122 protein-coding genes, 4 tRNA genes and 1 pseudogene (1 of these 127 cut by a window edge) are annotated in these 107,407 nt (G+C 64.8%); 38 read left to right on the top strand and 89 right to left on the bottom strand.

Annotated features, from left to right (window positions below; translation table 11 throughout):
* Positions 1-228: 228 nt before the first annotated feature.
* Both queD and NF616_RS18535 read right to left on the bottom strand, forming a co-directional pair.
* Positions 229-585 carry a 6-carboxytetrahydropterin synthase QueD gene (queD, locus tag NF616_RS18530; RefSeq protein ID WP_252275084.1) on the bottom strand — a complete coding sequence of 119 codons (357 nt, stop codon included), beginning with the start codon at positions 583-585 and terminating at the stop codon, positions 229-231.
* A 117-nt stretch (positions 586-702) separates the two neighbouring features.
* On the bottom strand, positions 703-1,782 hold the full coding sequence (locus NF616_RS18535) for a patatin-like phospholipase domain-containing protein (RefSeq protein WP_252275473.1): 1,080 nt from the start codon (positions 1,780-1,782) through the stop codon (positions 703-705).
* A 181-nt stretch (positions 1,783-1,963) separates the two neighbouring features.
* Here NF616_RS18535 and NF616_RS18540 point away from each other — a divergent pair, with 181 nt between their 5' ends.
* The 4 genes from NF616_RS18540 to NF616_RS18555 are packed head-to-tail and all read left to right on the top strand — an operon-like array spanning position 1,964 to position 4,576.
* Positions 1,964-2,272: a PepSY domain-containing protein gene (locus tag NF616_RS18540; protein ID WP_252275086.1), complete on the top strand. Its 309-nt coding sequence runs from the start codon at positions 1,964-1,966 to the stop codon at positions 2,270-2,272.
* Complete coding sequence (locus NF616_RS18545; protein WP_252275088.1) at positions 2,272-2,586, top strand: PepSY domain-containing protein; 315 nt, start codon at positions 2,272-2,274, stop codon at positions 2,584-2,586. The genes NF616_RS18540 and NF616_RS18545 overlap by 1 nt, the downstream gene beginning before the upstream one ends.
* Positions 2,586-3,254: a response regulator transcription factor gene (locus NF616_RS18550; RefSeq protein WP_252275090.1), complete on the top strand. Its 669-nt coding sequence runs from the start codon at positions 2,586-2,588 to the stop codon at positions 3,252-3,254. The genes NF616_RS18545 and NF616_RS18550 overlap by 1 nt, the downstream gene beginning before the upstream one ends.
* A complete protein-coding gene (locus tag NF616_RS18555; protein ID WP_252275092.1) occupies positions 3,251-4,576 on the top strand; it encodes a sensor histidine kinase in 1,326 nt (441 codons plus the stop codon). Before NF616_RS18550 ends, NF616_RS18555 begins: the two co-directional genes overlap by 4 nt.
* A 27-nt stretch (positions 4,577-4,603) precedes the next feature.
* Here the strand turns inward: NF616_RS18555 and NF616_RS18560 are convergent, their stop codons facing one another.
* From NF616_RS18560 to NF616_RS21480, 3 genes and pseudogenes are all read right to left on the bottom strand, one after another.
* Complete coding sequence (locus NF616_RS18560; protein ID WP_252275094.1) at positions 4,604-5,200, bottom strand: NADPH-dependent FMN reductase; 597 nt, start codon at positions 5,198-5,200, stop codon at positions 4,604-4,606.
* 245 nt (positions 5,201-5,445) lie between these two features.
* Positions 5,446-6,201: a methyl-accepting chemotaxis protein gene (locus tag NF616_RS21475; protein WP_434091912.1), complete on the bottom strand. Its 756-nt coding sequence runs from the start codon at positions 6,199-6,201 to the stop codon at positions 5,446-5,448.
* Between the two features lie 102 nt (positions 6,202-6,303).
* Positions 6,304-7,587: pseudogene (locus tag NF616_RS21480) on the bottom strand (methyl-accepting chemotaxis protein); the annotation flags it as partial.
* A 205-nt stretch (positions 7,588-7,792) separates the two neighbouring features.
* On the opposite strand from NF616_RS21480, the gene NF616_RS18570 reads away from it, so the two are divergent.
* The 3 genes from NF616_RS18570 (at position 7,793) to NF616_RS18580 (ending at position 12,059) form a co-directional block, all read left to right on the top strand.
* Entirely contained in the window at positions 7,793-9,112 is a 1,320-nt protein-coding gene (locus NF616_RS18570; RefSeq protein WP_252275097.1) for a Na+/H+ antiporter family protein, read from the top strand.
* Positions 9,113-9,233: 121 nt separating this feature from the next.
* Complete coding sequence (gene ctpM, locus NF616_RS21530) at positions 9,234-10,889, top strand: methyl-accepting chemotaxis protein CtpM (RefSeq protein WP_491568559.1); 1,656 nt, start codon at positions 9,234-9,236, stop codon at positions 10,887-10,889.
* Between the two features lie 111 nt (positions 10,890-11,000).
* Complete coding sequence (locus tag NF616_RS18580; protein WP_252275101.1) at positions 11,001-12,059, top strand: AI-2E family transporter; 1,059 nt, start codon at positions 11,001-11,003, stop codon at positions 12,057-12,059.
* 60 nt (positions 12,060-12,119) lie between these two features.
* Here the strand turns inward: NF616_RS18580 and nuoN are convergent, their stop codons facing one another.
* The 24 genes from nuoN to NF616_RS18700 form a co-directional block, all read right to left on the bottom strand.
* Positions 12,120-13,598: an NADH-quinone oxidoreductase subunit NuoN gene (nuoN, locus tag NF616_RS18585; RefSeq protein ID WP_252275103.1), complete on the bottom strand. Its 1,479-nt coding sequence runs from the start codon at positions 13,596-13,598 to the stop codon at positions 12,120-12,122.
* A gap of 9 nt (positions 13,599-13,607) precedes the next feature.
* The gene (gene nuoM / locus NF616_RS18590) at positions 13,608-15,137 is read right to left on the bottom strand and encodes an NADH-quinone oxidoreductase subunit M (protein WP_252275105.1); all 1,530 of its coding nucleotides are present in this window, start codon (positions 15,135-15,137) and stop codon (positions 13,608-13,610) included.
* A gap of 15 nt (positions 15,138-15,152) precedes the next feature.
* On the bottom strand, positions 15,153-17,003 hold the full coding sequence (nuoL, locus tag NF616_RS18595) for an NADH-quinone oxidoreductase subunit L (protein WP_252275107.1): 1,851 nt from the start codon (positions 17,001-17,003) through the stop codon (positions 15,153-15,155).
* Positions 17,000-17,308 carry an NADH-quinone oxidoreductase subunit NuoK gene (gene nuoK / locus NF616_RS18600; protein WP_043311287.1) on the bottom strand — a complete coding sequence of 103 codons (309 nt, stop codon included), beginning with the start codon at positions 17,306-17,308 and terminating at the stop codon, positions 17,000-17,002. The genes nuoL and nuoK overlap by 4 nt, the downstream gene beginning before the upstream one ends.
* The gene (gene nuoJ, locus NF616_RS18605) at positions 17,305-17,814 is read right to left on the bottom strand and encodes an NADH-quinone oxidoreductase subunit J (protein ID WP_252275108.1); all 510 of its coding nucleotides are present in this window, start codon (positions 17,812-17,814) and stop codon (positions 17,305-17,307) included. Before nuoJ ends, nuoK begins: the two co-directional genes overlap by 4 nt.
* A 10-nt stretch (positions 17,815-17,824) precedes the next feature.
* Entirely contained in the window at positions 17,825-18,373 is a 549-nt protein-coding gene (gene nuoI / locus NF616_RS18610) for an NADH-quinone oxidoreductase subunit NuoI (RefSeq protein ID WP_252275110.1), read from the bottom strand.
* A 13-nt stretch (positions 18,374-18,386) separates the two neighbouring features.
* Complete coding sequence (gene nuoH / locus NF616_RS18615; protein ID WP_252275112.1) at positions 18,387-19,379, bottom strand: NADH-quinone oxidoreductase subunit NuoH; 993 nt, start codon at positions 19,377-19,379, stop codon at positions 18,387-18,389.
* On the bottom strand, positions 19,376-22,099 hold the full coding sequence (gene nuoG / locus NF616_RS18620; protein ID WP_252275113.1) for an NADH-quinone oxidoreductase subunit NuoG: 2,724 nt from the start codon (positions 22,097-22,099) through the stop codon (positions 19,376-19,378). Before nuoG ends, nuoH begins: the two co-directional genes overlap by 4 nt.
* Positions 22,100-22,185: 86 nt before the next feature.
* Entirely contained in the window at positions 22,186-23,538 is a 1,353-nt protein-coding gene (nuoF, locus tag NF616_RS18625) for an NADH-quinone oxidoreductase subunit NuoF (RefSeq protein ID WP_252275115.1), read from the bottom strand.
* Positions 23,539-23,552: 14 nt separating this feature from the next.
* Positions 23,553-24,053 (bottom strand): NADH-quinone oxidoreductase subunit NuoE, encoded by a 501-nt coding sequence (nuoE, locus tag NF616_RS18630; protein WP_252275117.1) that lies wholly within the window; start codon positions 24,051-24,053, stop codon positions 23,553-23,555.
* A gap of 4 nt (positions 24,054-24,057) precedes the next feature.
* Positions 24,058-25,839: an NADH-quinone oxidoreductase subunit C/D gene (gene nuoC, locus NF616_RS18635; protein WP_252275119.1), complete on the bottom strand. Its 1,782-nt coding sequence runs from the start codon at positions 25,837-25,839 to the stop codon at positions 24,058-24,060.
* Between the two features lie 55 nt (positions 25,840-25,894).
* Positions 25,895-26,572 carry a NuoB/complex I 20 kDa subunit family protein gene (locus NF616_RS18640; RefSeq protein WP_252275120.1) on the bottom strand — a complete coding sequence of 226 codons (678 nt, stop codon included), beginning with the start codon at positions 26,570-26,572 and terminating at the stop codon, positions 25,895-25,897.
* A gap of 10 nt (positions 26,573-26,582) precedes the next feature.
* Positions 26,583-26,996 (bottom strand): NADH-quinone oxidoreductase subunit A, encoded by a 414-nt coding sequence (locus NF616_RS18645; protein WP_252275122.1) that lies wholly within the window; start codon positions 26,994-26,996, stop codon positions 26,583-26,585.
* A 334-nt stretch (positions 26,997-27,330) separates the two neighbouring features.
* Positions 27,331-27,942: a murein L,D-transpeptidase catalytic domain-containing protein gene (locus tag NF616_RS18650; protein ID WP_252275123.1), complete on the bottom strand. Its 612-nt coding sequence runs from the start codon at positions 27,940-27,942 to the stop codon at positions 27,331-27,333.
* Between the two features lie 138 nt (positions 27,943-28,080).
* Positions 28,081-29,676, bottom strand: a complete 1,596-nt coding sequence (locus NF616_RS18655) for an isocitrate lyase (RefSeq protein ID WP_252275125.1) — start codon at positions 29,674-29,676, stop codon at positions 28,081-28,083.
* 461 nt (positions 29,677-30,137) lie between these two features.
* Complete coding sequence (locus tag NF616_RS18660; RefSeq protein WP_252275126.1) at positions 30,138-30,947, bottom strand: secretin N-terminal domain-containing protein; 810 nt, start codon at positions 30,945-30,947, stop codon at positions 30,138-30,140.
* Entirely contained in the window at positions 30,944-31,576 is a 633-nt protein-coding gene (locus NF616_RS18665) for a DUF7931 domain-containing protein (RefSeq protein ID WP_252275128.1), read from the bottom strand. The genes NF616_RS18660 and NF616_RS18665 overlap by 4 nt, the downstream gene beginning before the upstream one ends.
* 9 nt (positions 31,577-31,585) lie before the next feature.
* Positions 31,586-32,011: a GNAT family N-acetyltransferase gene (locus NF616_RS18670; protein WP_252275130.1), complete on the bottom strand. Its 426-nt coding sequence runs from the start codon at positions 32,009-32,011 to the stop codon at positions 31,586-31,588.
* Entirely contained in the window at positions 32,004-33,170 is a 1,167-nt protein-coding gene (locus tag NF616_RS18675; protein ID WP_252275132.1) for a ribosomal protein uL16 3-hydroxylase, read from the bottom strand. The genes NF616_RS18670 and NF616_RS18675 overlap by 8 nt, the downstream gene beginning before the upstream one ends.
* A 78-nt stretch (positions 33,171-33,248) precedes the next feature.
* The gene (purB, locus tag NF616_RS18680; protein WP_252275474.1) at positions 33,249-34,619 is read right to left on the bottom strand and encodes an adenylosuccinate lyase; all 1,371 of its coding nucleotides are present in this window, start codon (positions 34,617-34,619) and stop codon (positions 33,249-33,251) included.
* A 76-nt stretch (positions 34,620-34,695) separates the two neighbouring features.
* A complete protein-coding gene (locus NF616_RS18685; protein WP_252275133.1) occupies positions 34,696-35,565 on the bottom strand; it encodes a DMT family transporter in 870 nt (289 codons plus the stop codon).
* Between the two features lies 1 nt (position 35,566).
* Positions 35,567-36,187 (bottom strand): high frequency lysogenization protein HflD, encoded by a 621-nt coding sequence (hflD, locus tag NF616_RS18690; protein ID WP_252275135.1) that lies wholly within the window; start codon positions 36,185-36,187, stop codon positions 35,567-35,569.
* Positions 36,184-37,302, bottom strand: a complete 1,119-nt coding sequence (gene mnmA / locus NF616_RS18695) for a tRNA 2-thiouridine(34) synthase MnmA (RefSeq protein ID WP_252275137.1) — start codon at positions 37,300-37,302, stop codon at positions 36,184-36,186. Before mnmA ends, hflD begins: the two co-directional genes overlap by 4 nt.
* Before the next feature lie 67 nt (positions 37,303-37,369).
* Positions 37,370-37,831, bottom strand: coding sequence for an NUDIX hydrolase (locus NF616_RS18700; RefSeq protein ID WP_252275139.1), 462 nt, complete (start codon positions 37,829-37,831; stop codon positions 37,370-37,372).
* 318 nt (positions 37,832-38,149) lie between these two features.
* Between NF616_RS18700 and icd the strand changes: the two genes are divergently transcribed.
* Positions 38,150-39,406: an NADP-dependent isocitrate dehydrogenase gene (gene icd / locus NF616_RS18705; protein ID WP_252275141.1), complete on the top strand. Its 1,257-nt coding sequence runs from the start codon at positions 38,150-38,152 to the stop codon at positions 39,404-39,406.
* A gap of 62 nt (positions 39,407-39,468) precedes the next feature.
* Here the strand turns inward: icd and cspD are convergent, their stop codons facing one another.
* A complete protein-coding gene (gene cspD / locus NF616_RS18710; protein ID WP_252275143.1) occupies positions 39,469-39,732 on the bottom strand; it encodes a cold shock domain-containing protein CspD in 264 nt (87 codons plus the stop codon).
* A 229-nt stretch (positions 39,733-39,961) separates the two neighbouring features.
* Here cspD and clpS point away from each other — a divergent pair, with 229 nt between their 5' ends.
* Both clpS and clpA read left to right on the top strand, forming a co-directional pair.
* Positions 39,962-40,324 carry an ATP-dependent Clp protease adapter ClpS gene (gene clpS, locus NF616_RS18715; protein ID WP_252275145.1) on the top strand — a complete coding sequence of 121 codons (363 nt, stop codon included), beginning with the start codon at positions 39,962-39,964 and terminating at the stop codon, positions 40,322-40,324.
* Between the two features lie 28 nt (positions 40,325-40,352).
* Complete coding sequence (gene clpA / locus NF616_RS18720) at positions 40,353-42,623, top strand: ATP-dependent Clp protease ATP-binding subunit ClpA (RefSeq protein WP_252275147.1); 2,271 nt, start codon at positions 40,353-40,355, stop codon at positions 42,621-42,623.
* Positions 42,624-42,689: 66 nt separating this feature from the next.
* Here clpA and infA read toward each other — a convergent pair whose 3' ends face one another.
* The 4 genes from infA to trxB form a co-directional block, all read right to left on the bottom strand.
* Positions 42,690-42,908, bottom strand: coding sequence for a translation initiation factor IF-1 (infA, locus tag NF616_RS18725; protein WP_002553999.1), 219 nt, complete (start codon positions 42,906-42,908; stop codon positions 42,690-42,692).
* A 123-nt stretch (positions 42,909-43,031) separates the two neighbouring features.
* Entirely contained in the window at positions 43,032-43,739 is a 708-nt protein-coding gene (locus NF616_RS18730) for an arginyltransferase (protein ID WP_252275149.1), read from the bottom strand.
* 67 nt (positions 43,740-43,806) lie between these two features.
* Complete coding sequence (gene aat, locus NF616_RS18735) at positions 43,807-44,487, bottom strand: leucyl/phenylalanyl-tRNA--protein transferase (protein ID WP_252275151.1); 681 nt, start codon at positions 44,485-44,487, stop codon at positions 43,807-43,809.
* 44 nt (positions 44,488-44,531) lie between these two features.
* Complete coding sequence (gene trxB / locus NF616_RS18740; protein ID WP_252275153.1) at positions 44,532-45,479, bottom strand: thioredoxin-disulfide reductase; 948 nt, start codon at positions 45,477-45,479, stop codon at positions 44,532-44,534.
* A 209-nt stretch (positions 45,480-45,688) separates the two neighbouring features.
* On the opposite strand from trxB, the gene ftsK reads away from it, so the two are divergent.
* From ftsK to cysG, 6 genes are all read left to right on the top strand, one after another.
* A complete protein-coding gene (gene ftsK / locus NF616_RS18745; RefSeq protein ID WP_286675124.1) occupies positions 45,689-48,094 on the top strand; it encodes a DNA translocase FtsK in 2,406 nt (801 codons plus the stop codon).
* Between the two features lie 14 nt (positions 48,095-48,108).
* The gene (gene lolA, locus NF616_RS18750; protein WP_252275154.1) at positions 48,109-48,735 is read left to right on the top strand and encodes an outer membrane lipoprotein periplasmic chaperone LolA; all 627 of its coding nucleotides are present in this window, start codon (positions 48,109-48,111) and stop codon (positions 48,733-48,735) included.
* Between the two features lie 17 nt (positions 48,736-48,752).
* A complete protein-coding gene (locus NF616_RS18755; protein ID WP_252275156.1) occupies positions 48,753-50,078 on the top strand; it encodes a replication-associated recombination protein A in 1,326 nt (441 codons plus the stop codon).
* Positions 50,075-50,449 carry a fluoride efflux transporter CrcB gene (crcB, locus tag NF616_RS18760; protein ID WP_252275158.1) on the top strand — a complete coding sequence of 125 codons (375 nt, stop codon included), beginning with the start codon at positions 50,075-50,077 and terminating at the stop codon, positions 50,447-50,449. The genes NF616_RS18755 and crcB overlap by 4 nt, the downstream gene beginning before the upstream one ends.
* A 13-nt stretch (positions 50,450-50,462) precedes the next feature.
* Positions 50,463-51,743: a serine--tRNA ligase gene (gene serS, locus NF616_RS18765; RefSeq protein WP_252275160.1), complete on the top strand. Its 1,281-nt coding sequence runs from the start codon at positions 50,463-50,465 to the stop codon at positions 51,741-51,743.
* A 71-nt stretch (positions 51,744-51,814) separates the two neighbouring features.
* Positions 51,815-53,188, top strand: coding sequence for a siroheme synthase CysG (cysG, locus tag NF616_RS18770; protein WP_252275162.1), 1,374 nt, complete (start codon positions 51,815-51,817; stop codon positions 53,186-53,188).
* 51 nt (positions 53,189-53,239) lie between these two features.
* On the opposite strand, the gene NF616_RS18775 is transcribed toward cysG, so the two are convergent.
* The 7 genes from NF616_RS18775 to NF616_RS18805 all read right to left on the bottom strand — a co-directional run bounded on the left by NF616_RS18775 (position 53,240) and on the right by NF616_RS18805 (position 57,469).
* The gene (locus NF616_RS18775) at positions 53,240-54,244 is read right to left on the bottom strand and encodes a glutathione S-transferase family protein (RefSeq protein WP_252275164.1); all 1,005 of its coding nucleotides are present in this window, start codon (positions 54,242-54,244) and stop codon (positions 53,240-53,242) included.
* A gap of 89 nt (positions 54,245-54,333) precedes the next feature.
* Positions 54,334-55,317, bottom strand: coding sequence for a glycosyl transferase family protein (locus tag NF616_RS18780; RefSeq protein WP_252275166.1), 984 nt, complete (start codon positions 55,315-55,317; stop codon positions 54,334-54,336).
* A gap of 10 nt (positions 55,318-55,327) precedes the next feature.
* Complete coding sequence (locus NF616_RS18785) at positions 55,328-55,663, bottom strand: TusE/DsrC/DsvC family sulfur relay protein (RefSeq protein WP_252275168.1); 336 nt, start codon at positions 55,661-55,663, stop codon at positions 55,328-55,330.
* Positions 55,660-55,959 carry a sulfurtransferase complex subunit TusB gene (gene tusB / locus NF616_RS18790; RefSeq protein ID WP_252275169.1) on the bottom strand — a complete coding sequence of 100 codons (300 nt, stop codon included), beginning with the start codon at positions 55,957-55,959 and terminating at the stop codon, positions 55,660-55,662. The genes NF616_RS18785 and tusB overlap by 4 nt, the downstream gene beginning before the upstream one ends.
* Positions 55,959-56,318 (bottom strand): sulfurtransferase complex subunit TusC, encoded by a 360-nt coding sequence (gene tusC / locus NF616_RS18795; protein ID WP_252275171.1) that lies wholly within the window; start codon positions 56,316-56,318, stop codon positions 55,959-55,961. The genes tusB and tusC overlap by 1 nt, the downstream gene beginning before the upstream one ends.
* Entirely contained in the window at positions 56,318-56,710 is a 393-nt protein-coding gene (gene tusD / locus NF616_RS18800) for a sulfurtransferase complex subunit TusD (RefSeq protein WP_252275173.1), read from the bottom strand. The genes tusC and tusD overlap by 1 nt, the downstream gene beginning before the upstream one ends.
* A 90-nt stretch (positions 56,711-56,800) precedes the next feature.
* Entirely contained in the window at positions 56,801-57,469 is a 669-nt protein-coding gene (locus NF616_RS18805; protein ID WP_252275175.1) for a Bax inhibitor-1/YccA family protein, read from the bottom strand.
* Positions 57,470-57,590: 121 nt separating this feature from the next.
* Between NF616_RS18805 and NF616_RS18810 the strand changes: the two genes are divergently transcribed.
* Positions 57,591-57,678, top strand: a tRNA-Ser gene (locus tag NF616_RS18810).
* A 121-nt stretch (positions 57,679-57,799) separates the two neighbouring features.
* On the opposite strand, the gene NF616_RS18815 is transcribed toward NF616_RS18810, so the two are convergent.
* From NF616_RS18815 to NF616_RS18880, 14 genes are all read right to left on the bottom strand, one after another.
* On the bottom strand, positions 57,800-58,969 hold the full coding sequence (locus NF616_RS18815; RefSeq protein ID WP_252275176.1) for an Arm DNA-binding domain-containing protein: 1,170 nt from the start codon (positions 58,967-58,969) through the stop codon (positions 57,800-57,802).
* Between the two features lie 442 nt (positions 58,970-59,411).
* The gene (locus NF616_RS18820) at positions 59,412-60,869 is read right to left on the bottom strand and encodes a DNA cytosine methyltransferase (RefSeq protein ID WP_252275178.1); all 1,458 of its coding nucleotides are present in this window, start codon (positions 60,867-60,869) and stop codon (positions 59,412-59,414) included.
* 12 nt (positions 60,870-60,881) lie between these two features.
* Entirely contained in the window at positions 60,882-61,121 is a 240-nt protein-coding gene (locus NF616_RS18825; protein ID WP_252275181.1) for a hypothetical protein, read from the bottom strand.
* A gap of 68 nt (positions 61,122-61,189) precedes the next feature.
* Positions 61,190-61,387 carry a hypothetical protein gene (locus tag NF616_RS18830; RefSeq protein ID WP_252275182.1) on the bottom strand — a complete coding sequence of 66 codons (198 nt, stop codon included), beginning with the start codon at positions 61,385-61,387 and terminating at the stop codon, positions 61,190-61,192.
* Positions 61,388-61,396: 9 nt separating this feature from the next.
* Complete coding sequence (locus NF616_RS18835; RefSeq protein WP_252275184.1) at positions 61,397-61,672, bottom strand: hypothetical protein; 276 nt, start codon at positions 61,670-61,672, stop codon at positions 61,397-61,399.
* Positions 61,673-61,725: 53 nt separating this feature from the next.
* Positions 61,726-61,866 carry a hypothetical protein gene (locus tag NF616_RS18840; protein WP_252275186.1) on the bottom strand — a complete coding sequence of 47 codons (141 nt, stop codon included), beginning with the start codon at positions 61,864-61,866 and terminating at the stop codon, positions 61,726-61,728.
* A gap of 9 nt (positions 61,867-61,875) precedes the next feature.
* Positions 61,876-62,031 carry a hypothetical protein gene (locus NF616_RS18845; RefSeq protein ID WP_252275188.1) on the bottom strand — a complete coding sequence of 52 codons (156 nt, stop codon included), beginning with the start codon at positions 62,029-62,031 and terminating at the stop codon, positions 61,876-61,878.
* Positions 62,032-62,076: 45 nt separating this feature from the next.
* A complete protein-coding gene (locus tag NF616_RS18850; protein WP_252275190.1) occupies positions 62,077-64,818 on the bottom strand; it encodes a toprim domain-containing protein in 2,742 nt (913 codons plus the stop codon).
* A gap of 9 nt (positions 64,819-64,827) precedes the next feature.
* Complete coding sequence (locus tag NF616_RS18855) at positions 64,828-65,061, bottom strand: hypothetical protein (RefSeq protein ID WP_252275192.1); 234 nt, start codon at positions 65,059-65,061, stop codon at positions 64,828-64,830.
* Positions 65,062-65,129: 68 nt separating this feature from the next.
* Positions 65,130-65,471 (bottom strand): hypothetical protein, encoded by a 342-nt coding sequence (locus NF616_RS18860; protein ID WP_252275193.1) that lies wholly within the window; start codon positions 65,469-65,471, stop codon positions 65,130-65,132.
* 2 nt (positions 65,472-65,473) lie between these two features.
* Positions 65,474-65,743 (bottom strand): Ogr/Delta-like zinc finger protein, encoded by a 270-nt coding sequence (locus NF616_RS18865; RefSeq protein ID WP_252275195.1) that lies wholly within the window; start codon positions 65,741-65,743, stop codon positions 65,474-65,476.
* A 66-nt stretch (positions 65,744-65,809) separates the two neighbouring features.
* A complete protein-coding gene (locus NF616_RS18870) occupies positions 65,810-66,292 on the bottom strand; it encodes a YmfL family putative regulatory protein (protein ID WP_252275197.1) in 483 nt (160 codons plus the stop codon).
* Positions 66,293-66,321: 29 nt separating this feature from the next.
* On the bottom strand, positions 66,322-66,639 hold the full coding sequence (locus NF616_RS18875) for a helix-turn-helix domain-containing protein (protein ID WP_252275199.1): 318 nt from the start codon (positions 66,637-66,639) through the stop codon (positions 66,322-66,324).
* On the bottom strand, positions 66,636-66,833 hold the full coding sequence (locus tag NF616_RS18880; protein WP_252275476.1) for a DNA-binding protein: 198 nt from the start codon (positions 66,831-66,833) through the stop codon (positions 66,636-66,638). The genes NF616_RS18875 and NF616_RS18880 overlap by 4 nt, the downstream gene beginning before the upstream one ends.
* An 80-nt stretch (positions 66,834-66,913) precedes the next feature.
* Here NF616_RS18880 and NF616_RS18885 point away from each other — a divergent pair, with 80 nt between their 5' ends.
* Genes NF616_RS18885 through NF616_RS18895 form a run of 3 tightly spaced genes read left to right on the top strand, consistent with a single transcriptional unit; the run spans position 66,914 to position 69,495 of the window.
* A complete protein-coding gene (locus NF616_RS18885) occupies positions 66,914-67,273 on the top strand; it encodes a helix-turn-helix domain-containing protein (RefSeq protein WP_252275477.1) in 360 nt (119 codons plus the stop codon).
* Between the two features lie 55 nt (positions 67,274-67,328).
* Positions 67,329-68,075, top strand: coding sequence for a hypothetical protein (locus NF616_RS18890; protein WP_252275201.1), 747 nt, complete (start codon positions 67,329-67,331; stop codon positions 68,073-68,075).
* 49 nt (positions 68,076-68,124) lie between these two features.
* Positions 68,125-69,495 (top strand): KAP family P-loop NTPase fold protein, encoded by a 1,371-nt coding sequence (locus NF616_RS18895; RefSeq protein WP_252275202.1) that lies wholly within the window; start codon positions 68,125-68,127, stop codon positions 69,493-69,495.
* An 11-nt stretch (positions 69,496-69,506) separates the two neighbouring features.
* Here NF616_RS18895 and NF616_RS18900 read toward each other — a convergent pair whose 3' ends face one another.
* Positions 69,507-69,938 (bottom strand): hypothetical protein, encoded by a 432-nt coding sequence (locus NF616_RS18900; RefSeq protein ID WP_252275204.1) that lies wholly within the window; start codon positions 69,936-69,938, stop codon positions 69,507-69,509.
* 98 nt (positions 69,939-70,036) lie between these two features.
* On the opposite strand from NF616_RS18900, the gene NF616_RS18905 reads away from it, so the two are divergent.
* The 5 genes from NF616_RS18905 to NF616_RS18925 all read left to right on the top strand — a co-directional run bounded on the left by NF616_RS18905 (position 70,037) and on the right by NF616_RS18925 (position 72,916).
* A complete protein-coding gene (locus NF616_RS18905; RefSeq protein ID WP_252275206.1) occupies positions 70,037-70,558 on the top strand; it encodes a hypothetical protein in 522 nt (173 codons plus the stop codon).
* 43 nt (positions 70,559-70,601) lie between these two features.
* The gene (locus NF616_RS18910; protein WP_252275208.1) at positions 70,602-70,808 is read left to right on the top strand and encodes a carbon storage regulator; all 207 of its coding nucleotides are present in this window, start codon (positions 70,602-70,604) and stop codon (positions 70,806-70,808) included.
* A gap of 93 nt (positions 70,809-70,901) precedes the next feature.
* Complete coding sequence (locus NF616_RS18915) at positions 70,902-71,345, top strand: LexA family protein (protein WP_252275210.1); 444 nt, start codon at positions 70,902-70,904, stop codon at positions 71,343-71,345.
* Positions 71,342-72,616 carry a translesion error-prone DNA polymerase V subunit UmuC gene (umuC, locus tag NF616_RS18920; protein ID WP_252275212.1) on the top strand — a complete coding sequence of 425 codons (1,275 nt, stop codon included), beginning with the start codon at positions 71,342-71,344 and terminating at the stop codon, positions 72,614-72,616. Before NF616_RS18915 ends, umuC begins: the two co-directional genes overlap by 4 nt.
* A gap of 129 nt (positions 72,617-72,745) precedes the next feature.
* Positions 72,746-72,916: a hypothetical protein gene (locus tag NF616_RS18925; RefSeq protein ID WP_252275214.1), complete on the top strand. Its 171-nt coding sequence runs from the start codon at positions 72,746-72,748 to the stop codon at positions 72,914-72,916.
* Between the two features lie 70 nt (positions 72,917-72,986).
* Here the strand turns inward: NF616_RS18925 and NF616_RS18930 are convergent, their stop codons facing one another.
* From NF616_RS18930 to NF616_RS19065, 28 genes are all read right to left on the bottom strand, one after another.
* Positions 72,987-73,937, bottom strand: a complete 951-nt coding sequence (locus NF616_RS18930; protein WP_252275216.1) for a hypothetical protein — start codon at positions 73,935-73,937, stop codon at positions 72,987-72,989.
* Between the two features lie 292 nt (positions 73,938-74,229).
* Positions 74,230-75,534: a phage late control D family protein gene (locus NF616_RS18935; protein WP_252275218.1), complete on the bottom strand. Its 1,305-nt coding sequence runs from the start codon at positions 75,532-75,534 to the stop codon at positions 74,230-74,232.
* Positions 75,531-75,983 (bottom strand): phage tail protein, encoded by a 453-nt coding sequence (locus NF616_RS18940; RefSeq protein ID WP_252275219.1) that lies wholly within the window; start codon positions 75,981-75,983, stop codon positions 75,531-75,533. The genes NF616_RS18935 and NF616_RS18940 overlap by 4 nt, the downstream gene beginning before the upstream one ends.
* Before the next feature lie 6 nt (positions 75,984-75,989).
* Positions 75,990-78,560, bottom strand: a complete 2,571-nt coding sequence (locus NF616_RS18945; protein ID WP_252275221.1) for a phage tail tape measure protein — start codon at positions 78,558-78,560, stop codon at positions 75,990-75,992.
* A gap of 7 nt (positions 78,561-78,567) precedes the next feature.
* Positions 78,568-78,690, bottom strand: coding sequence for a GpE family phage tail protein (locus NF616_RS18950; RefSeq protein WP_252275224.1), 123 nt, complete (start codon positions 78,688-78,690; stop codon positions 78,568-78,570).
* A gap of 8 nt (positions 78,691-78,698) precedes the next feature.
* Positions 78,699-79,067 (bottom strand): phage tail assembly protein, encoded by a 369-nt coding sequence (locus NF616_RS18955; protein WP_252275478.1) that lies wholly within the window; start codon positions 79,065-79,067, stop codon positions 78,699-78,701.
* Positions 79,068-79,154: 87 nt separating this feature from the next.
* Positions 79,155-79,670, bottom strand: coding sequence for a phage major tail tube protein (locus NF616_RS18960; RefSeq protein WP_252275226.1), 516 nt, complete (start codon positions 79,668-79,670; stop codon positions 79,155-79,157).
* Positions 79,671-79,717: 47 nt separating this feature from the next.
* Positions 79,718-80,908: a phage tail sheath protein gene (locus NF616_RS18965; RefSeq protein WP_252275227.1), complete on the bottom strand. Its 1,191-nt coding sequence runs from the start codon at positions 80,906-80,908 to the stop codon at positions 79,718-79,720.
* A 155-nt stretch (positions 80,909-81,063) separates the two neighbouring features.
* Positions 81,064-81,651 carry a hypothetical protein gene (locus NF616_RS18970; protein ID WP_252275229.1) on the bottom strand — a complete coding sequence of 196 codons (588 nt, stop codon included), beginning with the start codon at positions 81,649-81,651 and terminating at the stop codon, positions 81,064-81,066.
* Positions 81,652-81,661: 10 nt separating this feature from the next.
* On the bottom strand, positions 81,662-82,981 hold the full coding sequence (locus NF616_RS21285) for a phage tail protein (RefSeq protein WP_350493500.1): 1,320 nt from the start codon (positions 82,979-82,981) through the stop codon (positions 81,662-81,664).
* Positions 82,981-83,592, bottom strand: a complete 612-nt coding sequence (locus NF616_RS18980; RefSeq protein WP_252275231.1) for a phage tail protein I — start codon at positions 83,590-83,592, stop codon at positions 82,981-82,983. The genes NF616_RS21285 and NF616_RS18980 overlap by 1 nt, the downstream gene beginning before the upstream one ends.
* Entirely contained in the window at positions 83,592-84,503 is a 912-nt protein-coding gene (locus NF616_RS18985; protein ID WP_252275232.1) for a baseplate J/gp47 family protein, read from the bottom strand. The genes NF616_RS18980 and NF616_RS18985 overlap by 1 nt, the downstream gene beginning before the upstream one ends.
* Positions 84,500-84,853 carry a GPW/gp25 family protein gene (locus tag NF616_RS18990; RefSeq protein ID WP_252275234.1) on the bottom strand — a complete coding sequence of 118 codons (354 nt, stop codon included), beginning with the start codon at positions 84,851-84,853 and terminating at the stop codon, positions 84,500-84,502. The genes NF616_RS18985 and NF616_RS18990 overlap by 4 nt, the downstream gene beginning before the upstream one ends.
* 2 nt (positions 84,854-84,855) lie before the next feature.
* Positions 84,856-85,146, bottom strand: a complete 291-nt coding sequence (locus NF616_RS18995) for a PAAR domain-containing protein (RefSeq protein WP_252275236.1) — start codon at positions 85,144-85,146, stop codon at positions 84,856-84,858.
* Entirely contained in the window at positions 85,146-85,622 is a 477-nt protein-coding gene (locus tag NF616_RS19000; RefSeq protein WP_252275479.1) for a phage baseplate assembly protein V, read from the bottom strand. Before NF616_RS19000 ends, NF616_RS18995 begins: the two co-directional genes overlap by 1 nt.
* 74 nt (positions 85,623-85,696) lie before the next feature.
* Positions 85,697-86,149: a phage virion morphogenesis protein gene (locus NF616_RS19005; RefSeq protein WP_252275237.1), complete on the bottom strand. Its 453-nt coding sequence runs from the start codon at positions 86,147-86,149 to the stop codon at positions 85,697-85,699.
* The gene (locus tag NF616_RS19010) at positions 86,146-86,556 is read right to left on the bottom strand and encodes a phage tail protein (protein ID WP_252275239.1); all 411 of its coding nucleotides are present in this window, start codon (positions 86,554-86,556) and stop codon (positions 86,146-86,148) included. The genes NF616_RS19005 and NF616_RS19010 overlap by 4 nt, the downstream gene beginning before the upstream one ends.
* A complete protein-coding gene (gene lysC, locus NF616_RS19015; protein ID WP_252275241.1) occupies positions 86,553-86,771 on the bottom strand; it encodes an Rz1-like lysis system protein LysC in 219 nt (72 codons plus the stop codon). Before lysC ends, NF616_RS19010 begins: the two co-directional genes overlap by 4 nt.
* Positions 86,671-87,102 carry an Rz-like lysis system protein LysB gene (gene lysB / locus NF616_RS19020; RefSeq protein WP_252275243.1) on the bottom strand — a complete coding sequence of 144 codons (432 nt, stop codon included), beginning with the start codon at positions 87,100-87,102 and terminating at the stop codon, positions 86,671-86,673. Before lysB ends, lysC begins: the two co-directional genes overlap by 101 nt.
* Entirely contained in the window at positions 87,099-87,305 is a 207-nt protein-coding gene (locus NF616_RS19025) for a hypothetical protein (RefSeq protein ID WP_252275244.1), read from the bottom strand. The genes lysB and NF616_RS19025 overlap by 4 nt, the downstream gene beginning before the upstream one ends.
* Positions 87,302-88,144, bottom strand: coding sequence for an N-acetylmuramidase domain-containing protein (locus tag NF616_RS19030; protein WP_252275246.1), 843 nt, complete (start codon positions 88,142-88,144; stop codon positions 87,302-87,304). The genes NF616_RS19025 and NF616_RS19030 overlap by 4 nt, the downstream gene beginning before the upstream one ends.
* Positions 88,141-88,455 carry a phage holin, lambda family gene (locus NF616_RS19035; RefSeq protein ID WP_202675703.1) on the bottom strand — a complete coding sequence of 105 codons (315 nt, stop codon included), beginning with the start codon at positions 88,453-88,455 and terminating at the stop codon, positions 88,141-88,143. The genes NF616_RS19030 and NF616_RS19035 overlap by 4 nt, the downstream gene beginning before the upstream one ends.
* Positions 88,448-88,933, bottom strand: a complete 486-nt coding sequence (locus NF616_RS19040) for a hypothetical protein (RefSeq protein ID WP_252275248.1) — start codon at positions 88,931-88,933, stop codon at positions 88,448-88,450. The genes NF616_RS19035 and NF616_RS19040 overlap by 8 nt, the downstream gene beginning before the upstream one ends.
* Entirely contained in the window at positions 88,924-89,133 is a 210-nt protein-coding gene (locus NF616_RS19045; RefSeq protein WP_252275250.1) for a tail protein X, read from the bottom strand. The genes NF616_RS19040 and NF616_RS19045 overlap by 10 nt, the downstream gene beginning before the upstream one ends.
* Positions 89,133-89,600: a head completion/stabilization protein gene (locus tag NF616_RS19050; RefSeq protein WP_252275252.1), complete on the bottom strand. Its 468-nt coding sequence runs from the start codon at positions 89,598-89,600 to the stop codon at positions 89,133-89,135. Before NF616_RS19050 ends, NF616_RS19045 begins: the two co-directional genes overlap by 1 nt.
* Positions 89,601-89,704: 104 nt before the next feature.
* Positions 89,705-90,409 carry a phage terminase small subunit gene (gene gpM, locus NF616_RS19055; protein WP_252275253.1) on the bottom strand — a complete coding sequence of 235 codons (705 nt, stop codon included), beginning with the start codon at positions 90,407-90,409 and terminating at the stop codon, positions 89,705-89,707.
* Positions 90,410-90,420: 11 nt separating this feature from the next.
* Positions 90,421-91,428, bottom strand: a complete 1,008-nt coding sequence (locus NF616_RS19060) for a phage major capsid protein, P2 family (protein WP_252275255.1) — start codon at positions 91,426-91,428, stop codon at positions 90,421-90,423.
* 39 nt (positions 91,429-91,467) lie between these two features.
* Entirely contained in the window at positions 91,468-92,343 is an 876-nt protein-coding gene (locus NF616_RS19065) for a GPO family capsid scaffolding protein (protein WP_252275257.1), read from the bottom strand.
* A gap of 154 nt (positions 92,344-92,497) precedes the next feature.
* Here NF616_RS19065 and NF616_RS19070 point away from each other — a divergent pair, with 154 nt between their 5' ends.
* Positions 92,498-94,255, top strand: a complete 1,758-nt coding sequence (locus NF616_RS19070; RefSeq protein WP_252275259.1) for a terminase ATPase subunit family protein — start codon at positions 92,498-92,500, stop codon at positions 94,253-94,255.
* Complete coding sequence (locus tag NF616_RS19075) at positions 94,252-95,292, top strand: phage portal protein (protein ID WP_252275261.1); 1,041 nt, start codon at positions 94,252-94,254, stop codon at positions 95,290-95,292. Before NF616_RS19070 ends, NF616_RS19075 begins: the two co-directional genes overlap by 4 nt.
* 49 nt (positions 95,293-95,341) lie before the next feature.
* On the opposite strand, the gene NF616_RS19080 is transcribed toward NF616_RS19075, so the two are convergent.
* The 3 genes from NF616_RS19080 to NF616_RS19090 form a co-directional block, all read right to left on the bottom strand.
* Positions 95,342-95,575: a hypothetical protein gene (locus tag NF616_RS19080; protein WP_252275262.1), complete on the bottom strand. Its 234-nt coding sequence runs from the start codon at positions 95,573-95,575 to the stop codon at positions 95,342-95,344.
* Between the two features lie 1,012 nt (positions 95,576-96,587).
* Positions 96,588-97,031 (bottom strand): hypothetical protein, encoded by a 444-nt coding sequence (locus NF616_RS19085; protein ID WP_252275264.1) that lies wholly within the window; start codon positions 97,029-97,031, stop codon positions 96,588-96,590.
* 46 nt (positions 97,032-97,077) lie between these two features.
* On the bottom strand, positions 97,078-98,418 hold the full coding sequence (locus NF616_RS19090; RefSeq protein ID WP_252275265.1) for a coiled-coil domain-containing protein: 1,341 nt from the start codon (positions 98,416-98,418) through the stop codon (positions 97,078-97,080).
* A 399-nt stretch (positions 98,419-98,817) separates the two neighbouring features.
* On the opposite strand from NF616_RS19090, the gene gacA reads away from it, so the two are divergent.
* From gacA to NF616_RS19125, 7 genes are all read left to right on the top strand, one after another.
* Positions 98,818-99,462: a response regulator transcription factor GacA gene (gene gacA / locus NF616_RS19095; protein WP_252275267.1), complete on the top strand. Its 645-nt coding sequence runs from the start codon at positions 98,818-98,820 to the stop codon at positions 99,460-99,462.
* 70 nt (positions 99,463-99,532) lie between these two features.
* Complete coding sequence (gene uvrC / locus NF616_RS19100) at positions 99,533-101,356, top strand: excinuclease ABC subunit UvrC (RefSeq protein WP_252275480.1); 1,824 nt, start codon at positions 99,533-99,535, stop codon at positions 101,354-101,356.
* Between the two features lie 33 nt (positions 101,357-101,389).
* The gene (gene pgsA / locus NF616_RS19105) at positions 101,390-101,950 is read left to right on the top strand and encodes a CDP-diacylglycerol--glycerol-3-phosphate 3-phosphatidyltransferase (protein ID WP_252275269.1); all 561 of its coding nucleotides are present in this window, start codon (positions 101,390-101,392) and stop codon (positions 101,948-101,950) included.
* A gap of 65 nt (positions 101,951-102,015) precedes the next feature.
* Positions 102,016-102,091 (top strand) — tRNA-Gly (locus NF616_RS19110).
* 43 nt (positions 102,092-102,134) lie between these two features.
* A tRNA-Cys gene (locus tag NF616_RS19115) sits at positions 102,135-102,208 on the top strand.
* Positions 102,209-102,332: 124 nt separating this feature from the next.
* Positions 102,333-102,419 (top strand) — tRNA-Leu (locus NF616_RS19120).
* A 372-nt stretch (positions 102,420-102,791) separates the two neighbouring features.
* A complete protein-coding gene (locus NF616_RS19125; RefSeq protein WP_252275272.1) occupies positions 102,792-103,202 on the top strand; it encodes an MAPEG family protein in 411 nt (136 codons plus the stop codon).
* Positions 103,203-103,247: 45 nt separating this feature from the next.
* Here the strand turns inward: NF616_RS19125 and NF616_RS19130 are convergent, their stop codons facing one another.
* Both NF616_RS19130 and NF616_RS19135 read right to left on the bottom strand, forming a co-directional pair.
* Positions 103,248-103,538 (bottom strand): hypothetical protein, encoded by a 291-nt coding sequence (locus NF616_RS19130; protein ID WP_252275274.1) that lies wholly within the window; start codon positions 103,536-103,538, stop codon positions 103,248-103,250.
* Between the two features lie 115 nt (positions 103,539-103,653).
* Positions 103,654-103,923, bottom strand: coding sequence for a hypothetical protein (locus tag NF616_RS19135; protein WP_252275276.1), 270 nt, complete (start codon positions 103,921-103,923; stop codon positions 103,654-103,656).
* 144 nt (positions 103,924-104,067) lie between these two features.
* Between NF616_RS19135 and NF616_RS19140 the strand changes: the two genes are divergently transcribed.
* The 4 genes from NF616_RS19140 to htpG form a co-directional block, all read left to right on the top strand.
* Positions 104,068-104,523: a PaaI family thioesterase gene (locus NF616_RS19140; RefSeq protein ID WP_252275277.1), complete on the top strand. Its 456-nt coding sequence runs from the start codon at positions 104,068-104,070 to the stop codon at positions 104,521-104,523.
* Positions 104,523-104,969 carry a PaaI family thioesterase gene (locus tag NF616_RS19145; RefSeq protein ID WP_252275279.1) on the top strand — a complete coding sequence of 149 codons (447 nt, stop codon included), beginning with the start codon at positions 104,523-104,525 and terminating at the stop codon, positions 104,967-104,969. The genes NF616_RS19140 and NF616_RS19145 overlap by 1 nt, the downstream gene beginning before the upstream one ends.
* 37 nt (positions 104,970-105,006) lie before the next feature.
* Positions 105,007-106,254, top strand: coding sequence for an MFS transporter (locus NF616_RS19150; protein ID WP_252275281.1), 1,248 nt, complete (start codon positions 105,007-105,009; stop codon positions 106,252-106,254).
* A 94-nt stretch (positions 106,255-106,348) separates the two neighbouring features.
* Positions 106,349-107,407 carry the 5' portion of a molecular chaperone HtpG gene (htpG, locus tag NF616_RS19155; protein WP_252275283.1) on the top strand. It continues 846 nt past the right edge of the window, so only the first 1,059 of its 1,905 coding nucleotides appear in the window; the start codon lies at positions 106,349-106,351; its stop codon lies off the right edge, out of view.

Below are 107,407 nucleotides of genomic sequence, written 5' to 3' on the forward strand. Positions count from 1 at the left end.
GACCGCTCGCCGCGTTGTCTATCCGTATCGATAGCGGGCGCTCGCTTTGGCAAGGAAGCCTGCAGACTGCCAGAGTTCCTGCATGGGCGAACCGGATGCGAGGGCGGCTACAGTTAGCGGAGCAGTAGAGCCGGGCTGCGACTAGCGAATCTACGCACGCTCAAGAACAGCGCTCATTAAAAAGCCACCGATCAGGTGGCTTTTTAGTCTACGAGTCGAAGGTATTTTTCAGTCGCCGCGGTATTCGCAGCCACTGGTACAAGTCTCATGCACCCGAATGCGGGAAAGCTCTGGCAGCATTGGCTTGAGCTCCCGCCAGATCCATTTGGCCAGATTTTCACTAGTAGGATTCTCGAGGCCTGGGATGTCGTTCAGATAGTTGTGGTCGAGACGCTCATAAATCGGCTTGAAGATCGCCTTGATCTCGGCGAAATCTCGAATCCAACCGGTGTGTGGATCGACGTCGCCTTCGATATAGATCGCGGCACGGAAGGAATGGCCATGCAGGCGTCCGCATTTGTGGCCTGCCGGTACATGAGGCAGAAGATGAGCGGACTCGAAGGTGAATTCTTTGAACAGTTCCAAGGCAAGCGCTCTGCTAAGTGGATACGACGGTATAAAAAATCGCCGCGCAGTTTATCAGCCCGAGTGTTTTTTCCGCGTGGAGCACGCAGCGCCCGGATCTCCGGGCGGCTAACCGTCCTAGAGCGGAGCCAGGCGTTCGCCGATACGGCCGCTATCGGCGAGTTCGAGAAACTCGTCACCCAGCCGTTGGCTTTCGGCCATCGCTTTGCGCCAGCAACGCTCACGGCCGTCGTCGTTCCCCAGATAGCGTTTGAAGTCGCTGCGATCTGGCAGTTTGCCGTGGGGTAGGCTCGCAAGATATTCGCGCGAGGGCGCCAACAACAGAACATCCTGCAAGCGCTCGCCGTCACCCCTGCGCCACGGCAGGCCTTTATCGAACCAGCCGGGAATCACCCGGTCGGTGAAGTGCGGATACAGCACCACGCCGTCGCCCTGATAGGGAAGGTCCAGGTGATAGTCGAGCAGGCCACCATCGCGATAGGTGCCAGGCTCCAGACCAGGGATGTCGCGGATCGCCTCCATGACCATGGGGATCGAGCCGGATGCCAGTAGTGCATGGCGCAGATTGGTTTCGGCCAAGGCATGGAAATGGGAGCGGAAGTCATTGAGCGTGGCCAGCGGTGGCGTCTGCCGGGCATCGTGCATGATCACACGGTCGAAATGGCGCCCAAGGCGGCTGCGTCCGAGCAGGTTGCTGCCGATCACCGAAGAGAGTCCCAGCCCCAGCTTGCCGCGATGGTCGTGCTGCAGCAGACCGTGGCTGCGCACCACCACCACATTTAGGCGGTAGAAGGGATTGTTGAGCACCGCTGCGTCCTGCCCTTCAAGCAGTTCGTCCAAGAGTTTCACGCAGCTACGCGAGACCTCGGCCATGCTCACGCCCTTGGCGAAGCGCTGGCTGGTGTAGAGCTCGCCCAGACGTTGGATACCTGCGCAGGCATCCGGTAGACAGGCGCTGGCGAAGCGCCAGGAGCCGATCGAGGCGCCGATCAGGGTGCGCTCGCGAGGTGCACGGGGAAGCCATTCACCAAACAGCGCCAGATCCAGGCCCTGAATGCCCAGGCCCTTTGGACCACCGGCGGCGCCTGGCAGAATGCCGACGTCGGCCGGCTGCAGGCCACGTTCGCGGATACGGACCAGGGCGCGTTTGCCGGCGCGCAGACTGAGGGCGGGTGACTTGACGTGAATGGCGGTCATGCTCGGCTCCGATTGCAGGCCTGCGATTATAGTGGCGTGGTGGACCAGACCAAGCGACTTCAGACCATGAATATCGCAACTGTTGTGGGTGGTCGGGGCTGTCGCCGACAATTCAGCTTCAATTAAGTCGGCATGAGTATCTTGAACATCGTAGACAGCAGATACCCCCGAGGAGAACACCATGAACAAGCTGACCAGCCTTTTCGCCATCGCCGCCCTGGCCGCCACTGCCGGTATCTCCCAGGCTCGCGATCTTGGCCCGGACGAGGCGCTGAAACTGCGTGATGCCGGTACCATCCAGAATTTCGAGAAGCTCAACGAGGCCGCGCTGGCCAAGCATCCGGGCGCGAAAGTCGAGGACACCGAGCTGGAGCAGGAGCATGGCCGCTACGTCTACCAGGTCGAGCTGCGTGATGCCCAGGGCGTGCAGTGGGATGTGGAGGTGGACGCCACCAATGGCCAGATCCTGCAAGAGCACCGGGATGACTGATGAAATTCGTGTTTCGCTATAGCGGCATCCTCACGCTGGTTCTCGCGGTGCTGGCACTCGATGCCCAGGCGCGCGACTTGGACCAGGACGAGGCACTGCGGCTGCGTCAGGAGGGGGTGATCCGCCCCCTGGAGATGCTGATGGCACCGGCCCTGGGGCGTTACCCCGGGGCCGAGCTGCTGGAGGCGGAGCTGGAAGAGGAAGACGATGTGCTGGTCTACGAGGTCGAGTTGCTGACGCTCGACGGCACCGTCCGTGAACTGGAGCTGGATGCCCGCGACGGTCGCATCCTCAAGGACGAAGTGGAGGACTGATGCGTCTGCTACTGGTCGAAGATCATGTACCGCTGGCCGACGAACTGATCGCCGCGCTAGGGCGCCAGGGCTATGCGGTGGACTGGCTGGCGGACGGCCGCGATGCCGTCTATCAAGGCGCCACGGAACCGTATGACCTGATCGTGCTCGATCTAGGCCTGCCCGGCAAACCGGGCCTCGAAGTGCTGCGCGAGTGGCGTGCGGGTGGTCTGGCCACGCCAGTGCTGATCCTCACGGCGCGTGGCTCCTGGGCCGAGCGCATCGAGGGCCTCAAGGCCGGTGCCGACGACTACCTCACTAAGCCGTTTCATCCCGAGGAACTCGCGCTGCGCCTGCAGGCGTTGGCACGCCGCGCCCATGGCCTGGCCAACCAGCCGCAGCTCGAGGCAGCGGGCCTGCAGCTGGACGAGGGACGCCAGTGCGTGACCCGCGACGGCGAGCAGATCGAGCTGACTTCCGCCGAGTTCCGCCTGCTGCGCTACTTCATGCTGCACCCAGGGCAGATCCTGTCCAAGGGCCAACTCGCGGACCACCTGTACGACGGCGAGAGCGAGCGCGATTCCAATGTGCTCGAGGTGCACGTCAACCGTCTGCGCGGCAAGCTCGGCCGCGAGGTGATCGAGACGCGCCGCGGCCAGGGTTACCGCTACGCCGGGGTCGGCGCTTGAGGTCCATCCAGCGCCGCCTCAGCCTGGGCCTGGCGGGAGTGCTGGTGGTGGTGGGGCTGATCCTGGCGCAGAGCAGCCTGTGGCTGTTCGATCACAGTCTGCGGCGTTACCTGCGCGAGGACCTCGAAGACGAAACCCAGACCCTGCTGATCGCGCTCGTGCGCGGCCAGAACGGCGTGCAGCTGGATGAGCGACGCCTGGACCCGACCTTTCAGCGGCCGTTTTCCGGCCATTACTTCCGCATCGACTTCGGCGATGAAACCTGGCGCTCCCGTTCCCTGTGGGACCGGAGCCTGCAACCGCCGGCCAAGGAAGGGTTGCAGGACGGCCTGGGCGACGGGCCGCAAGGCCAGCGGCTGCTGGTGTTCCGCGCCGACTATCGGCGCTTCGGCCAGACCTTTTCCATCAACGTGGCGCAGGACTACACGCCGATCCTGCAGGGCTTTCGCCGTCTGCAGTGGCTGGGGCTGGCGCTGGGCGGCGGCGCGCTGCTGCTGATCCTGCTGGCCCAGCGCTACACGGTGCGTGTGGCCCTGCGGCCGCTGGAGCGGGTACGCGGGCAGATCGCCCAACTGCAGCAGGGACGCCGCAGCGAGCTGGACAGCCAGGTGCCTCAGGAGCTGGAGCCGCTGGTGGGGCAGATCAACCGGCTGCTGAGCCATACCGAGGAGACGCTCAGGCGATCGCGCAATGCGTTGGGCAATCTGGGCCATGCCCTGAAGACGCCGCTGGCGGTGCTGGTCAGCCTGAGTGAACGGCAGGACCTGCGTGACCAGCCGGAACTACAGGCAACGCTGCGTGAGCAGCTGACGCAGATCCAGCAACGGCTGGAGCGCGAACTGGGACGTGCACGGTTGGCCGGCGAGGCGCTGCCTGGCGCGCATTTCGATTGCGCGGCGGAGCTGCCGGGGCTGTTCTCCACTCTGGGCATGATCCACAGCCATGGCCTCAAGCTCGACTGGCAAGCCGCGCCGGGCCTGTGTCTGCCATGGGATCGGGAGGATCTGCTGGAACTGCTCGGCAACCTGCTCGACAACGCCTGCAAATGGGCCGATGCCGAAGTGTGTCTGAGCCTGGCGGAGGAGGGTGATGCCTACCGGCTGTGGGTCGACGATGACGGCCCCGGGATCGCGCCGCAACGCCGCGCCGACGTGCTGGGCCGGGGCACGCGGCTGGACGAGCAGGTCGCCGGGCATGGCCTCGGCCTCGGGATCGTGCGCGATATCGTCGACGCCTGGGGCGGCACTCTAAGCTTGGAAGACAGCCCGCTGGGCGGGCTGCGGGTGGTGGTGCGCTTGCCGAAGAACTCGTCCGTTGCCTGAGGAGCGAGATTCGGCGAGGGCGCTCCGTCACATGCCGTTGGTGAAGGCCGGCTCGCTCAGGTCGATGGCCGCGCGTACCGGCTTCAGCGCCTCGGCGTATTTGCCGAGAATGTCCAGGGCGTAGTCGGCGCGCTTGCGGATGCGCAGGTCGTCCTCGTCGCGTGCCTCGCCCTCGTTCATCACCGCTTCCACCTGGCGCACGATCAGGTGCTCCGGCAGGTAGGCGATGCGGCAGTTCTTGTAGCCCGAGGCGCGCAGTTCGCTAATCGGGTAGGCGCCGCCGATACCGGAAGATACGCCCACCAGCAGCGCAGGCTTGTGCGCCAGTTCGGCCTTGCTGGCGTAGAGGAAGAAGTTCTTCACTGCCGGGCAGGCCATGCCGTTCCACTCCGGCGCGATCACCACCAGCGCATCGGCGCCTGCCAGCTGTTGCTGGTAGTCGGCCCAGGGGCCCTTGTCATCGGACGGCCACAGCGGCAGACCGCGCTCGCCGAGATCGATCAGGCTGCTCTGCTCGGTGCTGCTCAGACCGAGTTCGATCAGACGTTGACGCAGATAACGGGCGACCTTGGCGGACTGGCTGCCGTTGCGGCTGGAGCCGGCGATCAGGGCGATATTGAGCATCGGGATTCTCTCTGGCGAATGATTGCGCGCAGGCTACCGGCCGCTCTGGGCCGGGGCAAGTGGCGAGGCGTCAGGGACGCCGACGGATGACGCCAGCTAGATCGAGGGCGCCGCGTGGGACTGTTCACGGTCTTTGGACTCAGCGCTGGAAAACGCCTGGCGGACCCCGCAAAAAAGCGGCCGAGGATGCAACATGTACGAGAGGTACATGAGCATTCCGCGGCCGCCTTTGGGCCCGGCGGACGTCAGACGCGGAACTGGTCCATCAGCCCCTGCTGGTGGTTGGCCAGGCTGTTCAGGCTCTGGCTGACCTGCGCGGATTCCTCGGCCTGGCTGGACAGCGTCTCGGTGACGTCGCGGATGTTGGCCACGTTGCGGTTGACCTCTTCGGCCACCGCACTCTGCTCCTCGGCGGCCGAGGCGATCTGCAGGTTCATGTCGTTGATCACGGTGACCGAGTCGCCGATGCGGCGCAACGCGACCACGGCCTGCTCGACCAGCTCGACGCTGCTCTGGGCCTGGGTGTGGCTGCTGTGCATGGAGCCGACCACGTCGCGGGTGCCGCTCTGCAGGTTCTCGATCACCTGGCGGATCTCTTCCACCGAGTCCTGGGTGCGCTTGGCCAGGTTACGTACCTCGTCGGCCACCACGGCGAAGCCGCGGCCGGCTTCCCCGGCGCGAGCGGCCTCGATGGCTGCGTTGAGGGCCAGCAGGTTAGTCTGTTCGGCGATGGCGCGGATCACCTCCAGCACCGAGCCGATCTGCTCGCTGCTGCTGGCCAGGCTCTCCACCTCCTGCATCGCCGAGCTCAGCTCGCTGGCCAACTGTTCGATCGACAGCGTGGTGCGGTCGATCACGGCCAGGCCTTCGCGGGCCGCGGCATCGGCGCCACGGGCGGCATCGGCGGCCTGGGCGGCGTTGTTGGCCACGTCGTGGGCGGTGGCGCTCATCTCCTGGGACGCGGTGGCCACCTGATCCACCTCGCGGAACTGCTGCTGCATGCCGGCGCTGGTCTGGCTGGCGATGGCGGCGGACTGGTCGGCGGTGCTGCGCGCGTCCTGCACCGAGCGCTTCACGTCGGCGATGATCGGCTGCAGCTTGTCGAGGAAACGGTTGAACCAGCCGGCCAGCTCGCCGAGCTCGTCCTGCTTGGCGTATTCCAGGCGGCGGGTGAGGTCGCCTTCGCCGCTGGCGATGTTCTTCAGCATGCTGGCCACATCGAGGATGGGCCGGGTCACGCCGCGGGCGGTCAGCCACATCAGCAGTACACCGACACAGATGGCGATCAGCGCCAGGACCAGGGAGAAGACCGTGTCGCCGGTGCGGCGCTGCTCCAGTTCCTGCTCAAGCTTCAGGGCGGGGCCGAGCAGCGTGGCAGTGGGCACCTCCAGCAGCACGCCCCAGTGCTTGGCCTCGGGAATCGGCAGCAGCGGTTCGAACACCCGCAGCTTGCCCTCGCGCTCGAGGAAATGAGCCTGGCCGCCGGCAAGCATCTTGGCGATTTCATCGCCCTGATGGGGAAATGCGGTGGTCAGGGCCTTGCCCAGGTGGGTGGCGTCCCGGCTGTGCCCGGCCAGCAGGCCGGCGGCGCTGATGATGCTGACATGGGCCTGCCCGCCGTACAGCTCCGCGCTGGCCTTTTCGCTGATCTGCTGCAGGTTCTCCAGGCTGATGTCCAGGCCCATCACGCCGATGATCTTGCCGCCCTGCTCAAGCGGGAAGGCGATGCTGGTCATCAGCACCTGCTTGCCGTTGACGTCGTCGAAGTACGGATCGAGTACACAGGCGCGGCGGGTGTCGCGCGGGCAGGTGTACCAGGCGTTGTACGGCGCGCCGCTGGGACCGGTGCTGGTGTCCTGCAGCTCTTCCTCGCTCATCGACTCAGACTCCAGCTGGCCCGGCGTGCTCTGGGACCAATACAGCGAGAAACGGCCGGTGTCGTTGCTGCCCAGTTCGGCCATGTTGGCGAACAGCTCGTCCTTGCCATCGAGCGCGTTGGTTTCGAACACCAGGTACAGGCCGAGGAGGTTGGGGTTGGCCTCCAGCGCCGAGCGCACCTGCCGAGTCATGTCCTCGCGCAGGTCGAAGGCGTCGAGGAAGCGCTTTTCCGCCTGATCCTTGAGGAACAGCACCTGGCGCGAGAAGCCGGCGCCGTACTGGTAGGCGTCCATGAAATAGCGCTGGATACGTATGGCCTGCAGCTCGCCGCGCGAAGCCATGCGCGAGCGGGCCGACTCTTCCAGCATCTCGGAACTGGAGGTCTTGACCAGCCTGGCGCTATGGGTGGACTGATAGAGCGAAGCGCCCACCAGCATCGTTACTATGGCCAGCAGGCAAAGGCCGGCGAGTAGGGTGATTTTCAGCTGGATGGACAGGCGCGACGGCATGAGCGGGTCCTTGTGGGCTAGCAGACTTGTGAGTCAATTATCGGCGGCCTTGTCAAAAACTTGACCGCGGCTGCGCATTTTACGCATTTGTGCTGCGACCACGACCCACGCAAGAGCCGTGCAAGGCAGGCGCTACCGGTTTTGACAGCGCCCCGGTGATGGGGCAGAGTGCGCGGCTTTTCGTTGCCCTGCCTGGGAGTTTTCCATGAACGCAGTCGTTGCCGCAGTCGGCATCATGCTGATTCTGAGTCTGTGCCGGGTGCACGTGGTGATCGCGCTGATCGCCGGCGCGCTGGCCGGTGGGGTGATCGGCGGGCTCGATCTGCAGGCCAGCCTGGCCGCCTTCAACAAGGGCCTGGGCGCAGGCGCCAACGTGGCGTTGTCCTACGCGCTACTCGGTGCGTTCGCGGTGGCCATCGCCAAGTCGGGCCTGGCCCACGCGCTGGCGGACAAGGCCCTGGCGCTGGTGGGGCGGCAGGAAGCGCAAGGCGGCGGCGCCCTGAAGTGGCTGATGGTCGGTGTGCTGCTGGCGGTGTCGGTGGCCTCGCAGAACATCCTGCCGATCCATATCGCCTTCATTCCGCTGCTGGTACCGCCACTGCTGTATGTGCTGACCCGCCTGCAGATCGACCGCCGGCTGATCGCCTGTGTCATCACCTTCGGCCTGATCTCGCCCTACATGTTTCTGCCGGTCGGCTTCGGCGGCATCTTCCTCAACGACATCCTGCTGGCCAACGTCGCCAAGGGCGGCGTCGACATCGAGGGCATCAGGGTCACCGAGGCGATGCTGATTCCCGCCCTCGGCATGCTGTTCGGCCTGCTCATCGCGGTGCTGTTCAGCTACCGCAAACCGCGCCGTTACGACCTGGACCGGATCGTCGACGCCGAGCAGGTGAGCGTGCCCTATAACGGCAAGAGCATGGCCGTCGCCGGCGTCGCGGTGGCCGTGGCGTTCGCCGTCCAGCTCTGGCTGGATTCGATGATCGTCGGTGCGCTGCTCGGCTTCGTGATCTTCTCGGTGTCCGGTGTGGTGCGCTGGCGCGAGACCGACGGGCTGTTCACCGACGGCATGAAGATGATGGCCATGATCGGCTTCATCATGATCGCCGCCCAGGGCTTCGCCGAGGTCATGAACGCCACCGGCCAGGTCAAGACGCTGGTGGACGCCTCCGCCGCCTGGATCGGCAACAGCAAGGCGCTCGGTGCGTTGCTCATGTTGCTGGTCGGCCTGCTGGTGACCATGGGCATCGGCTCGTCGTTTTCCACCGTGCCGATCATCGCCGCCATCTTCGTGCCACTGTGCGAGCAGCTGGGTTTCAGCCCGCTGGCCATCGTCAGTCTGATCGGCACCGCCGGCGCGCTAGGCGATGCCGGCTCGCCGGCGTCCGACTCCACACTCGGCCCGACCGCCGGCCTGAACGTGGACGGCCAGCACAATCACATCTGGGACACGGTGGTGCCGACGTTCCTGCACTACAACCTGCCGCTGCTGGCCTTTGGCTGGGCCGCGGCCATGCTGCTGTAAAGCGTCTAACACGCACTTCAGGTTGCAGCGGGGTTGCCGATAACAGGGCACCCCGTTTTGCTTTGTGCGCTGCCGATAGAGAGAAGGAATCCATATGCGCCTCACGCTGAAAACCAAAGTCATGCTGCTGGCCCTGGTGCCGGTGATCCTCTTCGCCCTGGTACTGAGCGGCGCCGCCGCGAAGATCCTGACCAACCTGGCGGAGGACGAAGTGGCGCAGACCCGCGAGCGTCTGATCCAGGAGAATCGTCAGGAACTGAAGAACTACATGCAGATCGCCCTGGGCTCGGTGCAGGCGCTGTACGACGCCGCAAGCCCGGGCGACATGGCCAGCCGCGAGCAGGCCATCGAGATCCTGGCGAAGATCAAGTACGGCCAGGACAGCTACTTCTTCGGCTACGACTCGCAGGTGATACGCCTGTTCCGCGGCGACAGCCCGACCGACGTGGGCAAGAGCTTCACCGGCCGCAAGGACCCCAACGGCGTTGCGGTCAACGACGAGCTGGTGCGCGTCGCCAAGGACGGCTCCAACTACGTGGAATACAGCTCGCCGCTGCCGGGCAACGAGAGCGTGCTGGTGCCCAAGCTGGGCTACAGCTACTACCTGCCGAAGTGGGACCTGGCGCTGGGCACGGCGGTCAACCTGGACGGCGTCGAGGCCCAGGTGGCGGAAGTCGAGGCGGCCATCGAAGAGCGCGTCGCCACCATCCTCACCAGCATCCTGGTGATCGCCGCCGTGATGCTGGTGGTATTCGGCATTGGCGGCCTGACGCTGAGCAACGCCTTCCTGCGTCCGCTGCAGCAGATCAAGGCCAACCTCGACGACATCGCGGCCGGCGAGGGTGATCTGACCCGCCGCCTGCCGGTGGCCAGCGAGGACGAGCTGGGCCAGCTGGCCGGCTCGTTCAACCGCTTCGTCGAGAAAATCCACGGCCTGGTGCGGCAGATCGCCGAGATGACCGAGCAGCTCACCGGCCTGGTCGGCCAGGTCGCCGCCCAGGCGCAGCGTTCCGAGCACGCCATGGAGCGCCAGCGCCACGAGACCGATCAAGTGGCCACGGCGATCAACGAGATGTCCGCCGCCGCTCACGAAGTGGCCAAGAGCGCCCAGGGCGCCGCCGAAGCGGCCCAGCAGACCGACCGCGAGGGCCAGGCCGCCAAGCAGGTGGTGGATGGCAGCATCACCCGCATCCATGCGCTGGTCGGTGACATCCGCTCCAGCGGCCAGTCGCTGGACAGCCTGCAGCAGGACGTGCAGTCCATCGTCAGCGTGCTCGACGTGATCCGCTCCATCGCCGAGCAGACCAACCTGCTGGCGCTCAACGCGGCCATCGAAGCGGCCCGTGCCGGCGAAGCCGGTCGCGGCTTTGCGGTGGTAGCGGACGAGGTGCGCGCGCTGGCCAGCCGTACCCAGCAGAGCACCCAGGAAATTCAGGGCATGATCGACCGTCTGCAGCAGGGCACCCAGGCCTCGGTCACCGCCATGCGCCGCTCCAGCGACGCCGGCGAGGACACCAGCAATCAGGCCAATCAGGCCGGTGCCTCGCTGGACGCCATCGCCGGGCTGATCGGCACCATCAACGCGATGAACGCGCAGATCGCCAGTGCCGCCGAGGAGCAGACCGCGGTGGCCGAGGAGATCAACCGCAGCGTGCACCAGATCGCCGTGGCGGTGGACAGCGTCGCCGACGAAACCCGTCAGGGCGCCGAAACCGCGCGCAGCCTGTCGGGCCTTGGCGAGCGCCTGGGCGGCCTGGTGCGTCAGTTCCGCATCTGATCGCGAGACGACACGGGAGGCGCTACGGCGCCTCCCATGGGCGAGAAAGCTCGCACTTAACGGGGCGGCAGGAGGACTAAACAGCAACAGTCCCGACCGGTCCCGCCGCCCATGTATTCACCGCGCATCGAACAAAAATCCTTCCTCACGCTCCTGGTGCTGGTCACCCTGGCCTTCGGCTGGATCCTCCTGCCATTCTGGGGCGCGCTGTTCTGGGCGGTGGTGCTGTCGGTGCTGTTCGCGCCGCTGCAGCGGCGCATGGCGCTGCGCTTCGGCGGGCGCGGCAATCTCTCGGCGCTGGTGACGCTGTCGGTATGCCTGTTGGTGGCGATCCTGCCGGTGATCCTGATCAGCCTGGCCCTGGTCAACGAGGGCACCGCCATCTACCAGCGGATCGAGAAGGGCGAGCTCGACATAGGCACCTATGTCGAACGCTTCAAAACCTTGCTGCCGGACACCTTGCAGCGGCTGCTGGACCGCTTCGGCCTGGGCAACTTCGACGCGCTGCGCGAGCGCATCGCCCGGGGCGCCATGCAGGGCAGCGAGTTTCTGGCGACCAAGGCCTTCGACATCGGGCAGAACACCTTCCAGTTCCTGGTCGGCTTCTTCGTCATGCTCTATCTGCTGTATTTTTTCCTGCGCGACGGCCCCGAGCTGGTGCGTTTGGTGCGCACGGCCGTGCCGCTCGAGGATTCGCTCAAGCGTAGGCTGCAGATCAAGTTCACCCGCGTGGTGCGCGCCACGGTGAAGGGCAACCTGGTGGTGGCGGCGGTGCAGGGGGCGCTCGGCGGGCTGATCTTCTGGCTGTTGGGCATCGGCAGCCCGTTGCTGTGGGGTGTGCTGATGGCCTTCCTGTCGCTGCTGCCGGCGGTGGGCTGCGGCCTGGTGTGGGGGCCCGTGGCGCTGTACCTGCTGGCGTCCGGCGAGGTGACGCAGGGGATCGTGCTGATCGCCTTCGGCGTGCTGGTCATCGGCCTGGTGGACAACCTGCTGCGCCCGATACTGGTGGGCAAGGACACGCGGATGCCGGACTACCTGGTGCTGATCTCCACGCTGGGCGGGTTGACGCTGTTCGGCCTCAACGGCTTCGTCATCGGCCCGCTGATCGCCGCGCTATTCATCGCCAGCTGGGGTCTCTACAGCAGCCGGCGCCAGGTCCGATTGCCCTGAGTCGTCGAAAGACGCGCATAAAAAAACCGGCCGGGGCCGGTTTTTTATGCCGGGTCGCCGTCAGGGCGCGACGGCCACCAGAGCGGCCTGTTGCACCAGTTCCAGCAGCGGCTGCGGATACACGCCGAGGAAGAAGGCGAGCAGGGCGACGACCAGCAGCATGATGCCGCCGGCGCGCTGGCCCCAGTTGAACGGCGCATCGTGGCGCTTCAGGTTCGGCTCGGCGAGGAACATGGTGACCATGACCCGCAGGTAGTAGTAGACGCCCACGGCGCTGCCCAGCACCAGTGCGCCCAGCAGCAGCCACTGCTGCGACTCGACACCAGCGGCGATCACGTAGAACTTGCCGATGAAGCCGGCGGTCAGCGGGATACCGGCCAGCGACAGCATCATCACGGTGAGCACGGCGGTCAGGTACGGACGGCGCCAGAACAGGCCGCGGTATTCGTACAGGGCGTCGGCGTCGCGGCCGCTGTAGGGCGTGGACATCAGGGTGATCACGCCGAACGCGCCGAGGCTGGTCAGCAGGTAGGTGGCCAGGTACACGCCGATGGCTTCCTCGGCCAGGCCCTTGCTGGCGATCAGGGCGATCAGCAGGTAGCCGAAGTGGGCGATGGAGGAATAGCCGAGCAGGCGCTTGAGATTGCTCTGCAGCAGCGCCAGCAGGTTACCGAACAGGATCGAGGCGATGGCCAGCACGGTCAGCAGGTCGTTCAGCCAGCCACCGGTGGTCACCGGGGAGAGCTGGTACAGACGCAGCAGCACGGCGAACACCGCCACCTTGCTCGCGGTGGCCAGGAACGCGGCCACCGGCGCCGGGGCGCCCTCGTAGACGTCTGGCGTCCACAGGTGGAAGGGCACCAGCGACAGCTTGAAGGCCAGGCCGATCAGCATCATGCCCATGCCGACCTGGGCGATCAGGCTGGGCAGGCCGTCGGCGGCCAGTTTGGCACCGATGCCGGCGAAGCTCAGGCTGCCGGATTCGGCGTATAGCAGGGCCATGCCGAACAGCAGGAAGGCCGAGCCTGCGGCAGACAGCACCATGTACTTGATGCCGGCTTCCAGCGAACGCTTGTTGAAGAAGGCGTAGGCGATCATCCCGAAGGTCGGTACCGACAGCAGTTCCAGGCCGATGAACAGGCCGGCCAGGTGCTGCGCGCTGACCAGCACCAGGCCGCCGGCGGCGGACAGCAGGATCAGCAGGTACAGCTCTTCACGGTTGCCTGGGTAGCCCTGCTTGCCCGACTCGCCGCCCAGGTAGGCGTGGATCAGCGTGGTGCAGGCCAGCGTCGCGGCCAGCACCAGCGCCATGTAGTAGCAGGCGAACTTGTCGATCAGCAGCAGCGGGGTGACCTGGATCGGTGTTACGCCCACGGCCGGAATCACCGACAGCAGGGCCAGGTTGAGGCCCAGCACCGAGAGCACGAAGGCCATGGCGTGGTTGCGCTTCCAGGCGATGGCCAGCATCACCACGACGATGGTGGTGCAGGTGACCAGCAGCGGCAGCAGCGCGATGAAGTGTTGAGTCGTCAGTTCCATAGCGCTTGATTACCGGACCGAGGCGAGTTGAGTGAGGGCGCCGCTGAACCACTGCTGCACGCCGTGCATGCTGGCGGCGGAGGTGTCGAGCACCGGTTGCGGGTAGACGCCGAGGAGGATCAGCAGCACGGCCAGGCCCAGTACCATGTACAGCTCGCGAGCCTTCAGGGCCTGCAGCGGAGCATCGGACTTGGCCGGGCCGAAGTAGGCGCGGTGGATCATCGCCAGCGAGTAGACCGAGCCCAGCACCAGGCCGCAGGCGGCCAGCACCACGACCCACGGCGCGGCCGGGAAGCTGCCGATCAGGATCAGGAACTCGCCGACGAAGTTGCCGGTACCCGGCAGGCCCAGCGCCGCCGCGGCGAAGAACAGGCTCACGGCCGGCAGCCACGGCAGGCGCGCCCAGATGCCGCCCATCTCGCGCATGTCGCGGGTGTGCAGGCGCTCGTAGAGCTGGCCGCAGAGGATGAACAGTGCGGCGGCCGACAGGCCGTGGGCCATCATCTGCACCACCGCGCCCTGCAGGGCGATCTGGCTGCCGGAGTAGATGGCGATCAGCACGAAGCCCATGTGCGAGACGCTGGAGTAGGCCACCAGGCGCTTGATATCGGTCTGGGCGAACGACAGGAAGGCCCCGTAGGCGATGGCGAACACGCCGAGCCACATGGCGATCGGCGCGAACTCGGCCGAGGCATTGGGGAACAGCGGGATGGCGAAACGCATCAGGCCATAGGCAGCGGTCTTCAGCAGGATACCGGCCAGATCCACGGAGCCGGCGGTCGGCGCCTGGGCGTGGGCGTCCGGCAGCCAGGAGTGCACCGGTACCACCGGGAACTTCACGGCGAAGGCGGCGAAGAAACCGAGCATCAGCACGTACTCGGTGCCGGCCGGCAGGTCGGTCTTCAGCAGGTCTTCGTAGTTGAAGGTCAGCATGCCGGTGGCGTTGTAGTTGATCAGCACCAGGGCGAGGATCGCCACCAGCATGATTAGGCCGCTGGCCTGGGTGAAGATGAAGAACTTGGTGGCGGCGTTGATCCGCGAGTGACCCTTGCTGCCGCTATGACCCCAGAGCGCGATGAGGAAGTACATCGGCACCAGCATCATTTCCCAGAAGAAGAAGAAAAGGAACAGGTCGATGGCGAGGAACACGCCGACCACGCCACCGAGAATCCACATCAGGTTGAGGTGGAAGAAGCCGACGCGGTTCTGGATCTCGTTCCACGAGCACAGCACCGAAAGCACGCCGAGCAGGCCGGTGAGGGCGATCATCAGCACCGACAGGCCGTCGAGGCCGAGATGGATGCTGATGCCGAGACGCTCGATCCACTGGACCTTGAACTCGGCGGCCCAGGCCAGCTCCGCGCCGGGTGCCGGCGCCAGGGCGAAGTCGGCCGTGGCCCACAGCCACAGGCCGAGGCCGAACAGCAGGCCCATGGTCAGCAGGGCGATCCAGCGCGGCAGGGTGTTGCCGAAGCGCTCGCCTTGCCAGCACAGCAGGCCGCCGATGAAGGGGATCAGGATTAGCCAGGGCAGGATCATGACGGGCTATTTTCCTTAATTCAGAAACAGGAGGACGGCGAGCACGAACACCGCGCCCCCGGCAATGGAGGCGGCGTACCAGCGCACCTGGCCGGTCTGCAGGCGGGCCAGGGTGGCGTTGCCGCCACGGGCCAGGCGCGGCACCAGGCCGATGGTCTGGTCGATCGGGTCGCGGCCGAGCAGACGGCAGATCAGCAGGTACGGCTGCACGAAGAGCTTGTCGTAGAGCCAGTCGAAGCCCCAGGCGGCGAACCACCAGGCCGACAGGAAGCGGCCCGGCGCGCTGGCGGCCACGGCGCTGACGAAGCGGCGCTGGCCGAGGAACAGCAGGGCGGCCAGGAGGATACCGGCGAGGGCGATGGCGCCCGAGGCGATCTCCAGGCTGTGCTTGGCCTCGCCACCGGCATGGCCGATGCTCTGCGGCAGCACGCCAGCCAGCGGCGGGGTGATCAGCGCGCCGACGAAGGTCGACAGCACGATCAGCGTGGCCAGCGGCAGGTTGTGGGCGATGCCATGACCGGCATGGGCCTCGGTCTTCTGCTCGCCGTGGAAGGCGATGAAGATCAGGCGGAAGGTGTAGATCGAGGTCAGGAACGCACCGGCCAGGCCCGCGTAGAGCAGCTCGCTGTGACCGCTGGCGAAGGCTTCCCAGAGGATCTCGTCCTTGGAGTAGAAACCGGCGGTGACCAGCGGCAGCGCGGCCAGGGCGGCGCCGCCGACCACGAAGCTGGCGTAGGCCAGCGGCAGCTTCTTCCACAGACCGCCCATCCTGAAGATGTTCTGCTCGTGGTGGCAGGCGTGGATCACCGCACCGGAGGCGAGGAACAGCAGCGCCTTGAAGAAGGCGTGGGTCATCAGGTGGAAGATCGCCGCGTCCCAGGCCTGCACGCCGAGGGCGAGGAACATGTAGCCGATCTGGCTCATGGTCGAGTAGGCGAGGATGCGCTTGATGTCGGTCTGCACCAGAGCGGCGAAGCCGGCCAGCACCAGGGTCACGGCGCCGACGATGCCGACCAGCTCGAGGATCTCCGGGGTCAGCAGGAACAAGCCGTGGGTACGGGCGATCAGGTACACGCCCGCGGTTACCATGGTGGCCGCGTGGATCAGCGCAGAAACCGGAGTCGGGCCCGCCATCGCGTCGGCCAGCCAGGTCTGCAGTGGCAGCTGGGCGGATTTGCCCACGGCGCCGCCGAGCAGCATCAGGGTGGCGACCCACAACCAGGTATCGCCGGCCACGTACTTCTGCGGTGCCAGCACCATCAGCTCCTGGATGTTCAGGGTGCCGAGGTTCAGGAACAGGATGAACAGGCCGATCATCAGGAACACGTCGCCGATGCGGGTGACGATGAACGCCTTGAGCGCCGCGTTACCGTTGGGCACGTGCTTGTAGTAGAAGCCGATCAGCAGGTACGAGCACAGGCCCACGCCTTCCCAGCCGAAGAACAGCACCAGCAGGTTGTCGCCGAGCACCAGCAGCAACATGCTGAAGATGAACAGGTTAGTGTAGGCGAAGAAGCGCGAGTAGCCCTCTTCACCGCGCATGTACCAGCTGGCGAACAGGTGGATCAGGAAGCCGACGCCGGTGACCACGCCGAGCATGGTGGCGGACAGGCCGTCCAGGTGCAGAGTGAAGTTCGGCGCCAGGCCGGCGACGTTCATCCACTGCCACAGCGTCTGTGTGTAGGCGCCACCCGCCGGCGTGTTGCCGAGGAACTGCAGGATGACCCAGGCGGCGCTCAGCGCGGCCAGGCCGACCGAGCCGACGCCGATCACGGCGGCGGTGTTTTCCGAGATGCGTCCGCGGGAGAAGGCCAGCAGACACCAGCCGATCAGCGGGAAAAGAAGGGTGAGGAATAGAAGGTTCATCCGCGCATCTCGCTGGCAGCGTCGACATCGAGGGTGTTGAAGCGGCGATACAGCTGCAGCAGGATCGCCAGGCCGATGCTGGCCTCGGCGGCTGCCAGGGTGATCACCAGAATGAACATCACCTGGCCGTCCGCCTGCACCCAGCGGCTGCCGGCGACGACGAAGGCGAGGGCGGTGGCGTTCATCATCACTTCCAGGCTCATCAGCACGAAGAGGATGTTACGGCGCACCATCAGGCCGATCAGGCCCAGGCTGAACAGCACGGCGGCCAGCGCCAGGCCGTGTTCCAGAGGAACGGCATTCATACGTTCGGCTCCTTGGCTTCGTGGCGGCCCAGGTGGTAAGCGGCGACCAGGGCGGCGAGCAGCAGCATGGAGGCCAGCTCTACCACCAGCAGATACGGACCGAACAGGCTGACGCCGACGGCCTTGGCGTCCACGGTCTCGAGACCGATGGCGGCGCCGCTCGGGCTGGCGAACAGAGCGTACAGCAGCTGGCCCAGCAGCAGCAGGGAGAGAATGGCGGGACCGGCCCAGATGCCGGGTTTCAGCCATTGCTTCTCCTGCTCGGCAGCGGCCGGGCCGAGGTTGAGCATCATCACCACGAAGACGAACAGCACCATGATGGCGCCGGCGTAGACGATGATCTCCAGGGCGCCGGCGAACGGCGCGCCGAGGGCGAAGAAGGTCGAGGCCACGGCTAGCAGCGAGACGATCAGGTTGAGCAGGGCATGCACTGGGTTGGTCCCGGTAATGACCATCACCGTGGATGCCACGGCAACGCCCGCGGCGAGGTAGAAAGCAAATTCCATCATCCCCTCCTTAGGGCAGCAGGCCTTTGACGTTGATCGGTTCGGCCTCGTTCTGCGCGGCGCCTTTCGGCTTGCCGGCGATGGCCATGCCGGCGACGCGGTAGAAGTTGTAGTCCGGGTTCTTGCCGGGGCCGCTGATCAGCAGGTCTTCCTTCTCGTACACCAGATCCTGGCGCTTGTACTCGCCCATCTCGAAGTCCGGGGTGAGCTGGATGGCGGTGGTCGGGCAGGCTTCCTCGCACAGGCCGCAGAAGATGCAGCGCGAGAAGTTGATGCGGAAGAACTCCGGGTACCAGCGACCGTCGTCGGTCTCGGCCTTCTGCAGCGAGATGCAGCCAACCGGGCAGGCCACGGCGCACAGGTTGCAGGCGACGCAGCGCTCCTCGCCGTCGGGGTCGCGGGTCAGCACGATGCGGCCGCGATAGCGCGGCGGCAGGTACACCGGCTCTTCCGGGTATTGCAGGGTGTCGCGCTTGCGGAAGCCATGGCTGAACACCATGACCAGGCTGCGCAGCTGGGTCCAGGTGCCGTGCACCACATCCCATATGTACTTGAGCATTGCGTGTTTCTCCTTACTGGGCCGAGGCCAGCACGAGCGCGCCGGTCACCAGCAGGTTGATCAGAGTCAGCGGCAGGCAGAACTTCCAGCTGAACGCCATGACCTGGTCATACCGCGGACGCGGAATCGACGCGCGCAGCAGGATGAAGATCATGATGAAGAAGCAGGTCTTCAGGGCGAACCAGATGAACGGGATTTGCGGCAGGATGCCGAACGGGCCGTGCCAGCCGCCGAAGAACAGGGTCACCAGCAGGGCCGAGATGGTCACGATGCCGATGTACTCGCCAACGAAGAACATGCCCCATTTCATGCCGGCATATTCGATGTGGTAACCGTCGGCCAGCTCCTGCTCCGCTTCCGGTTGGTCGAACGGGTGACGGTGGGTCACGGCGACGCCGGCGATGAAGAAGGTACAGAAGCCGAAGAACTGCGGAATGATGAACCACAGGTTTTCGGCCTGGTAGTCGACGATGTCGCGCATGTTGAACGAGCCGACCTGGGCGACGATGCCCATCAGCGCCAGGGCCAGGAATACCTCGTAGGAGATGGTCTGGGCCGAGGCACGCAGGCTGCCGAGCAGGGCGAACTTGTTGTTGCTCGACCAGCCGGCGAACAGCACGGCGTAAACCGACAGACCGGCCATGGCGAAGAAGAACAGGATGCCGATGTTCAGGTCCGCCACACCCCAGGTCGGGGTGACCGGGATGATGGCGAAGGCCATCAGCATGGCGGCGAAGGCGATCATCGGCGCCAGCATGAAGATGAACTTGTCGGCGAACGGCGGCGTCCAGTCTTCCTTGAAGAACATCTTCAGCATGTCCGCAGCGATCTGGAACATGCCGAACGGGCCGACGCGGTTCGGACCGTAGCGGTCCTGCCACCAGCCCAGCAGACGGCGTTCGACGAAGCTCAGCAGCGCGCCGCAGACCACCACCACCAGCAGGATGACGATGGCCTTGAGGACGGCGATGAAGACGTCGAGCAGTTCGGGCGTCAGCCAGCTCATTGGGCGGCCTCCTGCAGTCCGGTAGCGGTCGCGCCGGCGATGGCCGCCGGGATGCCGGCGAAGCCGGCCGGCAGGCCGACCAGGCCCAGGGCCAGGTCTTCGCTGACTTTCACCGGCAGGCGCAGGGCCTGGCCAGCGACGGTCAGGCTGATCAGCGCGCCGTCATTGACGCCCAGGCGATCGGCCTCGGCCTTGGCCAGGGCGACGTAGGCGGGCTGGATGCGCTCCTGTACCGGAGCTGCGCGGGAGGAGTTCTCCTCGCTGCCGAACAGGTGGTGGAACGGCACGACCTGCCAGGTGCCCTGGGCCGGGGCGAAGGCGCCCGGCACAGTGAACCAGGCCAGGGTCTTGCCCTGGGACTCGATCAGGCGCACGCCAGGGTCACCGGCGCGCAGATGGCCACCGACTTCGTCCTGGAACTTGTTCCAGGCCTGCGGCGAGTTCCAGCCCGGCGACCAGGCGAACGGAATCTGCTGGCGGTCTTCCTTGCTGCCCGAATAGCCTTCCATGGAGAAGGCGAAGGCGGAGTCCTGGTCCTGCGGCTGACGCGGCTCGTGCACGCTGATGTTGGCGCGCATGGCGGTACGGCCGCTGTAACGCAGCGGCTCGCGCGCGAGCTTCAGGCCCTTGATGCGGAACGAGGCGTTTGGCGCGGCGTCCTTGATCGCGGCCAGCGCGGAACTGCTGGCGGCCACGGCTTCGGTGACCTGGTCCAGCTGGGTCCAGTCCACGGCCTTGCCCTGCAGGGTGCTGTGCAGCGCGTGCATCCAGCGCCAGCCCTCGCGCACCAGGATGTTGCTGTCGTAGTAGCTCGGCTCGAACACCTGGAAGAAGCGCTGGGCGCGGCCTTCCTGGCTGACCAGGGTGCCATCGCCTTCGGCGAAGCTGGCGGCGGAGAGCACCAGGTGGGCCTTGGCGGTGGTGGCGGTCTGCTGGTGGTCCGCGACGATCACTGCCTTGGCGGCCGCCAGCGCGGCATCGACCTTGGCGGCGTCGGCGCGGCGGTACAGGTCGTTTTCCAGCACGACCACGGCGTCGGCTTTGCCAGAAGTCAAAGCTTCCAGCGCAGCATCGACCGAATCACCACCAAACAGGGCCAGGCCCATGCTGTTGGCTTCCGGCACCACCAGGCTGATGGAGGCGTTCTTCTCGCGGTTCTTCAGGGCCTGGGCGATGTTCGCCGCGGCCTCGACGATGCTCTTCTCGCCCAGCGAGGCGCCACTGACGATCAGCGGGCGCTTGCCGGCCAGCAGGGCGTCGGCGATCAGTTGCACCAGCTCGGCAGCCTCGTCGTCCAGGCCGGTGACGGCCGGGGCGCTTGGGTCGATGGCGTGGGCCACGGCGAAGCCGATGCGCGCGAGGTCAGCGGGCGCGGCATGCACGCAGGCTTCGGCCACGTCGTCGAGGCGGGTGGCGTCGACGCTGGCGATGAACAGCGGATGCAGGGCGTCCTGGGCCACGTTCTGTACAGCGGCCATGTGCCAGTCCTGGATCTTCATCGAGGCGGCGATCTCGGTGGCCTTGCCCTTGACCGACTGGCGCAGGGCCAGGGCGACGCGCGCGGCGGTCTGGGTCAGGTCTTCACCGAGGACGAACACGGCGTCGTGGTCTTCGATCTCGCGCAGCGACGGCACCGGCAGCGGGCCGTTCTGCAGCACATCGCGGATCAGGCGGATGTTTTCCAGCTCGACGGCGGCGATGCCGCTGTAGAAGTTGGCTTCGCCGACCAGTTCGCGCAGGGCGTAGTTGCCTTCCAGGCTGGCGCGCGGCGAACCGATGCCGATCACACGCTTGCCCTTGAGCAGCTCGGCAGCCTTGTCCAGTGCGGCGTCGATGCCCAGCTTGGCTTCACCGCCGCTCTTATCAAGAAGCAGGGGCTGGCGCGGGCGATCTTCACGGTTGGTGTAGCCGTAGCCGAAGCGGCCGCGGTCACACAGGAAGTAGTGGTTCACCGAGCCGTTGAAGCGGTTCTCGATGCGGCGGATCTCGCCGTAGCGCTCACCGGGGCTGATGTTGCAGCCGCTGGAACAGCCATGGCAGATGCTCGGGGCGAACTGCATGTCCCACTTGCGGTTGTAGCGCTCGGAGTGGGTCTTGTCGGTGAACACGCCAGTCGGGCAGACCTCGGTGAGGTTGCCGGAGAACTCGCTCTCCAGCACGCCGTCCTCGACGCGGCCGAAATACACGTTGTCGTGTGCGCCGTATACGCCCAGGTCGGTGCCGCCGGCGTAGTCCTTGTAGTAGCGCACGCAGCGGTAGCAGGCGATGCAGCGGTTCATCTCGTGGGAGATGAACGGGCCGAGCTGCTGGTTCTGGTGGGTGCGCTTGGTGAAGCGGTACCGGCGCTGGTTGTGGCCGGTCATCACCGTCATGTCCTGCAGGTGGCAGTGACCGCCTTCCTCGCACACCGGGCAGTCGTGCGGGTGGTTGGTCATCAGCCACTCGACGACGCTGGCGCGGAAGGCCTTGGACTCTTCGTCGTCGATGCTGATCCAGGTGTTGTCGGTCGCCGGCGTCATGCAGGACATGACGATGCGGCCGCGCTTGTCGTTCTCGTCGGTGTACTGCTTCACCGCGCATTGGCGGCAGGCGCCGACGCTACCGAGCGCCGGGTGCCAGCAGAAGTAGGGGATGTCGAGCCCGAGAGACAGACAGGCCTGCAGCAGGTTGTCCGCCCCATCGACTTCGAAATCTTTGCCGTCTACGTGGATAGTGGCCATGGTTCAGGTTTCTTCTTTACCCGCCGGAGCAGGCTTGGCTAATGGAATCACGGTTGCTTCGCGGCCTCGGCCGCGAGGTGAATGCTTCAGGCCGGCGCGAACTGCGCGGCGGCCGGTTCCGGAATGACCGAGCTGGATACGCCAGCCTCGAACTCCGGACGGAAATACTTGATCGCACTACCCAGCGGTTCGACGGCGCCCGGTGCATGGGCGCAGAAGGTCTTGCCGGGGCCGAGGAAGTTGACCAGGCCGAGCAGGGTATCGATGTCCTGCTGGGTGCCTTGCTTGCGCTCCAGGGCGCGGAGGATCTTCACGCTCCAGGGCAGGCCGTCGCGGCACGGGGTACACCAGCCGCAGGATTCGCGGGCAAAGAACTCTTCCATGTTGCGTAGCAGCGAGACCATGTTGACCGAGTCGTCCACGGCCAGGGCCAGGCCGGTGCCCATACGGGTGCCGACCTTGGCGATGCCGCCGGCGAACATCGCCGCATCCAGGTGCTCGGGCAGCAGGAAACCGGTACCGGCGCCGCCGGGCTGCCAGCACTTGAGCTTGTAGCCATCACGCATGCCGCCGGCGTAGTCCTCGAACAGCTCGCGGGCCGGGAGGCCGAACGGCAGCTCCCACAGGCCGGGGTTCTTCACCTTGCCGGAGAAGCCCATGAGCTTGGTGCCCATGTCTTCGCTGCCCGGGCGGGCCAGGGTCTTGTACCAGTCGACGCCGTTGGCGACGATCGCCGGCACGTTGCACAGGGTCTCGACGTTGTTCACGCAGGTCGGCTTGCCCCACACGCCGACAGCGGCGGGGAAGGGCGGCTTGGAGCGCGGGTTAGCGCGGCGGCCTTCCAGGGAGTTGATCAGCGCGGTCTCTTCACCGCAGATGTAGCGACCGGCGCCGGTGTGGACGAACAGCTCGAAGTCGAAGCCGCTGCCGAGGATGTTCTTGCCCAGCAGGCCGGCGGCCTTGGCTTCATCGATGGCGCGGTTCAGGTTGGCGGCCGCGTCGACGTACTCGCCGCGCAGGAAGATGTAGCCGCGGTAGGCCTTGAGCGCGCGCGCGGAGATCAGCATGCCTTCCACCAGCAGGTGCGGCAGCTGCTCCATGAGCATGCGGTCCTTCCAGGTGTTCGGCTCCATTTCGTCCGCGTTGCACAGCAGGTAGCGGATGTTCATGGATTCGTCGGCCGGCATCAGGCCCCACTTCACACCGGTGGGGAAGCCCGCACCGCCGCGGCCCTTGAGGCCGGAGTCCTTGACGGTCTGCACGATGTCGGCCTGCGCCATTTCGCTCAGGGCCTTGCGGGCGGCGGCGTAGCCGTTCTTCGCCTGGTATTCCTCGAGCCATACCGGCTGGGCGTCGTCACGCAGGCGCCAGGTCAGCGGATGGGTCTCTTCGCTGCGGGCGATGCTGTTGATCGGGCCGATGGAGGTGAGAGTCTTCATAGCGGCGCGCCCAGTCATTGATAAGACTCCAGCAGCTCGGCGACGGAGTCGCCGTTGAGGTTGCCGTAGGTGTCGTCGTCGATCATTACGGCCGGGGCCTTGTCGCAGTTACCCAGGCAGCACACCGGCAGCAGGGTGAAGCGGCCGTCGGCGGTGGTCTGGCCGGGGACGATGCCGAGCTTGTCCTTGAGGCTGCCGAGCAGGTTTTCGTGGCCGCCGATGAAGCAGGTCATGCTGTCGCACACGCGGATCACGTGGCGGCCGACCGGCACGCGGAAGATCTGGCTGTAGAAGGTGGCCACGCCCTCGACGTCGCTGGCGGGGATGCCGAGGATGTCGGCGATGGCGTAGATGGCGCCGTCCGGCACCCAGCCACGCTGCTTCTGCACGATCTTCAGGGCTTCGATGGACGCCGCGCGCGGGTCCTCGTAGTGGTGCATTTCGTGTTCGATGGCGTCGTACTCGGCCTGGCTGAGTTCGAAACGGTCGGTTTGGATCAGGTCTGCCTGGCTCATGTGATTAACGGTCCACGTCGGCCATAACGAAATCGATGCTACCCAGGTAGGCGATCAGGTCCGCGATCATGCTGCCGCGGATCACCGAGGGGATCTGCTGCAGGTGCGGATAACTGGGCGTCCGGATGCGCGTGCGGTAGCTCATGGTGCTGCCGTCGCTGGTCAGGTAGTAGCTGTTGATGCCCTTGGTCGCCTCGATCATCTGGAAGCTCTCGTTGGCCGGCATGACCGGGCCCCAGGAAACTTGCAGGAAGTGGGTGATCAGGGTCTCGATGTGTTGCAGGGTGCGCTCTTTCGGCGGCGGCGTGGTCAGCGGGTGATCCGCCTTGTACGGGCCTTCCGGCATGTTGCGCAGGCACTGGTCGATGATGCGGATGCTCTGGCGCATCTCCTCGACGCGGACCATGCAGCGGTCATAGGCGTCGCCGTTGTGGGCCAGCGGCACTTCGAACTCGAAGTGCTCGTAGCCGGAGTACGGGCGCGCCTTGCGCAGGTCGAAGTCCAGGCCGGTGGAGCGCAGGCCGGCACCGGTGGTACCCCACTCCAGCGCTTCCTTGGTGGTGTACTGGGCCACGCCCTTGGTACGGCCGATGAGGATGCTGTTCTTCAATGCGGCCTTGGTGTACTCGTCGAGGCGCTTGGGCAGCCAGTCGACGAACTCCTTGACCAGCTTGTCCCAGCCGCGCGGCAGGTCGTGGGCGACGCCGCCGATGCGGTACCAGGCCGGATGCAGACGGAAGCCGGTGATGGCCTCGATCACCTTGTAGGCGCGTTGGCGGTCGGTGAAGGTGAAGAACACCGGGGTCATGGCGCCGACGTCCTGAATGTAGGTACCCAGGAACAGCAGGTGGCTGGTGATGCGGAAGAACTCGGCCAGCATCACGCGGATGAAGTCGACGCGGTCCGGCACCTTGATGCCGGCCAGCTTCTCGACGGCCAGCACGTAGGGCAGGTTGTTCATCACCCCGCCGAGGTAGTCGATGCGGTCGGTATAGGGGATGTAGCTGTGCCAGGACTGGCGCTCGGCCATCTTCTCGGCGCCACGGTGGTGGTAACCGATGTCCGGCACGCAGTCGATGATCTCTTCACCGTCCAGCTGCAGGATGATGCGGAACGCACCGTGGGCGGACGGGTGGTTCGGGCCGAGGTTGAGGAACATGTAGTCCTCGTGCTCGCCCTGGCGCTTCATGCCCCAGTCTTCCGGCTTGAAGCGCGCGGCTTCTTCTTCCAGCTGCTGCTTGGCCAGGGTCAGGCTGAACGGATCGAACTCGGTGGCGCGCGCCGGATAGTCCTTGCGTAGCGGGTGACCTTCCCAGGTCGGCGGCATCATGATGCGGGTCAGGTGCGGGTGGCCCTGGAAGGTGATGCCGTACAGGTCCCAGACCTCGCGCTCGTACCAGTTGGCGTTGGGCCAGATGCCGGTGACGGTCGGTACGTTCAGGTCGCCTTCCTTGAGCGCGACCTTGATCATCACGTCGCTGTTACGCTCGATCGACATCAGGTGATAGAACACGGTGAAGTCGGCGCCCGGCAGGCCGCGGCGCTGGGTGCGCAGGCGCTCGTCCATGCCATGCAGGTCATACAGCATGACGTAGGGGCGCGGCAGGTTGCGCAGGAAGGTCAGCACGTTGATCAGGCGATCACGGGCGACCCACAGCACCGGCATGCCGGTGCGGGTGCTCTGGACGGTGAAGGTCTCGGCACCAAAGCGGGAATTCAGTTCGACGACCACGTCCTGGTCATCGGCCTTGTACGGTGGAACGGACAGAATGCTGTCTGCAGTCATGGTCTCGGTCGCTATCGGCGGTATACGGCGTCAGTGAACGGGGCGGAACGCCGGTTCACACTTCGTCGGGGCTGCGCAGGTTGGTCACAGCGATGCGTTGCTCGCGGCGCTGCTCCTTCTGCGAAGGCATTTCGGCACGGTAGATGCCTTGGTCGCCAACAACCCAGGATAGCGGGCGACGCTCCTGGCCGATGGATTCCTGCAGCAGCATCAGGCCTTGCAGGAACGCCTCGGGGCGGGGCGGGCAGCCGGGAATATAGACGTCCACGGGAAGGAACTTGTCGACACCCTGGACCACCGAGTAGATGTCGTACATGCCGCCGGAATTCGCACAGGCGCCCATGGAGATCACCCACTTGGGCTCCAGCATCTGCTCGTAGAGGCGCTGGATGACCGGGGCCATCTTGATGAAGCAGGTGCCGGCGATGACCATGAAGTCGGCCTGGCGCGGTGATGCACGAATCACTTCCGCACCGAAGCGGGCGATGTCGTGGGGCGCGGTGAAGGCCGTGGTCATTTCCACGTAGCAGCAGGACAGACCGAAGTTGTACGGCCACAGGGAGTTCTTGCGACCCCAGTTCACCGCACCGTTGAGAACATCTTCGAGCTTACCCATGAAGATGTTCTTGTGGACCTCATCCTCTAGCAGTGGATCGGCTACGGTCTCCCGCTGGCCGATCGGATACTGCTCGTTGGGAGCATCCGGATCGATCCGAGTAAGTTTGTATTGCATCGCCAAAGCCTCATTGTTTTAGCTTCGCCTGCCGATTGCGACGGCCTTCGGGCGCCCAGTCGAGCGCGCCTATACGCCAAAGATAGACAAGACCAGCCAACAGAATTGCTATGAAAACTGTAGCTTCGATCAGGCCGGCCCAGCCGCTTTCGCGTACCGAGACAGCCCAAGCGAAGAGAAAGAGGGCTTCAACGTCGAAGATCACGAAGAGCATCGCGACCAGATAGAATTTTGCGGAAAAGCGCAGACGGGCATTGCCGACGGGCAGCATGCCCGACTCGAACGGATCGTTCTTGCTGCGGCCCCAAGCCTTGCTACCCAGCAGGCTGGACAGACCGAGCATGAAGGCGATGAGCCCGAAGACTCCGAGCAGGAATACAGCGAAGGCCCAGTTGTGGGACATGGTCGTTACCGCATCAGGCATGCCGGGACTCCTTGGGTAAAGGGGCGGCTTTTTAATAATGGTAGAGCAAGCCGATGGGATTGCCCTGCAAAGTAGTGGCGGCAATTTTATGCGCGCTTGGCGCACCAAGTAAATTTTTCCGAATAAAAAAATGAACGGCCGTTGCGCTCTATTTGCTTGGCGATCACTGCAAATGCAGGTGGGCCGAGGCCTTTGGGCAGACTTAGTGCTTTGGTCCTATGGCCATTCGCAGCGGCAATGACGCGTTTCTGAAAGAGTCTGTCGGTAATTGTTTACAGCGGAGCCGCTTATTGATGCGTGAGCGGAGCGCACTGTTGTTATTTCCGATCAACTTTTATTTACGCTGGCTCAAATAGCGCTGCGATTGTTGGCGGGAGTCGACGGCGAAGATCAGTGCGCCGCCGCGCAACGCGGCGATCACCGCGTCACGGTCCGCCGCGGCCAGCACCAGGCAGCCATGGCTGCGCCCAGCCACGCCGTGGCGCCGGATGAAATCCTCCTCCATGTAATCCTTGGCGTGCAGCACGATGGCGCGCCGCTCCGCATTGGCGTTGCTGGCGCTGAGGCCGAGCAGGCGCATCGACAAGCCGTGGCCCGGCTCCTCGCTCTGGTACACCTGGGTGGTTCGGAAGGCGCCGAGCGAGCTGGCGCGGCTGCCCTCGGCATCGGAGAAGCTGTCGGCGTAACCGTCGTGGTCCGGGTCGGAGCCGCGGCCATGGGCGACCCGGTAGCTGGCGACCAGGTGCAGGTCATCGCGTTCGAACAGCAGCAAGCGTGGCTGACTGGAATGGCGGGCGTAATCGACGACGGCGAAGTGCGCATGGCGGTCGTCATGAAGCTGCTCGAGGACCGCCTGCGCGGTATGTGCGGGCAGGAGCCGTTGCAGGTCATCGGCGCTGGCGCCGGGGCAGATGATGAGCAGGCTGATGATCAGGAGTTTGCGCATGAGCGAATCCAGGGATCGGGTGCGCTCTTGTTACGCCGCGCAGAGGGTTTCTGGCAAGGGGCGGAGACGAAGAAGCCCCGGCATCGCTGCCGGGGCTTCCACTTAACACCTGCGGCTAAGCCGCGGAGCCGGTTCCTATCAGTGGAACTGGTTCATGGTGTTGTCTTTACCGCTGGCCTTCAGAGCGGCTTCGCCAGCGAAGTACTCTTTATGGTTATCGCCGATGTCGGAGCCAGCCATGTTCTGGTGCTTGACGCAGGCGATGCCCTGACGCAGTTCCTGACGCTGGACGCCTTTCACGTAGGCCAGCATGCCCTGGTCGGCGAAGTAGCCTTTGGCCAGGTTGTCGGTCGACAGAGCGGCGGTGTGGTAGGTCGGCAGGGTGATCAGGTGGTGGAAGATACCGGCCTGAGCGGAACCGTCGCGCTGGAAGGTACGGATCTTCTCGTCGGCAACCTGGGCCAGTTCGGTCTCGTCGTACTCGACGCTCATCAGCTTGGCGCGGTCGTAGGCGGAGACGTCTTTGCCCTCGGCGCTGAACGCGTCGAACACTTGCTGACGGAAGTTCAGGGTCCAGTTGAAGGACGGGCTGTTGTTGTAGACCAGCTTGGCGTTCGGAATGACCTTGCGGATCTCGTCAACCATGCCTTTGATCTGGCCAACGTGCGGCTTCTCGGTCTCGATCCACAGCAGGTCGGCGCCGTTCTGCAGCGAGGTGATGCAGTCCAGGACGCAGCGAGCTTCGCCGGTGCCCTTGCGGAACTGGAACAGGTTGGACGGCAGACGCTTCGGACGCAGCAGCTTGCCGCCGCGGTTGATCACGACGTCGCCGTTGCCCAGGTCGGCAGCGGAGATTTCGTCGCAATCCAGGAAGCTGTTGTACTGGTCGCCCAGGTCGCCCGGCTCGTTGGTCACGGCGATCTGCTTGGTCAGGCCGGCGCCCAGGGAGTCGGTACGAGCGACGATCACGCCGTCGTCGATGCCCAGTTCCAGGAAGGCGTAGCGAACGGCGTTGATCTTGGCCAGGAAGTCAACGTGCGGAACGGTGACTTTACCGTCTTGGTGGCCGCACTGCTTCTCGTCGGAAACCTGGTTCTCGATCTGGATGCAGCAGGCACCGGCTTCGATCATCTTCTTGGCCAGCAGGTAGGTGGCTTCGGCGTTACCGAAACCGGCGTCGATGTCGGCGATGATCGGTACGACGTGGGTCTGGAAACCGTCGATCTGAGCCTGGATTTCAGCGGCCTTGGCGTTGTCGCCGGCGGCGCGGGCAGCGTCGAGGCCGGTGAACAGCAGGTCCAGTTCGCGGGCGTCGGCCTGGCGCAGGAAGGTGTACAGCTCTTCGATCAGAGCGGCCACGGAAGTCTTCTCGTGCATGGACTGGTCCGGCAGCGGGCCGAAGTCGGAACGCAGGGCGGCGACCATCCAGCCGGACAGGTACAGGTAGCGCTTGTCGGTGGTCTTCAGGTGCTTCTTGATGGCGATCAGCTTCTGCTGACCGATGAAGCCATGCCAGCAACCCAGGGATTGGGTGTACTTGGAGGAGTCGGCATCGTACTCGGCCATGTCTTTGCGCATGATGGCCGCGGTGTACTTGGCGATGTCCAGGCCGGTCTTGAAGCGGTTCTGAACGCGCATGCGAGCGGCGTACTCGGGGTTGATGGCGCCCCAGCTGCTGCCGTATTTCTCTTTCAGGGCGGCAACGGCCTTGATCTCGGTCTGGTAAACGGACATGGTCAATCCTTCAAAAAGTGTGTGTTGAGCACCGACTGCCCACAAACCTGCTGACAGGTCGCGAAGTGGGATGCTACCGCTGGGACGTCGAGGATTCGACCGAGGCGAGGATGTACCGCGAGGAGGGGTGACGAGACGAACAGTGGAACTGGGCCGATGTGATGTGTCACCGACTGGCTCGTGGATGCCGTTGGGTGACGCTGAATGGCTTTCAGATCCGGCTGATACGGCTAAACGCTTCCCCGTCCCTCAGGACAACCTCGTTCCAGTCGCAACCTCGTCGAACTGCCTTGTGGGCTGGTAGGACACTGATCGTCCCGACGGTGGGTCGGTGCGATCTGGAGGCCCTGAATCAGGACCCCTGGCTAGCGGGAGCGGCGCCATCATGCGCTTTCAAACGGGCGTTCGTCAATCGTTTTGTAGTGCTTTTTTAAGGCGACTACATGGTCGAGGGCCAGACCTTAGTCGAGGGCCTCGACGCGGATGCGCATGCTCATGTCGTTGCTGCCGCGGGTGGAGTGCTGGCGCAGGAACGCCGAGTTCTGGCTGCTGTTTTCGCCACTGACGCCGCCGAGCGGAATCCATTCTCCGAGCCGGCCACTGACCCGGGTGTCGGTGCTCTGGGTGTCGATGACGCCCTGCTGGTACTGGTTCATCCGGTCGTTGTTGCTGCTGATGCTGACATGGACGATGTCGCCGGTGACGCTGGCGGTGACGTAGAAGCCCTGGTTGACGTTGCGGTACTCGGTGTTCTGGTACACCTGGCCATAAGGGCCGACGCTGGTGGTGGTCAGCGGCACGCTCTGGCCGACCTGGATCAGCGCCGGGTAGCCCTCGGTGGCCTGCACCTGCTGCGTGCCGCCGCTGCGGCTGTCGGTGGAGCGGCGGATGATTCGCACCTGGTCGCGGCCATGCACCTCGCCACGCCCGGCGATGACCTCGGCGTCGCCTGCGCTGGCGCTGCCATCGACGCGGTAGCCGTCGCGGTCCTGAAAGCTGCTTTCGCTGGTGTCGAGGCTGATCAGCAGACGGCGCGGCGCGGTGTCCAGCTGCTGCAGCAGGTCGCGCACTTCCTGGATCTTCTCCGGCGAGGCGTTGATCACCAGCTGGTTGCCGTAGGGGCTGACCTTGCCCTGGCCGTCGAGCGCCGACTGCACCACCGGTAGCACGTCCTCGGCGGTGCGGTAGTTGAGCTGGATCAGCTCGGTGGCCGCCTGCAGAGGCAGGCTGAGGCCGAGCGACAGGGCAAGCAGGCAGGCGCGCAGGGTCATAGCAGGAAGCTCCGCAGGTCGGGGTCGGAAAGGCTGATATCCCATGCCCGGTCGAACTGCGCCTGGCGCTGGCGCACACGGCCGGGGTCGTTGTACAGGGCGTAGCCGGCGTATTGCTCCGGCACTTCACGCAGCAGCAGGCCGCGATCATCCGCCAGAAGGTAGGCGCTTTCGTCGACAGGGTGATCGGGATTGATCCTGCGGATGTGCAGGTTGCTGGTGATGCGCTGGGCGAGGTTGAGCAGGCGATGACCCTGCTTCACCGGTTTGCCGGCATCGCGTACCAGGATGCGCAGGCGGTTCTTCGGGCTGGCCAGAAGAAACCGTGCGCAGGCGTTCTGCACGCTGCTGTGGCTGTACAGCCAGGCCTCCAGATCGGGGCTGTACAGGCACAAGCTGAATTGCGCCTGCTGCAACAGCGCCAGGGCGTGGGCCTGTGCCTGTTCCGGGCGGGTGAAGCGCTCCAGGTCACCATGCCCGCCGAGGACGAACGGCGCCGGTTCGCGCGGCTCGCTGGCGATGCCGGGTTGGCTCTGCGGGTTGCGCACGGAAAAACGCCCCGGCGACTGGAAATCGATGGCCGGTAGCTCGGGCTCGTTCTCGTCGATCGGGGCGTTTTCTTCGCTCATGCTTCGATCCTAGTCGCTATGGCGCACCATCATCACGTGGGGAATACCGGCCTCGAGGTACTCGTCGCCCTCGATGCAGAAGCCCAGGCGCTCGTAGAAGGCGGCGGCATGAACCTGGGCGCTGAGCCGCTGTTCGCGCTGACCACGCTCTTCGGCGGCCTCGATGGCGGCGCGCATCAGTGCATCACCCACTTTCAGGCCGCGCCAGTCCTTGAGCACCGAGACCCGGCCAATCTGACCGTCCGCCAGCAGGCGCGCGGTCCCGATCGGGTAGTCACCCTCGCAGGCGAGGAAGTGCATGGCCTCGATGTCCTCATCATCCCATTCGAGCTCGGCCGGCACCGCCTGTTCCGCGACGAACACCGCCTCGCGGATGCGTCGCAGGTCGGCATTGTCCTTCTGCCAGTGGGCGAGGCGGACATGAATATCACTCATCAGCAAACTCCAAACTTCCTTGCTGGACCAGTTCGCGTACCAGTGTACGCCCGTCCTCGTCGGCCAACCAAGGCGCCAGGTTGTCGCCATGCAGCGCTTCGGCGGCGCAGATCAGGCGCAGCAGCTCGCGCAGGTGGGCCGGCAGCAGGCGGCTCTGGCCGCTGGCGAACAGCACCAGGCCAACGTCCACCTCGCTCCAGGCCAGGCGCGCGCTGGGATTGCGCACCAGCACGGCGCCATCCTGCAGGGCGCCGAGGAAGTCCTGCTCCTCGATCTCGGGGCCGTTGACCAGTTCCGGGTAGCGCGGCTCGGTCATGAACTGGCCGAACCAGGTCAGCAGCAGGCGCTCGTCGCTCATGTGCTCGGCCAGCAGGGCCTTGAGGCGGTCGAGGGCATCCTGCTGGATCTGGTGCGAGTCGCTGCCCGGCGCCATGCCGGCGTCGCTGTAGCGCTCCTCGTCCGGCAGGAACTGGGCCAGGAAGTCGGTGAAGTGAGTCAGCACCTCGGCGGCGCTCGGCGCGCGGAAGCCGACCGAGTAGGTCATGCAGTCGTCTTCGGCGATGCCGTAGTGGGCCAGGCGTGGGGGCAGGTAGAGCATGTCGCCGGGTTCCAGCACCCATTCGTCGGTCTGCTCGAAGTCGGCGAGGATGCGCAGATCGGTGTGCTGCAACAGCTTACTGTCGGCGTCGCACATCTGGCCGATCTTCCAGCGGCGCTGGCCTTCGGCCTGCAGCAGGAACACGTCGTAGTTGTCGAAGTGCGGGCCGACGCTGCCGCCGGGTGCGGCGAAGCTGATCATCAGGTCGTCGATACGCCAGCTGGGCAGGAAGCCGAAGTCCTTGAGCACTTCGGCCACTTCCGGGACGAACTGGTCGACGGCCTGCACCAGCAGGGTCCAGTCGCGCTCGGGCAACTGGCTGAAGGCGTCCTCGGCGAACGGGCCGCGGCGCAGCTCCCACGGGTGTGCGCCGTGTTCCAGCACCAGGCGCGACTCGACTTCCTCTTCCAGCGCCAGGCCGGCCAGTTCGTCGGCGCTGATCGGGCTCTCGAAGCCGGGGATGGCCTGACGGACCAGCAGGGGCTTCTGTTGCCAGTAGTCGCGCAGGAACTCGCGAGGAGTGAGGCCGCCCAGCAGCTGCAGAGGAGTATCAGGATTCATGGCTAAGCCCTTGAAAGAGATGAAATGGCTAAAACAAAAACGCCCGGCTCAGCCGGGCGTTGGAGAGGCTGGTGGCGCTCAGATGCGCTTGGCCTGGGCGACGGCGTTGCCGATGTAGCTCGCCGGGGTGAGCTGCTTGAGCTCCTCCTTGGCGGCAGCCGGCATGTCCAGGCCATCGATGAAGGCGAGCAGCGCCGCCGGGGTGATGCCCTTGCCGCGGGTCAGCTCCTTGAGCTTCTCGTAGGGGTTCTCGATGGCGTAGCGACGCATCACGGTCTGGATCGGCTCGGCGAGGACTTCCCAGCAGGCGTCCAGGTCGGCGGCGATGCGTTGCTCGTTCAGCTCCAGTTTGCCGATGCCCTTGAGGCTGGCTTCGTAGGCGATGACGCTGTGGGCGAAGCCGACGCCGAGGTTGCGCAGCACGGTGGAGTCGGTCAGGTCGCGCTGCCAGCGGGAGATCGGCAGCTTGCTGGCCAGGTGCTGGAAGATCGCGTTGGCGATGCCCAGGTTGCCTTCGGAGTTCTCGAAGTCGATCGGGTTGACCTTGTGCGGCATGGTCGAGGAGCCGATCTCGCCGGCCACGGTCTTCTGCTTGAAGTAACCGAGGGAGATGTAGCCCCAGACGTCGCGGTCGAAGTCGATGAGGATGGTGTTGAAGCGGGCGATGGCGTCGAACAGCTCGGCGATGTAGTCGTGCGGCTCGATCTGCGTGGTGTAGGGGTTGAACTGCAAGCCCAGGTCGCCTTCGATGAACTGCTTGGCGTTGGCCTCCCAGTCGATCTGCGGGTAGGCGGACAGGTGGGCGTTGTAATTGCCCACGGCGCCGTTGATCTTGCCCAGCAGCGGCACGGCGGCTACCTGAGCGATCTGGCGTTCCAGGCGGTAGACGACGTTGGCCAGTTCCTTGCCCAGGGTGGTCGGCGAGGCCGGCTGGCCGTGGGTGCGCGACAGCATCGGCACGCCGGCGAACCTCACCGCCAGCTCGCGGATGGCGGCGGCGATCTGCTTCATCAGCGGCAGCAGCACGCTGTCACGACCTTCGCGCAGCATCAGGGCGTGGGACAGGTTGTTGATGTCTTCGCTGGTGCAGGCGAAGTGGATGAATTCGCTCACGGCGGCCAGTTCCGGCAGCTTGGCGGCCTGTTCCTTGAGCAGGTATTCCACGGCTTTCACGTCGTGGTTGGTGGTGCGCTCGATCTCTTTCACGCGCTCGGCGTGTTCGATGGCGAAGTTCTCGGCCAGCTCGTTGAGCAGGGCGTTGGCTTCGGGGGAGAAGGGCGCCACTTCGGCGACGCCTTCGTGGGCGGCCAGGCGTTGCAGCCAGCGCACTTCGACCATCACGCGGAAACGGATCAGGCCGTATTCGCTGAAGATCGGGCGCAGGGCGCTGGTTTTGCCGGCGTAGCGGCCATCGACGGGGGAAACCGCGGTGAGCGAGGAGAGCTGCATGGAGGCGTTCTCGGACAGGTCGGTCAACGAAAAGGGCGCACATCATACATGAACTCGCCCGGACTGGCCCGCTTGGCTAATGTGCGACTGGTCGGCGGGCGATGGACAGCAGGCCGGCCGCGAAGATCAGCGCGGCGCCGAAAATCGACGTGAGATCCGGTATTTCGCCCCAACGCAGCCAGGCGATGATGCCGGCGAAGACGATGGCCAGGTAGGCGAAGGGGCCGATCAGCCCGGGCGGCGCCAGGCCATAGGCCTTGGACATGACGATCTGGCTGACTGTGGCGAGCAGGCCGATTGCCAGCAGCAGGCCGAGCTGCTGCTGGCTCAGCGGCTGCCAGGCCCAGGTCAGCGGCACGGTAGAAATCAGCGCGCTAAACAGCGAGAAGTAGAACACGATGCGGAAGGCCGGCTCGGTGTCGCTCATCTCGCGGATCGACACGAAAGCGAAGGCTGCCAGAAGGCTGGCCGCCAGGCCGACCAGGGCTAGAGCGTCGAACAGCGCCTCGCTTGGCTTGGCCACCAGCAGCACGCCGATCAGGCCGATGGCGCTGGTGATCAGCATGCGCTTGGTCAGCGGCTCCTTGAGCAGCCACCAGGCCAATACCGGCGTGAACACCGGCGCGGAATAGGTGAAGAGCATGGCGTCGGCCAGCGGCAGGTGGGCGATGGCGTAGAAGAAGCAGTACATCGCCGCCAGGCCGTACGTAGCCCGCCAGAGATGGGCCTTCGGGCGTGCGGTCTTGAGCGGGCGTGTGCCTTTCACCAGCAGCAACGGCAGGAAGAAAAAGACCCCAACCAGGCTACGGAAGAACACCACCGTCTCGTTATTGACCCCGCCGGAGACTTCGCGGATGCCGACGCCCATCAGCGAGAAGAGCAGGGCGGAGAGGGCCAGGAGCAGAGCGCCCTGGACCGGCTTCACGCTGCGGCTGGGAATGCTCACGTCAGCCCCGCAGCAGCGGATAGAGTTCCTTGAGCAACTTGCCGCGGCTGAACACCAGTTGCCAGCGATGGCCGCCGAGCTGGCGCCACAGGCGCGCCGAGCGGATGCCGGTGAGCAGCAGGGCGCGCACCTTGGAGGCGACTGCCGGTTGTTGCAGGAAACGCATGTCGCCGTGCACCTGGATGCGCTGGCGGAAGGTGCTGATGGTGTCCTGATACAGCCCGCCGCAAGCGGCGACGACGTTGTCGTGGGTCGGTCCGAAGTGCTCGACCTGGTTCTGGATCTGGTCCAGGCGGGTGCCGATCACCTGCAGCAGGTCGTCGCGCTTGGCCAGTTGGCGCTCCAGGCCGAGCAGGGCCAGGGCGTAGCGCAGCGGCTCGCGCTGCAGGCTGGTCGGATTGCGCTCCAGGGTGCTGACCAGGGCCTTGTAGCCTTCGCGCAGATTGAGGTCGTCGCCGCCGTAGACTTCCAGTGTGCTCTTCGGATCGCGCACCAACAGGCTGCCGAGCAGGCAGCCGAGCTGGGCGTCGCTGATCTGGCCGGTGCGGGCCAGCTTGTCGACCAGGCTGGCGGCCTGGAATACGGCGGAGAGGGCGATCAGCTGTTCCTGAATCGGAGTCATGCGCGCGGAGCCTCGTTGGCACAGGGCTCGGCGACTTCGATCACGCCGCCGCCCAGGCAGACTTCGCCGTCGTAGAACACCACCGACTGGCCGGGGGTGACGGCGCGCTGCGGCTCGTCGAACACCGCGCGGTAGCCGTGCTCGGTCTTCTCCAGGGTGCAGGCCTGGTCGGCCTGGCGGTAGCGCACCTTGGCGGTGAGGCGGCGCGGGCTGGACAGATCGATGGGATTGACCCAGTAGATGTCCGAGGCGAGCAGGGCGCGGGAGAACAGCCAGGGGTGGTCGTTGCCCTGGCCGACGATGAGCACGTTGCGCTTCAGGTCCTTGTGCAGCACGTACCAGGGCTCGTCACCGGCATTCTTCATGCCGCCGATGCCCAGGCCCTGGCGCTGGCCGATGGTGTGGTACATCAGGCCGACATGGCGGCCGATGACCTCGCCCTCGGTGGTCTGAATATCGCCCGGCTGGGCCGGCAGGTACTGCTTGAGGAAGTCGCTGAAGCGGCGCTCGCCGATGAAGCAGATGCCGGTGGAGTCCTTCTTCTTGGCCGTGGCCAGGTCGTATTTCTCGGCGATGGCGCGCACCTGCGGCTTCTCCAGTTCGCCCACCGGGAACAGGGTGCGACCGATCTGCTCGCCGCCGACGGCGTGTAGGAAGTAGCTCTGGTCCTTGTTCGGATCGAGACCCTTGAGCAGCTCGCTACGGCCGTCGATGTCGCGGCGGCGCACATAGTGGCCGGTGGCGATCAGGTCGGCGCCGAGGCTCAGCGCGTAGTCGAGGAAGGCTTTGAACTTGATCTCGCGGTTGCACAAGATGTCCGGGTTCGGCGTGCGCCCGGCCTTGTATTCGGCGAGGAAGTGCTCGAACACGTTGTCCCAGTATTCCGCCGCGAAGTTGGCGGTGTGGAGCTTGATGCCGATGCGGTCGCACACGGCCTGGGCGTCGGCCAGGTCGGCCATGGCGGTGCAGTATTCGGTGCCGTCGTCCTCTTCCCAGTTCTTCATGAACAGGCCTTCCACCTGGTAGCCCTGCTCGAGCAGCAGTAGGGCGGAAACGGAGGAGTCGACGCCGCCGGACATGCCGACGATCACTCGGGTATTGGCTGGTTCGCGCATGGGAATTCGAAGGGGGCTGACTGCAGAAAGTGGGCGATTCTATCAGGAGCGGGCGGCGCGCGGCGAATCAGGCCGGGCCGCGATCGGCCGGGTCGCGTATCAGGCTGAGGTCGTGGCGTTCGCCGGCCAGGTAGTCGTCGATGCAGCGCAGCACCAGCTCGCTGCGCCAGCGCTTGGGCTGGGCGGCCAACTCCTCGCGGGTCAGCCAGCGCGGACCGATGATGCCATCGTCCAGCGGCGCGCCGGGCAAGTGGCGCAACGGTCTGGCGGCGAAGCACACGCGCTGGTAAGTCACGCCATTGCTGGGGGCGGTGTACAGGTAGATACCGGTAACGGCGGTCAGCTCGACTTGCCAACCGGTCTCCTCCAGCGTTTCGCGCAGGGCAGCCTCGATGAGACTTTCGTCGGCTTCCAGATGGCCGGCGGGCTGATTAAATACCGCCTGGCCGCCGGCCAGTTCCTCGACCAGCAGGAAGCGGCCCTGGTCCTCGACGATGGTGGCGACTGTGACATGGGGGGTGAAGCGCATTGCGTTAAAACCTCCGCTGGTGGCGGCAAACTGTCGGCTGCAAGGGCAGTCAAAGAGCAATCTGGAGCCGAGCTGCTAGGATTGAAAGCGCCTTCGAGAGGCATTCTGTAGCGTCGCTGTAGTTTGACTACATAAAGCGCGCTGAGCCAGGTTTCAAGCAGTCTAGACTGTCGTCGAGCTGCCAGTAAATGGCGAAAAGTGCGTGACTTTCTGTAGAAAAACTACAAGAATGCGGCACCTTTCCGAGACCCAGAAGTATCGTTCGCCGCGCCACCAGTGCGGCGGATTGTCAGACCACGAAAACAAACGGAGTCCAGCATGGGATACCAGAAGATCCAGGTGCCTGCGAACGGCGAAAAAATCACCGTCAACGCCGACATGTCCCTGAACGTGCCGAATAACCCCATCATCCCGTTCATCGAGGGTGACGGTATCGGCGTCGATATCAGCCCGGTGATGATCAAGGTCGTCGACGCGGCCGTCGAAAAAGCCTACGCCGGCCAGCGCAAGATTGCCTGGATGGAAGTCTACGCCGGTGAGAAAGCCACCCAGGTCTACGACCAGGACACCTGGCTGCCGAAAGAAACCCTGGAAGCCGTGCGCGACTACGTCGTGTCGATCAAGGGGCCGTTGACCACTCCGGTCGGTGGCGGCATCCGCTCGCTGAACGTGGCCCTGCGTCAGGAGCTGGATCTCTACGTCTGCCAGCGCCCGGTTCGCTGGTTCGAAGGCGTGCCGAGCCCGGTCAAGAAGCCGGGTGATGTCGACATGTGCATCTTCCGCGAGAACTCCGAAGACATCTACGCCGGTGTCGAGTGGAAGGCTGGCTCCCCCGAGGCCGAGAAGGTCATCAAGTTCCTCACCGAGGAAATGGGCGTCAAGAAGATCCGCTTCACCGAGAACTGCGGTATCGGCGTCAAGCCGGTCTCCCTGGACGGCACCAAGCGTCTGGTGCGCAAGGCCCTGCAGTACGCCGTTGACAACGATCGCAGCTCCGTGACCATCGTCCACAAGGGCAACATCATGAAGTTCACCGAAGGTGCCTTCAAGGATTGGGGCTACGAGGTTGCGCGCGACGAGTTCGGCGCCGAGCTGCTGGACGGCGGCCCGTGGATGCAGTTCAAGAACCCGAACACCGGCAAGAACATCGTTGTGAAGGACGCCATCGCCGACGCCATGCTGCAGCAGATTCTGCTGCGTCCGGCGGAGTACGACGTGATCGCTACCCTCAACCTGAACGGTGACTACCTGTCCGACGCCCTGGCGGCTGAAGTAGGCGGTATCGGTATCGCTCCGGGCGCCAACCTGTCCGACACCGTGGCCATGTTCGAAGCTACCCATGGCACCGCGCCGAAGTATGCCGGCCAGGACAAGGTCAACCCGGGTTCGGTCATCCTCTCGGCCGAGATGATGCTGCGCCACATGGGCTGGACCGAAGCTGCCGATCTGATCATCAAGGGCACCAACGGCGCCATCGCCGCGAAGACTGTGACCTATGACTTCGAGCGCCTGATGGACGACGCCAAGCTGCTGTCCTGCTCCCAGTTCGGTGATGCCATCATCACCCACATGTAAGCGACAAGCGGTAAACAAAAAGGCCGGTCAATTGACCGGCCTTTTTGCTATTGGACTCTTTTTCAGGCTTCTACCGGAGTGCTTTGCGGCGTGCTAGTGGTCGCCGGGGATTCACTGGTTGCCAGAATCGAGCTGATATTCACGGCGTGCAGACCCTTCGGGCCTTGCAGAATATCGAACTTGACCGCTTGGCCGGCCTTGAGAGTCTTGTAGCCGTCCATCTGGATAGCCGAGTAGTGGGCGAACAGGTCCTCATCTCGGCCATCGGCCACGATAAAGCCGTAGCCTTTGGCGTTGTTGAACCACTTGACCTTACCGCTGAGCATGCTGACATCCCTCTGCAAAGGACTCCATTACTGGAGTATCATCCACTTCAGCTCCACGTCCGACTACGGCCGTTTGGGCGCTAGCCGCGGAACCCCGATACCCGAGTAGGGTATGCACTGTTTGTAACACCGTTTTGCCTTTAGTCAAGGCGCTAGGACGGCCGCCGAGAAGCCGGTCAAACTCCGTCTAGCATCTACCTCCGACCGGTCATAACAGCTTTAGTTCAGCATGCATTCAAGCAGCCAGATTCGACTAACATTCAATCAGGATCGTCCCGGTGAGCGGGAGGATGAATCCGGCGGCTTGGCCGTGGAAGAGGCCAAGCCAGCGTTGCAGGCACCGCCGCTGTACAAAGTGCTGATGTTCAACGACGACTACACCCCGATGGATTTTGTGGTCGAAGTACTAGAGCTGTTTTTTGGCATGAACCGCGAGGCGGCGACGAAGGTCATGCTTACTGTCCATACCGAAGGACGGGCAGTGTGCGGGTTGTTCACCCGCGACATCGCGGAGACCAAAGCGATGCAGGTCAACCAGTACGCCCGGGATAGCCAGCATCCGCTACTCTGTGAGATAGAAAAGGACGGTTGATGCCGTCCCGCTTGGAAGAGGTGAGGCTATGTTGAATCGAGAGCTGGAAGTCACCCTGAATCTGGCCTTCAAGGAGGCACGTGCCAAGCGCCATGAGTTCATGACGGTCGAGCACTTGCTCCTGGCCCTGCTGGATAACGAGGCCGCCGCGACCGTGCTGCGCGCCTGTGGCGCCAACCTGGACAAGCTCCGGCAGGATCTGCAGGAGTTCATCGACTCCACCACCCCGCTGATCCCGCAGCACGATGAAGACCGTGAAACCCAGCCGACCCTGGGTTTTCAGCGTGTGCTGCAGCGCGCGGTGTTCCATGTGCAGAGCTCCGGCAAACGCGAAGTGACCGGTGCCAACGTATTGGTGGCCATCTTCAGCGAGCAGGAGAGCCAGGCTGTGTTCTTGCTCAAGCAGCAGAGCGTGGCGCGCATCGACGTGGTCAATTACATCGCTCACGGTATCTCCAAGGTGCCTGGCAATGCCGATCACCACGAGAGCGAGCAGGAAATGTCGGACGATGAGGGCGGTGAGTCCTCGGCTTCCGGGAATCCTCTGGATGCCTACGCCAGTAATCTTAATGAACTGTCGCGCCTCGGCCGTATCGATCCTCTGGTCGGTCGTGAGCACGAGGTCGAGCGTGTGGCGCAGATTCTTGCTCGTCGCCGCAAGAACAACCCGCTGTTGGTAGGCGAGGCCGGGGTCGGCAAGACCGCCATCGCCGAGGGCCTGGCCAAGCGCATCGTCGATGGTCAGGTGCCGGATCTGCTATCCGAGAGCGTGGTCTACTCCCTCGATCTTGGCGCGCTACTGGCGGGTACCAAGTACCGCGGTGATTTCGAGAAGCGCTTCAAGGCACTGCTCAACGAGCTGCGCAAGCGTCCGCACGCCATTCTGTTCATCGACGAGATTCACACCATCATCGGTGCCGGTGCCGCATCGGGCGGTGTGATGGATGCGTCCAACCTGCTCAAGCCGCTGCTGTCGTCCGGTGAGATCCGCTGCATCGGCTCCACCACCTTCCAAGAGTTCCGCGGGATCTTCGAGAAGGACCGCGCCCTGGCGCGTCGCTTCCAGAAGGTCGACGTCACCGAACCTTCTGTGGAAGACACCGTGGGCATCCTCAAGGGGCTCAAGGCGCGCTTCGAGCAGCATCACCACATCGAATACAGCGACGAGGCCCTGCGTGCTGCGGCAGAGCTGGCCGCGCGCTACATCAATGACCGCCACATGCCGGACAAGGCCATCGATGTAATCGACGAGGCGGGCGCCTACCAGCGCCTGCAGCCCGAGGAGAAGCGCGCCAAGCGCATCGAGGTAGCGCAGGTCGAGGACATCGTCGCGAAGATCGCGCGGATTCCGCCGAAGCACGTCAGCAGCTCGGACAAAGAGCTGCTGCGCAACCTGGAGCGCGATCTCAAGCTCACCGTGTTCGGACAGGATGCGGCAATCGACTCGCTGTCCACCGCCATCAAACTGTCCCGTGCTGGTCTCAAGGCGCCGGACAAGCCGGTCGGCTCCTTCCTCTTCGCCGGCCCCACCGGCGTCGGCAAGACCGAGGTGGCGCGTCAGCTGGCGAAGGCCATGGGTATCGAACTGGTACGTTTCGACATGTCGGAGTACATGGAGAGGCATACCGTTTCGCGCCTGATCGGTGCGCCGCCCGGCTACGTTGGTTTCGACCAGGGTGGCCTGCTTACGGAGGCCATTACCAAGCAGCCGCATTGCGTGTTGCTGCTCGACGAGATCGAGAAGGCTCATCCCGAGGTCTTCAACCTGCTGCTGCAGGTGATGGATCATGGCACCCTGACCGACAACAACGGACGCAAGGCCGACTTCCGCAACGTAATCCTGATCATGACCACCAACGCCGGGGCGGAAACCGCGGCGCGGGCGTCGATCGGCTTCACCCAGCAGGATCATTCCACCGATGCCATGGAAGTGATCAAGAAGAGCTTCACGCCGGAGTTCCGCAACCGCCTGGATACGATCATCCAGTTCGGCCGCCTGACCCACGAAACCATCAAGAGTATCGTCGACAAGTTCCTCACCGAGCTGCAGGCGCAACTGGAGGACAAGCGGGTGCAGCTGGAAGTCAGCGACGCGGCGCGCAGCTGGTTGGCGGAAGGTGGCTACGACGTGCAGATGGGGGCGCGGCCGATGGCGCGGCTGATCCAGGACAAGATCAAGCGGCCGCTGGCCGAGGAAATCCTGTTCGGCGAACTGGCCGAGCACGGTGGCCTGGTGCATGTCGATCTCGAAGATGGCGAACTACGCTTCGAATTCGAGACGACCGCCGAGCCAGCCTAATCGGTAGCAAACGAAAACGCCCGGCAATGCCGGGCGTTTCTGCATTCGGATTCCGCGTGGTGGGAATCAGCGGGCGCGATAGGTGATGCGGCCCTTGCTCAAGTCATAGGGCGTCAGTTCAACGCGGACCTTGTCGCCAGTCAGAATGCGGATGTAGTTCTTGCGCATCTTGCCGGAGATGTGCGCGGTAACGACGTGCCCGTTTTCCAACTCCACTCGGAACATGGTGTTGGGCAGGGTGTCGACGACAGTACCTTCCATTTCGAAGCTGTCTTCTTTCGACATGCAGTAAAGCCCTCGGTATCCAAAGATTGGCCCGGCGCAACGGCGCCCAGGCAAAAGCGGCGTGCATTGTGCCCGAAAAGGGTCAGGGCCGCCAAGTGGCTGGAAAGTCGGGAGGTGGTCGGCTCAGGTCAGTACGACCCAGCGCTGGTTGACGAACAGCTCGATGGGGCGGTACTGGGTCTTGTAGCTCATCTTCCGGCAGTTCTTGATCCAGTAGCCGAGATAGACAGCCTGCAGGCCTAGGCGTGCGGTTTCTCCGATCTGCCAAAGAATGGCAAGGCGCCCCAGGCTGCGGCGCTCTTCGTCCGGGTCGTAGAAGGTGTAGACCGCCGATAGGCCGTTGGGCAACACATCGGTAACGGCGACCGCGAGCAGGCGGCCGGACAGACGGAATTCGTAGAAGCGCGCAAACGGCAGGTCGCGGACCAGAAAGGTGCTGAACTGATCCCGGCTGGGCGGATACATGTCGCCATCGGCATGACGCTGTTCGATGTAGCGCACGTAGAGGGCGTAATACTCCTCGTTGAACGCCGGGCGTACGGCGCGCACCTCGATGTCGGCGTTGCGCTTGAGGATGCGCTTTTGCTGACGGGTTGGAATGAACTGATCGGCGGGAATGCGCGCCGGCACGCAGGCGGTGCAACGTTGGCAGTGGGGGCGGTAGAGGTGATCGCCGCTGCGACGAAAGCCCATCTCCGAGAGTTCGGCATACACCTGCACGTCCATGGGCTGACTGGGATCGAGAAACAGGGTGGTGGCCTGTTCCTCGGGCAGGTAGCTGCATGGATGTGGCTGAGTGGCGTAGAACTTGAGGCGAGCCAGCTCGGTCATGGTCGGTCCTCGGGATACCCCTCGGGCAAGTGTATGTCAGCCTCCGGGCGCCTACCACAAGGCGGGATCACGGCCGCCAGTCCGCGCCGCTGGGTTGATCGAGATGGCGTTGCAGGTAGTGGGCGAACGTCTGGCGCGTGATGGGGCGAGCACCGAAGCTGTGCAGGTGCTGGGTCGGCATCTGGCAGTCGATCAGGGCGAAGCCCCAATCATGCAGCCGCGCGACCAGCGTGGCGAAGCCGACCTTGGATGCGTTGTTGGCGCGGCTGAACATGGACTCGCCGAAAAACAGTTGTCCCATGGCAAGACCGTAGAGGCCGCCGACCAGTTCCTCTCCCTGCCAGACCTCGACCGAGTGGGCGATGCCACGGGCATGCAATTCGAGGTAGGCGGCGCGCATGGCGTCTGTGATCCAGGTGCCGTCGGTGTAGTCGCGTGGGCCGGCGCAGCCGTCGATGACGGCGGCGAAATCTTGATCGAAGGTCACCCGGAAGCGCTGTTGGCGAATCAGCTTGGCCAGGCTGCGTGACAGGTGGAATTCATCGGGCAGCAACACGGTGCGCGGGTCGGGCGACCACCACAGCAGCGGCTGCCCTGCACTGAACCAGGGGAAGCAGCCGTGCCGGTAGGCGGCGATCAGACGCTCGACGGACAGGTCGCCGCCGGCGGCCAGTAGGCCGTTGGGCTCTTGCAGAGCGCGGTCCAGCGGTGGGAAATCCAGCGAATCGCGCTGCAGCCAGGTCAACATAAGAGCGAGGAGGGCAGGGCGGGTGCGGCTGCACCCGCTGCGGCTCAGGCGTCGAGATACTTCTCGGCGTCCAGCGCGGCCATGCAGCCGGCGCCGGCCGAGGTGATGGCCTGGCGATAGACGTGGTCGGCCACATCGCCGGCGGCGAATACACCTTCGATGCTGGTGGCGGTGGCATTGCCTTCGCCGCCACCCTGGACCACCAGATAGCCGTCGCGCATCTCCAGCTGGCCGCTGAACAGGTCGGTGTTGGGCTTGTGGCCGATGGCGATGAATACGCCGGCCAGTTGCAGCTCCTGGGTGCTGCCGTCGGTGGTGCTCTTCAGGCGTACGCCGGTCACGCCGGTATTGTCGCCCAGCACCTCTTCCAGGGTCTGGTTCCAGTGCAGGCGGACATTGCCATTGGCGGCCTTGTCGAACAGCTTGTCCTGGAGGATCTTCTCCGAGCGCAGCTTGTCGCGGCGGTGGATCAGGTGCACTTCCTTGGCGATGTTGGACAGATACAGCGCTTCCTCGACGGCGGTGTTGCCGCCGCCGACCACGCAAACCACCTGGTTGCGATAGAAGAAGCCGTCGCAGGTGGCGCAGGCGGAAACGCCCTTGCCGGCGAAGGCCTCCTCGGACGGCAGGCCGAGGTACTGGGCGCTGGCTCCAGTGGCGATGATCAGTGCGTCGCAGGTGTAGGTGCCGCTGTCACCCTTGAGGGTGAACGGCTTGCTCTGCAACTCGGCGGTGTGGATATGGTCGTAGACGATCTCGGTGTCGAAGCGCTCTGCATGCTCCTGCATGCGCTGCATCAGCGCCGGGCCGGTCAGACCATGGACATCGCCGGGCCAGTTATCGACTTCGGTAGTGGTGGTCAGCTGGCCGCCGGGCTGGATGCCGGTGATGACGACGGGCTTGAGGTTGGCGCGGGCAGCGTACACGGCGGCGGTGTAACCGGCCGGGCCGGAGCCCAGGATGATCAGGCGGGAATGCTTGACTTCGCTCATAAAAAGACCCCATAAGCCTTTGTCACAAAAGAGAATGCGTGGTCCAATTGACGGGCCCGCAAGAGATGGCCGGTATGCTACACCGAAGCAGTTGGACCGGCAAAACGGTGCCTCGGCCTGGCACGATACCTGTAAATTTGTACAATGGTTGCCTCTTTGCGTGTTCCACCGATCGTCAGTCGCCCCCCGCGCGCAGGAATGACAGCGTTTTGAAGAATTCCAGCACAGCAGCACAGGCTCCGGCCTGGCGCCAGCAATTGCACTACCGCCTCAAGGAAGGTGCCCTGATCGCGCTCGGCGCGCTCTGTCTGATCCTCTGGATGGCTTTGTTGACCTACGATCAGAACGATCCGGGCTGGAGCCATACCAGCAGCGCGCAGCAGGTACAGAACGCGGCCGGCCGCGCAGGCGCCTGGTTCGCCGACATTCTGTTCATGGCCCTGGGCTACTTCGCCTACGTGTTCCCGCTGCTGCTGGCAGTCAAGACCTGGCAGGTCTTCCGTAATCGCCACCAGCCGTGGCAATGGAATGGCTGGCTGTTCTCCTGGCGCCTGATCGGCCTGGTCTTCCTGGTGCTGGCCGGCGCAGGCCTGGCCTACATTCATTTCCATTCCGCGGCCGGCCTGCCGGCCTCGGCCGGTGGTGCGCTGGGCGAGAGCCTGGGGCAGCTGGCGATCAACGCCCTCAATGTGCAGGGCAGTACGCTGCTGTTCCTGGCGCTGTTCCTGTTCGGCCTGACCGTGTTCACCGACCTGTCGTGGTTCAAGATGATGGACCTGACCGGCAAGATCACCCTCGACCTGATTGAGCTGGTGCAGAGCCTGATCACTCGCTGGTGGGAAGCACGTCTGCAGCGCAAGCAACTGGTGGCTCAGTTGCGCGAGGTGGACGAGCGTGTCGCCGAAGTGGCCGCTCCGGTGGTGTCGGATCGCCGCGAACAGGCCAAGGTCAAGGAACGCCTGATCGAGCGCGAAGAAACCCTGGCCAAGCACATGGTCGCGCGCGAAACCCGCACCGCGCCGATTATCGCGCCGCCGCCCCCGCCCAAGGCCGCCGAGCCGAGCAAGCGCGTGCTCAAAGAAAAGCAGGTGTCCCTGTTCGAGGACTCCGCCGTCGCTGGCACCCTTCCGCCGATTTCCATCCTCGACGTGGCGGAGAAGAAGCAGAAGAGCTTCTCGCCCGAATCCCTCGAGGCCATGTCGCGCCTGCTGGAGATCAAGCTCAAGGAGTTCGGCGTCGAGGTGGTGGTGGAGTCCGTGCACCCGGGCCCGGTGATCACCCGCTTCGAGATTCAGCCGGGTATCGGCGTCAAGGTCAGTCGCATTTCCAACCTGGCCAAGGATCTGGCGCGCTCGCTGGCGGTGATCAGCGTGCGCGTGGTCGAAGTGATCCCGGGCAAGACCACCGTCGGCATCGAGATTCCCAACGAAGACCGCCAGATCGTGCGTTTCTCCGAGGTGCTGTCGTCCAACGAATACGACGATGCCAAGTCGCCGGTGACCCTGGCCCTCGGCCACGATATCGGCGGCAAACCGATCATCACCGACCTGGCCAAGATGCCGCACCTGCTGGTGGCCGGTACCACCGGCTCCGGTAAATCGGTGGGCGTCAACGCCATGATCCTGTCGATCCTGTTCAAGTCCACGCCGGAAGAGGCGCGGATGATCATGATCGACCCGAAGATGCTCGAACTCTCCATCTACGAAGGCATCCCGCACCTGCTGTGCCCGGTGGTGACCGACATGAAGGAAGCCGCCAACGCACTGCGCTGGTCGGTGGCCGAGATGGAGCGTCGCTACAAGCTGATGGCCGCCATGGGCGTGCGCAACCTGGCCGGCTTCAACCGCAAGGTGAAGGACGCCGAGGAGGCCGGCACGCCGCTGCACGACCCGCTGTATAAGCGCGAGTCGATGGAAGACGAGCCGCCGTACCTGAAGAGCCTGCCGACCATCGTGGTGGTGGTCGACGAGTTCGCCGACATGATGATGATCGTCGGCAAGAAGGTCGAAGAGCTGATCGCGCGTATAGCCCAGAAGGCACGGGCCGCGGGTATCCACCTGATCCTCGCGACCCAACGCCCCTCTGTGGACGTGATCACCGGCCTGATCAAGGCCAACATCCCGACCCGTATGGCGTTCCAGGTATCGAGCAAGATCGACTCGCGCACCATCCTCGACCAGGGCGGTGCCGAGCAACTGCTGGGTCACGGTGACATGCTCTACCTGCCGCCCGGCACCGGTTTGCCGATTCGCGTACACGGCGCCTTCGTCTCCGACGATGAGGTGCACCGCGTGGTCGAGGCCTGGAAGCAGCGCGGCGCGCCGGACTACATCGAAGACATTCTGGCTGGCGTGGAAGAAGCCGGCAGCGGCTTCGAGGGCGGTGGTGGTGGCGAAGGCGGCGAGGGCAGCGAGGAAGACCCGCTGTACGACGAGGCCGTCAATTTCGTCTTGGAGAGCCGCCGTGCCTCGATTTCCGCCGTGCAGCGCAAGCTGAAGATCGGCTACAACCGCGCCGCGCGCATGATCGAGGCCATGGAAATGGCCGGCGTGGTGACCGCGATGAACACCAACGGCTCGCGCGAAGTCATCGCGCCAGGGCCGTCCCGAGACTGACGAAGAGGAATTCCATGCGCCTGATCCGCATGCTGCTGTTGGCCGCGCTGGCCTGCAGCCCCGTGTTTGCCCATGCCGACGACGAAGCCGCCGTCAAGCGCCTGACCGGCTTGCTCGATCAGGCCCAGACCCTCACCGGTCGCTTCTCCCAGCTGACCCTGGACGGCAGCGGTACCCAGCTGCAGGAAACCTCCGGGCAGATGGCGCTGCAGCGTCCCGGTCTGTTCCGCTGGCACACGGACGCGCCACAGGAACAGCTACTGGTGTCCAACGGCCAGAAGGTCTGGCTGTACGATCCGGACCTGATGCAGGTGACCATTCAGACCCTCGACCAGCGCCTGACTCACACCCCTGCGCTGCTGCTGTCCGGTGACGTGTCGAAGATCCGCGAGCACTTCGAGATTACCCACAAGGAGGGCGGCGACGTGGTCGACTTCATCCTCAAGCCCAAGGCCAAGGACAGCCTGTTCGACAACCTGCGCCTGTCGTTCCGCAAGGGCGTGATCAACGACATGCAGCTGATCGACAGCATCGGCCAGCGCACCAACATCCTGTTTCTCGGCGTGAAAATGAACCAGAAGCTGGACCCCGCCCAGTTCGAGTTCCAGGTGCCGGAAGGCGCCGACGTCATCCAGGAATAACGAGGCCGTTCGCCACCGTGGACCTGTTCCGCTCCGCACCCGTCGCCCAGCCTCTGGCCGCGCGCCTGCGCGCCACCAGCCTGGACGAGTACGTCGGCCAGGAGCATGTGCTGGGCCAGGGCAAGCCGCTGCGCGAGGCGCTGGAGCAGGGCGCGCTGCACTCGATGATCTTCTGGGGCCCGCCCGGAGTCGGCAAGACCACGCTGGCCAAGCTGCTGGCCCAGGTCTCCGACGCGCATTTCGAGACGATTTCCGCCGTGCTCTCCGGCGTGAAGGAGATCCGCCAGGCGGTGGAGGTGGCCAAGCAGCAGGCCGCCCAGTACGGCCGCCGCACCATCCTCTTCGTCGACGAGGTGCATCGCTTCAACAAGAGCCAGCAGGACGCCTTCCTGCCCTATGTCGAAGACGGCACGCTGATCTTCATCGGCGCGACGACGGAAAACCCTTCCTTCGAGCTGAACAACGCACTGCTCTCGCGTGCTCGCGTCTACGTGCTGAAGAGCCTGGACGAGGCGGCCATGCGCAAGCTGGTGGCGCGCGCGCTGGGCGAGGGCAAGGGCCTTGGCGAGCGCAATCTCTCGCTGCCCGAAGAGAGCTTCGAGATCCTCCTGGCCGCCGCCGATGGCGATGGCCGGCGCCTGCTCAACCTCTTGGAGAACGCCGCTGACCTGGCCGAAGACGGCAGTGAGATGGGCCCGGAGCTGTTGCACAACCTGCTGGGCGACACCCGCCGCCGTTTCGACAAGGGTGGCGAGGCCTTCTACGACCAGATATCCGCGCTGCACAAGTCGATACGCGGCTCCAATCCCGACGCTGCGCTGTATTGGTACGCGCGCATGATCGACGGCGGCTGCGACCCGCTTTACCTGGCCCGGCGCGTGGTGCGTATGGCCAGCGAGGACATCGGCAACGCCGACCCGCGCGCCCTGACCCTGTGCCTCAACGCCTGGGACGTGCAGGAGCGCCTGGGCAGCCCCGAGGGCGAGCTGGCGGTGGCCCAGGCTGTCGTCTACCTCGCCTGCGCGCCGAAGAGCAACGCGGTGTACATGGGCTTCAAGGCCGCACTTCGCGACGCGGCGGAACATGGCTCGCTGGAAGTGCCGCTGCACCTGCGCAACGCGCCGACCAAATTGATGAAGGAGCTGGGCTACGGCGAGGAATACCGCTACGCCCACGACGAGCCGGATGCCTATGCCGCCGGCGAAGACTATTTCCCCGAGACGCTTGCGCCGCGCCGCTACTACGAGCCGGTGCCGCGCGGCCTCGAGCTGAAGATCCGCGACAAGCTGGCCCACCTGGCCAGCCTGGACGCCGCCAGCCCTCGGCAGAGGCGCAAACCGTGATCGGCTTGGTCGTCGCCGTTGCTCTGGGCGGCATGCTCGGCACCCTGGTGCGCTACGCGTCTGGTAGCTGGGTCACCAGCCACTTTCCCCAGCATTTCTACGGCGCTACTCTGGCGGTCAACCTGGTCGGTTGCCTGTTGATCGGTTATCTGTACGGCCTGTTCCTCATGCGCCCGGAGGTGCCGGAAGCGCTGCGCGCCGGGCTGATGGTCGGCTTCCTTGGGGGCCTGACCACCTTTTCATCCTTTTCCCTCGATACGCTGCGCCTGCTGGAAAACGGCCAGGCACCCATGGCCATCGGCTATGTGGCCGCCAGCGTATTGGGTGGCCTGCTCGCCACCTGGGCCGGCCTGACATTAACCAAGCTCTGAACGAGAACCTCCCATGCTCGACTCCAAACTGGTCCGTACCCAACTGCAGGAAATTGCGGATCGCCTGGCTACCCGTGGCTTCCAACTGGACGTGGCGCGCTTCGAAGCGCTCGAGTCCCAGCGCAAGTCGGTGCAAATGCGCACCGAGCAGCTGCAGGCCGAGCGCAACGCCCGCTCCAAGTCCATCGGCCAGGCCAAGGCACGTGGCGAGGACATCGCCCCGCTGCTGGCGGAAGTCGACAAGATGGGCAGCGAGCTGGAGGAGGGCAAGCGCGAGCTGGACAGCATCCAGACCGAGTTGGACAACCTGCTGCTGAACATCCCCAACCTGCCGCACGAATCCGTGCCGGTGGGCGCGGACGAAGATGGCAACGTCGAGGTGGCGCGCTGGGGCACCCCGCGCAGCTTCGATTTCGAGGTCAAGGACCACGTCGCCCTCGGCGAGCAGCACGGCTGGCTGGACTTCGAGACCGCCGCCAAGCTCTCCGGCGCGCGTTTCGCCCTACTGCGCGGTCCGATTGCCCGCCTGCACCGCGCCCTGGCCCAGTTCATGATCAACCTGCACACCGGCGAGCACGGCTACGAGGAGGCCTACACCCCGTACCTGGTGCAGGCCCCGGCGCTGCAGGGCACCGGCCAGCTGCCGAAGTTCGAGGAAGATCTGTTCAAGATCACCCGCGAAGGCGAGGCGGACTTCTACCTTATCCCGACCGCCGAAGTCTCCCTGACCAACATCGTCTCCGGCGAGATTCTCGACGCCAAGCAGCTGCCGCTGAAGTTCACCGCCCACACCCCATGCTTCCGCAGCGAGGCGGGTGCCTCCGGCCGCGACACCCGCGGCATGATCCGCCAGCATCAGTTCGACAAGGTCGAGATGGTGCAGATCGTCGAGCCGTCCAAGTCCTTCGAGGCCCTGGAGGGCATGACCGCCAATGCCGAGCGCGTGCTGCAGCTGCTCGAGCTGCCGTACCGCAAGCTGGCCCTTTGCACCGGCGACATGGGCTTCTCTGCAGTAAAGACCTACGACCTGGAAGTCTGGGTGCCGAGCCAGGACAAGTACCGCGAGATTTCCTCCTGCTCCAACTGCGGCGACTTCCAGGCCCGCCGCATGCAGGCGCGCTACCGCAACCCGGAGACCGGCAAGCCGGAGCTGGTACACACCCTCAACGGCTCCGGCCTGGCGGTGGGCCGTACCCTGGTAGCGGTGCTGGAGAACTATCAGCAGGCCGACGGCAGCATCCGCGTCCCGGAAGTGCTGAAACCCTACATGGGCGGCATCGAAGTTATCGGCTGAGTCGATAGCGAGCGCACAATAGCGGGGTGGCGATGGCCACCCCGTTTTTTTACCTCTGGTGAGATTGAGTCATGGATTTCCTTCCGCTGTTCCACAAGCTTCAGGGGCGTGTCGTGCTGGTCGTCGGTGGTGGCGAGGTGGCGCTGCGCAAGGCCCGCTTGCTGAGCGATGCCGGCGGGCGGTTGCGCGTGGTGGCGCCGGAGGTACGTGGTGACCTGCGTGAGCTGGCCGGCGAGGAGGGTGTATTCCTACGTGGCTACGAATCAGCGGACCTGCAGGGCGTGGGCCTGGTGATCGCCGCTACCGATGACGAGCCGCTCAACGCGCGCATCTCCTTTGATGCTCAGGCGCTGGGCATTCCGGTCAACGTGGTGGACGCGCCGGCCCTGTGCAGCGTGATCTTCCCGGCCATCGTCGACCGTTCGCCGCTGATCGTCGCCGTCACCAGCGGCGGCGACGCGCCGGTGCTGGCGCGGCTGATCCGCGCCAAGATCGAGACCTGGATTCCCGCCACCTACGGGCAATTGGCGGGGCTGGCCAAGCGCTTCCGTGAACGGGTCAAGCAGCTGTTCCCCGACGTGCAGCAGCGCCGCGTGTTCTGGGAGGACGTGTTCCAGGGGCAGATCGCCGAAAGCGTCTTTGCCGGCAAGCTGGGCGAGGGCGAGCGTCTGCTCGAGGCGAAGATCGCCGGCGCCGCGCCGCGCGCGCTGGGCGAGGTCTATCTGGTCGGTGCCGGCCCGGGCGATCCCGACCTGCTGACCTTCCGCGCCCTGCGCCTGATGCAGCAGGCCGATGTGGTGCTCTACGACCGCCTGGTGGCCCCAGCCATCATCGAACTGTGCCGCCGCGATGCCGAGCGCATCTATGTCGGCAAGCGCCGCTCCGAACACGCCGTGCCGCAGGAGGAGATCAACCAGCTGCTGGTCGATTTGGCCAAGCAGGGCAAGCGCGTGCTGCGTCTGAAGGGCGGCGACCCGTTCATCTTCGGCCGTGGCGGCGAGGAGATCGAGCAGCTGGCCGCCGAGGGCATCCCGTTCCAGGTGGTGCCGGGCATCACCGCGGCCTCGGGTTGCGCGGCCTATGCCGGCATCCCGCTGACCCACCGCGACCATGCCCAGTCGGTGCGCTTCGTCACCGGCCACCTCAAGGACGGCAGCTCCGATCTGCCCTGGGGCGACCTGGTGGCGCCGGGCCAGACCCTGGTGTTCTACATGGGCCTGGTCGGCCTGCCGAGCATCTGCCAGGAGCTGATCGCCCATGGTCGTTCCGCCGATACGCCGGCGGCCCTGGTGCAGCAGGGCACCACGCAGAACCAGCGGGTGTTCACCGGAACCCTGGGCGACCTGCCACAGCTGGTTGCCGAGCACGAGGTGCACGCGCCGACGCTGGTGATCGTGGGTGAAGTCGTGACCCTGCGTGACAAGCTCGCCTGGTTCGGCCAGTAGCGTCGCCCCCGTTTCGCCGCGGTGGTGACGAAACGGGAGAGGGCTCTTTTCTCAACGCGCCTTGCGAGCGATGCCGCTGCCCGGCAGGGCCTCGCGTCCGTGGGGCTGGTCGAAGCGCTGCTGCGGGCCCAGCGGAACGATGCCGGTCGGGTTGATGGTGTGGTGACTGGCGTAGTAGTGGTGCTTGATGTGCTGGAAGTCCACCGTCTGCGCCACGCCCGGCCACTGGTAAAGCTCGCGCAGCCAGCCGCTCAGGTTGGGATAATCCGCCAGGCGTCGCAGGTTGCACTTGAAATGGCCGTGGTACACGGCATCGAAGCGGATCAGCGTGGTGAACAGGCGGATATCGGCCTCGGTCAGGTGCTCGCCGGTCAGGTAGCGACGCTTGCCCAGTAGCTGCTCCAGCCAATCCAACTCGTCGAACAGCGTGCCAAAGGCCTCTTCGTAGGCTTCCTGAGTGGTGGCGAAGCCGGCGCGGTACACGCCGTTGTTCACCGCCGGGTAGATGCGCGCATTGAGCGCGTCGATCTCCTCGCGCAGGGCCTCCGGGTAGAGGTCCAAATCGTTGCCGGCAATGCCGTCGAAGGCCGAGTTGAACATGCGGATGATCTCCGCAGATTCGTTGCTGACGATGCGCTGCTGTTGCTTGTCCCACAGCAGTGGCACGGTCACCCGTCCGGTGTAGCGAGCATCGTCACGGGTGTAGCGCTGATGCAGAAACTGCAGATCATCCAGGGCGTCGCCGCTGGAGCCGGTGGCCTTGTCGAACGTCCAGCCCTGCTCGCGCATCAGCCAGCTGACCACCGACACGTCGATCAGCCCGTCCAGGCCCTTGAGCTGGCGGTAGATCAGGGTGCGATGGGCCCAGGGGCAGGCCAGTGACACATAGAGATGGTAGCGGCCGGCCTCGGCGCGGAAGCCGCCTACGCCGCTCGGGCCTGCGGCGCCGTCGGCGGTGATCCAGTTGCGGCGCTGCGCGTTCTCGCGCTGGAAGCGGCCGTCCTTGCTGGTGTCGTACCACTGGTCATGCCAGCGGCCTTCGATGAGTTGTCCCATGGTGAACTCCACTTGCTGGTAGGCGTTGGAGTCCAGTCTATGGATTTGCGTTCGATGGATAAGCGCAAAAACAGGGTTTCAACTATCGATCAGCTCGATGGGTGTCTCGCATCCCAGCGTTTGCGGGCCTCGGCGAAGGCGGCCTCACGTTCTTGACCCAGGCCATGCAGGGCCAGCGCCATGGTGCTCAGCACCGCCAGTTCGCCGTAGCTGTCGTGTTCCTCACCGCGCCAGAAGGCCAACAGATGCTGTGGGTCCAGGCCCTCCGGCTTGACGTGGCGCTGGGCGGAGAGGGCGGGCCATTCCTCGTCGCGGATCTCGCCGTGCTGGGTGCCGAACAGCTGACAGATCCCGTCCGGGTTGACTTCGATCTCACCGCCTTCGCCCTTGATCACGATGGCGTGGTCGCCCAGCAGCCGACTGGCCTCGCGGTGCACCGCCTGGTAGCCGGGGTGGAAGATGCTCTGCAGACCGACCCGCGCGCCCAGCGGGTTGAGGATGCGCGCCAGCGAGTGGATCGGCGAGCGGAGGCCCAGGGTGTTGCGCAGGTCGATCATCCGCTGCAGCCGCGGCGCCCAGGCGCCCAGCGAGGTGAAGGCCAGGTTGTGGCGATCCAGTGCCTCGCCGACTTCGCGCCAGTTTGCGCACAGCGGAATCTCCAGTGTCTGCAGCAGCTGTTCGCTGTACAGGCGCCCGGCGGTATGTGCGTCGCCGCCATGGATCAGAATGCGCACGCCGCTGGCCGACAGCGCCTTGATCGCCAGCAGGAACCAGGGCAGGTGACGCTTCTTGCCGGCGTAGGTCGGCCAGTCGATATCCACCGCGATCCGCGGAGCATTCAGGCGTGCGCGAATGGCCTCGGTAAAGCCGGCCAGCTCCTCGGCGCTTTCCTCCTTGTGCCGCAGCAGCATGAGGAAGGCGCCGAGCTGGGTGTCTTCGACCTTGCCGTCGAGCAACATGCCCATGGCCTCGCGGGCCTCGTCACGGGTCATGTTGCGGGCGCCGCGCTTGCCCTTGCCGAGGATGCGCACGAACTGGGCGAAGGGATGTTCCGGCGGGGCGACGAGATTCATGGCGAGACTTTCACAGACAATTCGTGGGTTTTGGCAGGCCGGCCAGCTTGGCGGCGAGCTTGGCGGGCGTGCCCTTGAACAGGCGGTTGAGGTTCAGGCTGTTGCCCTTGTCCGGGCCCAGCTTGAGGGCTACGTACTTGATCAGCGGGCGGGTGGCCGGCGACAGCTGGAACTCGGAGTAGAAGCCGCGCAGCAGTTCGAGGATCTCCCAATGCTCGGCGGACAGCGGCAGCTCCTCGCGCTCGGCCAGCGCCTCGGCGGCGGCCGGCGACCAGTCGCTCAGCTCGACCAGGAAGCCGTCCTTGTCCAGGGCGATTTCCTGGCCATCGATCAGCAAGGTGCTCATAGCCAGCTGTTGACCTTGGCGTAGTGGCCGCAGAGCTCGACGAACGTCGGGTAGTCGATCGCCTGGGCGCGAGCCGGTGCGCTCAGGGCGCGGGCCTGCAGGTCTTCGTCGAGCGCGTACAGGGCGATGCTGGCCGGCATCAGTTCCAGCGCCTGGAGTTGGGCGGTACCGGGCTGCAGCGCATAGACGGCGTCACCGCTCAGCAGCACGCCGTCGTCGGGGCCGAGCAGGCGCAGGCAGCTGGCCAGGCGGCTGTCGCTGAAGGGCGAATGGGACAGCAGATGCAATGTGGCCATCAGATGGTTACCACCTGGTCGAAACGGTCGAGAAGCTGGGCGAGGGCGTGATCATCCAGCTCCACCGCTGGCAGAATCAGCTGCGCGTCGATCAGGCCACGTTCGGTCAGGCTGCGGCTGGAGACAAACAGCTCTTCCACACCGAACAGCGGCAGCGCCTGGAGGTTGGCGGTGAGGTCCTTCTGCTGCAGCGCGGCGGCCTGCTGGCCGGCGACCAGCTGGAATACGCCGTCGTCGAGAAACAGCAGCCCCAGCGGCAGGTCGAAGGCGCCACCGGCCAGGGCGATGTCCAGCGCCTCACGGGTGCTGGGGCCTGCCCAGGGCGCCTGGCGGCTGATGATCAACATGGATTTGCTCATCACTGGCCCCCGAAGCAGACCAGGCGGTCCGCCATTTGCGCGGCTTCGTGCAGCTGGCCGAGGCCGGACAGTTCCCAGGGCGCGTCCAGATTGGCGGCCGGCCTGCCGTAGCGCTGCGCTTCCTCGGCGTTCAGTACGCCGCGGCGCAGTGCCGCGGCGATGCACACCACGGCGTCGAGATTGTGCTGCTGCACGAAGTTGCGCCATTCGCCCGCCAGGTCGAGTTCGTCCTGCGGGCTCACCACGTTGCTGGACGCGCTGTGCACCCCGTCCTGGTAGAAGAACAGGCGGACGATCTCGTGGCCGCCATCTACCGTCGCCTGGGCAAAGCGCAAGGCGCGGCGCGAGGAGGGCGCATGGCTGGGAGCGAACAGGGCGATGGCGAATTTCATGGCGGCTCGGCGGCGATATGAGTGGCGCAATGATAAACGCCGAAGCATGAAAAAGCCCGCCGAAGCGGGCTCGTTCAATAGTGCGGCGACTCAGTCGTCGCTGCCCATGATGCCGAAGATCTGCAGCAGGCTGATGAACAGGTTGTAGATCGACACGTACAGGCTGATGGTGGCCATCACGTAGTTGCGTTCGCCGCCATGAATGATGGCGCTGGTCTGGAACAGGATGCAGGCCGACGAGAACAGCACGAAGCCGGCGCTGATGGCCAGTTGCAGGCCGCTGATCTGGAAGAAGAAGCCCGCGATCATGGCGCCCAGCAGGACGAAGAAGCCTGCGGTGATGAAGCCGCCGAGGAAGCTCATGTCCTTGCGGGTGGTCAGCACGTAGGCGGACAGACCGAAGAACACCAGTGCGGTCATGCCCAGGGCGCTGGCGATCAGCTCGCCGCCGTTGGCCATGCCCAGGTACATGTTGAGGATCGGGCCCAGTACGTAGCCCATGAAGCCGGTCAGGGCAAAGGTGGTGAGCAGGCCCCAGCCGCTGTTGCGCAGCTTGGCGGTGAGGAAGAACAGGCCGTAGAAACCGACCAGAGTGACGATGATGCCGGGATGGGGAAGGTTCAGTTGCGCGCTGAAGAAGGCGCAGAGCGCGCTGAACACCAGGGTCATGGCCAGCAGGCCATAGGTGTTGCGCAGGACCTTGCTGGTCTCCAGCTGGTCCGCCTGCGCGTGGGCGAGTGCGTAATCCTGTTCGTGCATGACATCCCTCCTGAGGGGCTGAAATCCGTGGTCAGGCCGATCATAGCAGAGCCCCTTGCCCTGCCAATGCCGAGAGTTTGACAGTGTGTTGCGTTCGGGTAGTATGGCGGCCCGCAAATGCGGAGGTGTGGCCGAGTGGTTTAAGGCAGCGGTCTTGAAAACCGCCGATGGGCAACTATCCGTGAGTTCGAATCTCACCGCCTCCGCCATCTAACATGCTGTTTTTCCTAGTATTTCCTGGCGATACACCCCCGAAAGGGAGCGTTTTGGGAACATTTTGGGAATGACAGGCAAAAAAAAGGGGCCCCGCAGGGCCCCTTTTTCGTTGTTTCAAGACAGTCTCAGCGCCTGGTTGAGCAGGCCGACGATGTCCGGCCCGTCCTTGCTGATCCACTTGGCGTAGTGCTTGAAGATCATCGCCGTGGACGTGTGGCCCATCTGGTCGGCAATCCATTCTGGCGTGGCGATGCCGCTGCTCAGCATCTGGCTGGCGAAGGTGTGGCGGCACTGATTCGGCCCGCGCTGGCGGATGCCGGCTTTCTTCAAGTGACCATTCCACCAGCCGTTTCGCAACGTGTCCGACGTTGAGAAAGCCTCACCGCTGGCTGTGTTGTGGAACACGAAGCGCACCTGTTGGGCCTTCCTGGTGCGGTTGTCTCGGTCGATCACCTCGATCGGCACCGGTTTCAGGTCCTTGGTCAGCTTGGCCTGGCGCTGCAGCGCACGCAGCGCTGGCGCCAGCAGCTGCACCTTCCTGGTTGAGCGGCGGGTCTTGGTCACCTTGTACTGGCTGCGCACCCGAGCACGGCGGAATAACACCGTGCCCGCCTCCAGATCGATATCTTCCCAGGCCAGCGCCATGGCCTCGCTCACGCGCGGGCCGCTCCAGATCATGAATTCGATCAGGTTGAGCTCTGCCCCCCGGTGGGTAGGCGTGGCCAGGATCGTTTCGATTTCCTCGCGAGTGAACGGGTCCGGGTCTTCGGCATCCGGCAGGGTGATTTCGATGCCATCGGTTGGGTCGTGCGCGGTACGGTTGCGGGTGCGGTACAGGCGGAACACCTGGCGCAAGTTACTCACTACCTCGCGTACCGTCTTGTTGTGCAGCTTGGGCATGAGGCTGTTTTGTACCCAGTTCTGCACGTCCAGGTGGTCGATGCCATCGGCCTGGCAGTCGCCCCAGCGCGGCCTGATGTGGGTTTCCACCCTGCTGCTGTAGCCGCGAAAGCCACTGGCGGCCATCTTGTTGCGCTTGATGTCGAGCCAGAGGTCGATGTAGTGGCCGAGAGTGTTGGTTTTCACCCTGGGCGAATCAGGAAAGTGCCGGGCATAGCTGAACGTGCCGGCCTTGATTTCGTAGTTGATCATGCCTACCAGGCGCTCGGCCTGTGCTTTGTTATCGGGCGTGGCGTCGCCGGGGAATGGCTCCCGGCACAGCTCGCCCTCGTAGCGGAAATACACGCGTACGCGGTTGCCGCGCACCTCAACCCCTTCGGCCATCTGCGTCCCCCACGCATATGAAAACGGCGCCAGTGTAGGGGCGCCGCAAAGTCGCGGCCCGAGTGCGGGCCGAGAATCTCGGTCTGCTACTTCTTGTCTGGTTGGCCGGGCTGATCAGCTCGCCCGTATACTCACTGCACGCCCGCCGGCCGCGCATCGGCAAGGATGACGGCCGGGCAGGGTGCCCTCAACTCAGGAGCGTGCAAATGAATTGCCCCGTCTGCCTCCAAAAAGCCGAAGCGATACCTCCGCGCGGTAATTACCAGGATGTCGATTGCCCTGGGTGTGGCCGCTTCAAATTTACAGGCACGCTAAAGGCCATTCAGGCCGATAAGGTCTTCGACGTCCCCGAAGCGCGAGCTCGATTGGAGCAGCGGCGGCAGGGGGACGAAGTGCCCATGCTGAGCAGTGATGACGCCGACCTTCTGCGGGATAAGTAGACTCATGCGAAGCTACCTCCGCGATTCAGTTGCTGCTTGATCCGCCGGCCGATCCATCGCACCACCGGCACCGCCTTGCTGTTACCGATGGCCTTGTAGCGCGGGCCGTCCGGGCATTCCTCGGCGGGCTTACCGCGCCATGGGATCAGCGTGTGGTCGTCGGGCATGCCCTGCAGGCGCTCGCACTCGCGCGGGGTGAGCCGGCGCACCTTTGAGCTGATCAGCGTCGGTGGCCGCTGTCCCTTGGCGAGCGTGTGGCAAGGATCTCCCGGTTGGGGGTTGCTCCTGCAGGTTGGTGAGGTGATCTGCGTCTGGTCGAACACCAGGATCGCATTCTCCTGGCCGCTATTGCGGCCCAGGGTGTGCGTTTGGTCTACCTCTACGCACGGGTCTTGGGTGCCGTGCACAACCAACAGGCCTGCATGCACATCCTGCTGGGTTACGCTACCTGCTGCCTTACCGTTGGCCTGCAGGGTTCCGGCAGTCAGGGGGATGTCATCGTAGCTGTAACCTCCAGACTTGCGGCCGCCACCTGCCAAGGTAGGGGCGACGCAGAACGTCTCGGAGGCGAAGTCGTTGCGCTGGCCGTGGGCTGTCAGGGCGCCGGCCTGGAACAGGTTGCCGCTCTGGTTCTCGCCGCCGAATGCCGGCACGCCGGCCATCACCTCCACGGCTGGCCCCTCGTCGCCCTCGCAATTCGGGCAGCCGTACTCGCCCAGGCTCAGGCCGAAGGTGTATCCGCATCCGCACTGGAGAGCAGGGCCGAATGGAGCGTGGCCGGCAAGGTCTTGCCCCTCGCCTCGGCGCGGCGGATGATCCCGGCGCAGGCCTTCGGACTCAAAAAGTACCGCTGCGGGATCGAAGCCTGCTCGAGCACTTGCGACAACGAACACACGGCGGCGTCGTTGGGCCACTCCGAGATATTGGGCATCCAGCACCCGCCACGCGGCTGCTCGCTTGGGTCCATACACACAACCAGCGTTCGTCCACCTTCCCCCTGCCGGGAGAAGCGCATCGGATTCGCCCACCAGGGCGCCGAGGAAGCACCCGAACGCATTGCCTTTGTCGGAGAGGACGCCGGGGACGTTTTCCCAGACGACGATACACTCGTCTCCGGCGGGGCGAACATGGTCAACTGCATCTGCCAGCTCCACGAATTTGATGGTGAGGGCGCCACGCGGATCGGCCATGCCGGCGCGCATACCGGCAACGCTGAACGCCTGACAGGGGGTTCCACCGACGAGAATCAGCGGTGCGGCGACTATGCCCAGCAGCACCTCGCGGGCCAGCTTGGTCATGTCGCCCAGGTTGGGGACCTTCGGCCAGCGGTGGGCGAGCACGGCGGAGGGGAAGGGCTCGATCTCGGCGAACCAGCGAGGCTCGAAGTCTAGGCATTCCCAAGCCAGCGACGCCGCCTCGATGCCGCTGCAGATGGAGCCGTAATCGATTGCGCAAGTCATGCATCAAGCTCCTTAACGGGCATGTCGCGATCCCTTTGTTTTCTTAGCAGCGACGTTGGCCATGTAGGTGGCCCACTCTTCGCGCTTGAGCTGCTGGCGCTTGCGGCTGCAGGCGGCGTGCTTCCGGGTCGATCGAGCGTTGCCGCAGATGTCGCAGATGCTGGGGAGCTCCAGCCGGTGGCTGGCCATGGTCGGCCGGGAGCGAGCGGTGGTAGCCTTCTCGCCGCTGACTTCTTGGGGGTTCACTTGCATGGTGCTTCTCCTTGGGGTTGGTCAGGCCCTGCCGAGTTGCCGCTCGGCGGGGCCTTCTTGTTTCTGGGCTATTCGCTGAGGGGGTCGAAGGCGAACTCGCCTGAGTCGACGAAATGGACATGTGGAGCATCCACGCCGAACCAGCAGCAGCGGGGCTCGACCAGGCTGCTGATCTGCAGCGAGCAGGTCTGCCCGTAGTAGTCATCGAGGCTGATCAGCGGAAAGCCCCGCTCGGTGACGGTGCAGGTGAGTTCGCTATTGCTCATGGCCGGCCCTCAGCTCGCCACGACGGCATTGATGGTCAGGTCTGCGGGCACGTCGCCCTTGAGGCTCTGCAGGCGCTCGATCTGCTGCTCGCTGCATTCGTCGATGCAGATGACCTTCGCGCCGCGGCTGATGCGGTGGCGCACGAGCAGTTCGAGGTCGTCCGCCTTGTGGTAGGCGCTGCCCTTGATGATCTGGTGCTCGTCCTGCCCGGCCGCGCTGGCCTTCTCGCGCAGGCGGGTGGTCTTGCCGGTCATGGGGGCGCCGCGTTCTACGTTCAGTTGCATGGTGCTTCTCCTTGGGGGTGTTGCCCGGGCGTTGCCGCGCCCGGGCTTGGGGTTCATTGCAGGGCTACAGCCAGCAGCGAGGGGCCGAAGTAGCCGGCCAGCGCCAGGGCCAGCAGGGTCAAGCCGCTGATGGCCAGGGTGGCCAGCGCTTCGGCGCGGCTGGCGGGGTAGAAGTCGTCGTTGTCGTCGTGCATGGCGGGCCCTTAGCCGAAGCTGCAATCGGTGAGGGCGAAGGCGACGACCAGGTCGTAGCCCAGGTTGAGGATCATCAGCAGCAGGGCCAGGATCCCGAGCGAGGTGCCGAGGATCATCAGGCGGTTGAGCAGGCGCTGCTGGTTGAGGGCTTCTTCGTTGTGCATGGTGCTTCTCCTTGGGGTGGTACCGGCGTTGCCGCGCCGGCGGGCTTACAGGGCCTTGAACAGCCAGCACTTCACCGTGGTGGGGCGCTGGTTGCTGGCGTTGTTTCGGATGTTGAAGGCGGCGCGCACGGCGCTGTCGACGGCCTTGTTGGCCTCGATCAGGGGGCGGCTACGGCTGTTGCGCAGCAGGGTGCGCAGGGTGTCGGGGTCGGCCAGCTTCTGCTTGTGCTCGGCGGCCCGTTCGCAGAATTCATTGATGTGGATGGCGATGACGCCATCCTTCTTGGAGTGGTTGACCGTGGGCTCCTCGCTGAGCGACTCGAGGTAGTCGAAGACCTCCCAGAATTCCGCCACTTCCTTCGGGTCGGAGTTCACCGCGTGCTGGCGGGCCACGGCCATGGCGCGCAGCTCGCGCAGCACGGCGTCGTGCTGGCGGTCGGTGATCGGCGCCACCAGGCGCAGCGCGTCGACCAGGGCCATGATCTGGGCGTGGTTCTTGATGATCCGCTCGATGCGGATCTCCTTCAGGCCGCGCAGCTCCTGCTCGTACACCCTCACGCGCTCGCGGAACACCTCCAGCACCTTCTGCTCCTGCCGTACCGCCAGCAGCAGGAAGTGGCTCACGTCACCCACCTGCAGGTGGTTGAGGTTGTCGGCCGCGGCGCGGCTCTGGTCGGTGACCTCGGGCCGCACGAAGTGCAGCTTGACGATGCGGGTGAGGATGGCCTCGGAGGCCACGACCGTGGCGTTCTGGCTCATCACCATGGCGCCGCGGAAGGGCGGTTCGTGCGTCTCGTTGCCCGACGTCTTCACGCCGGTCACGCCCAGGCTGCCGCCGTTGAACAGCGGTTTGAACTCGTCCCAATCGAAGGCCTTGGAGGCGTTGCCCTTGTCGTCGCTGCGGTCGGCCTCGAGCATCACCACCGGCATACCGGAGATCTGGCTCAGCCAGCGGCGCAGGCCGGCCTTCGACATTTTCGACGGGTCCTTGCCTTCCTCGTCGGGGCGGCCCAGCAGCTTCCATAGGAAGGTGATCAGCGTGGTCTTGCCGGCGCCGGCCTCGCCGGTGGCTTCCAGAAAGGGAAAGCTCTGGAACTCGGCGCGGATCTGCTCGCAGAACAGCGCCCCGAACCAGTAGGTGAGGGCGATGAAGCCCTGGGTGCCGAAGCACGTCCACAGCCAGCTGAGCCACTCCTTGCGGTAGCCCTCGTCGGTGCGCGCGATCTCCATGCGGATGGACTTCTGCAGGGTCTTCAGGCGCAGACCCTTGAACTCGAAGTAGTCCTCCGCGTTGGCGGCCTCCACCACGCCGCCGCGTACGGCCAGGTCGCCGAACACGTAGCAGCTGTGATCCTTGCTGTAGCCGATGAAGTCGATGGTCTTCACCGTTTTCAGGGCGAAGAGCTGCTCCTTCATGATCTTGTCGAGCTGGGCGCCGCTGCCGGTGAATACGGCGCCGGCGGCCATGCCCAGCAGGCGCTTCTTGAACTCGCTGGCGGCCGCCACCTGGCCGCCGGTGAAGGTGTTGCGGACGGTGGGCTCGTCGTGGGGGAAGTCGACGCGGAAGTAGTACCAGCTCTCGTCCGTCACCTCGTTGCGCTGGAAGTACAGCGCCTGCGGGTAGCAGTTGGCGATTTCCACCACACAACCGGCCTGGCGCAGTGCCTTCTCGCGCATCTGCTTGGTATTGAGCAGCTGCTCTTCGTGGTCGTCGCTGTCTTCCAGGCCCTGCATGGCCCGGTTGAATTTCTCCAGGTCCAGCTTGAACCAGTACAGGCGGTTGTCGAAGCCGAAGTGGAATTCGCCCAGTTCGCGCCAGTCGTACATCAGCAGCGCCTTCTCGCTGGCGTTCTCGGCCAGCAGCAGGGCGCCGTGGTACCGGGCCAGCTTGAGGTCACGCTCGCGGGCCTCCTGGCGCTTGCCGGCATCGTCGATGAAGCCCCAGCGCTGGTGCAGGTCGTTCCAATCCACCTTCTTTTCGCGCTGCGGGTACTGCGCCGCCTCGCATTTGAAGCCCAGCTCCCGCGCCATGGCGACGTGCTTGCGGGTGTAGCGGTGGGCGCCTGGCTCGTTGTCCAGCGCCCACACCAGTGTGGGCAGCTTCTGGCCCTCGTCGGCGCGCGCCTTGGCCAGGGCCTTGAGCGACTCGAAGGGGAACGCGCCCGAACTCATGGCCGACACGGCGGAGATACCGTGATGCACGAGGGCGATGGCGTCGAAGATGCCCTCAACCACCCATAGCTCACTCACCTCGGCCAGGTCGACGCAGGGCGGGCACCACCAGTAGCCCTTTGGCGAGCCGCCCGGGGCGAAGCGCGCCTTCATCTTGCCGAAGCGGTGCGGGCGGTCGATCAGCCGCTCCCAGTAACCGCCGTGCTCGAGCGCGAAGCGCACCGTGGCGCTGCCGGCGCCACCGGGAATCTCGCGGCTCCAATAGTTCTCCTGTGTGTACCAGCCCTTCACCAGGGCCAGGTCGAAGCCGCGGGCCCACTGCATGTAGGCGTCTGCCGAGGCGTGTGGCGCCTGATCGGTTGCGGGGTGCTGCTTGCTGTAGTCGTCGAACAGGTCGTCGAACAGCTCCTTCACGTGCCACTGCTCGCCGCACTTGCTCTCCCGGCCGCACTTGATGAACCAGGGCTCGTCGTGGCGGGAGTACAGCTCCTTTTTGCCGCAGGCCGGGCACTTGCCCTTGCGCATGTAATCGGAGCCGCTGATGCGCTTCAGCTCGTAGCGGTCCTCCAGGCGGCGCAGCACTTCCTGGCGGATCTCGTTGGGCATGGACTTCATTGCGTGGCCTTACTGGTTGGCTGCAAGGGCGGCTTGCAGCGCGCCGATGGTGCGTTTGTGGCCGGCGAGGGCCGGGTAGTCATCGAGGATTCGCCGGCTGCGCAGCTCCTCCGGTACCGCCCGGTAGCGATCGTCGTACCAGTGCTCGGTCAGCCCGCGGCGCAGCTCGCAACGCAGGCTGGCGAGCAGGGCCTCAGCGACCGGCTTGGGCATGTCCAGCTGTATGGCGAGCGCTTCGGGCATGGCGGAAACCTCGAATTCAGGGTGCAACTTCCCCAAACCCACGGCGGTGGGGCTGGGTGTGATTGGGCTTAGCGGGTGGCCGAGGCGGCCAGGAATCGGTCGGGCAGTGTGCGCAACGGCGGCTGGAGCCAGCAGCGCGTGCGGTTGTCCAGCACCGCGCCGGTGGCCAGGTCGACGCTGGCCAGCGGCCGGCCCTTGGGCAGCCGGTCGCTCATGGCCAGGTGGGTGATGCGGTCGGCCATGAACACCGGCACGCCCATCGCGCCGACCAGGTACTGCACCGTGCGGCCGAACAGTTGGTCGTCGTGCAGGTGCTCCGCCTCATGGCGCTCGATAAAGCCAGTGGCCGCGGCCTGCATGCTGGTCAGGTAATCGTCGGCCTGCTGCTGGGTGAAGGTGGTGGTTTGCATCGTCAGGCCTCCAGTAGATCGAGCTGGGTTTCGTCCGGGCTGCGCATGGCATCGCGGCGCAGCGCCGCCGGCGCCAACGGCAGCCGCACCCCGGGGTTCGGCATGCCCGAAGGGCTCATTTCGTGGGTGATCTCGAACTGGGCGCGGAACGTGGCCCCGCAGGCCTCGTTGCAGCACTGGAGGTAAGCGGTGCGCAGGAAGATGTGCTGTCCGACACTCGTGCGGATGCGCAGGCTCTTCCCGCAATGCGGGCATACCAGCTTGTAGGTCATATCTCTCCCCGGCCGCCAGACGCGGCCCCGGCCGAAGCCGTTAAGTTGCGACGCCTCGTGCGCCTACTACTGTTCCTGCCCGCCCGGTGTTGCCCGGTGCAGGGTGATAACGGCGCCCACTTCGGCGTGGCGCGCGGCAATGTGTTCGCGGTGAGCGGCGATGATCTCGGCCAGCTCCTGCTCGGTGAGGCGCCCGTCCTCGAGCGCCTTGACGATAATCTGGTCGACCTTGCCCTCGGCCACGTCGGCCACCAGGGAGCGCTGGTACAGGTCCAGGTTGTCCAGCTCGCCGTTCTCCGGCATGGGCACGTGCACGCCGCTGTACAGGCCGGAGACGTAGTCGGGCAGGTAGGAGGTGCCAGCAATCAGCTCCAGCTGGCGGATCTGGTCATCCAGCAGCGGGCGGTGGCCCGGGTTTTCGTAGGCCTTGTTGTCGAACTGCTTAAGGTCCATGCCCAGAGCGGTGGCGGCGCACTCGCGGCCGCCCGGGAAGGCGGCAATCACGGCCTGCACTACGCGGCGGCGGCTATCAAGAATCGGGCGCTTCATCTTCTCGTTTTCCCCTTGCGCCGGCGGCACTACTGTTCCCTCGCAGCTGCGCCATTGGGGGGCGTAGCGCGAGCGGACAGGAATTCGGTGATGTCGCCATCCTTCAAACGCAACAGAACGGCGATGGCGTGCGCATGTCCGCGGATGCAGCGCTTGCGCCCGTTGATGACCTCGTTAACCGAGTTGGAATGTACGTGGTGCTCCCGAGCCCAACTCTTGAGAGCGATGCCGGTGGAGTGGAAGGCAGCTTTCGCCTCGGCATGGGTCTTGAGTGGGGAGGCAAGGTCGCTGCAGAGAAACAGCTCACGCGCACAGACCACACAGCGAGAGGGGTTGGCGGCTTTCATTCTTCCGTTACCTGCTTGATGCCCAGTGCAACGGCAGCCTTGTGGGCCTCGCCGCGGCGGCCCTTCTTCTTTCCAGCCAGGACCTGGTAAGTGGTCGACTGGTCGAGCCCGTTTTTCTCGGCGAAATCCTTGACGGTAACGCCCTGAGCTTCGAGCCAGGCTTTCGCTTGTGCTGGGGTACGAGTGGCGTGCATCATCCGAAACCATCCAAAAACATCCAATGTGGCAGAGAATACCACTCAAACGAGTGGTGTCAATGGGGCTTTCTATCCGAATGAGTGGAATCGGTGATCGTTTGCGCGAGGAGCGCGAGCGCCTGGGGCTTTCTCAGGGTGCATTCGGAGAGCTGGGCGGGGTGAAAGCCAACGCTCAAGGCAACTATGAGAAGGGAGACAGGTTTCCTGATGCTGCCTATCTGGCTGCTGTCGCCGCAGTAGGTGTCGACGTGCTTTATGTGGTGACTGGTGAGCGCAAGCCGCAGCCAGCTAGCAGCATTACCGCCGAAGAATCTGAGTTGCTGAAAAACTTCCGCCGGCTCACCGACGCCGAGCGTGGCTACACCGGGAATATGGTCGCCGGTCTAGCTATCTTGAGCGACCCGGCTGCACGTTTTTTTGAGGGAAAAAAAGGATAACTGCGCTCAATGATGGGCGTGATTTAGTTCCAATGGACCTTGCAAGGAGAGCGCTATGGCTCTGGTCGTCTGCAAAGACTGTAAAACCGAGATTTCTACCGATGCCAAGGTTTGCCCTCAGTGCGGTGCACACAGCGCTGCCGGCTACACCGGCGTGCGAGTCGCCGGCCTGTTCTACCTTGCACTGATCGGCCTGCTGTTCTGGTGGGTCTGGGGATTGATGACCCCGGACAGCTCGCAAGACGTTGTGGTGGCCAACGCCCAAGCTGAGCAGCCTAAGGCCCCGGCGCTCGCCCCAAAACACTTCGCCACCGTGGGGGAAATGATCGAGGACCGAGGCGACTACTCGGCCGAGAACGGCACCTTCGAGCAGATCGCCGCGGAGCCGCTGAAGATCCTGATCGCCGGCACCATCGTTCCGGGCGACCTGGCCGAGAACAATGCCCGCGAGGTGCGCCGCGCCGCGCTGTACGGCGTGTATCGGACGTTGATCCACACCGGCGCCAACAAGGTTACCGTTGTCGCCGTGCCGCGCGAGCTGAACATCCGTGAGGGCACCTCGCGTGTGCTCGACCGCCCGACCTTATCCATCACCGCTACGCGCGCGCAGGCGCTCGAAGCCGCTAGCCGCTTCGTGAAGGTGGACACGGCCGCCGACCTGGTGAACCCCCAGCAGGAGTACGGCATACAGCTGGACAGTTGGAAGCCAGAGTTTGAGGCCGTCTATATGAGCGACCAAGGCCAGATCAAGCTATTAGAGGCGATCAAGGCCGCCGGCGGAGACGTAATCAGCAACGGCTGAAGGTAGCCGCTAGCACGTCGAGTCACCTTTATTTAGAGAGAGGAATCTTGTGAGCGAAGTAGCAAGCACTCCTTGGGATGACGATCTATTCAAAGATCGCAAAGCAGCAAGCGAATTTCTAACTTCATATATGCTTGCAAATCCAGATATTAAAGTACTTAACGTCAATTCTCCTTGGGGAAGCGGTAAATCCTTTTTCTTGCAGCGCTGGTGTAAAGCACTTAGTCAGAATCACGTGTGCATCTATTTCAACGCTTGGGAGAATGACTTTGCTGCTGAGCCCCTAGTTGTTCTAGTGACCAGCATTGAGGAGCAAGCCGCTGACCCCCTGGATATCCAAGGCTCTTCAGCAGGAAGAGGCTTGGTAAAAGGCACATCCGAATTGGTCAAGTCGGCAGCACCATTGATTGCTAAAGGGCTTTTCAAGAAATACTTGGGTTGCGAAATGGATCAAGTGTTTGGAGAGGGGGCGGGCGGTGATGGCGCAGATGCTACCAGTGAATTGGTTGGACGTTTGATCAAGGAGCAAGCAGAGAGCAAGGACAATATCCAGCATTTTAAAGACGCCGTGAAAAACCGTCTGAGCCAAGCTGCTGTAAACCAAGGGAAGAAAAGTCCGGCTTTCATATTCATCGATGAGCTGGATCGGTGTCGGCCTACTTACGCAGTAGAGCTTCTAGAGCGTGTAAAGCATTTCTTTGAGATCGAAGATTGCCGCTTTATAGTCGCATCTGACTCTGAGCAGTTGTCGCACTCAATTTGTGCCATTTATGGCGAGAAGTTTCAATCTCAGAAATATCTCAGGCGTTTCTTTGATGCTGAATATCGGCTTGATCAAGTTGGATTGTCGCTTTTTATTGTAGCTAGTACGCCTGAGTTGAATGATTTTGGTCACCTTGTGCCTTACCGAAAAGCCAGGACTCAAGATTATGCGTCTGGTGTCGTTTTCATAGACTTGCCGACTTATCCGGTTGCCGCGCTGTTCTTCTATGCTTTAGCAAAATTCTTCAATTTTGAGGCGCGTGATGTGCTCCGCTGTATTCGGCAAACAAAAGCCGTTTGCGATGCATTAAAGCAAAGTAACTATGACGTCTTCTGGGCGGCATTCCTAGTATTCATGCATAACTCTAGTCTTGAATTTACCGCTAAGGATATTATCCTTCGTCCTAGTCAGGTTGAGGCGGCCCTACAAAAGATACCAAGTGTATGTTTGAACACTAATCCAAAGCCTACCAGCATTTACGATTTGGTCGCGATGTATTTGCAGCTGATGAACAATCCTGAGGCTGTTTGGAATGTCTATAACACCGATAGGCAGCTTCCACAGTGGAAGGACGGTATTTATTCTATGTATATGCGAGATTCGGACGCGCTAAAGCGTTACGTAAATCTAGTGGAACTGGCTGGGCATCTGGCCTAAAAGCTCGCAGCCTAAATACGGCATAAATACGGCCACCGATCATGTATCCAGGCAAATTCCTCGGGCGGATCGGTGGTTACCACATACACCCGCTGCTGTTCTCCCTCGCCGATCACCAGGCACTCCAGGGCATAGCCCTCCGGCACGTCGAACCAATGTGATGGCCGATTCTTGTCGCCGGGCTGGCCTTCCTTCTCCATAAAGCGCTGCACCATGCCGAAGCCGCGGCGCGGCTTGTGCTTGGCCCAGCCGCCGGCCGCCACGGTGCTGAGCCGCGCCCAGCCGCCTTGGGGGCCGCTGCCGGCTTCCTCTTTGCGCCGGCCCCAGTGGATCCAGTCCAGCTGGCCCGTATCCTCCAGCAGCACCGGGATGGCTGACTTCGGGTTGGGAAAATAGATCTTCCATATCTTGTCCGCCTCGCGGGCTTCAACGCCGCCGCACATGACTCTTTCTCCTCTGTGGGCCATTGCTCAAACGGGTGGCTTACCCTGTTCTAGACTCCCAGCGCCAGGAAGGCATTCCCCACGAATGGAGCTCACCCATGCGCTACCTCAAATACCTCGCTGTTGCCCTCGCTTCTGCCTTGCTTTCCGCCTACGCCGCCCTCTGGTTTGCCGCACCGGCCACCGCCGAAGCGCCACATTCCGTGGTCCGCCCACCGCTGCTGGTGGAGCAGAGCGGCGATACGCTGCTGATCTGGGGCGGGTGGGAAACCCAGCAGGGGTACGAGGCCCCGGGCACCAACGCCATCGAGATCCGCTGCGAGCGCGCAAGCGGCCGCTGCGTTGAGGCCTACGCCTCGATACTGCACCACGACGAGGGCGAGGACCTGGAAGCGCAGGCGTTCAGCTACGCCGTGCAGAGCTGGTCCGACACCGAACTGACGGCCGTTGCCGAGCGGGCCATGGACTGCCTGAGCCGCCGGCTGCTGGTCGATCTGCCCGGCAAACAGGCGCGGCTGGAGTGGTTCCCCGGCACAGACGCTGGCTGCGATGGCGATGTAGGCGCCGCGGTGCTGGCCGGCGACCCGATACCGCTTGTTGACATCGACCTCCCGCAGTAACCCCGCTCGAACCCCGCACCCACCACCGGAAAAGGACTTTCGCATGGGCTACCTCTGCCTGACCCGCCGTGACGGCGAGAACATCCGCCTCACCATTGACCCCGGCGTAGACATGGCGAAGCTGCTGCACCTGCTGCTGCGCGACGGCATCACCATCCGCATCGACACCCTGGGCCAGGGCGCGGTGCGCGTGGGCATCGAGGCGCCGAAGCAGATAGGCATCTACCGCGAGGAGCTGCTCGAGGGCTGACTGCCTCCTGTCGGTGGCGACCGTGTCGCCGATTGACCGGGTTCGGGTCTTCGCAAATACTGTTCGCATATACAGTAGTTTGCGGATGTACCGATGTCATCTCTTTCCATACTCGCCCGGGGTGAGCGCTTGCGGGAGCGCCTGCTTACCGACGTGGCCACCGACCTGCGCATTACCGGCTTCCAGTCGCCCGCCGAGGACGAAAAGGAGGAGGGGCTTTCCCTCGATCGGCTCACCGGCCTGGGTGCGCCGCATATCTGGGGCGTGCAGGTGCTGGACGACAGCCTGGTCGGCTTCGGCATCTTCCGGGGCGACCGGCTGATCGTGAACCGGGCCGCCAGCCACCTGGATGACAAGCTGGTGGTGGTGGACCTGGGCGGCGAGGGCTACCGCGTGCGCCTGGCGCAGCGGGACCTGTTCGGCGGCCGCTGGCTGAAGGCCGCCGACCCGGTGGTGCCGGATGTACAGCTGGACGGCGAGGAGATCATCGAGGTGTGGGGCGTGGTGTCCTGGGTGGTCAGCCGCGTGGCGCCATGAGCAGCCGGGGGCGCGTGTTCGCGCTGATCGACTGCAACTCCTTCTACTGCAGCTGCGAGCGCATCTGCCAGCCAGCGCTGAAGCGCCGGCCGGTGGTGGTACTGTCGAACAACGATGGCTGCGTTATCGCCCGTAGCGCCGAGGCCAAGGCGCTCGGCATCGGCATGGGGGCTCCCTTCTTCCAGGTGCGGGAGCAGATGAGCCGCCAGGGCGTGGTGGCGCGCTCCAGCAACTACACGCTGTATGCGGACATCAGCAACCGGGTGATGCGGGTGATGGCCGAGATGCTGCCCGGCATCGAGGTGTACTCGATCGACGAGGCCTGGGGCGACATGACCGGCGTGGATGACCTGCACGGGCTTGGCCGGAGCATTCGCGAGCGCCTGGCGCGCGACGTTGGCATGCCGGTGGGCGTGGGCATCAGCACCACCAAGACGCTGGCCAAGCTGGCGAACTGGGCGGCGAAGAAGTGGAAGGGCACCGGCGGCGTGCTGGACCTGACCGACCCGGCCCGCCAGGAGAAGCTGCTGCGCCTGGCACCGGTGAGCGAGGTGTGGGGCGTGGGGCGCCGCTCGGCGGCCAAGCTGGCCGCCCTGAACATCGCCACCGCCTGGGACCTGGCGCGGTTCGATATCGGCACCCTGCGCAAGACCTTCGGCGTGACCATGGAGCGCACGGCGCGCGAGCTGCGCGGCATCAGCTGCATCGGCTTCAACGAGGGGCCGCCGCCGAAGGAGGCCATCTGTTCGAGCAAGATGTTCGGCAAGCGCCAATCGGAGCTGCCGCCAATCCGCGAGGCGCTGGCCGCCTACGTGAGCCGGGCGGCGGAGAAGCTGCGCAGCCAGGCCTCGCTGTGCAGCACCATTCAGGTGGGCCTGCAGACGCAGCTGGCAGACCAGAAGGGCCCGCGCTACGCCAACGCGGTGACCCTGGCGCTGCCGGCGCCGACCGATGACACCCGCGAGATCCTGGCGCTCGCCCAGCAGGGGCTGACGCAGATCTACCGGCCCGGCTACCCGTATTCGAAGTGCTCCATCCTGCTGATGGACCTGAGCCAGCGCGGCGAGCTGACGCCTGACCTGTTCGCCCCCGCGCCACGCCGCGGCGCCGAGCGGCTGATGGCGGTGATCGACCAGATCAACCGCAAGGAGGGGCGCGGCACCGTGCGCATCGGCAGCGTGCCGGCCGCGCCGGCCTGGGCCATGCGCCGGGAGATGCTCAGCCAGCGCTACACCACGCGGTGGGAAGAGGTGATAGGCGTGCGCGGATAGCGCCGCCGGCGGCCCAGGCTATCAGAACCCTCGAAAGCGCAACCCCACCAAAGGCCTGAGTTAGACGGGCTTGCATCTCCGAAACTGGCGATATGGTCAAGGCTCACTGCCAACATGGAGATGCAGAGAATGACCGATTTTCGAGAGGCTGATAGTCGTCAACCGGCGGAGCCTGTTGATCAGCCCCTGATGGAACCTGTTACGGCTAAGGAGCGCTTGCTGCTGAAGTTTTACCGAAAGCTAGATGAAAAGGAGCAGGATTTTATGAGGCGAGCAATTGAGGCGATGGCAATGCTTTAGATCCGCCGCTGCAATGAAAGGCCTCGAGCCTCGAGCCTCGAGCCTCGAGGCCTATTAGGCCGCAGGCTAGTCAGATGACATATCGTGCCGCGCACGCTAAGGCACGCACTCGTCGAAGTAGATGTTGTTCTGGCGAATCATGTGTGTCGGGGAACCTAGGCCATATAGAAAGAAGCACATCTGAGCCCACAGCTGCACAAAAATAATATCCGCCGAACGCAACTAACTTCAATCTGAGGGCCTTGGGACGAGGTTGGATTGGGGTAAAAAATCTCTCCCAAAACTGATCTGGATTAAATCGCGCCGCTCGCTCGAACGCACTTAATTGCTCCCTTTCGTGTTGCAATCTTTGGAGCGCTAGAAAAGACATTCCATTCGCCATTGTCCCACCACCCGGCGCGAAGTAGGACATGCCGTCCCCCAACTGGATAGTTGTGTTTATATTTTTATTGCGCAAAGCACGCAGGTCGTCGACTGTAGGTGGAGTCGGGGACGGTAAGCAGTGCTTATATTGGAACGGAGCAATCAAATCTGGCCAGTTGCAGCGAATGATTTCCAGCAGGTCAATCTGGTACCAGTCATGTTCACGTATGTCGAGTAGGTATGCATGGGAAGAGGTAAATACGCCGTAAAGGATTAAGGGGCCTCCCTCAATTAGGCCGTCCGATTGGTAGCTTGTGCCTAAATGTAGATGCTGAATGCCCCAGCAGTTAAGGAGTCCATCATGGAATTTGAACTTACGTATTCTTCGGCTTAAGTGTGGGAAGACACTTTCCCCAGTCTGCAATTTATAAACTAGCAAATTGAGCCCTTCTTTGCATCCTTCAGGGCATTTGAATTCGCGACTGAAAACTATTGTGCGAGGAACTGGGTCGATCATGCGTTGGCAGAGTTCAAAATATCCCAGTTGGATTTCTTCGTCAGACAGGCCTCGAATATCCGATTGCCACGCCTTCAATTCTCTTCGAAGAATATCAATGAAATCACTTTGGAAATTCGAAATCACGTCCATGAAAGGCATGCGATGATCTCTGCAGGCGGTGGCGTGGCATCGAGGCTATTCTCGGATAGCCAGCGAGGCGGCTGGGATGTCATAGGAGAAAAGAGATGATTCCACAAGGTAAATGCCCCAAATGCCAGTCGATGGTGGCGAACGTACTTGTAGAGAATGTAGGAGTAGTAGTCGGGGTTGAGGAGAGATGGACGGGCGTATCCTACCTGTGTCAGCACTGTAAAACGGTACTTTCCGTTGGGATAGATCCGATTGCGTTGAAGGCTGCTACGGTCGCCGAAATTAAAAAAGCGCTTGGCCGTTAGACTGATGTGCTCTCGAGGCCCCTAGACGGGGCCTTTAGTTGAATCTGGATCCGCTTCCACTCCCGATCAAGAGCGCGCTGCGCAGCGGCCTTGCTCTGGTAGAGGTGGGTGAGGCGCCGCGGCTTGACCTGGTCGCCCTCGGTGAGCTTGTGCTGCTGGCCGGTCTTCTCGTCGCGGTACCAGGCGACGAGGCCGGTGAAGTTGCCGTCGTCCTCGGCCAGGCCGGCTACGTCGTCGCCGTCGGGCAGCTGGGACTCCAGCTCCAGGGCGGTGGTGTAGCTGTTCGGCGTGTAGCTGTGGCGGATGTTGCCGCCGAGCCAGACGATGGCGGCGATTTCTGCCTTGATGCCGGCGAGGGTGTAGGTTTGGTCCGGGATCAGCTCCGGCCGGCCTTTGGCCAGGGTGTAGCTGAGGGTGGCGGTACCGCGCTGCAGCCTGTTCCATTCCGCGCGGGCGGCCTGCAGGGCGCTGGCCCGGTCGGTGTAGACGTGGCGCAGCTCCTTGATGTTCTCTCCGCCGCCGGCGATGGCCTCTTTCTTCTCCGCGCTGTTGACCTCGTAATAGTACGCCTTGGCGCCTGTGTAGGCGTCGCGATCGGCCTGCAGAAAACGGTGCTGGTCGCCGTCCGCCCGCGTTAGGGTGACGTGGGGCAGGGCCAGGCCGCTGGCCGTGGTGGCCTTACCGGTGGGCAGGAACAGCAGGCGGCCGGCCTTTACGGTGGCGATGGCGTCATGCTCGCGGCCGAGGCGACTGAGTAGGTTGGCGTCGCTCTCGTTGGCCTGGTCCAGGTGCAGCAGCTCAATGCCGGCGAGCACGGCGCTGACGACGGGCGTGAGGCCCTGGGCGGTGGCGATGGCGCCGATCACGGTGCCCAGGGTAGTGGCGTCGAAGCTGCGTTCCTTTTTGGTCTTGAGGCTGCCGCGCAGGTCCGCGCTGCGGGCGCGGATGCTGAGCAGGTCCGGCGCGCCGCTGTGCTCGGTTTCGTCCACGGTGAAGCTGCCTTTGTCGACCAGGCCGGTGTCGCTCCAGCCCAGCCAGAGGCGCACGGTGGCGCCCCGGGGCGGGATGGCCAGCAGGCCGTCGTGGTCGCTGAGGGTGATGTCGAGCTGGTCCGCCTCGAGGCCGCGGTTGTCGGTGAGCTCGATGCTCACCAGGCGCGGCTCCTGGCCGCCGAGCAGCTGGTCGGAGATGTCGTTGTCGTTAACCACCAAGCGGCAAATGGGGCGCGGGTAGGCGGTAGCGTCGCGGTACTGCTGCGCCGCGCGATCGAGCAGGGCGCCGGCCTGGCCCAGGATGCTCACAGCAGGCCCCCGAGCACGCCGCGCAGCGCCCCGCCGACGGCGCCGGCCAGGCTGCCGAGCATGTCGGTGCGGCCGTCGTCGATGCGCTCCAGGTTGATGGTGAACTCGTACCGCCGGGCGGTGCCGTCCTCGAAGAAGATCTGCTGCGTTTCGGTGATCGAGGTGATGACCCAGATGCCGTAGATGCGGCCGGTGCCGCTGATGAGTGGCCAGGCCTTGCCGGTGTCGGCCATTTTGCGCAGCACGTCGAGGCTCAGCGGCGAGCCGACCAGGCCGGGGAGCAGCGTGCCGGGCAGGGCGATCTTGTCGTCACCGCGGCCCATGAACTGCTTGCCGGGGTTGGTGCCGATGCGGCTGGTGGAGCCGTGGCGCCAGTCGGTGGTGCGCTGCAGCTCCTGGTAGGCGAGGGTGGGCAGGCCGAAGACGAACATGCCCAGGGTCATCATCATGGTGGTCTACTCCTGGTCGGTGAGGGCCGAGCGGCCCTTGGTCTGCGCTGCGCGCTGGGCCTTGGCGAGCTCCTGCTGCACCAGGCGCGCCAGAGCCTGTTCATCCATGCCGGCCGAGGGGTGGATGTTGATGATGATGGGCGCCGGCGGGGCCATGGCCACGGCGCGGGCCTGCGGGGCGGCAGACAGCGGCGGGCGGTTGTCCATGGCGATGGCGCTGCCGGCGGTACCGAAGCCGATGGCGCCGGCCGCAACGAGCTGCTTGCCCATGCTGGTGACCGCCGCCAGCGGGCCGCGCTGGCCCTTGAGCAGGCCTTGCTCCAGCCCGGCCATGGTGAAGCCGCCCAGCGTGGCGAACACACGCGAGGGCGAGTGAATACCGAGCTTCTCCTTGAACCAGCCGATGGTGCTGTCGCCGACCTCGCCGATGGCGGTTTTCACGGCGCCGAGCTTGTTGCGGATGCCGGTGACCAGGCCCTCGAGCAGCATGCTGCCGAACTCGCTGAATTTGCCGGGCATCTCTATGCCGAAGTAGTTCATCACGCCGGCGAAGGCGCGGTAGAACAGGCCGAGCGGCATGAAGTCGGCGATCAGCTTGGCGATACCGACCAGGCCGCCATCGAAGCCGGCCTTCACCTCGGCCCACAGCCCGAGGAAGAAGCCCTTGATGGGCTCCCAGTGCTTGTAGATGAGGTAGGCGGCGCCGGCGATGGCGGTGACGGCCAGGCCGATGGGGTTAAGCATCAGCGCGCGGCCGATGAGCATGATGGCCTTGCCCACCAGCGGCAGTGCGACGCGGCCCAGGTTGAGCAGCACGCCGGCGAGGCTGGTGCCCTTGAAGGCGAACAGGGTGAGCGCGTAGCGCGCCATGGCGAACGGGCCGAGGAAGCTGGCCATGGCCAGGGTGACGGCGCCGAAGCCCGCGGCCAGCAGGGCGACGCCGGCGACCGTCTTGAGGATCTGCGCGGCGAGTTCGGGGTTGGCCTTGACCCAGGTGTTCACGCGGCTGACCACGCTGTTGAAGCTGGTGATCAGCTCCAGCAGCGCCGGCTTGAGAGTTTCGCCCAGCGCGGAAGAGAGGTTGAAGGCCTGGTTCTGCGCCATCTGCAGGCGGGCGGACAGCAGCTGGGCGCGGATGTCCGCCTCGCGCTGCATGGAGCCGTCCGCTGCGGCGGCGTTGGCCAGTTCCAGCTGGCGGCGGTACTCGCCCATGTTCTGGGCCAGCTTGGCGGCGTCGTCGCTGAACTCGTCGCCGAACAGCTGGGTGGCGACGCTGAGCTGCTCGGCCTTGGGCAGCTTGTTGATGGACTCCAGCACCTGCTGCAGGGTGTCGGTGGCGTTCTCGGCCATGCCGTTCTGGATGGCCTTGGCCTCCAGCCCCAGGGCCTTGAGGCCCTTCTGGAAGCGCGCGGGCTGCTCGGTGGCGACGGCCAGCTCGCGGATCATCGCGTTGGTGGCAGTGCTGGCGGTTTCCGCCGTAGCGCCCAGGGTGAGGAAGGTGGAGCCGAGGGCGGCGGCTTCCTTGTAGCTCATGCCCACCGTGGCGGCGATACCGGCGGTGCGTTGCAGCACGTCGATGATGTCGGCGCCCTTGGACTTGGCGTTGTCGTCCAGGTAGTTGATGGCGTCACCGAGCTGGTCGACGTTGGCGATCGGCACCTTGTAGAGGTCGGCGATGCGCGCCAGGTTCTCGCCGATCTGGTCGGCCGGCAGTTCGAAGGCGGTGGCGGCATTGGCGGCGACGCCGGTGAACTTCAGCAGGTCGTCCTTGCCCTGCACGCCCATGCGCGCGGCGCCTTCCACCAGGGCGGCAATCTCGGTGGTGGCCATGGGGATGCGCGTGGACATCTCTTTGATGCTGGCCGCCATCTCGTGATAAGTGCCGGTGAGCTGGCCGTTGGCATCGCGGGCGCCGGCCACCTGCTTGGCGACGCCGGCCATGGCGTCTTCAAAGCTCATGTAGTCCTTGACCATGCTCACCACGGGCAGGCCCATGCCGGCGCCCAGGGCGGCCGCGCCGGCGCCGGTACCGGCCATGCTGCCGGCGAGCGCCTGGGTCTTGTCGTATTGGGCACGCGCCGCGGCCAGGCGCTTTTGCTGCTGCACCAGGGCCTGCATGCGCCGCGTCTGGGCGCCGATGGCCTCGGTGGTTTCCTGGATCCGCTGCTTGAGCTCGCGCGAGTGCTGGCTCAGGTCGCGGGTGCTGATGCCGGCAGCGCTGAGCTTGGTGCGTAGGCCCTGGAGTTCGGCCTGCTGCTCCTGGTGCTTGCGCTTGAGGTCGGTGGCGGCGCGGACGGCGGCTTGCATGTCCGCCACCATTTCGCGCGTTGGGACGCCGGTGGCTGCCATCTGCCTGCCGAGGTCCTTGACCTGGTCGCGGGCGGCCTGCAGGTCGGTGGCGGTCTTGGCGGTGGCGTTGCGCAGGATCGACCAGCTGCGGATGTCGGCTTGCTGCGCCTGCAGGGCCTTGAGCTGGTCGCGGGATTGTTTGAGGGCCTGGCCGAGGCCGATGTTGCCCTGGGTGATGGCGCGGATGGGGCGGGTGGCGCGGTCGATGGCCTGGAGGATTACCTCCATTTTCAGGTCATTTGCCATCGTTCCCTTCCCAGCGGCTTCTGGCCCGCTCGCGCCATTCCATCAGTTCCGACAGGGGCAGCGGGTCCAACTCCACCGGCCCCCAGTGAAAGACCATGGCCAGGTCGGCCATGGCGTCTTCTACGCAACGAGGGCAGCCGCCTTCGCCGACTTCGTGAGCAAAAAACTGGCGACGACCACCCCGCACTGGAGCAGGTCGGCCGGGTCCATGCGGCCGATCTCGGGGTCGGTGAGGCTGGGCAGGGTGATGCGCGGCAGCACCTTGCGCAGCGCGAGCACGTCCATCTGGGCCAGGTCGGCCAGGGTGACGCCGCGCAGCTCGCCGCTCATGGGCTTGCGCAGGGTGATCTGCTCGATCTTCTGCTCGCCGCGGACGATGGGGGTGTCGAGGGTGATGACTTCCTCGTTGGGGTTCTTGGCCTGGGCGGCCGGCGCCGGAGCTGCGGCTGCCGCGGCGGCCTGCGCTTCGTGGGTGGCTTCCTGCTGCATGTCGTGCGCGTTGTCGGTGATGCTGCCCATGGTGGGGTGCTCCTTCGTTCAGGGGGGAGGCCGGCGCAGCGCGCCGGCGGGGATCGGTCAGAGGCCGATGTTCTGGCGGTGGGCGGCGAGCAGGTCTTCGCCATCGACGATGAACACGAAGTTCAGGAGGTCGATTTCGATGATCACTTCGCCGTCGACGGTGAGCTTGTAGTAGGTGCAGGTGACGGTGATTTCGTGCTCGGTGTCTTCGCCCGGGGCGGCGTCGCCGAAGCTGATTTCCTCATGCCGGCCGCGCACCACTACTTCCACGGCGCTGGCGTCGCCGGTGTCGTCGCGCTGGACCGAGCCCATGAAGCGCAACATCACGCCATCGGCGCGGGTGATGCCGTACTGGCGCAGGGCGATGAGCGACCAGCCGCCCAGGGTGTAGCTGAGCTGGATGCCGTCGTCGGAATGGCCGAGGTCGACCTTGACCGGGCCGTCCATGCCGCCGGCGCGGAAGGACTCCATCTTGCGCGCGAGGTTCGGCAACGTGACGGTCTTGGCCTCGCCCTGGTGGCTGTTGCCGTCGTTGAACATGTTCATGTGCTTGAGCTTTTTGGGCAGCGCCATGGTGGTGCTCTCCTACGGCGCGGCCGGGGCCGCGCGGGTGAATGGGATCAGGCCTTGACGCTCTGGGCGAAGGTCATCAGGTAGCGGTCGGTGATGCGCTGGCGGAACAGCAGGTTTTCCAGCGGCGGGACGGGGGTGTAGTCGTAGTCCAGGAAGAGCTTGCCGGCCTTGAGGGTGGTGGCGTCGTTGGCGGACTCGTCGAACCAGCACTGGCCGTCGATGATGTAGCCGGCGGTCTTCAGCTCGCGGAACTTGGCGTTGACGCCGTCGATGATGTCCTTCACCAGGGAGCCGTGCATGGGCTTGTCCACGGCCCAGAAGTGGGCCTCGGCCATGGTGTCGGCCAGCACCTGGGCGGTGCGGGTGTAGTTCTCGAAGGCGAACAGCGGGTCGGCGCTGCAGGTGCGGTTGCCCCAGAAGCGGAAGCCCTCGCGACGGATCAGCGTGGTGACGTCCGCGGCGTTGAGCAGGCCGGCGTCTGTGGCGGGGTTCTGCAGGTCCCAGAAGATGTCTTTGGTGAGGCCGGACACGCCGTTGACCGGCACGTTGGACAGGGTTTTGTGCCAGCCGGTTTGCTCGTCGATCTTGGCGCGCAGGCCCAGGGCGCGGGCGACGGCAGAAGCCGGGGCGTTGGCGCTGGTGGCGGTGTCCCAGTTCACGAAGTCAGGCCAGATGAGCATCAGCTCGCGGGAGCCGAAGCCCTCGCGGTAGGCGATGGCCTCGGAGACGCTCTCGCAGTCCCAGGCACTGGCATAGGCGAAGGCGCGCATCTTCTCGGCGGTGGCGGCCAGCTCGGTGGACACGGCGAGGTTGTCCAGCCCTGGCACGCCCAGGATGCGCGGGCGTACGCCGAGCTGCACTTCTGCCGCCAGCAGGGCCTTGAGGCCGGTGTATTGGCCGTCGGCAGTGACACCGCCGATGATCTTGGTGGTTTGGTCCGCTTCCTTGGCGGCGGCATCGGCGCCTTCGCCTTCGGCCACGCGCACCACGACGGTGACCGGGCTGGCCTGGTCGGCGATGGCGTCCAGGCTGCGGGCGAGGGTGCCCAGCTCGCCGGCCTTGCCGGACGCGGTGAGCACGTCGGTGAGCAGCACGGGTTTGTTGAGCGGGAAGGTGGCGGCGTCGGCATCGCTGGCGGTGCAGACCATGCCCACCACGGCGGTGGCGATAGTGCGAATGGGGCGGATGCCCTCGTTGATTTCGAGGACTCGGACGCCGTGATGGTAATCGGTGGCCATTGGGCAGCTCCTGGTGGGCGTGATGCCGGTTCAGTGAGCCTTGAGAGTGACGCGCGCGCGCAAGCGGGGCGAGCGGCTGGCGGTGTAGCGGGGCGCGCTACAGGGCGGGCATAAAAAAGCCCGCCGAAGCGGGCAACCCCTCCCCAGGGATTCGGTCAGGTGCCGGTGTTGTTACCGATGCCGGCTACGGCGGCCTCGATCGCGGCGATGGTTTCGGCGGCGATGTCCTGGGCCTGTTCGATATCGCCCGCGTCAATGGCTACGCGGATCTGCTCCTTGGCCTGCAGGCGGGTTTCGCGGATGAGGTAGAGCGCCTCGGTGTAGGCCGCCGCCTCGGCCAGGATGCTGTCGGCGGCCTGGCGCGGCGTGCGCCCGTTGATGGCCCAGGCGGCGACCATGCGCGGCACCTCGCCCTGGTAGCCGGCCGCGGCGAAGGCTTCCGCCTCGAGGCGGGCGCGGTCGTATTCCACGGCGCGCAGCGGGTCGCCGGCGACCTTGGCGCGAGCCGCATCTGCGGCATCGTCTATGCGCTGGCACAGATCGTCGCTGGTGGTTGCGGGTTCGGGGCGCTCGACCAGTACCGGGTGGCCGTTAGCGTCCGGCTGGATGACCTTGCCCGCCGTTTGGCCGGCCAGCAGAGCCTGATAGGCCTTATTGGTGACCGGTACCGCATCCGCTGGCATGCGGTCGCCATGGATGGCGCTGTGGAAAAAGCCCATGGCAGAGGGTGAGAAGTAGTGCATTGCTGTCTCCTTAGTAGCCGATGGAAATCCACGGCGCACTGGGTTGCCCTGTGGTGCCTAAGCAGTAAACGTTGAACTGGACACCGTTCACGTACTGAACGCCGAGGCTGCTGGTGAAGCTCGTGGAGCCTTGGGAGAAGGAGTTGCCGACCAGAGTGAGCAGGGCAGCACTGGGGAAGGTGAGCGGACGGATGATAGTTACGCTTCCGCCCGCCTGAACCGCAGGACCCGTGCCCCATTGGATGATCAAACTACCGAGCCAGAAGGGGAACACGACGTAGCCGTTGGTGGCGATCAGGATGGCGAAGCCCCAGCGCAGCTTCTTGGGCGTGACCGCTACGTCGTCCAGCGCGCCGGCATTGACCTCGGCTTGCGTGCCCACGCGCAGGACACCGCGCAGGGCTTCCGTGGCGTTCGCGGCGGCCGAGCGGATGGCCTGGAACACGCGCAACGCTGTCATGCGACGGGTGTTGTTGGTGCCGCCTTCTGCGTCCACCTGGGTGGCGTTGAGCGCCGCGGTTAGCTCGAACGTCAGAGCGGTGGTACCGACGGTGATGGCGCCGTTGGTGGTCAGCTCCCAGATGGTGTCCGCATGGGTGGCGCCTTGCTCCACGGGGACGGTCATGCCGGAGGTTACGTCGGTGCTGCTGTCGGCGTCGGTGGCACGCTCCCAGGCGGCGGCTGCGGCGATGTAGATGCCATTGTCCTTGGCGGAGGCCTGGTCTTTGACCAGGACACGGGCGCCGGCAGTGAGCAGGACACCGTCGATGGTCTGCAGGCCGCTGAGCACGATGTTGGCGGTGGTGGCCACCAGCACGCTGTCCTTGCTGTCGAGACGGGCCAGGGCGGCGGCGACGCTGATGTCTACATAGCTGCGGGTGGCCAGCACCACGCTGGGGTCGATCTTGAGGGTGATGTTCTGGGTGCTGCTGACCAGCAGGTTGATGCGTACCACCTGGGTGCGGCCGCTGCCCTGGCTGAGCTGGGGCTTGAAGGTCGGCGGACTGTTGGCGATGGCGACCATGTCGCCGTCTTCGTCGTACAGGCTCACCTCGCGGATCCACCAGCCGCCCACGTCCTCGGGGATGACCTGTTCGGCCACGATGATCGAGGCGTTGGTGGGGGACACGCTGAGTTGGTTGAGCGGGGCGCGGCGGCGCTCGTTGATCAGCGTGGTTTGATCCCTGTTCGGCGTTGGCTCGGCTCCGCCTGCGTCGCCGACGCCCATCTGCGAGATGTTGAACGGAAGGCCCAGCGCCTGGGCATTCGCCAGCTTCGCCTCACCGACAGCGGTGAGGATGGCCATGTATTGCGAGTTCTGGTCTGCCATTAGTAGATGTCCATATGGTCGATGACGTGTTCGCGGGCGCCCCAGGCCAGCGTGCCGCCGACCTCGATCGGCCGCGCCGCGGGCGGGTAGATGTCCAGCTCGTCGCCAGTGGTGAGGACGGCGCCGATGTGCTCGGTGCCGTGAAGGTCGAGGCTGATGGCCAGGCCGATCAGGTGGCGGGTGAGGGGTTTGGCGTCGTCGATCAGCCAGGTGAGTTCCTGGTACATCTCGTCGGTGATGCCGGTGTCGAGCACGCCGACCATCAGCCGGAAGGTGCCGGGCACGCCGGACGGCACCTCCTCGAACCACTCGAAAACCTCGATGAGGTAGCCCAGCGGCTCGACCACGCGGCGGAGCGCGCCGATGGTGCCTTTGCGGGCGTGGATGAAGTAGGCGGCGCGGATGGCGGCGCGCTTGGCGCTCTCCGGCCAGGCCTGGGACCAGCGGTCGACCGAGAAGGCCCAGGCGAGAAACGGGAGGAATGCCAGCGGGCAGGCGTCCGGGTTCCAGAGGTCGCGGATGGGCACCGGGACGCGCTGAATTTCCGCCAGTGCTTCGGCGGCCAGGCGCTCTAGCTCGCTGGCATTGCCGGGCAGCAGGCGGGCGGCCATCACTCGGCCACCGTGACGCTATGCGCGGTGCAGTAGGGCGCCTGGCTGTCGGTGGCGATCACGTCCAACCAGCCGGGGAGCTCGACCTTGCGGACGCCCTCGATGTGCAGGGCGGCGTCCAGCGCCGAGCGGTGCACACTCATGCCAAGGCGGCGACGCCGGTTCACAAGGGCGACCAGGCGGGCCTCCGCGGCGGCGCGGATGACCTCCGACTCCGGACCTACGGTGTTCAGATGCAGCACGGCGGTGACGGTGTAGTTGAGCACTTCGGCGCTTTGCACGGTGAGCCGATCCGCTACCGGGCGGCGGTCGTCATCGCTGAGGTAGGCGGCGACTCTGTCGAGCAGGTCCTGGCTGGCGGCGCCGTTGCCGAGTACGTCCTGCACGGTGACCACGGCTACGGCTGGCGACGGGCTGGCGGCGGTGGCATCGGCGACGCGGCCGTCTGCGCTGCGGGCGTGGAAGATGTAGGCGTTGCGCGGGCCAGCGACGGACAGGCCCTCCATGGCCATCTGGGTGCGCTCGCGCAGGCTGTCGTCGCCCTCCATGACGGCGGCAACGGGCGGCACGGCATTCGGGTCGGCCGGGATGATGGTCAGCTTTTCGACGTTGAAGCGTGCTGCGATCTGTACCAGGTCGTCGCCCTTGGCGAACGCCAGCATGGTGGCGAGGGCCGCCTCGTTGACGCGTTGACGCCAGACGGTTTCGCGGTAGGCGTTCTCCTGCAGCAGCTTGGTGATGGGCTCGGACTCCAGCTCCAGGGTGGCGGCGACCTCGGCTTGCTTGTCGGATGGGTGCAGGCTGACGAAGTAGGCCTTGCGCGCGGCGAGGATCACTTCGTAGTCGATGGGCTCGACGACGTTGGGGGCCGGCAGCTGGCTGAGATCGATGGGCGTGAACGTGCCGGTCATGCGATGGCTCCCAGGCTCAGCGGCACGCGCAGGCTGAGCGGCTCGTTGGTGTCGGTGCGGGTGCCTTCGATGTCGAGCACGGCGGCGCCGGGCGTGGTGCTCGGCGTGAGCTGCACGCGGCTGAGGCGGATGCGTGGCTCCCAGCGCAGCAGCGCCATGGTGATGGCGGCGTAGGCCTGCAGGCGGGTGGCGTTGTTGAGGGGCCAGTCGAGCAGGTCCGCCATGGCGCAGCCGTATTCGCGGCGCATGACGCGGCTGCCGAGGGGCGTGGTGATGATGTCGCTGATGGACTGGGCCAGGTGCTGGCTGCCGGTGAGGGTGCGCCCGTTCTTGGCGCTCATGCCGATCATGGTCAGCCTCCGGCGAACACGTTGGGCGAGCCCTGGGCGACGGACGAGCCGCAGCCGACCGGGTCGCCGACACGGCCCAGGGGCTGGCCGTTGACGAACACGGTTGCGCTACCGTCGGCCAGGGTGCTGGCGTGGCAGGAGGGCGACGGGTCGCAATGCGCGGCCCAGCCGTCGCCCTTGCGGTGGGCGGGAATGCCATTGATGAACACGTTGGGGCTGGCACCGGTGGACGGGCGCGGCGGAAATGCGCCGTGGCCGGTGCAGAGGTCGCCCAGGCGAGCTACGGCCGGCATCAGTTGATCCTCACGTTGGCGCCGGTGATGAAGACATCGCCGGTGGCCGCGATCTTGATCTTGCCGCCGCTGGTGAGGCTGATGTCGCCGGCCGCGGTGACCTCCGCGGAGCCGGGCAGGGTGGCGCGCAGATGCTTGGCGATGCTGTCGTACTCGATCACGGCGCCGTCGGGATAGGTGCGGCGGTGTAGGCCTTCGCGGTCGCCGTTGGCGGGGTTGGCCTCGCTGAACAGGCCGACCAGGGCCACGCCCTGGGTGAGCAGGCCGGACGGGCTCAGCAGCAGGACCTGCTCGCCTTCGGTGGGTGGGTCCCATTCCTTGGAAGTACCGGCGCGCAGGGCCAGCCAGGGCAGCCAGGCGGTGGTGAGGTTGCCGCTTTCCACACGCACGCGGGCCGCTGCCACGTCGACCTCGGCGATGGTGCCGAGACGGATGAGGTTCTGGATGAGGCGGGCAAGCTCGGCGAACTGGTTCATGCCGCTGATGCTGCGGCTCACGCGCGCGGGGCGCACTCGGGTGGCGCTGTAGCGGGGCGCGCTACAGCGCGAGGTCAGCCGGCGAGGTGGGCGAGCAGGCGGTCGCGGATCATTTCGAGGTCGGCATCGGCGAAGCCGAGCAGCTCGCGGCGGTCGTACTGCACGTCGGCCTGGCCCCGGCCGGGGCGGTCGCGCAGGCCGTACTGGTGCACGCGGGCGATGCGGGCGACGCGGCCGGCGAAGCCGATAGCAATGGCGTCCGGGGTACTCATCAGGCGCAGGTGCTTGGCCTGGCGCAGGCGGGCGAACATCTGGCGCTTGATGCGGCCGGCCTTGCCGCGCAGCTGGCGGGGCTTGCGGGCGGCGTAGGGGGTGCCGTCCGGGTTGCGCTGGGCGGCGATGCGCTGTTGCTGGCTGCGGCGCAGGTCGCGGCCGATGCTGTTGCCGAACTTGCGGCGCTCGCCCGGGGAGAGCCTGGCGAGCAGCAGGCCGGCCCAGTCCTCCAGGGCGTGCAGGTTGTCGGTCACAGCTCGTAGTCCGGCTCGGGCGGGTGCGTGACGTCGAGGTCGCCGTTGTCCAGGTGTTTGACGATCACGCGCTCGGTGAGCGGCAGGGTGATGGCCATGTCGACCTTGCCGCCGTCGAGGATGTCCGCCTCGAAGGTGATGGCGTCCTTGCCGCGCTCGAGGTTGGTGAGCAGCTCGGGCTGGTTGCGGCGCAGCCACTCCAGGACGGGAATGAATACGGTGTCGGGGTGCCCGGCGTAGTCGGTGAGGATGACCTGCAGGGTGAAGCTGTACTCGAAGGACAGCCCGGTTACGGCGGTGCAGCGGACGTTGCCGGCGTCGATGAAGATCAGCAGGCGGTCGGGGTTCTTCTTGAGGCCTTTGACGGCGTTGAGCAGGTGCTCGCGCAGGCTGTTGGGCTTGTTCACTGGGCGGCTGCCTTCTGCTGGCACTCGTAGACGACATCGACCTTGGCGGCGCAGGCTGCCCAGTCGGCCTCGGTGATGTCCTGGTCGTCGAGCAGCTCGCCGTTAGTGGCCGGATCAGTCGCGCTCAGGGTGCAGCGCGTCACGGCCGGACAGCCAGTTACGATAACCGTCTGCTCCGGTGATGGCTGGGCGCTGCCGCAGCCGGCGAGCAGCAACAGGCAACTGAGCAGCAGCCCACTCGCGTAGTTCGGCGTTCTCACGTTTCAGCTCCTTGATTTGCTGCTTGCGGACGTCCAGCTCGCGGCGCAGGTCCTGGCTTGTCTGTTGCAGCGAGGCCTGGGCTTGGCGCTCGCTGGACAGGGTTGTGTGCAAGGTGGTGATGGTGGTGGCGTCGCGCTCGATGCGGGCGTTGGTGTTGGCCAGTCTCTCCTGGGCCAGGGCGCTGCGACCCAGCTCGGCCTGCAGGCGCTGGTAGCCGCCCCAGATGAGCAGCGCCAGGGCGGCGAGCAGGGCGGCGCCGTAGAGGGCCTGGCGGAGGGTGGTCATTTGCGGTACCAGCCGGCGGCGTTCATGGCGGCTTCATCTAGGGCATGGACGTCGCCCAGGACGATCAGACAGCGGATGTTGAGACCGTCCGGGCCGAGGGCCGCCACAAGCTCGCGGGCCTGTTCGTATGTGGTGTCGGCTGGCAGGCAAACGACGTCGCCGTTGCGCAGCTCCAGGCGGCGGGCGTGCTCGATCAGGCTCATGCCGCCTCCTTGCCGCAGCCGCAGCCGGCGTGCAGCTCATACGCGCGCTCGAGCTTCACGTCGTAGAGGTTGCGGGCGTAGTTGGGGCCGTTGTAGGCCTTGGCGAAGGCTGCCCACTTCTTGCCCTTGAGCGCCTTGTGCAGTGCTGGGTCTGCCTCGATGAAGCGGACGAACGCCTCGAACTGCTGGTTTTCGTCCTGGCTCATCAGCTGGGTGAACTCGTCGACGCTGGCGTAGCCCAGGCGCTCGGCGTGGTAGCCCATGATCTGGAAGGCGCCCCAGCTGGTCGACTCGTTGGCGGCCAAGGCGTCGATCATGCGGGCTTGGGCCAGGCGTTGGTGTTCGCCGGTACCGCCGACGTAGCCGCCAGCTCTGGGATAGACCAGGGTCGGGTAGATCATGGCCAGGTCATCGGCGCGGCGCTCCAATGCGGTGGCATCTTCGTCATCGCGCCGGGGCGTAGAAAGGCGCACGTACATGACGTGACGCTCGTACAGCACCTTGGGCTTACCGTTGGACAGGAAGCCGGAGCCGGAGCTCTCCACCTCGTTGACGGCGTAGACGGCGGCCAGCTCGACGCCGAGGCGGGCCGCGGCAGCCACGAGGGTGGCATTGCGCAGCAGCTTGGAACAGTCGGCACCGGCCAGCGCGGCGAGGGTCTTCTCGCCGGCCTTGCCGTCGACCACCAGGCCGATCTTGGTTTGATAGGCGCGTACGGCCTTCTCGGTGGCGTCGCCGTAGTCGCCGTCGTCGAGCAGCTTGGCGCCGTTGGCGTTGAGCTGCCGCTGCAGGCGGCGGACGGAGAGGCCTTTGTCTCCGTGCTTGAGGGCTTCGGTCATAGCTGGTCTGCCTTGCGGGTGGCGATGCGTTTGAGGCTGGAGCGGACGAAGTCGGCGCCGAGCAGGCCGACCACGCCGCCGAAGAACGGGGCGAACTGCTCGGGGATGCCGAACAGGGCGAGGCCGTTGCTGACGGCGAGGGTGATCAGGCCGCAGATGAAGCCCTCACCCAGGGCGCGGCGCAGGCTGCCGCCGGCGTAGATGAAGCGGGCGGAGGCCAGCAGCGCGGAGAGGACGGCGGCATAGATGAGTGGGTGGTGCTGCTCCATCCAGGCGAGCAGCATGGCCCAGGTCTCGGGGCGGTCAGGCATCTGCGACATTCCTTGCGTCCTGTGGAAGGGAGTGGGCGAGCTGCACGAACGGCAGGCGGTTGATGCGCTGGACCACTTCGCTCAGCAGCACGGGGCTGAATCGGGGGGCTGCCTGCTGCAGGCCGAGGGCGGCCGCGCAGAACTCGCTGCAGAACATGCGGCGCTTGTCGTCGATGCCCAGGGGAAGGAACTGGGCGAGCAGGATGCCGAGCCAGTCGTAGCCCTTGCCCTCATGCCGGTCGAACACGGCCTCGACGAGCTTGGCGTTGGCCCAGGGCAGGGGGACCAGGTCCCAGTGCTCGAGCTTCAGCTCGATGCGCTTGGCGCGCACGCCGCCGTCCATGGCGCTGGCCGACAGACAACGACCGTCGGGCATGACCAGCTCGCAGTGGCTGTACTTCGAGCGCGTCCAGAGGCGGATGAGGCGGTTGAACAGCTGGCCTTTGCCCTTGTAGACGGCGAGGTAGATCAGTCCCATAGGTTCACCACCTGGCGCTGCTCGGGTTGAGGGGCGGCATCCGGCAGGGTGACTTGGGTGCCGTGGGGGATGACGGGGCCGTGATCGGCAAGGCCCGGGTTGGCCTCGAGGACCGCCTCGGTGACGCCCGCGGTGCGGCCGTAGTAGGCCCAGCAGATGCTGTCGACGGTGTCGCCCTGGGCGGCGATGACGGTGGCCACTACAGCAGCTCCACGGTGGTGTGGCTGATGCCCAGGATGTCGCGCACGGCCCAGCGGGCGTCGCGGCGTAGCTGGTCGGCGCTGGTCTCTTCCTCGGTGACTTTCTGGTCGCCGCTGTTGGTGGCGTCGAAGCTCGTGTAGCGCTCGACCAGCTCGGCCAGGGCGCGGCAATACACGGCGCGGCGGTACTGGTGGAGAAGCTGGCTTTCGTTCTGGATCTGCTCGACCGGTACATCGGCCAGCGCGGAATGCCCTTCGGCGCGGCGAGCATCGCGGTAGTCGGCAAGCTCTGCGTTGGTGAACAGCATGGCGCCGACCACAGCGACCTCGAGGCGGGCATCCGTGACGCTGGCGTTGATCCGCATGGCGGCGCGCAGGTCCTGGCCGTCGATATCGGGCCAGAACTGGGCGTTGCTGATCGGGTAGGCGTCGGCCGGGATTTCCCCGCCGGCAACGAATGCGCTCATGGTCGGACCTTGAATTGGTGGGCGGTGGTCGGGGCTTCACAGCAAGGGAAGGAGTGAACCCTGCTGATCCGCCCCGAGCCGCCCGGGTGCGGGGGACCGCTCGGTTAGCTGGCGGGGCCAGCGTGTTTCTTGAGGAGGCGCTCGACGCGCTCCAGGTCTTTCTTGCCGCCACAGGTGCCGTGCAGCTCGATGGCGCGGCCGAGGTACTGCTTGGCCATGGCGAGGTTGCTGGCGTCGTGCTCGGCAGGCTTTCCATCGTCCACCGAGGCGGCGGCCAGCCGACCGATGGCGAGCATCAGCTTGGCGCGGGCTTCGTCTGGCATGTCGTGCTCGGCTGTCATCCCCTCGGCCTGACGCAGGACGCCGATGTCGAAGGTGCCGCCGGCCTTGAGGGCCTTGAGCGCCGCCTCGGCCACTTCCTCGGCCACGACGCAGCCGGTGGTGCGGTTGAAACGGTCGGGCATCTTGAGGCCGTATTGCAGGACGTAGCGGGCGGCGGTAAGCCCGCCGGCATAGTCGCCTGCATCGAAGCGCCAGAGCATGACGGTGACGAGGACGTCGTCCTGGGCGCCTTGGCCGGCGCTGAGCACGCCGTCGACCCAAGGCTCGTAGTCGGGCAGCAGCTCGGACTTGAGCTTTGCCTTGCCCTCCTGGGACTGCACCTGCTTGAGGCGGAACTGGTCCTGCTGGAGCTTGGCGAGTTGCAGCTCGTAACCGGTTGCGTTCTCCATGGCGGCGCCCGGCGCGGCTGCCGCTGCCTCGATGGCGGCGGTGACGCGCTGGAAGTGACGGCGGCAAGGGTTGCTCATGGTTGGCGGCCTCAGGCGATGACGACGTTTTCGGCCAGCGCGGCGCAGCCGAGGTCCTCGACGACGTAGGCCTCGTTGACCGACTCGTAGTTCTCGATGCGGTCACGCTTGGCGTTGTCGACGACGGTGCGGCGGCGGCTGCCTTCCTGCCAGTAGGTCGACAGGTTGTCCAGACGGGTAACGAACAGGCCATTGGCCGGGAAGTGCGGCACGCGGATAGCCGGCAGGTTGCCGATGCGCTTCTGGCTGGTGACGATGTCCGCGGCGAGCATCTCGGACGGAGCCTGGTTCTTGTTGATGATCGGGAAGTACTTGTCGGCCAGGATCTTGCGACCGCAGATGACGACCAGCTCGGTGTCCTCCTGGTACCAGGGCTCGATCAGCTCGTTGACCATGGCGAAGACCAGGGCGTCGATGTTCTCGAAGTCCTTGCCGGTGCCGATTTCGATCTTGTTGCTGCCTTCGACCACCTCGCTCATCACGCGGGCAGCATTCTCGGTGCGCATCTTCTGCAGCCAACCGATGTTGACGTCCTGGAGCAGCGGATTGGCGACCGGATCGGAGGTGGCCGCGCGGCTGGTACCGTTCCAGCCGATGCAGATGCGGTTCAGCGCCATCAGTTTGATGATCGCGTCGCGGATGCGCGCCTGGAAGTCCGGGAACTTGGCCCAGGCGTCGAGCTTGGCGTACTTCAGGTGGGTGTCGTAGTTGGTCTGGGTGCAGACGTAGCCACGGCCATCCAGGCTGCTCGGGTCGCGGGTTTCGCGGTCCTTGATGTCGGTGTTGGTGGTGCCGGCGATGTTGCCGGTGACGCCGAGACCGATCTTCTCGCCCATTTGCTCGGGCACGCCGTAGATGTTGATGCGGCCGAGGAAGTCGCTCGATTCCTGGATGCGAGTTTCCAGGGTCTGGGCGACCGCCGGGGCGGCGGCAAACTTGGTGGTGACATCGTCTACACCGTGCAGCTGGGCAAGCTGTTGCAGGTAGGCGTTGAACAGTACGCGGGTTTCGTTGCGCATGGGGTTCTCCGGTGGTCCTTGGCTGTGGCGAATCCGTTTTCAGCAGTCGGTGACGGTGCGGCCGTCGTTGCCGGTGACCGGCGGACGCTGGGTGCTGTGCTTCTTAGTCGGGGTGGGTTCGTCGTCGGCCGGAGTGGCTTCCAGCTTCTGGACCAGGGCGTTGAAGTCGGCAGACAGCTTTTCGTGTGCTGCCTGCAGCTTCTGGTGGGCGGCATCGAGTGTGCTGAAGGCCTTCTCCTGCTCGCTGCCGTGCGTGGCGACCTGCTCGATCATCTCGGCCAGGGCGCTGAAGTTGGCGGCGTCCGTGCCTTCTTTCTCCTTGTTCTTGCCGAGCAGCTCGCCGAGCTTTTCCCGCAGGGCGGCGAATGCGCCCGGGGTCTCGGTGACTTCCTCGAGTTCGATGTCGACCTCTTCCGCGGCGGTGAAGAGGTTGTCTTTGTCCTGCTTGCGGCTGGCCAGGGTGCCGTGTTGGGCGCTGAATTGAAGCGCTTCGGTACCGAGGCTGGCCGGGTTGTCGGTGATGGCCAAGCCGACCAGGTAGGGCTTGCCGGTGATGGCGAGCTTCGGGTGGATCTCGGCGGAGGTGTAGATCTTTTGGCGCTTCTTGTTCAGGGCGATCAGCGACTCGGTCGGGTCGATCTGGGCGAACAGGGCCAGCTTCTTGACACCGGCGATGTCGACCTCTTCAGCCTTCAGGGCGATCACGTCGCCGTAGCTGCCAAACACGGAGTCCGGGGCCAGGCCCTTGATGTGCTCGCAGTTGATGCGCGCACCGTAGGTGGTGGGGTTGTAGGTGGCGGCCATGTCCTCGATCCAGCTGCGCTGAATCTCGCGGCCGTCGGTGGTGCCACCCTCGACGGCGATGCGGAACATCTTGGAGCGGGTTTTCGGGGCGGGGGCGTTGGTAGCGGCCATTCGGGCTGTCCTCGATGCGGTGGCGGCGGTTGCCGGTGCGTTGAGGGCATGGTCGACAGTGAGAGGGTACGCGGCAACGCGGTTACGGTGTAGCGCGCCCCGTTACAGGTCGCGGCGGTAGGGGCTCTCGCGCGCGGGCGGCAGCATCGGCGCCATGAATGCCATCGTTGAGCTGCCCACCGATCCCCGCCGCCACGCCAAGCACCTGTATTGGCAGGGCTTCCGCGTGTGCGAAATCGCCGAGCTGACCGGCGAGAAAGAGAAGACCCTGCACAGCTGGAAGACCCGCGACGACTGGGACCGAGCCACGCCGCTGGAGCGTATTCAGGCCGCCACCGAGGCGCGCCTGGTGCAGCTGATCCTCAAGGACCCGAAGAGCGGCGCGGACTTCAAGGAAATCGACCTGCTTGGCCGCCAGTTGGAGCGGCAGGCGCGCATTCAACGCTTCCAGGAGGGCGGCACCGAGGCGGAGCTGAACCCGGAGCTGGACAAGCGCAACGCCGGGCCAAAGCGTAAGCCGAAGCGCAACGACATCACAGAAGAGCAGACCGAGAAACTGATCGAGGCGTTTCTCGATGGCTGTTTCGATTACCAGAAGGACTGGTACCGAGCTGGCAATCAGCGTACGCGTGTCATCCTCAAGAGCCGGCAGATTGGTGCGACTTACTACTTCGCCCGCGAGGCGCTGATCGACGCACTCACCACCGGTCGCAACCAGATTTTCCTATCCGCCAGCAAGGCGCAGGCGCACATCTTCAAGGCCTACATTCAGGCCTTCGCCCGTGATGTGGTCGGCGTCGACCTGGCTGGCGATCCCATCATCCTGCCCAACGGCGCGGAGCTGCACTTCCTGGGCACCAATGCCCGGACCGCGCAGGGCTATCACGGCAATTTCTACTTCGACGAATTCTTCTGGACCTACAGGTTCCAGGAGCTGAACAAGGTCGCCAGTGGCATGGCGATGCAGAAGCGCTACCGCCGCACGTACTTCTCGACGCCCAGCTCGATGGCGCATGAGGCCTATACGTTCTGGACTGGCGAGCGCTTCAACAAGGGCAAGCCGACCTCCGAGCATATCTCACTGGATGTGAGCCACGGAGCCCTGCAGCAAGGGCGGCTCTGCGAGGACAGCATTTGGAGGCAGATCGTCACCATCCTGGACGCCGAAGGGCGTGGTTGCGATCTGTTCGACATCGACGAGCTGCGACGTGAGTACGACGCTGCCGCCTTCCAGAACCTGCTCATGTGCCAGTTCGTGGACGACGGGGCGAGCATCTTCCCGCTGGCCATGCTGCAGCCGTGCATGGTGGACAGCTGGTCGATCTGGGAGGACTACAAGCCGTTCGCCATGCGGCCCTTTGCCGACCGGCAGGTCTGGGTGGGGTATGACCCGGCGGAAAGTGGCGACTCGGCTGGCCTGATCGTCGTTGCCCCGCCCGCGGTGCCGGGCGGCAAGTTCCGCATCCTGGAGCGGCATCAGTTCCGCGGTATGGACTTCACCAATCAGGCCGAAACCATCCGCAAGATCACCCAGCGCTACTGGGTGACCTACATCGGCATCGACACGACCGGGCTCGGCAGCGCGGTGGCGCAGCTGGTCAAGCAGTTCTTCCCGGGGCTGCGCACGTTCTCCTACAGCCCAGAAGTGAAGGTCCGCCTGGTGATGAAGGCCTGGGACGTGATCAGCAAGGGCCGCCTGGAATTCGACGCCGGCTGGACCGACGTAGCGCAGTCGCTGATGGCCATTCGCAAGACCGTTACACCGGGCGGGCGGCAGTTCACCTACACCGCCGGGCGCAACGAGAACACCGGCCATGCCGACCTGGCGTGGGCGCTCTTTCACGCATTGCACAACGAGCCGCTGGAGGGCCAGAGCACGGCCAACACCGGCATCCTGGAGATTTACTCATGACTATGATCGAGCATGCCGGCGCCCAGCCGGCGCAGGACGCGCAACCTCCGGCAGCTGAGCCAGTGCATGCGGAGGCCTTCACCTTCGGCGAGCCGGCGCCGGTCCTGGATGGGCGTGAGATCCTCGACTACTTGGAGTGCTGGAGCAACGGGCGCTGGTTCGAGCCGCCGGTATCCCTCGACGGGCTGGCGAAGTCGACCAAGGCCAGCGTGTACCTGCAGTCGGGCCTCACCTTCAAGCGCAATGCGCTGTCCAGGACATTTGTGCCTCATCGCCTGCTCAGCCGGGCAGCGTTCGAGCAGATCGTCATGGATTGGGGGTGGTCGGGCAACCTGTACCTAGAGAAGCGCGACAACATGCTGCGCCAGGCGCTGGGGCTGCTGCCGTGCCTGTCGAAGTACATGCGGCGCGGGCTCGATATGGAGACCTATTACCAGGTGCGCGGCTGGAAGGACGAGCACGCCTTCAAGCCCGGGAAGGTCTGCCACCTCCGCGAGGCGGACGTCAATCAAGAGATTTACGGTCTGCCGGAGTGGTTGCCGGCGCTGCAGAGCGCGCTGCTCAACGAGAGCGCCACGCTGTTCCGACGGAAGTACTACCAGAACGGCAGCCATGCCGGCTTCATCCTGTACATGACCGACGCGGCCTTCGACGAAAATTACGTCAGGGACCTGCGTGACGCGATGAAGAACAGCAAGGGGCCGGGCAACTTCCGTAACCTGTTCATGTACGCGCCGAACGGCAAGAAGGACGGGATACAGCTGATTCCGATCAGCGAGGTAGCGGCCAAGGATGACTTCAGCTCGATCAAGAACATCAGCCGCGACGACCAGCTGGCCATGTTGCGCATCCCGCCGCAGCTCATGGGGGTGGTACCGCAGAACGCCGGGGGCTTCGGGTCTATCCGCGATGCCGCACAGGTGTGGGCGATCAACGAACTAGAGCCGGTGCAGGCTCGGCTGCGACAGATCAACGACTGGCTCGGGGAAGAGGTGGTGCGGTTCAACCCCTACGAGCTGCCGGCCGCTGCCAGCTGAGCCTGTTGAACTGACACAAAAATGCCGCCTCAAGGGCGGCATTTTCATTTCATGGCGTTGGTGAGGCTGCCAAGGCTGCTGTCCACTGTTCAGCAAACCCGTACCAGTCAGATGGGCTGCCTGCAGCCTCGAAGGCTGCCTGGTCCATTTCATCAGTCGCCACCTTTGGCACCACCTGCCAATTAGATGACAGCGCATCAAGCGCGCCCAAAGCAGCGGCCCGAGCTTGTTCATCGCCGTAGGCTTCGACCACGAAGGCCCTAATCTTTTCGAGTGCGTGCATGAAGCGACTCCATGTAGCCCACAGATAGGCATGGGCGCGCGGAAATTTTCGTCTTTACCAACGTATAAAACCCCAGTGAACACTATCGCATTCAGTGCTTTCAAACCAGCGCTTAATGGCGTGCGGCCCAGTGGTTTCGGGGCTTTCAGCGTGGCAGGTGACCAGCGGTGCACGGTGGTGGCGCTTGGGCTGGTCGCCTGCTGGCAAGAGGAGGGAGGCAGCCGGCGGAAGGCTAGGACGGGGCTGCCCCAGACCCCCGATTCCGACCCGGCGCGCGCGCTCGTCCCCCCGCCACGCCACCGGGCTAAACGAGGCGCTTTTTCTGCACCCCTGCAGTCGACTGCAATCGGCCCAGGTGCTGGGCTTCGCTGAGTGGTTTGGCGTCGCCTACAGCCTGCGTTTCCCTGCGCGCGAGGGGCTGGGAAGGGATAGAAGCCCGACCTGTATACCGAAGTTCAGGCGAGGCTCTGGCAACGGGTAATTTCGTTTAGGAGGAAGGTACGAGGAGCCTGTAACCCGCATGGGCATGGGTTCTAGGAATTACCTGCGAAGGTGATTTGAGGTAATTGGTTAGGTAATTTTTCTGTAAGTGATTGATTTATATGGGATAGCAAATTTCCGGATTTCACCCTGGTTGAAGGTAATCTGGTTACCTGCAACTTACCTAGAAATTACCTTTAACTAAGTCTCTGGGACCCCTTATCTAGAGCGTTTGCAGAGCAGGCGAAAGAAGAAATTACCTTTATTACCTAGTTTTGTTGGGTCAAGCGAAAATCAGGGAAATGGCAAAACTGAGCAGATTCTTCATTGCCCCGCGCTGATCTCTGGGAACACATTGGGAACAAAAATCGCGTTCCTGCTGGGGCGAAGGTCCCGTAAATCAAGGCCTCCAGGCCGACAAAGTACGGTTTGATGAGTTCGAATCTCACCGCCTCCGCCATCCAAATTCTGCCGTCGGCAGATCGAGAAAAGGAGCCTTCAGGCTCCTTTTTCTTTGCCCGGATTTCCATGCTCAGGCGCCGGGCGGTACCCCGATGAGCGAGCAGTTGTTGCCCTCGAACAGCCGCCCGGCCGCGACTTCCCGGCGAATGCCGCGCTGGGCCTGCTGGTCGAGCTGAACGCTGTAGACCTCTTCGAGTGCCTGATAGGCGCGTCCTAGGATGAACTCGTAGTTGGGCCCGCCGTTGACCATCAGAAAGCCGGTCGGCGCGCCATCGAGGGAGGCGGTGCCGGCCCGTACTGCCTGAAGGAAGGCCAGCCCAGCCTCGTAGCCCAAAGCGAACAGCCGCTCGTATTCCTGCTTGTCGCCGCTGTTGCGGGCTAGTACCGCGCAGGTGAAGGACGTCCAGGACAAATCGGCTTTCAACTGCTGCTCGGCCGCGGCTTGGGCGGCGTTACAGAACAAAGTCGTTGCCAGCAGTACGAAGATCACCCGCTTGCTGAAAAGAAATCCCATGCCCGTGCTCCGCTCGGTGATATGACCTGTGCTGCGTCCGGCAAGGCTAGTTGATCGGCGGGCAGCTGCCGCGCAGGTTGTCGTCGAAACCGCTGATCTGCGGCAGCGCCTCGCCCTTTTCGCCCGCGTCGCAGGCGATGTGGTAGATGGTGTTCTGGCTGTAGGGCAGCTCCCAGGAACGGTAGGTCTTGGCGATGTCGGCACCGGTGCCGGAACGGCCGAGCACGGCGCGAGGGAAGTCCGTACCGTTGTGAATGCAGATCTGGTTGCCGGCGACCGGCATCTTCTCCGATTGCAGCGCGCCCGGTGCCGGGATGTAACACCAGGCCACGCTGACGTTATGGTCGCAGTTGTTGATCAGGGTGATGGTGTTGGCGCCGCTGCTGGTGATCTGGATGCAGCCGTTCACCGGGTTCGCGCCGCTTTGTACGGCAACCTCTGGCGCCGATGGCTGGGGCGCACTGGGCCGGGTGCCGACGGCCGCCAGACGCGCCGCGAGTTGCTCGATGCCGCGGTTCACCTGAGCCACCTGCTGTGGGCTGCGCATCACGCCGGGGCGCTTCTCCTCGATGCGCTCGAGCCGGGCCGCCTGGTCGGCATAGACCGCGGCCAGGCTGTATTCGCCCTGCCTGGCGTAATGCGCACGTCGAGTCTCGGTCGCGCGCAGCTCCTGGTCGACCGTGGCGGCGTGCAAGTCCGCCGCAGCATCTGCCTCGAGGCGCTTCACGCGTGCCAGGCGCTGACGCAGAAGGCGGGCCTCGCCCTCGAAACCATGCCTTCTGGCAAATCCGGTGGCGAGTTGCGGATAGAGGTCGCCGGCGCTTTCCACGTATTGGCCCGATAGGCCGAACAGATAGAGGCGCATGGTCTGCCGGCGATCCTTCAGCGCCTCGGAGCGGCTGGCGGCCTTGACAAGTTCCAGGCCGGGGCCGGCGTACAGCATCCGTACGTCGTCACGGCGCTCGAGCATCGCGCCGTAGTACCTGGCGGCTTTCGAGGCGTCACGTTCCAGCCAGTATTCGGCCAGGCGGCCCTCGACTGCGGTCAGTGCTTCGCCCTCCAGCGGGCGGCGGTCCGTTACTCCCTCGGATTGCTGCCAGGCCTGCAGGGCCACTCGATGGCCGGCTTCCAGGGCGGCGAGTTCGCGTTCGGGGAGGGCGCTCTGGCGGAAATTGTCGGCCGCCATCACGTAATAGGAGGCGGCGCTGCTTTTGAATCCCTGACGCTCGCTACGGCTGGCGTCCTCTAGGTTGAGCTCCGCGGCTTCGCGGTGTCGGCCGGCCTGAGCAAGGTCCGAGCTGGTAGGGCTCTTGAGCGGCAGCGAGCAGCCGATCAGCAGGGCCGAGAACCCGAATGCCCCGGCGATTCTGATCACCCATCCTGTCATCTGCCTTTTCCTTGTTCGATTGGTTACAGCTGCGTCCCCGTTTGGCCAAGCCCGGCGAGCCAAGTTCCCGTTTGGTTTCCTTGGAGGACTTCGCCCGCGTCATGCTTAGGCATGAATTCCTGTTGGCCGCCGGCTTCGCTAGATCTACAGGTGTCATAAAATCAAAATAAGCTATTGATATATAAATATTTATCTTTGGTTGTTGACTGCCTGTCGAGTTTTGCCGCCGACAACCGATGCGTGTAATATCGCCAAATTCCTGCCTGGTCGGCATTCCGACGAGGGCTGCGTTTCGCAACCGGCGATCATCCAGGAGCGGTTTTTTGGCGTTTGCTTTCTGACGTGATTGCGCCAAGCTGGATAGGTCGATGGTGCGGTGACGATGCAACGAGGTGTCGCTTGATTAAGGTGCTGGTGGTCGACGACCACGATCTGGTGAGAACGGGCATTACCCGCATGCTGGCCGACATCGACGGGCTGCAGGTGATTGGTGAGGCCGACTCTGGCGAAGAGGCGCTCAAGAAGGTGCGCGAGCTGCGCCCGGACGTGGTGCTGATGGACGTGAAGATGCCCGGCATCGGCGGCCTCGAAGCCACCCGCAAATTACTGCGCAGCCATCCGGACCTTAAGGTGGTCGCGGTCACCGCCTGTGAAGACGATCTGTTTCCCACCCGCCTGCTACAGGCCGGCGCCGCCGGCTATCTGACAAAGGGGGCGGCGTTGGAGGAAATGGTCCAGGCCATCCGCATGGCGTTCGCCGGGCAGCGTTACCTGAGCCCGCAGATCGCCCAGCAGCTGGCACTCAAATCCTTCCAGCCGAACAACGGCGGCTCGCCGTTCGATCTGCTCTCCGAGCGTGAAATCCAGATCGCCCTGATGATCGCCAACTGTCAGAAGGTGCAGACCATCTCCGACAAGCTCTGCCTGTCGCCGAAGACGGTGAACACCTACCGCTATCGCATCTACGAGAAGCTCTCGATCACCAGCGATGTCGAGCTGGCGCTGCTGGCGGTACGCCACGGCATGGTCGACGCCGTCAGTTGAGCCTTAGGCAAGCCGGGGAAGAGGACGTAAACTGCGTCCTCTTCGTTTTTCCGGCCTATCGATTTCGATGATTTCCACGCCCTTCGATCCCAGCGCCTTCCTGGCCACCTGCAGCGGCCGGCCGGGCGTCTATCGCATGTTCGACGAGGCGGGCAAGCTGCTCTACGTCGGCAAGGCGTCCAACCTGAAGAAGCGCCTGGCCAGCTATTTCCGCAAGACCGGCCAGGCGCCCAAGACTGCCGCATTGGTCGCACGCATCGCGCAGATCGAGACGACCATCGTCGCCAACGAGACCGAGGCGCTGCTGCTCGAGCAGACGCTGATCAAGGAATGGCGTCCGCCGTACAACATTCTGCTGCGCGACGATAAGTCCTATCCCTACGTGTTGCTGTCGGACGGCGACTACCCGCGCCTGGGCATCCACCGTGGTGCGAAGAAGGAGAGGGGGCGCTACTTCGGGCCTTACCCGAGCGCCGGAGCCATTCGCGAGAGCCTCGCGCTGTTGCAGAAGACCTTTCTGGTGCGCCAGTGCGAGGACAGTTATTTCCGCAACCGCACCCGACCCTGCCTGCAGTACCAGATCAAGCGCTGCAAGGGGCCCTGTGTCGGTCTGGTTGCCCCGGAAGAGTACGCCGAGGACGTGCGCCGCTCGGTGATGTTTCTCGAGGGGCGTAGCAATGCCCTGGCCGAAGAGCTGTCCGGCGCCATGGAAAAGGCGGCGATGAACCTCGAGTTCGAGCGCGCCGCCGAGCTGCGCGACCAGGTCGCGCTGCTGCGCCGGGTGCAGGACCAGCAGAGCATGGAGGGCGGTACTGGCGACGTGGACGTGGTGGCCGCGATGGTCAACCCGGGCGGCGCCTGCGTTCACCTGATCAGCGTGCGTGGCGGGCGGGTATTGGGCAGCAAGAACTTCTTTCCCCAGGTGGGCATCGAGGAGGAGGGCGGCGCGGTGCTCTCGGCGTTCATCGCGCAGTATTACCTGTCCAATCACGAGCGCGATCTGCCGGGCGAGCTGATCGTCAACGTGACCCATGAAGATCTGCCGACGGTGGCGACCGCCATCGCCGAGCTGCGGGGCCGCGACATCGCCATCAGTCATCGTGTGCGCGGCACCCGCGCGCGCTGGCAGCAGCTGGCGGTGACCAACGCCGAGCAGGCTCTGAGTGCGCGGTTGGCCAACCGGCAGCACGTCGCCGCGCGTTTCGATGCGCTGGCCGAGGCGCTTGACCTGGACGAGCCGCCACAGCGGCTGGAGTGCTACGACATCAGCCACTCCAGCGGCGAGGCGACGGTGGCCTCCTGCGTCGTGTTCGGCCCGGAAGGGCCACTGAAATCCGACTATCGCCGCTACAACATCGAGGGCGTCACCGCCGGTGACGACTATGCGGCCATGCATCAGGCGCTGACCCGACGCTTCAGTAAGCTCAAGGAGGGCGAGGGCAAGCTGCCGGACATCCTCTTGGTGGACGGCGGCAAGGGGCAGCTCGCGATGGCCCGAGAGGTGCTGCAGGAGCTGGCGGTGCCGGACCTGATCCTGCTCGGCGTGGCCAAGGGCGTGACCCGCAAGCCCGGCCTCGAAACCCTATACCTCAACGACGCCGATCACGAGTTCACCCTGCCGGCCGACTCGCCGGCGCTGCACCTGATCCAGCAGATCCGCGACGAGGCGCACCGCTTCGCCATCACCGGTCACCGGGCCCGGCGCGGCAAGGCGCGACGCACCTCCAGCCTCGAGGAAGTGGCCGGCATCGGGCCGAAGCGCAGGCGCGAGCTGCTCAAACACTTCGGCGGACTGCAGGAGCTCAATCGCGCCAGCGTCGAGGAGATCGCTAAGGCGCCGGGCATCAGCAAAAAGCTGGCCGAGACAATTTATGCGGCCCTGCACAGCGAGTAGAATGCGCGTTCAACTCGCTGGCCAGTGGTCCCGATGAACATCCCCAATCTGCTCACCGTACTGCGCGTCGCCCTGATTCCGGTCTTCATCCTGTTCTTCTATCTGCCGTTTGCCTGGAGCTACTGGGCCGCCAGCGCGGTGTTCGCCCTGGCAGCGGTGACCGACTGGTTCGACGGCTATCTGGCGCGTCGTTGGGAGCAGAGCACGCCATTCGGCGCGTTCCTCGATCCGGTGGCCGATAAACTGATGGTGGCGGTGGCGTTGGTGCTGCTGGTGGAGGAGCACGCCAACCTGTGGCTGAGCCTGCCGGCGGTGATCATCATCGGACGCGAGATCGTGGTGTCCGCCCTGCGCGAGTGGATGGCCGAGCTGGGCGCGCGGGCCCACGTGGCGGTGTCCAATCTCGGCAAGTGGAAGACAGCGGCGCAGATGGTGGCGCTGGTCATTCTGCTGGGCAACCCGCCGCAGCTTACCGCCTGGGTCGGCTTGGGTTACGTGCTGCTGATCATCGCCGCGGCGCTCACTCTGTGGTCGATGGTGCAGTACCTGCTGGCCGCCTGGCCGCACCTCAGCATCGACACCGAAAAGAAATAAGCTTTTTTGAATCAAGGGGTTGACGCAGCGTTTCGAATCTATAGAATGGCGCCCGTCACCACGACGCGGGAATAGCTCAGTTGGTAGAGCACGACCTTGCCAAGGTCGGGGTCGCGAGTTCGAGTCTCGTTTCCCGCTCCAGATTGTTGACGTTGACGCCGCGGTAAGCGGCGTCTTCGTTTGAGGCCGGGTGGCAGAGTGGTCATGCAGCGGATTGCAAATCCGTGTACGCCGGTTCGATTCCGACCTCGGCCTCCACTACAAGGAAAGCCCCGTAGATCATTGATCTACGGGGCTTTTTCTTTGTCGGCCGGGCATGCTGGCGACCTTGCCGGGCCGGCATGGGCTGTATATAGTCCAGCCCTCGCTTCACAGCGCTACCGCCCGAATGGCGAAATCGGTAGACGCAGGAGACTTAAAATCTCTCGCCAGCAGTGGCGTGCCGGTTCGAGTCCGGCTTCGGGCACCATCTTCCATGCGGCTTTCGGCGACCAGCTAGGTCGATGCCGATTTCCGCAATTCCTGATCTTTCCGCGATTTCCACCGTGGCGGCACAGTTCGTTGCCGTTGCGTCTCGGTATGCTCTGAATTCAGCTGCCCAAGAGGCAGAAAAAAAGAAACCCGGCGCGAAGGCCGGGCTAGATGGGGTATGGAGTATCACGCTGATACTGTGCGCTGCGCGATGTGAAATTAGCGTGAAGACTTCTACCGCCCGTCGGCACTCGTGGTCGCTATTCAACTGCAACCCAGGTCAAGCCAGACGGCTCCAAGTGGAATGGTGCCTGCCCGGGCGCTGTGCTACAGCTGATGTAACGGCTCAATGGCCATAAGGAGAGAAGCAATGAGCATCCCGTTCTGGTGCGTCTTCATCGCGGCGTTGTTGATCTATGTCGCCAAGCTGCCCGTCGCTCGTGCCATGAAGGCCGACTCGGGTGGGTATGACAACCACAACCCCCGCGAGCAGCAGGCGCGGCTCCGGGGTTTCGGGGCCAGGGCGCATGCCGCCCATCTGAACAGTGTCGAGATCTTCCCGTTGTTCGCCGCCGGTGTGCTGATGGCCCACACCACGGATGTATTCGGCTGGTGGGTGGATCTGCTGGCGATTCTGTTCATCGTCAGCCGCGTGCTTTATCTGCTGTTCTACTGGCGTGATCTGGCCTGGCAGCGCTCGATGGTGTGGACGGTCGGTCTGGTGTGCTGTCTGTTGCTGATGCTCAGCCCGTTCTTCCGCTGGCTGATGATTCAGCCATAACGAACAAGGCCCGCAAAAGCGGGCCTTGACGTTTCAGGGCGGGCCTCACTGGCCGTCGACGGCGTCCTTGGCCTCGTCGCCCGCATCCTGGATGGCTTCTCCGGTGTCCTCGGCGGCCTCATCCAGGCGCTCGCCGGCGGTGGGCTCGTTTCCGGTGGCGCGATCGACCTTCTGCTCGACGGCCTCGCCGCCGTCTTCTGCGGCATCACCCAGCGACTCCATGGCTTCGGAGACGTTCTCCTTGGCTGATTCCGTCTTGTCTTCCGGGGTTTTCTCGCAGGCGGCGAGACCGAGGCTCAGGGCGAGGAGCAGGGCATAGGAAAGGGGCTTGTTCACGTTTTGATTCTCCTTGTCGATGCGGACGCCAGCGATGTGCATCCGTACCGCTTGGAGCGAAGCGAGAGCGGTGAAGTTCCGATGCCTGCACGAGGCAGGCACCGGTGACCTGCGCTTACTGCTGCGGCTGCTGGCCGGCCGGGGCGGGCGGCGGGGTCGGCATGGCGGGCGGAGCCGGCTGGTTGTTCTCTTCGGCGCGCTCCTCGGCGGCCTCCTGACGCTGCTCGGCGGCTTCGTTCATCGAATCCTGAGCGTCGTTCATCGACTCACGGGCGTCTTCCTGAGCATCGCGGGCGTCCTCGGCGCGATCTTCGGCAGCATTGTCACAGGCGGCCAGGCCGAGGGTGGCGGTGAGCATCAGTGCATAGGCGAATGGTTTGCGCATGGGCGATTTCTCCTCGTGGGTAGGACCATCGATGTTTCGAGGCTCAGCCAGGCGGGAAGGTTCAGACTGTTTTAGCCGCGGCTGTAACCCGGGCGGGCACGGCGCTATCATGCTGGGCTTTTTTGCATCGCCCGAGGAGTGACGATGAGCGATAACCCCGTGCTCGAACGCGCCCAGCGTTTCCTGGCGGCCCTGCGCCACTGCCAGGTCCTGGGTATGGCCGTCCATGAAGCTGCGGCCGAGGGGCTGACCCTGCGCCTGCCCTACAGCACCCGGATCATCGGCAATCCGGAGTCCGGGGTAATCCACGGAGGCGCCATCACCACGCTGATGGACACCACCTGCGGCATCTCCACCGTCTGCGTGCTGCCGGAGTTCGAGATCTGCCCGACCCTCGACCTTCGCATCGACTACATGCGCCCGGCCCAGCCGCACAAGGATGTATTCGGTTTCGCCGAGTGCTACCGCGTCACCGAGAACGTGATCTTCACCCGCGGCTACGCCTACCAGGACGACCCCAGCGAGCCCATTGCCCACGTGGTCGGCGCCTTCATGCGCATGGGCAAGGGCGCCCAGAACATTTCGGGAGGTGCCGCCTGATGGCCGCGCTCAATCTCAATACACTGGTGCGCGAAGCCCACGAGAAGAACGATTACGACACCCTGATCAGCCTGATCCCCTACGCCAAGCTGCTCGGCATCGAATGCCTGCGCCTCGGTGACGACATGGTGTTCCGCCTGCCGGCGAGCAAGGACAACATCGGCAATCCGATCCTCCCGGCGCTGCACGGCGGGGTGATCGCCGGCTTCATGGAGCACGCGGCGATGCTCCATCTGTTGATGTTCATGGGCATCCCGCATTTGCCGAAAATCATCGACTTCTCGATAGATTACCTGCGCGCCGGTCATTATCGTGACACCTACGCCCAGTGCCAGGTCTGGCGCCAGGGCCGCCGGGTGGCCAACGTCGCCATCACCGCCTGGCAGACCAGTCAGAGCGAACCCATCGCCACGGCCCGCGCCCATTTCAAGGTCGACGAACCCTGATTGGCGCGCGCGGCCCGCACAACGACAAGGAAATTGAATGGATGCGTTGCTGATCCTCGGCGGCCTGCTGCTGATGGTGGCCGGCCTGGTCTGGCTGGTGATGCTGGCCTTCTCCACCAGCCTGCTGTGGGGCTGGGGGAGCCTGATTCCCCCGATCACCCTGGTCTACGTGTTGCGCCACTGGCGCACGGCGCGCAAGGCCGTGGTGCTGGTCGGGCTGGGCGGTATTCCGCTTGTGGTCGGGATGGTGCTGATGGCCAGTCAGGATGCCGCGCGCCTGGAGGCCATTCTCAGCCTGCGCTGGCTGAAGGAAGCGCCGAAGGCGCCGGCCGAGCTGAATATCCGCCTGCACGGCGAGCTCAACGGCCAGCCGTTTTCGCCGCAGTACGCAGAGCTGGTCGACGGTGTGCTCAGCCTGCGCGAGGGCGAGGACTTCTTCGCCCGGCGCGAGGTGAAGATCCGTCTGCCGCAGGCGCAGAAGGCGCCGGTGCAGCTGGACGTACTGCCGGCCGACGAGGGGCCGCTGCCGGAGGTCGAGATCAGCTGGCTGCTGCCCGAGCAGGACCTGCCCGAGGCACGGCGCCTGGACAAGGGCTACACCCTGCACCTGGACCTGCAGGCGCTGCCGCCGAACAAGCTGCAGGGCGACTTTCACCTGGTTCTGCCGCCGTCCTTCAAGACCAGCCTGAGCGGGCGCCTGGAGCTGTTCGCCGATCGCCTGCGCTACAAGGATGGCCGGCTGGATACCCAGTTCGACTCGCGCGAGACCCTGGCCAAGGTGGTCGAGGACTACCTCCAGCGCCGCTTCGCCACCCGCGTGGTGCAACTGGCCGAGCTGCCGGAAGTGAGCTTTCCGACCCGGCGCGTGCCGCTGACGGTGCAGGCGCGGATCGATGGTGCCGAGCAGCGCCTGCCGCTGGTGCTGGAGAAGGTCGCCGCTGGCTGGCAGGTCGAAGGCGACCGTTATCCGCCCTTGCCCGAGCCGCGCGCGGTGGAGCCGGCCAAGCCGGCTGTGGAGGAGAACGCCGCGGCCGAACCGGCGCGGCCAGCCCTGGATCGCCGCCAGCGTTTCTCCCTGGTGCGCCTGCAGCGCAACCCGGAACAGTATCGCGGCCTGAGCATGCGCGTGAGCAGGGCCGATGGCGGCACGGTCGAGGGGCGCTTCGTCGGCCTCGACGGCGACGGCAGCCTGCGCATCAGCCAGCAACTGGGTAGCGGCGGCGGGCGGGCGAGCTTCAGCTTCAAGCCGGAAGAGATCGGCAAGATCGAATTGTTGGAGCCGTGATTTCGCCAAGGCCTTGAAATCCCTCTCGAACTCCCCATCTGTATGACATCCGCCGCAATGGTGCGGCCTGTCCTGCATGTGGAGTTCGACGACCATGAGTGTGGAAACTCAAAAAGAAACCCTGGGCTTCCAGACCGAGGTGAAGCAGCTGCTTCACCTGATGATCCATTCCTTGTATTCCAACAAGGAAATCTTCCTCCGTGAGCTGATCTCCAACGCCTCCGACGCCGCCGACAAGCTGCGTTTCGAGGCGCTGGCCAAGCCCGAGCTGCTCGAAGGCGGCGCCGAGCTGAAAATCCGCCTGAGCTTCGACAAGGACGCCAAGACCGTCACCCTCGACGACAACGGCATCGGCATGAGCCGCGAGGAAGTGATCGCGCACCTCGGCACCATCGCCAAGTCCGGCACCGCCGACTTCATGAAGAACCTCACCGGCGACCAGAAGAAGGATTCGCACCTGATCGGTCAGTTCGGCGTGGGCTTCTATTCGGCCTTCATCGTGGCCGACCAGGTCGACGTGTTCACCCGTCGCGCCGGCAGCCCGGCCAGCGAAGGCGTGCACTGGTCGTCGAAGGGCGAGGGCGACTTCGAGGTCGCCACCATCGACAAGGCCGAGCGCGGCACCCGCATCGTTCTGCACCTGAAGAGTGGCGAGGAAGAGTTCGCCGATGGCTGGCGCCTGCGCAACGTGGTCAAGAAGTACTCCGACCACATCGCCCTGCCGATCGAGCTGCCGAAAGAACACCATGGTGAAGAGGCCGACAAGCCGGCCGAGCAGGAGTGGGAGACCGTCAACCGCGCCAGCGCGCTGTGGACCCGCGGCCGCACCGAGGTAAAGGACGAGGAGTATCAGGAGTTCTACAAGCACGTCGCCCACGACTTCGAGAACCCGCTGTCCTGGAGCCACAACAAGGTCGAGGGCAAGCTGGAATACACCTCGCTGCTCTACGTGCCGGGCCGCGCGCCGTTCGACCTGTACCAGCGCGAAGCGCCGAAGGGCCTGAAGCTGTACGTGCAGCGCGTGTTCATCATGGACCAGGCCGACGAGTTCCTGCCGCTGTACCTGCGCTTCATCAAGGGCGTGGTCGACTCCAACGACCTGTCGCTGAACGTCTCCCGCGAGATCCTGCAGAAGGATCCGGTGATCGACTCG

It is taken from the genome of Pseudomonas subflava (genome assembly GCF_023823685.1).
Lineage (GTDB): Bacteria > Pseudomonadota > Gammaproteobacteria > Pseudomonadales > Pseudomonadaceae > Aquipseudomonas > Aquipseudomonas subflava.

What these genes read in the sequence shown, in the direction of transcription:
- NF616_RS18535 (WP_252275473.1), bottom strand. Translation starts at nt 1,782, where the DNA reads ATGACCGCCATTCACGTCAAGTCACCCGCCCTCAGTCTGCGCGCCGGC.
- NF616_RS18540 (WP_252275086.1), top strand. Translation starts at nt 1,964, where the DNA reads ATGAACAAGCTGACCAGCCTTTTCGCCATCGCCGCCCTGGCCGCCACT.
- NF616_RS18545 (WP_252275088.1), top strand. Translation starts at nt 2,272, where the DNA reads ATGAAATTCGTGTTTCGCTATAGCGGCATCCTCACGCTGGTTCTCGCG.
- NF616_RS18550 (WP_252275090.1), top strand. Translation starts at nt 2,586, where the DNA reads ATGCGTCTGCTACTGGTCGAAGATCATGTACCGCTGGCCGACGAACTG.
- NF616_RS18560 (WP_252275094.1), bottom strand. Translation starts at nt 5,200, where the DNA reads ATGCTCAATATCGCCCTGATCGCCGGCTCCAGCCGCAACGGCAGCCAG.
- NF616_RS21475 (WP_434091912.1), bottom strand. Translation starts at nt 6,201, where the DNA reads ATGCAGCAGCAGTTCCGCGAGGTGGATCAGGTGGCCACCGCGTCCCAG.
- NF616_RS18570 (WP_252275097.1), top strand. Translation starts at nt 7,793, where the DNA reads ATGAACGCAGTCGTTGCCGCAGTCGGCATCATGCTGATTCTGAGTCTG.
- ctpM (WP_491568559.1), top strand. Translation starts at nt 9,234, where the DNA reads ATGCTGCTGGCCCTGGTGCCGGTGATCCTCTTCGCCCTGGTACTGAGC.
- NF616_RS18580 (WP_252275101.1), top strand. Translation starts at nt 11,001, where the DNA reads ATGTATTCACCGCGCATCGAACAAAAATCCTTCCTCACGCTCCTGGTG.
- nuoN (WP_252275103.1), bottom strand. Translation starts at nt 13,598, where the DNA reads ATGGAACTGACGACTCAACACTTCATCGCGCTGCTGCCGCTGCTGGTC.
- nuoM (WP_252275105.1), bottom strand. Translation starts at nt 15,137, where the DNA reads ATGATCCTGCCCTGGCTAATCCTGATCCCCTTCATCGGCGGCCTGCTG.
- nuoL (WP_252275107.1), bottom strand. Translation starts at nt 17,003, where the DNA reads ATGAACCTTCTATTCCTCACCCTTCTTTTCCCGCTGATCGGCTGGTGT.
- nuoK (WP_043311287.1), bottom strand. Translation starts at nt 17,308, where the DNA reads ATGAATGCCGTTCCTCTGGAACACGGCCTGGCGCTGGCCGCCGTGCTG.
- nuoJ (WP_252275108.1), bottom strand. Translation starts at nt 17,814, where the DNA reads ATGGAATTTGCTTTCTACCTCGCCGCGGGCGTTGCCGTGGCATCCACG.
- nuoI (WP_252275110.1), bottom strand. Translation starts at nt 18,373, where the DNA reads ATGCTCAAGTACATATGGGATGTGGTGCACGGCACCTGGACCCAGCTG.
- nuoH (WP_252275112.1), bottom strand. Translation starts at nt 19,379, where the DNA reads ATGAGCTGGCTGACGCCCGAACTGCTCGACGTCTTCATCGCCGTCCTC.
- nuoG (WP_252275113.1), bottom strand. Translation starts at nt 22,099, where the DNA reads ATGGCCACTATCCACGTAGACGGCAAAGATTTCGAAGTCGATGGGGCG.
- nuoF (WP_252275115.1), bottom strand. Translation starts at nt 23,538, where the DNA reads ATGAAGACTCTCACCTCCATCGGCCCGATCAACAGCATCGCCCGCAGC.
- nuoE (WP_252275117.1), bottom strand. Translation starts at nt 24,053, where the DNA reads ATGAGCCAGGCAGACCTGATCCAAACCGACCGTTTCGAACTCAGCCAG.
- nuoC (WP_252275119.1), bottom strand. Translation starts at nt 25,839, where the DNA reads ATGACTGCAGACAGCATTCTGTCCGTTCCACCGTACAAGGCCGATGAC.
- NF616_RS18640 (WP_252275120.1), bottom strand. Translation starts at nt 26,572, where the DNA reads ATGCAATACAAACTTACTCGGATCGATCCGGATGCTCCCAACGAGCAG.
- NF616_RS18645 (WP_252275122.1), bottom strand. Translation starts at nt 26,996, where the DNA reads ATGCCTGATGCGGTAACGACCATGTCCCACAACTGGGCCTTCGCTGTA.
- NF616_RS18650 (WP_252275123.1), bottom strand. Translation starts at nt 27,942, where the DNA reads ATGCGCAAACTCCTGATCATCAGCCTGCTCATCATCTGCCCCGGCGCC.
- NF616_RS18655 (WP_252275125.1), bottom strand. Translation starts at nt 29,676, where the DNA reads ATGTCCGTTTACCAGACCGAGATCAAGGCCGTTGCCGCCCTGAAAGAG.
- NF616_RS18660 (WP_252275126.1), bottom strand. Translation starts at nt 30,947, where the DNA reads ATGACCCTGCGCGCCTGCCTGCTTGCCCTGTCGCTCGGCCTCAGCCTG.
- NF616_RS18665 (WP_252275128.1), bottom strand. Translation starts at nt 31,576, where the DNA reads ATGAGCGAAGAAAACGCCCCGATCGACGAGAACGAGCCCGAGCTACCG.
- NF616_RS18670 (WP_252275130.1), bottom strand. Translation starts at nt 32,011, where the DNA reads ATGAGTGATATTCATGTCCGCCTCGCCCACTGGCAGAAGGACAATGCC.
- NF616_RS18675 (WP_252275132.1), bottom strand. Translation starts at nt 33,170, where the DNA reads ATGAATCCTGATACTCCTCTGCAGCTGCTGGGCGGCCTCACTCCTCGC.
- purB (WP_252275474.1), bottom strand. Translation starts at nt 34,619, where the DNA reads ATGCAGCTCTCCTCGCTCACCGCGGTTTCCCCCGTCGATGGCCGCTAC.
- hflD (WP_252275135.1), bottom strand. Translation starts at nt 36,187, where the DNA reads ATGACTCCGATTCAGGAACAGCTGATCGCCCTCTCCGCCGTATTCCAG.
- mnmA (WP_252275137.1), bottom strand. Translation starts at nt 37,302, where the DNA reads ATGCGCGAACCAGCCAATACCCGAGTGATCGTCGGCATGTCCGGCGGC.
- NF616_RS18700 (WP_252275139.1), bottom strand. Translation starts at nt 37,831, where the DNA reads ATGCGCTTCACCCCCCATGTCACAGTCGCCACCATCGTCGAGGACCAG.
- icd (WP_252275141.1), top strand. Translation starts at nt 38,150, where the DNA reads ATGGGATACCAGAAGATCCAGGTGCCTGCGAACGGCGAAAAAATCACC.
- cspD (WP_252275143.1), bottom strand. Translation starts at nt 39,732, where the DNA reads ATGCTCAGCGGTAAGGTCAAGTGGTTCAACAACGCCAAAGGCTACGGC.
- clpS (WP_252275145.1), top strand. Translation starts at nt 39,962, where the DNA reads ATGCATTCAAGCAGCCAGATTCGACTAACATTCAATCAGGATCGTCCC.
- clpA (WP_252275147.1), top strand. Translation starts at nt 40,353, where the DNA reads ATGTTGAATCGAGAGCTGGAAGTCACCCTGAATCTGGCCTTCAAGGAG.
- infA (WP_002553999.1), bottom strand. Translation starts at nt 42,908, where the DNA reads ATGTCGAAAGAAGACAGCTTCGAAATGGAAGGTACTGTCGTCGACACC.
- NF616_RS18730 (WP_252275149.1), bottom strand. Translation starts at nt 43,739, where the DNA reads ATGACCGAGCTGGCTCGCCTCAAGTTCTACGCCACTCAGCCACATCCA.
- aat (WP_252275151.1), bottom strand. Translation starts at nt 44,487, where the DNA reads ATGTTGACCTGGCTGCAGCGCGATTCGCTGGATTTCCCACCGCTGGAC.
- trxB (WP_252275153.1), bottom strand. Translation starts at nt 45,479, where the DNA reads ATGAGCGAAGTCAAGCATTCCCGCCTGATCATCCTGGGCTCCGGCCCG.
- lolA (WP_252275154.1), top strand. Translation starts at nt 48,109, where the DNA reads ATGCGCCTGATCCGCATGCTGCTGTTGGCCGCGCTGGCCTGCAGCCCC.
- serS (WP_252275160.1), top strand. Translation starts at nt 50,463, where the DNA reads ATGCTCGACTCCAAACTGGTCCGTACCCAACTGCAGGAAATTGCGGAT.
- cysG (WP_252275162.1), top strand. Translation starts at nt 51,815, where the DNA reads ATGGATTTCCTTCCGCTGTTCCACAAGCTTCAGGGGCGTGTCGTGCTG.
- NF616_RS18775 (WP_252275164.1), bottom strand. Translation starts at nt 54,244, where the DNA reads ATGGGACAACTCATCGAAGGCCGCTGGCATGACCAGTGGTACGACACC.
- NF616_RS18780 (WP_252275166.1), bottom strand. Translation starts at nt 55,317, where the DNA reads ATGAATCTCGTCGCCCCGCCGGAACATCCCTTCGCCCAGTTCGTGCGC.
- NF616_RS18785 (WP_252275168.1), bottom strand. Translation starts at nt 55,663, where the DNA reads ATGAGCACCTTGCTGATCGATGGCCAGGAAATCGCCCTGGACAAGGAC.
- tusB (WP_252275169.1), bottom strand. Translation starts at nt 55,959, where the DNA reads ATGGCCACATTGCATCTGCTGTCCCATTCGCCCTTCAGCGACAGCCGC.
- tusC (WP_252275171.1), bottom strand. Translation starts at nt 56,318, where the DNA reads ATGAGCAAATCCATGTTGATCATCAGCCGCCAGGCGCCCTGGGCAGGC.
- tusD (WP_252275173.1), bottom strand. Translation starts at nt 56,710, where the DNA reads ATGAAATTCGCCATCGCCCTGTTCGCTCCCAGCCATGCGCCCTCCTCG.
- NF616_RS18805 (WP_252275175.1), bottom strand. Translation starts at nt 57,469, where the DNA reads ATGCACGAACAGGATTACGCACTCGCCCACGCGCAGGCGGACCAGCTG.
- NF616_RS18815 (WP_252275176.1), bottom strand. Translation starts at nt 58,969, where the DNA reads ATGGCCGAAGGGGTTGAGGTGCGCGGCAACCGCGTACGCGTGTATTTC.
- NF616_RS18820 (WP_252275178.1), bottom strand. Translation starts at nt 60,869, where the DNA reads ATGACTTGCGCAATCGATTACGGCTCCATCTGCAGCGGCATCGAGGCG.
- NF616_RS18825 (WP_252275181.1), bottom strand. Translation starts at nt 61,121, where the DNA reads ATGCAAGTGAACCCCCAAGAAGTCAGCGGCGAGAAGGCTACCACCGCT.
- NF616_RS18830 (WP_252275182.1), bottom strand. Translation starts at nt 61,387, where the DNA reads ATGAGCAATAGCGAACTCACCTGCACCGTCACCGAGCGGGGCTTTCCG.
- NF616_RS18835 (WP_252275184.1), bottom strand. Translation starts at nt 61,672, where the DNA reads ATGCAACTGAACGTAGAACGCGGCGCCCCCATGACCGGCAAGACCACC.
- NF616_RS18840 (WP_252275186.1), bottom strand. Translation starts at nt 61,866, where the DNA reads ATGCACGACGACAACGACGACTTCTACCCCGCCAGCCGCGCCGAAGCG.
- NF616_RS18845 (WP_252275188.1), bottom strand. Translation starts at nt 62,031, where the DNA reads ATGCACAACGAAGAAGCCCTCAACCAGCAGCGCCTGCTCAACCGCCTG.
- NF616_RS18850 (WP_252275190.1), bottom strand. Translation starts at nt 64,818, where the DNA reads ATGAAGTCCATGCCCAACGAGATCCGCCAGGAAGTGCTGCGCCGCCTG.
- NF616_RS18855 (WP_252275192.1), bottom strand. Translation starts at nt 65,061, where the DNA reads ATGCCCGAAGCGCTCGCCATACAGCTGGACATGCCCAAGCCGGTCGCT.
- NF616_RS18860 (WP_252275193.1), bottom strand. Translation starts at nt 65,471, where the DNA reads ATGCAAACCACCACCTTCACCCAGCAGCAGGCCGACGATTACCTGACC.
- NF616_RS18865 (WP_252275195.1), bottom strand. Translation starts at nt 65,743, where the DNA reads ATGACCTACAAGCTGGTATGCCCGCATTGCGGGAAGAGCCTGCGCATC.
- NF616_RS18870 (WP_252275197.1), bottom strand. Translation starts at nt 66,292, where the DNA reads ATGAAGCGCCCGATTCTTGATAGCCGCCGCCGCGTAGTGCAGGCCGTG.
- NF616_RS18875 (WP_252275199.1), bottom strand. Translation starts at nt 66,639, where the DNA reads ATGAAAGCCGCCAACCCCTCTCGCTGTGTGGTCTGTGCGCGTGAGCTG.
- NF616_RS18880 (WP_252275476.1), bottom strand. Translation starts at nt 66,833, where the DNA reads ATGCACGCCACTCGTACCCCAGCACAAGCGAAAGCCTGGCTCGAAGCT.
- NF616_RS18885 (WP_252275477.1), top strand. Translation starts at nt 66,914, where the DNA reads ATGAGTGGAATCGGTGATCGTTTGCGCGAGGAGCGCGAGCGCCTGGGG.
- NF616_RS18890 (WP_252275201.1), top strand. Translation starts at nt 67,329, where the DNA reads ATGGCTCTGGTCGTCTGCAAAGACTGTAAAACCGAGATTTCTACCGAT.
- NF616_RS18900 (WP_252275204.1), bottom strand. Translation starts at nt 69,938, where the DNA reads ATGTGCGGCGGCGTTGAAGCCCGCGAGGCGGACAAGATATGGAAGATC.
- NF616_RS18905 (WP_252275206.1), top strand. Translation starts at nt 70,037, where the DNA reads ATGCGCTACCTCAAATACCTCGCTGTTGCCCTCGCTTCTGCCTTGCTT.
- NF616_RS18910 (WP_252275208.1), top strand. Translation starts at nt 70,602, where the DNA reads ATGGGCTACCTCTGCCTGACCCGCCGTGACGGCGAGAACATCCGCCTC.
- NF616_RS18915 (WP_252275210.1), top strand. Translation starts at nt 70,902, where the DNA reads ATGTCATCTCTTTCCATACTCGCCCGGGGTGAGCGCTTGCGGGAGCGC.
- umuC (WP_252275212.1), top strand. Translation starts at nt 71,342, where the DNA reads ATGAGCAGCCGGGGGCGCGTGTTCGCGCTGATCGACTGCAACTCCTTC.
- NF616_RS18925 (WP_252275214.1), top strand. Translation starts at nt 72,746, where the DNA reads ATGACCGATTTTCGAGAGGCTGATAGTCGTCAACCGGCGGAGCCTGTT.
- NF616_RS18930 (WP_252275216.1), bottom strand. Translation starts at nt 73,937, where the DNA reads ATGCCTTTCATGGACGTGATTTCGAATTTCCAAAGTGATTTCATTGAT.
- NF616_RS18940 (WP_252275219.1), bottom strand. Translation starts at nt 75,983, where the DNA reads ATGATGATGACCCTGGGCATGTTCGTCTTCGGCCTGCCCACCCTCGCC.
- NF616_RS18945 (WP_252275221.1), bottom strand. Translation starts at nt 78,560, where the DNA reads ATGGAGGTAATCCTCCAGGCCATCGACCGCGCCACCCGCCCCATCCGC.
- NF616_RS18950 (WP_252275224.1), bottom strand. Translation starts at nt 78,690, where the DNA reads ATGGCCGACCTGGCCATGGTCTTTCACTGGGGGCCGGTGGAGTTGGAC.
- NF616_RS18955 (WP_252275478.1), bottom strand. Translation starts at nt 79,067, where the DNA reads ATGCAGCAGGAAGCCACCCACGAAGCGCAGGCCGCCGCGGCAGCCGCA.
- NF616_RS18960 (WP_252275226.1), bottom strand. Translation starts at nt 79,670, where the DNA reads ATGGCGCTGCCCAAAAAGCTCAAGCACATGAACATGTTCAACGACGGC.
- NF616_RS18965 (WP_252275227.1), bottom strand. Translation starts at nt 80,908, where the DNA reads ATGGCCACCGATTACCATCACGGCGTCCGAGTCCTCGAAATCAACGAG.
- NF616_RS18970 (WP_252275229.1), bottom strand. Translation starts at nt 81,651, where the DNA reads ATGCACTACTTCTCACCCTCTGCCATGGGCTTTTTCCACAGCGCCATC.
- NF616_RS21285 (WP_350493500.1), bottom strand. Translation starts at nt 82,981, where the DNA reads ATGGCAGACCAGAACTCGCAATACATGGCCATCCTCACCGCTGTCGGT.
- NF616_RS18980 (WP_252275231.1), bottom strand. Translation starts at nt 83,592, where the DNA reads ATGGCCGCCCGCCTGCTGCCCGGCAATGCCAGCGAGCTAGAGCGCCTG.
- NF616_RS18985 (WP_252275232.1), bottom strand. Translation starts at nt 84,503, where the DNA reads ATGACCGGCACGTTCACGCCCATCGATCTCAGCCAGCTGCCGGCCCCC.
- NF616_RS18990 (WP_252275234.1), bottom strand. Translation starts at nt 84,853, where the DNA reads ATGATCGGCATGAGCGCCAAGAACGGGCGCACCCTCACCGGCAGCCAG.
- NF616_RS18995 (WP_252275236.1), bottom strand. Translation starts at nt 85,146, where the DNA reads ATGCCGGCCGTAGCTCGCCTGGGCGACCTCTGCACCGGCCACGGCGCA.
- NF616_RS19000 (WP_252275479.1), bottom strand. Translation starts at nt 85,622, where the DNA reads ATGAACCAGTTCGCCGAGCTTGCCCGCCTCATCCAGAACCTCATCCGT.
- lysB (WP_252275243.1), bottom strand. Translation starts at nt 87,102, where the DNA reads ATGACCACCCTCCGCCAGGCCCTCTACGGCGCCGCCCTGCTCGCCGCC.
- NF616_RS19025 (WP_252275244.1), bottom strand. Translation starts at nt 87,305, where the DNA reads ATGAGCCTGATCGAGCACGCCCGCCGCCTGGAGCTGCGCAACGGCGAC.
- NF616_RS19030 (WP_252275246.1), bottom strand. Translation starts at nt 88,144, where the DNA reads ATGACCGAAGCCCTCAAGCACGGAGACAAAGGCCTCTCCGTCCGCCGC.
- NF616_RS19035 (WP_202675703.1), bottom strand. Translation starts at nt 88,455, where the DNA reads ATGCCTGACCGCCCCGAGACCTGGGCCATGCTGCTCGCCTGGATGGAG.
- NF616_RS19040 (WP_252275248.1), bottom strand. Translation starts at nt 88,933, where the DNA reads ATGGGACTGATCTACCTCGCCGTCTACAAGGGCAAAGGCCAGCTGTTC.
- NF616_RS19050 (WP_252275252.1), bottom strand. Translation starts at nt 89,600, where the DNA reads ATGAGCGCATTCGTTGCCGGCGGGGAAATCCCGGCCGACGCCTACCCG.
- gpM (WP_252275253.1), bottom strand. Translation starts at nt 90,409, where the DNA reads ATGAGCAACCCTTGCCGCCGTCACTTCCAGCGCGTCACCGCCGCCATC.
- NF616_RS19060 (WP_252275255.1), bottom strand. Translation starts at nt 91,428, where the DNA reads ATGCGCAACGAAACCCGCGTACTGTTCAACGCCTACCTGCAACAGCTT.
- NF616_RS19065 (WP_252275257.1), bottom strand. Translation starts at nt 92,343, where the DNA reads ATGGCCGCTACCAACGCCCCCGCCCCGAAAACCCGCTCCAAGATGTTC.
- NF616_RS19070 (WP_252275259.1), top strand. Translation starts at nt 92,498, where the DNA reads ATGAATGCCATCGTTGAGCTGCCCACCGATCCCCGCCGCCACGCCAAG.
- NF616_RS19075 (WP_252275261.1), top strand. Translation starts at nt 94,252, where the DNA reads ATGACTATGATCGAGCATGCCGGCGCCCAGCCGGCGCAGGACGCGCAA.
- NF616_RS19080 (WP_252275262.1), bottom strand. Translation starts at nt 95,575, where the DNA reads ATGCACGCACTCGAAAAGATTAGGGCCTTCGTGGTCGAAGCCTACGGC.
- NF616_RS19085 (WP_252275264.1), bottom strand. Translation starts at nt 97,031, where the DNA reads ATGGGATTTCTTTTCAGCAAGCGGGTGATCTTCGTACTGCTGGCAACG.
- NF616_RS19090 (WP_252275265.1), bottom strand. Translation starts at nt 98,418, where the DNA reads ATGACAGGATGGGTGATCAGAATCGCCGGGGCATTCGGGTTCTCGGCC.
- pgsA (WP_252275269.1), top strand. Translation starts at nt 101,390, where the DNA reads ATGAACATCCCCAATCTGCTCACCGTACTGCGCGTCGCCCTGATTCCG.
- NF616_RS19125 (WP_252275272.1), top strand. Translation starts at nt 102,792, where the DNA reads ATGAGCATCCCGTTCTGGTGCGTCTTCATCGCGGCGTTGTTGATCTAT.
- NF616_RS19135 (WP_252275276.1), bottom strand. Translation starts at nt 103,923, where the DNA reads ATGCGCAAACCATTCGCCTATGCACTGATGCTCACCGCCACCCTCGGC.
- NF616_RS19140 (WP_252275277.1), top strand. Translation starts at nt 104,068, where the DNA reads ATGAGCGATAACCCCGTGCTCGAACGCGCCCAGCGTTTCCTGGCGGCC.
- NF616_RS19145 (WP_252275279.1), top strand. Translation starts at nt 104,523, where the DNA reads ATGGCCGCGCTCAATCTCAATACACTGGTGCGCGAAGCCCACGAGAAG.
- NF616_RS19150 (WP_252275281.1), top strand. Translation starts at nt 105,007, where the DNA reads ATGGATGCGTTGCTGATCCTCGGCGGCCTGCTGCTGATGGTGGCCGGC.